The organism is Adlercreutzia equolifaciens (assembly GCF_029076695.1).
GTDB lineage: Bacteria > Actinomycetota > Coriobacteriia > Coriobacteriales > Eggerthellaceae > Adlercreutzia > Adlercreutzia equolifaciens_A.
The window spans coordinates 1,266,284-1,381,626 of sequence record NZ_JARFIK010000001.1 but is presented as its reverse complement, the minus strand read 5'-3'; the positions used below and the strand labels follow the sequence as shown (position 1 = coordinate 1,381,626).

Sequence of the window (115,343 nt, the reverse complement as noted above, 5' to 3'; positions counted from 1 at the left end):
GCGCATGAAGAACACGCCGGCGATGGCCAGCAGCACGATAACAGCCGCCGGCGGCACCAACACGCTGCGCCATCCGACAGTGGTCACCATAACACCGCTGACCACCGGGGCCAGTGCCGGTCCGAAGGTGATCATGCAGCTGCCGATGGACAGGTACGTGCCCGTTTTCTCGTGGGGCGCCACGGCCAGCACCGTGCTCATCATGAGCGGGATGAACAGACCGGTGCCCACCGCCTGAACAAGGCGGAAGATAAGGAACAGCGGCCAGGTGGGCATAAGCATATCCACAATGAGGCCGGCGCCCAGGAAGGTGGCGGCGCTGAGATACAAGGTACGCAGCCTCAGGCGCTTGAAGAGAAACGCCGTGGTGGTGACCACAATGGCGGTGACTATCATGTAGCCGGTCACGAGCCACTGCGCCGTGTTGGCGCCAATGGAAAACTCGTTCATGACGCTGATGAGCGCCACGTTGATGGTGTTCTCGTTGAACGAGGCCACAAAAGCACTGCCGTACAGAACGGCGAGCATGGGAATGATTTGACGTTTGTTCATGGATCCTCTTCGGCTCCGCACCGCTGCACGGCCCCCGAAATCCAACGAGCGAGTGCCGTGCAACTGGACTTACGCTACTGACTGCTCGTTGTAGGGCTATATGTTACAAAAATTGACACCCAGTGAACCCTCGGCTAACCAACGAATGGGGGGAACCGGCGCGGGAACGGCGGTTGCGCCTCCCCCGCCTTCTCCCGCGCCCTACACGATGGAAAGATAGGGGGCGAGGGCCTCGCGCAGCACGTCGACGGCCTCGTCGTCGTAGAAAAACGGAGAGCGCATCAGGTAGAGTCCCACCTTGCCGATGGGATAAAAGCGAAGCTTCTCCCGCGTGCCCTCGAACAGGAGGCTCTGCCAGCTGGCCACACCATCGCAGTAGGTAAGCACGAATCCGTCGAGGTTCATGGTGTCGCGCGCCTGTGGCACGAACTGCGGAGGCTGCGCGCAGCCGTAGTCTGCCAGCACCGTATCGATCCACGCACGGGTTACCTCATTGGGAACCGGCATGTTAATTGTGGCGATATCCGCAGGCGTCAGCGTGTCTTTCTGGGCAAGGGGAAGGTCGCGCTTCAGGGCAAGGAACACCTTCACGTCGGTCAGCTTGGCCGCGTGCTCTCCCACATCCGCTCCCCCGCTGGACACCACGAGCCCCAAGCTGCGCGCCCCGCTCTGCACGTCGATGCGACACTCATCGCCGTCCAGATCGTCCACGATGAGCCGAAAAGGGTGGCGCGCGGACGCCGCGCACTCCTGCACAATGGCAGGCATGGCATCAGGGCGATTGCGCAAAAGCCCCTTTTCGACGCACAACGTCACCTGGGCGCCCACCGCCCGCTTTGCCTCCTCGAAACGAGCGAGCGCCTCGTCGTACTCCCTGACGAGGCGCTCGGTATCTTCAAAGAGGAACGTGCCCAGGGGCGTGGGCTCCATGCCGGCGCTGGTGCGCTCGAACAGAGTCACGCCCAGCTCCTGCTCAAGGGCGGCCATTTGCTTCGACAAGGCCTGTTGGCTGATGAACAGCGACTTGGCCGCCCTTGACAGGCTGCGCTCCTGATACACCGCTCGAAAGCTGTTGATGTGTTTTATCTCCATGGGAGATAGTTTAACACATTGTAAGTAAGATCCTTACAGGCTGGCGATAGCATTCTGAGCAGCGTTGCGCCCCGAGTAGCAGCAGTAGCCCGAGTTGCCGCCCGGCACCGAGATGTTGTAGGTGTCGGTGTACATGTTGCAGCCGTCCATGCCCGCAGCGTAGAGGCCAGGAATGGCCTTGCGCGTCGCGTCGATGACCTCGTTGCGGCGATTCACCTTGTAGCCGCCGATGGACTTCGTAGTCTGGAAATCCTGGCGCACGGCGTAGAAGGGAGCCGTCTCCACCTTGCGCAGGTACTGGGGATCGGTGCCGAAGTCGGCATCCTCGCCCGCATCGCAGTAGCCGTTGTAGGTTTCGATGGTCTGCAGGAAGACGTCGGTGGGCACACCCATCTGAGCGGCCAGGTCCTCCAGCGTATCGGCCTTGAACACCGAACCGGCCTCAGCCTCGATGGCCCCGTCGATCTCGCTCTGGAGATTCTCCAGCTTCGTGCCCACTTCCGGACCGAACATGTAGGGAAGGTAGGTGCCCTCGGTCATGAACTTGTCGATGTTCGCCTGGTCGATGATAGTGTGCACCGCGCCCTGGCCGGCAATAGCGTTCGTGGCCATGTTCAGGTCGACAGCGTCGGCCAGGTCCTCGCGCATAAAGCGCTCGCCCTCAGGGTTGACCATGATCATGAAGTGGTGGGCCGCCACACCGGACAGCTCCGTGCCCGCACCGTAGACAAAGGCGCTTTGCAGCGAGCAGATGGAAGCCGGACCGGCACCGGCCTGCTTGGCCATGTTGTAGCCGTCGCCGGTGCACAACGCGCCCGTCGGCGTATAAGAGTAGGTAGTGTCGATGCCCAGCAGCTCGGCCACCATATCGAGATTGCCCGACAGGCCGCCGGTGGCGATAATAACCGCCTTAGCGTTGACCTGCAGATACTCGGTGCCGTCCTCGTCAAGCATGACATAGGCGCCCGTCACGCGACCGGACTCGTCGATAATCAGCTCGGTGGCACGGGCGCCCAGGCGCACCTCTACACCCAGCTTCTCCACGGTATCGGCCAGGCCCTGCATGGCCTGGGAGCCGGAGCCGTCCTTCCACCAGTGGAACACGTCGAACTTGCCGGCGCCGTTGGAGTTGTCCACGCCACCGAACTCGGTGCCGTGGGCCATCATCCAGTCGATGTTTTCGCCGGACATCTCGAAGAAGTCCTTGTATCCCCAGTAATCGGTCAGATAGTGGGCAAATTCCTGCTCCTCGAAAATGAGCTCGTTCAGGTTGTACTCCGGCACGCCCTGCTGCTTCTGCAGCGAGCTGTTCACACCGAACATGCCCTCGGTGAAGGACATGGTGCCGCCCAGCATCTGGTCGCGCTCGATGAGCACCACGTCGGCGCCCTGCTCGGCCGCCTCGACGGTAGCGGCCAGACCGGACCAGCCGCCGCCCAGCACCACGATGTCGTGGTCGATAGTCTCGACGATGTTCTTGTCGGCCGCGGCGCTGTCGCCCGTAGCCGGCAGCTCATCATCGCCAGACGTCGTTGTCTGCTCGGCCGCCGGAGAGCATCCAGCCAGCGCGCCCAGGGCCACGGCGCCTCCCAGCACCGCACCGCCCGTCAGGAAGCTGCGACGGGAAAGGCCGCCTTCCTCCTGCAAGAGATTCTCCACAGTCATTCATTCCTCCTTAGTTGAGAATAATATCCCTCACAAAAGCAGTGTAAGAGCATCAACCTTTCCCGCGGAATAAGCCTTTGCTTGTGGCTTTTACAACGGAGCGTTGTAAGCCGCGCAAAGAAAAAGGCCGCGTTTCGGGAACGCGGCCTTTTCTCTGCAGACGGCTTATGCGCTGGGTAAGAACGGGAGGGAGAGGCGCACAGCCGAGAACAGCGCGCTTACTTGCCCCAGCTCTTTTCCTCTTCCTCCGGCATCAGCTCGGTGAAGGTGCGCAGGGCGCGGCCAGCCGTGATGGCGAAGCCGTACTGGGAGGTGGACATGCCCAGAGAGCGACCCTGGCAGTACAGGTAGCACTGACCGCAGCTCTGGCAGTTTTCCGGATACAGCATGACCGACTTCATCTCGTCGTCGTTGAAATAAAACACGTCCATGGGGCATATTTCGGTGCATGTCTTGCACCCAATGCAATCATCGAGGTTCTTGCGAATAACGCTCATTTCGGATCTCCTCCATTCAAGGCCGAATACTACGTTGGGTCGGCGCCTAGCGGTCGCCCTTCTTCTCTTCCTTGGGAAGCCCCAGGGCCTCCTCCTCGCCGGGGAAACGCCACAGGTACCGGTCGGTGTAGTCCAAAGAGGTGTCGCCCTTCCACTCGTCGGGGATCTCCACCTTCTCTACCACCGGGTTGCCGTCGTCTCCCTTGCGCACACCCATGTAGCACAGGAAGTTCTCATCGTCTCGATAGGGGAAGTCGATGCGGTAGTGCATACCGCGGCTCTCCTTGCGCGCCATCTGCACGCGCAGCTTCAGTTCGCTGGCCAGCACCTTGTGCTTCATTTCCATGCACAGGCGCAGATCGTGGCCCGTGTAGCCCATCAGCTTCGGCACAACGCGGTCGCGCAGCCATTCCACCTGGTTGAGGGCGGCGGCCAGGGTTTCCTCGGTACGAGCCAGATGAACCTGCGGCGCAATCATGGTGGCATTCAGAATATCGCGGGCCCAGCTCGGATCGAAGCCCTTCTCCAGCTTGGAGGGAGCGAAGATCTCCTCGGTGGCCGCGTCGATCTTCTCCTGGGACACCGGCACCTGCTCCACGTCCTTGATGTACTCCACAGCGGCAGCAGCCGAGCGATCGCCCATAACCGAGCAGCCGGTGGACGTGGTGCAGCCCAGGGAGTACATAGCGCCCAGGAACATGGCGCCGTAGGTGCCGTCGCCGGCCACGTACAGGCCGGGCACGCTGGTCTTGCCGTCCATGTCGTCCCATCCGCAGTACACGCCGCCGCACATATGGGCGTTCATGCCGGCTGCGATACCGTAGATGTCGGCCTTCGTCTCAGCCGTGAGCTCCTGGGTGTTGGTCAGGTAGTCGGTGTAGCGCGGGTCGCCCTCGGCCGGCTCGGGGCTGTGATCGCCCTTCAGGCCCGTGCCGTCGCAGGCCGCCACGCCCTCCAGGGCCTGGTTCACGCGGCTGCGGATCATGAAGTTGCCCTTGCCGATAACGTAGTTATCGATGACTTCCTTGTCGTTTTTGCAGTTGAAGATGGCAACAGGATTGATGGGCTGCACGTAGTCCCACAGGCAGTTGTAGGATGTGTCGCCGGCGGCCCAGGAGTTGGTCTGATGGAAGTCGTCGAACTCCTTGCCCAGAATGGTCAGGCCCAGATTGTAGGCGATGTACTCGCCGTCGAAGGTGTTGCCAGAAGTAGGATAGCCGGCCGAGCGAATGGAGCTGGGGCCCGTGCACAGGATAACGGCCTTGGCGGAGATGGAGATGACCGTCGAGCTGCGGAACTGGAAGCCGATGGCGCCCGTCACGCGGCCGTCCTCGGTTACCACGTCAGTGAGCATGGTGTGGGTGAGTACTTGCACGCCGTTGTCCTCCAACGCCGGCAGCCACTTCGCATGACGGCTCGAGGTGTCGCGGTACTGCTCGAAGTAGTCGTACTCCTGATCATGCTCATAGCCATCGGCAATGCCGCTGTTGTACTGCTCGCAGATGCCCAGTTCGTCATTGAGCGCCCAGGCATCGGGCGTAGCGTTGATGTACATGCGCAGCCAATCGAGGTTGGCAATGTACTCGCCCGTCATCTGGTCGTGGTTTACCGAGCCCTCGAAATCGTCGAAGTTCTCATCGAACCAGGTGGTGCTGTTGGAGAACGGCGCCAAACCCGAATAGCCCGGCTTGCCCTTGTCCACGCAGATGACCTTCGCGCCGGCGCGGGCAGAGCGCACAGCGGCATGGAGACCGGCCCAGCCGGCACCGACTACCAAGATGTCGCACTCGTACGAGGTTTCGCTGGGAGCCGCCTCTTCACCGGGAAAACCCAGCTCGTCGGAAATGCCGCTCGTGCGCGCCGAGGTGGTCTCGCCCGTCGAGGCCAGCGCATCGGCCGCCTCGTCGCCATCGGCCGGCGCCTGCGTGGAAGGCGCGCATCCAGCCATGCCCAGCGCCGTGGCCGCCATGGCCGCGCCGGCGCCCGCAAGGAAGTTCCTTCGGGTCACCCCGTAGGCGCCCTGGGCCATCTTGGCGGATTCGTATCCGTTCATAGTTACTCCTCCAAATCTTGTCTTTCCTTTTCCTGCCGCCCCTCCAGGCGACGAGAAAGACCATAGGAGAAAGAACCTCGGCAAACGACCGCCAAAACCTACGATTTTGGTTGCACTACCACCAACAAAACCACCTAAACGCTCAAATGATCTGGGGTTTTATATTTCATTGAGCGCATCGACCACTTCGATGAGCTCTTGCTTTCGATGCACCCCCATCTTGCGGTACACATGGCCCAGATACCCGCGCACCGTCGACTCGGACAGATACAGTTCCTCGGCAATGCCTTTGGCGCTGAAGCCGCGGTAGGCCAGAACCGCCACCTCTTCTTCTCGCGCCGTCAGATCCTTGTGGACGGCGGCTCGCTCCACGCGCTCGCGAGCCAGCTGGATGGGGTCAGCCGGAGCAAGACGACCCTCGCAGCACGCAGCACACGTCTCGCAGTGCAGCTCGACGCCCGCGCACTCCCCTGCCCCTTGGGAGGCCGAAGGGGTGGCCCCGGGACGCGCTGTCAGATACCAGCGTACCAGCAGCACCACTGCCAACGTTACCGCGAGGAACAGCGCTACGGACACCACCGGAACGGCTTCCGGGCTCTGCAGCAGCCCGTGGAGGAAGCCCTGCCCATGAATAAGACCCGAGGTGAGCGGATGGGAAAAGCACACCACGGCAATGCCGTACACGCAAAAAGCCGGATAGGGAGAAAGGCCCTTGCCCGCCACCGTGTAGGCCAGCGCTACCCAGAGGAACATGCGGAAGAGCGCCTTATTGGCCGGCAGCGCATTTACGAACGAAGGGAATAGCACTGCCAGCAGTGCAATGGCGCAATAAAGGATAACGAGACCGGCAAAGCCGATGACGAGCTTACGCTGAGAGTAGGCCCCCACGCCCAAGGGCAGGAGCACCAAAGCCCCGACGCCCACGAACATCACGCGCAGCAGCAATTGCAGAAGATCGGAGGCGCTGGGGGTAAACCCTACCAGCGTCTCGCCCAAAAGCCACGACCCCACATAGATAAGGGCCACCGAGCAGACCGTCATAATCCAGGGAAGCTCGGTGAGCGAGCGCATGGTACACGCAGCCACGGGGCCTCCGGCACAGCGCCCCAGCAGACAGAGCACGATAACCGGCGGAGCGAGCAAAGACATCTCGAAGCCCAAAGCGCCGAAGCAGGAGAGCAGCACCACATAGAGCACATAGGAGACGACGGCGTTGACCGCCGCCACACCGCAGGGGGCCTGCACCGTCGCTGCCCCACAAGCAGCCGTGGCGTAGGCCACGAAAAGTGCCGTAGCCACCAGGCCGATCACGCCCAGAAGCACATCGCCTTCCTGGGCGCTTGCCACAACCCATGCCATACCAGCAAGCCCAGCCACGCCCATGCCGCCGATAACCCAGCGATTGAGCAGATGGGCGCCACGCCAAAACCCCAGTCCGAGCACGGCAAGAAAACCCAGCAGCAGAACGCCCGTGTACACGTTGTCGAACAGCGAGGCGTCGGCCGCCGAGAAGAGCTGACCGGCTTCGGAGAGAAACGTATTGGCGTAGGAGTCAAGCCGGAAGCAGGACCAGAGAAAGCACAGCGCGCCCACCGTCAGGACGTTGTTGCGCGTTACAAAACTTTTAATGCTGATCTCGGTCATGCCACCCACCCACTAGCGGCTTGCGCCGCTTCTTACGTGCCTTCTGGCTCCCTCAGCGTTTGGGGCCATAATTATTTTCAGTCTAACACAATATAGCCTGAAGACATTCCTCCAGATGAGAACGAAAAAAGGCGGTCGGATTTGTCCGACCGCCTTACACGCTGCTCCTGTTTTAGCGAAGGTGCTACTTGCCCACCACGCTGATGCGCTCGCGAATATGCGCCTCGGGCGTACCGGTGCGCTCGGCCTCGTCCACCATGGCAATGGCGTAGTCGGCATAGCTGATCTGGGACTCGCCCTTGTCGTTGACCGTGAACTCCTCGCCGGCCAGGATGTAATCGCCCGTGCGATCACCCTCGGCCTGGAAGTCGGCTGCCGGGGACACGAAGGTCCACTCGACGTCGTCCACGCCGCGCAGGAAGTCCAGCGTCACATTCTGGGCGCTGGCCAGGGGCTTGAACTCGTCGGGGAAATCGGGGGTGTCGATAAGCTGCACCGTATGCTCGGGGTTCATGTACAGCGAGCCGGCGCCGCCCACAATAAGCAGACGCACGTCGGTGCCCGCCAGGATGTCAACCAGATGCTTGATGGTGGCAGAGTGCTGGTCGAGCGTCTCGGGAGCCCAGGTGCCGAAAGCATCCACCACAACATCGAAGTCCTTGAGATCATCGGTGGTCAGATCCATGATGTCCTTCTGAATGACATGCTGAGCGCAGGTCTTGTTCTCACCACGCACGATGGCGGTAACATCCTCGCCGCGCTTCACGGCCTCCTCCACAACAAGACGACCGACACGACCATTGGCAGCAACTACGGCAATTTTCATAATGGCTCCTTTCGATTCAATTTGTAATTATCGCAATTACAACTTTCGCTTGACAGTATCGGCTTTACGATATGTAATGTCAATACTTACATAAGTGACTATTGAGTAACGAACAATTCCGCCGCGCCTCTGCGCGGCACTTCGGAGGGGGATCATGAAAATTGCCACGCGCTTTCCCATTGCCGTGCATACCCTTTTATGCATCGATTACTTCGACGGAGCCGAGCGCACCACATCGGACTTCATCGCCGGCAGCGTCAACGTCAACCCTGTCGTCATTCGCCAAGTGCTTCAGAAGCTGAAGGCTGCCGGCCTGGTGGAAGTGCGACAAGGCCAGCGCGGCGCCCATCTGGGACGCCCTCTGGAGGACATCACGCTCTTAGACGTATTCCAGGCGGTGGAGGCCGTGAACGGCTCGCTTTTCGACTTCCACGACTCCCCCAATCCCGACTGCCCCGTGGGGCGCCACATCAAACCGATCCTTGGGCAAAAGCTGGATGCAGCGCAAAAAGCCCTGGAAGACGAGCTAGCCACCACCACTCTGGCCGACTTGGCCGCCCAGGTGTAGAGCGAAACGAATCTGCAAGATAGACGGCGCTCGTCACTCTGCTGCGCAGCGTCCTCCCGTACGAGTAAAGCAAGGAGAGGATTATGAGCGAAGATATCGAGGGGGCAGAATCCCTGGACCAGAGCGGCATCGACCGCATTCTCGACCGCTGGCCCATGCTGCCGCTTCTGTCCCTGGCATTTTGGATCAGCTGGCGCTTCATCGCCTTCAGCGGCACCATGAGCATCGGGCTGGGGAAACAGGACATGCTGTTCTATCTCACGCTGCTCATTGGCTGTATTGGGGCCGTCACGCTTCCGCGGCTCACGAAGCGCACCCTCACCATTCCCGTCACCGTGCTGGGCGCCCTCGCCTCCCTCGGTACGCTCTGTCTGCTCTTCGCGGGGCCCGAAGGACCCCTGGCCTCATCGATGCTGATCCAGGCCATCTCGCTGGCCGGCGCCGCCCTGACGGGTCTTGGCATTGGCTGCATCGCCATCAAGTCGTGCATGCTTCTGGGACGGCTCCGACCGACGGAAATTTGGATCTGGCTCGCCTATACTGAGTTTGTCGTCGTGAGCATCTACTTCGTTGTGCTCGGCACTGCCGGGCCCTTGGCCTCGTTCCTCTTCGCCGCCCTCCCCCTGCTGGCGGGCGTCACCGCCAGCTTGGGCGACCGCGCGGCCCAACACTGGCCCGCGCGCATCGAGACGGCGGCCGATGAGGCAGCCGTACCGCGGAGCACGTACTTGAAATTCGCCCTGTTCGTTGCTTTGCTTTCCATCACCTGCTATCTGGCGCGCCTCGTGTCTACCCAGGGCATCATCGACCCCTTCTCGACCAATATGCTGGCATGGCCTGCCTTAGGGCGCATTCTTCTGGCCCTGGCCATTTTGGGCGGCGTGGTCTTCTTCTCCCGGCGTTTTCCCTTCTCGCGCATGTGCGTCTTCGTGATGGTAATGATCCTTGCCGTGTTGGCCTGCATGTCCCTTCCCGGCTTTGACAGCTTCTGGCTTTTCACGCTCACCGCCTTCGCCCATCCGGTGCTCGAGTGCCTGACGCTGGCCATTGCCGCCTGCCTCATGTACCGCACGCCGGAGCGCTCGCTGTTCATTGGCGCCTTGGCCCTGGGAGCGCTCTACGGCGTGGTGCCCATTGCCGAAGGCATCGGCTGGGCCATCGAGGCGGTTGCCCCCGAGGCCCTGAGCACCGTCTTCCTCATCGTCGTTGTGCTGAGCGCCGCCGACGCCCTGTTGTTCCTGCAGGACAAAACCTATGACAGCGTCATGGGCTCCATCGAGCGCCCGCGGGAACAGGTTTCCCGCGGCAAGCAGCGGCGCCTCCAACAGGCCCAGTCCATCAAAGAGCGCATGAATCTCTCCCAGCGCGAGTACGACGTACTCTTGGAGATCCAGCGCGGCCAGTCGGCCCAGAAGATCGCGGAGCACATGAACCTGTCCGTCCATACCGTCCGTGGGCATATTCAGAGCATCTATAACAAATGCGGCGTCCACTCCCGTGACGAGCTGGTCGACCTTATGAGCACCATCGAATAGCGCGGGTGTTCCAAGCGTGGGGCGCTGGACGCTCTCAGTCGAAGCGCACTTTCGTTGCGCCTGCCTCTCCCCCATCCAACTATGCCATCTGCGCCAAACGCAAGAAGGGCCCCGTCGTCACCATGACGACGGGGCCCTTCGGCGTCTTCCTGGAATCGCCCGGCGAGGGATTTCCTAGGCCGCAGGCTCCTCGCTCGCGTCGGCCGGCGCGTCCAAAGCGCTCTCGACGTCGGCCAAATCAACAGCGAGCAGCTCAAGGTAGCCTTCAGTGGCCTTGAGAAGGCCCTTGTAGAACGGAGTGTTCAGCAAATGAAGCGCCACCTTCTGCATGGCGGGGAACCAGGCTTGGATGTGCTCGGCGAGGAACGCCTCCTGCACGGCGATATTGCGAGCGGCCTCGGCCGTATCGCCTGCCTCCAGTGAGGCGGCGGCTCGTTCGCACATCTTGCTCAAGAATTGAAGCTCGAAGGACAGGTGGTCGTCAGGAACGCCGATCTCCGGATCCTTCTTGATGCACTCGGCCTTGTAAATGCGATAGACGGCGCGCGTCTCGGCCTGCATGAGCAGGCCCTCCTCCCCCACGAACACCGACTCGCAGGGATGGGCCACCTGGCCCTCGTAGGAATTGATGCCGTAGAACGCCGACGTGTAGTCGACATTGACGTCTTGACGCAGCGTAGAGCCGCCGCGATGCAGGTACGCGAGCATTTCGGCGAAGCCGTCGGCCACGCGCGCATCCTCGGGCAGATCGTCCACGGAAAGCTGGGCGATAGCGTCCAGCTCCTCCTGAGACAGGGGTTTGTAATAGAGACGGGCCAGCATATCCAAAAAGGCGCTGTGTCCCTTAAGCAGGTCCACATACCCGACCATTGTTGCCTCTTGCATGAAAGCCTCCTTCAAGGGCCGCAGCGCCTTTTCAGCCGAAGCGGAAAAGGCGCCTGGGAATTTCAGAAAAGGCCCCACCGCACCTGGTTTTTTGGAGGGAAAGGAGAACGGGTGCGGCGGAGCCAAACGGAATGGGTTACCTACAGGACCAGTCGGTCGGCCGCGGCCGCGAAGAAGTCCAGGGTGCCCGTGCCCACGAGCCACATGAAGGCGCGCAGGCACACGCCGGCGATGAGGGCGAACACGCAGGCAGCTACGTAGATGCCCGCGCAGTCGGCCTTCTTGAGGGCGAACAGCGCGCAGGCGAGGTTCGCCACGCCGCCGAGCACGACCACGCCGCCCCAGAAGAGCGCCGGCTCCATGGCCGCGCCCGACATGACGCCGTAGAGCAGGCAGAAGACGAGCGAGGCGGCGGCGCCGATGACGCAGTACAGCGCGCAGCGCTTGCCGGCGGCCTCGCCGGCGTCCTTGGCGCCCGCGGTCACCGCGCCGTAGATGGCGGCGGCCAGGGCCAGGTCGGTGCCCAGGTAGGCCAGGGGCAGCATCGGCGTGTTCCACAGGGGCTGGGCGCCCATCTGGTAGCCCGAGCCGGTGACGTAGCCCAGGAGCAGGCCCACGACGAGGCTCACCACGGCGACGACCTTCATGGCGCCGGCGGACAGGCCGCGGAAGATGCCCACGAGGTAGACGATCGCCATGATGGTCACCAGGCCCACGAAGATGAGCTCCATCGAGATGGCGCTGAACGACAGGATGTTCGCCGCCGCGGCCATGATGTGGGCCTTCTGCTCGAGGTGGGTCACCGAGAACAGGCCGCCCACGATCACGAGGACCAGCGCCAGGATCACGAGGGCCTTGCGGCTCTTCGGCGCGATGCCGGTCAGCTCGGAGACGGACACGAGGGCCAGGATGGAGCCGCCCGTGCCGGCCAGGAGGCTGAAGAGGAGGAGGGACCATTGAATTTCCATGTTATGCCAGCTCCTTCCAAGCAGCAATCTTGGGGGACAGGATGTAGCGCGTGATAGGACCGGTGCCCGCATTGTCAGGCAGAGTGTGGATGCAGTCATCCGAGTACTTCGCCAGCTCCTTGGACACGTCGGAGTTCGGGTCGTCCAGATCGCCGTAGAAGCGGGCGCCCGTAGCGCAGCACACGACGCAGTTGGGCAGGCCGGAGCCGTCGGCGGTGCGGTGGCTGCACAGGGTGCACTTCTCCACAACGCGCTCGTCCTCGTTGAAGGAGCGCACGCCGTAGGGGCAGGCCATCATGCAGTACTTGCAGCCGATGCACTTCTCCTTGTTGACGAGCACGACGTCGGTCTCAGGATCGCGGTAGGAGGCGCCGGTGGGGCACACCTCCACGCAGGAGGGATGCTCGCACTGCTGGCACTGCACCGGCAGCCAGTACATCTCGATATCGGGGTGAGTGCCGGTAGGGCCTACGGTCACCACGCGGTTCCAGTACTCACCAAGGTTGATCTTATTCTCCATTTTACAGGCGACAACGCAGCCGTCGCAGCCAGAGCAACGGTCCAGGTTGACGACAAGACAGTTTCGAGCCATTAGTACACATCTCCCGTCTGAGGTTCGGACTGGAGCGTCGGCATGAAGGGCTGGAACTCCTTGGGCTCCACCCAGATGTTCTCGGGACGCTCGCTCTTCTCGATCTTCACCGTGAAGCCGCGCAGGGTAAACGAACCGTACACGAGGTTCCACGGGTTCTTGGTCTTCTCGGGATCGCCCTCGACGAAGTCCTCTTCGGACAGGTCAAGGTTCTCGACGAAGTTGGTGGTCAGCACGTTGATGTTGCACTGACGCCAGCCGCCGTCGGGGTTCTTCTGGGAGGCATCGTAGGCCTCGGGGTTCCAGAAGCGCTCCATCCACAGCTGTCCGGGCGCCTCGGCCTCGGTGAGGTAGGCGCGAGCATGGGTGGAACCGCGACGAGACGTGATCTTGATCCAGTCCATGTGCTCGATGCCGTACTCGGCCGCCGTCTTCGGGTTGATCTTGCAGTCGGGCACGGGGCACAGCTCACGGGCGAAGGCCGCATGGCGCATGGTGCCGTGGTGGAAGTAGGGCAGACGACCGGAGGTGATGACCAGCGGATACTCCGTGTCGGTGGTGGGATCCTCCACCGGCGGGATGTTCACGCAGATGGGGTTGTAGTCCGTCTCCAGCTGCTCCCACTGGGCCGGGTAGGCAATGGGGAAGCCCGTGCGGCTCATGTGCAGGTACATGGTGCAGTAGGGCTCCAGCTTGCGGGACTCCGTGGGGAAGCCGGCCGGCAGGCCGTCGTCCACGATTTCCTCGTGCTGGTTGTAGCAGTAATACTGCTCCTCGGGGATGACCTTCGGAATGAACTCGTCCTGGTGCTCCTTCAGATACTCCCACGACTCGGCCTCGAACTTCTCGGCCACATGGTTGCGCAGCGTCTGCTCGGTCAGCTCGTCGCCGGCCTTGAAGTCGCCGCGGTTGAGCGGCGCCGGGTTGTCCAGATCCTCCGGCTTGTACTTCTCGCGGTAGCGCTGCAGCACACGGTTGGAGGAGATGAAGTTGTGCGCGGTCTCGCCCAAGTGCACCACCTCGGTGTACATGAACGTCTTGTTCTGCTGAGAGCCGGTGCCGTTCCACTCGAGCCATTCCTTCATGGGGAAGAACAGGTCGCAGGCCTCGTAGTGGAAGGAAGTGACGATGGGGTGCTGGCCGATGATGAAGTCCAGCTCGCCCAGGGCGTCGTACCAGGAAGAGGCGTTGCCGCACACGGCGAACTTGTTGCCCGAGAAGTCGTACCACACGCGCGGCTTGTAGGGCTCGCCGGTCATGATGGCGTGCAGGATGGAGGGAGCATGGGTGGTGTCCTGATTGTAGAAGCCGCGGAAGCGGTTGAAGCCCAGCTTGTCCTTCATCATCTGCATGTACCAGGCCTGGGACTCCTTGTCCTCGAAGTTCTCCACGCGCTCGCGGTTCCACTTCTCGGTGTAGCCGGTCACCCAGCTGATGCCGTACTGGTTTACCCACAGATCGCGCATCATGGGGCCCCAGTAGGCGATGGGGCGGCTCTCGTAGTGCTGGTTGGTCAGCGTGATGGTGCAGCCAGGCTTGTAAATGTAGCCCATCATGGTGTCGAGCATCAGGCAGCCCAGCGGAGCCTCGGAAGCGCAGCGCTGCTGGTCGGTGGCTACGCCGTGGGCGATGCCGGCAACCTTGGCGTCGGTGTAGAGGCGGATGGCCTCCTCGATCTTCTCGGGCTTGCACCAGCAGTACTCGCCAGCGGCCTCGAGGGTCCAGGGCTCGGCCTCTTCCCAGTAAATCTGGCCGGCGGTCTTGGCCTTCTTGCCGTTCACTTCCACCTCGGCCAGGATGACCGGGTCAACCGGAGAATCGGCCGGAGCAGTGTAGGGGAAGGGCTGGATGGAGTTGGTCTTCGCGTCGAAGCACACGTAGGCCGGATTGGAGTACACCTCGTTCGGGTCGGCCGACGGGTTCTTGTAGTCCGGCCAGATCTCCTCGGCCAGATACGGGAAGCGCGTGTCGGGGTTGATGAGGAACGGCAGGTTCGTCCAGTACTTGCAGAACTGCTCGTCGTACAGCTCGTTGTCAAAGATGTAGCGGATCCAGCTGAGCAGCAGCGCCGTGTCGGTGCCGGGACGCACAGGCAGCCACACGTCGGCCTTGGCAGCGTCGGGCGAGAAGTTCGGGTCCACAACGACGGTCTTGCAGCCGCGGTCGACGCGCAGGTCGGCCATGGCATGGCCGGAGTTAGCGGTCTGGGAGATGGTGGGCTGGGCGCCCCAGATGACCAGCATCTCGCACTGCGGATCATAGGTGTTGAACGGCTCCACAACGCGGGAGTCGGCAATGGACTGCGAGCACACCATGCCCACCAGGGGTGCGCAGGTAACGCGGGGCTCGAAGCACTGAGCGCCGCCGGGCTCGAAGGTGTTGGGCGAGCCAAAGCCCTCGGGGAAGTTGTAGCCGTGGAAGCCGCAGTACAGACCACCGCCGCCACCGGAGGCGAAGAAGCTGTAGGGGCCGTACTTCTCGATGGCCTCGCCGATCTTGTCGGCGGCCAATTCGATGGCCTCGTCCCAGGAGATGGTCTCCCAGTTGTTGGTGCCGCGCTCAACGTGCTTCATGGGATGCAGCACGCGGCGGGGGCTGTAGCAGGTGTGCAGCTGGTTCAGGCACTTCACGCACACACCGGTCTTGTTGTTGGGAGCGTCGGGGTCGCCCTGGATGCGGGTGACCACGCCGTCCTCGACGGTTACCAGCACGGCGCAGGGCTGGATGCAGCCATGGCACATGCTCTTGTAAGTTTTGACTTCGGCGGGGGCGTCGGCGAAAGCCGCCGGGGCATCAGCCAGGCCCTCCGTCATCGTCGCACCTACCGCAGCGGCCACGCCGGCAAGGGCGCTGGCCTTCGCGAAGGTGCGTCGCGTCATCGTGAGTTCAGCCACGATTGTTCTCCTTCTTCTAGCGTTCCTTCTCTTACTATCGCTTCGGCTGTTACGCCGTCAGATCGGCCAGGATCTTCCTCCCCTCTTCTGTAATGTTCCACTGGCCTTTCCAATAAAGCCCGCCCACACGCTCTAGTCGATCCAGATATATGCTCGGTTGTATCTGGGCGGCGCTTTTGTTCTCGTTTTGCAGGGCGCGCACGGCGCGCTCGATCTCGGCAAGGGGCTGCGACGCCTCAGCGCACATGCCCAGCACCATGAGATAGGTTTCAGTTCGGTCGGCATCTTGGGTAATAAGCTGCTTCAGCGGAGCCATGGGGTCGGTGGCCTCAACGTACTGGCGACCCAAGTCGGTCACAATCCAGCGAGCACCCACCAAACTGGCCAGCTCATCGACGGGTGCCTCGTCTTCGGCGACCGCTTCTTCCGCTGCGGTTTCACTGTCCTCGACAGCCTCGGCGGCCGAGTCGGCGTCTTCCTGGCTGCCATCAATGGCCTCGGCAGACTCCGCGCCCTCGGTCTCTTCGTCCTCCACGGCAACGCGCTCGATGCCGCCATTGCGCTCGAGCACATCAAGAAAACGACCCTCGGGCTGAATGGCGTAGGTGAACTCCGGAATCTCGGCGATGAATGCTTCGGCCTCTTCCGTAGAATGCTCCTCATCGAAGAACATGAGAATGCGGCGATAGATCGGACGATTGAGCGGCTGCTTGCAAATGGCATGGGTCAAACCCTCAAGCGTGAACGTAACAGCGGCCTCCTCGTCGGCGCGCACGCGTTCTTCCAGATCCTCGATGGCGGGATAACTGCCCTCGGGCAGCTCGTCGGCCTTGGACGTATCGGTGTCCGTCTCGCTCATGACCATAGTCATGGTCGTCCCCCTTTCTTCCCTCGTCTTGCGAACAACGGGAAGGTTACGGGGACGCAACGGCCTCGCCCAGATTCATAATTATCTGAATTGATTAACTAATGAGGTTATTTCTGAACCAATTAAGAATTAACCAACGCTCGAACTGGGAACTCATGGTTTTCTACCCTAAAAATACCTCATCCTCCTAGAGCAAAATAAGGGAGAAAAAGAGGTGCTTAAGGAGGTTAACTGCTCCTTAACCTTAAGATCGGTGAGGCGCTGTGCGTTCGGAAGAGACTGGGTTCTACGCAACGGCGCGCACCGGGAGCGGCACCAGAGGGCGCCAAGGCCGGGGCGCCAAGGCCGAACGGACCGCCCGGCGAAAGAGCCGGGGGCAGCCAGGGGCGTCAGGAACGGCCCAGGAGCAGCGGGGATGGCGCCAGAGGGCGCAGGACCGGCTATCCAGCGAAAGAGCCAGGATGGTCAGGCCCGCGCACGACGGGAAGCACCAAATGCAAGGGGCATCTAGCGGAGGAGAAAGGGTGCTGGAAGGCACATCACCCGCCTTGGCGGCTTTCGACTTGATTCTCATCGACCGACCTTTGATTCATCGACCTTTGACCCCATCAGCCTTGGTTCCAGCCTTAGTTCCAATACAAGAGGATTTGGTACCCTTCGGCGAGTCAAAATCGGCCACATTGGTATCGCACTCCTGCAAAAGCCCAGGTGGCTAGCTTCAGGATGGAAGTTGACGGGTACCAAAGACGCCGATTCTGGAAGTTAGGTACCGCGGCTTCCACCACCGTGAAACCCACCGTCAAAACGCAACGCGCGCCATCACTGCAAAACCCATCCTCGGCCTTTCGCAGCTCCCCACTACCTCGAAACCCACCGTCAAAACGCAGCGAGCCCCACCCCCGCGATACTCGCCGTCAAAACGCAGCGACTCCCCCCATCATTGTGGGCCTTTCGCAAAAACTGCTGCAGCGCCGTAGCTAAGAGCATAAAAACCGCCGCACCGTAAGTTGTGCAGCTCGGCGTCGTCTGGGCTCACGGTGGTAGCCAAGGGCGTAAAAAACCCGCTGCACCGTAAGGGCATGGTGCAGCGGGTAAGCTGGAGGGGGCACTATATAAGGGAATTACCTAAGAAGCAGATTGGTCGAGGACCGGATCAGTCGAGGACCGAATCAGTCGAGAGCCGGATTAATCGAGGACCAGGTCGGCATCGTCGCCCAGGTCGGGCGTTGTGGTCTTGGCAGCGCTTTCTGATCCCACAAAGGCCGGCTTCTTCACGGCAACCTCGGATCCGGCAAGGACCGGTTTCTTGGAGCGGCCCAAAAGCGAGATGGCCTTGGAGGGGCAGGCATCAACGCAGAGACCGCACTTCGTGCACTCCGGAATATGCTTGCTGTGGGGGTCGAGACCCTCAGGGCACACATTCACGCACACCTGGCAGTCGGTTCCCTTGGCCGAGCGCAGGCACACCTCCTCGTTCACCTTGGGACGAATCTTGTTGTTGCCCCAGTTAAGAAGAGAGAGCAGCGCACCCATGGGGCAGAACTTATGGCACCACTTGCGCAGCACGACCAGCTCCACAATAAGGATGGCCGGGAAAATCAAGAGCGACCACGTGGGCTCCTGATAGCCCACCGCGCGCACCACAGCAATGGCCGTGGCGAACACCAAGCCGATCGGGCAGATCAGGCAGAACACCGGAAAACCGAAGATAGCTGCCGAGACAAGCGAGCCACCGAGCACCCAGTGGCGGCTGTCGATCTTGCGCCCGTCGCGTTTTCCGCCCACGGGCGAGAGCGAGCCGCAGGCGCCGCAATGGTGGCCCTTCTCGGAAGAGCAACCCTCCTCGTGGTGATGACTGGTAGCAGCCTTAAGGGTTGCCTGCTCCTCGGCTGTCAAGGGGGCGGCCACCGCGCCGGAGGCTCCATTTTCAGCCGTTTTCTCGGCGTTTTTCTCCCCGGCCTTATCTTTCTTGCCCGGTCGGAAGAACTTCGAGAGCGGCGGCACAGGGCAAATCCAAGAGCAGAACATGCGTCCCACCAGGATAGCAATGACAACCACTGCGATGAGGGCGATCACCATGCGGGGAATGAGCGTCTTGGACGCCACGAACGTTTCCAGCGCGCCCAAAGGACAAATGGCCGCAATAGCGCCGATGCCCATGGACGACAGCGTGCCCCAGCCGATATGGAATGCCAAGCCAACAGCAATGCCTACAAAGGCCACGATAAGAACCGCCGTGCGCACCTGGGTAACAGTGGGCCTGGAGGATTTCTTCACTTCTTTTTCAGTCATTACTCCCCCTTAGGCCCGAACCACTTCGATGGCTCGGCGGCGATCGCCGTCGAAACTCAGGAACACATTGGCCGTGCACGCTTCGGTGCACGCACCGCAACCGTTGCACTTCTCCTCAACTACCGAGGGGCGCTTCATCTCATCGAACACAATGGCGTCGTATTCGCAGACATCGCATCGGTCGCAACTGCCCGACACGTAGGCAATGCAGCGATCGGGATCGACCACGGCAATGCCGATCTTGTCGGAGGCGGGATCAAACGCTTCGAGGGCGCCCGTCGGGCAGGCCTCGATGCACAAATCGCAGAACGTGCACTTCCCCTGATGGAAATCAAGCCGAGGCAGTCGCGCATTCAGCAAGCCGTCCTCAATGCTCGAAACCGAGACGCAGTCCTCGGGACAGACGGTGCGACACTTATCGCAGCGGATGCACAGCGAGCGAAAGCGGTCCTCGTCCTGGCCTCCGGGAGGACGCAGCGCGTCGCTCGCCTCGCCGTTGCCGTCGAGCACCTTCACGGTACCCCCCAGCGCCAACAGCACCGCACACCCGCCGGCGCCGTATAGAAATGTTCTTCGCTCCATGAGAAGAACTCCCTCCTCTCTGGCGACCTCGTCTTATCGCCAATTCGACTTCTTGAACGGTAAAGGAAGCTTTGTCCAGCTCGTAGATGTATATTTGACCGAAAAGCACCGCCCTCTCGGTCATTTCTTCGCTGGTCAATAATTGACCAGCACTTGACCTGGGAAGTTGCTTCTCATGGAGTACATCAACTAGGCTGCGACACGGTCCTCCACCATCTCAGAAACCGCCTCCGTCAGATCATCGAGAAGCTCCTTGTCGAGGTAAACGAAGCTGCGAGTCATCTTTGCGACGCCTTGGTAAAACCGCGTTTCAGCACAGGACTCCAGGCAATCGCAGTAGGCATCGATCCAATTCAAAAGGTGATCACGGTGAAAGGACTGCTCGGTTTGCAGGTTCTCCAATGCTTCGGCAAAATCCCCCGCCTGAAGACTCTCGTTGCAGCGCTCGGCCATGACGGCAAGGTACTCGAACATGAAGCTCAAATGATCCTCGGGCACGCGGAGGTTCGGGTTGACCTCTAGGTGCGCCTTGAGAAGCGTCTTGTACACCTCATCGCGGGCCTCCTGCATCATGAGGCCCTTTTCGCTGGTAAACACGCTCTCATAGGGCGTAGCGCGACGCTCGTCGTGCATACCCGCTCCCAAGATGGCCCCGGCGTAATCAGCCGCCAACAACTGTCGGGTGGCGGAGTTCTTCCTCCTCAGATACGCCGTAATATCAGCGCAGCCGGCAGAAAACTCCTCGTCCATACCGTCGAAAGCTGAAAAATCCAAACCCTTGATATGGTCGAGCTGCTCTTCAGAGAGCTCCTTGAAATAGAGCGATGCAAGCACTCGATAAATAGCAGCGCGTGAGACGTTGGCCTCGCAGAGCGCCGGAATGGCCTCGGTCATGGCCCTCTCCTTTCATCTTGCAAAGGGAAGCGAGGCCTTACGCCAAAGGCGCCCTGGCCTCGCTTCACTCAAACTTCTTTTGAACTAGCGGGCAAATCAGTCAGCCGATGCTCTCGTTCTAGCCCAATCCATTGAAGAAGGTGTACAGGCCCACACCCGAGGCCCACATAAGCATACGGAACACTACGCTGCCGAACAGCGCGCCCACACTGGAGCACAACGTCAGCCCCAAAGCAGCCTCCGGCTTCTTCATGAGCGCCGCACCACAGATAATAGGGACCAGGGCGCCCAGCACCACGACGCAGCCCCAGAACTGGAGTACTTCAGCGTGCACCCCAGAGAACACACCATAGATGATGCCCACAATGAGCGAGATGGCACCAGCAACCGCAAGCGGCAAGCCGTAAAATGCCGCCGCCTCCTTCTCTTTGCGGCAAGCAAGCACCAGCAAGTACAGGCTCACACCAAGAACCATCGAGGTCACTGCGTACTCCGTCGGCACAATAAAGTGGTTCCACGTGGCACGAGCCGCCATCATGTAGGACTCGCCCATAAGGAAGCTGAACAAAATGCCCAGCACACCGCCAACGGCCGCCACCGCCTTGCGCGCCTGCTCAGAGGAAGAGCGCTTCAGCAAAATGAGATACACAATAATGGCCAAGCACGTGAAGCCCAGCATGAAAGCTTCGATGGCAATGCCCGACGTCGGATGAGAAAGGGCGCCCAGCATGCGAGTTGGATGCGAGAGGTGCGTCACCGAGCACAAGCCTCCGACGATGATAAGTGCCATGGCGATAAGCGAGGTCGCAAACGACACGCTCTTGCCACGACCCGTGAACTCACTGACCGCTACTCCGACGAACATCCAGCTACCGGCGCCAGCGAATACCGTGAACAATACAAGGGACCATTGAATTTCCACTGCTACTCACCGCTCTTCCATGTTGCGTATTTTTCAGACAAGAGATAGGCCGTCGAAGGGTCGTTGCCCACGTCTTTGAGATGACGAACGGCATCCGGCTTAGCGGCCAGGGCCTGAGAGGCGGCAGAATTCGGGTCGTCCAGATCACCCAAATAGCGCGCAGAGGCACAGCAGGCACTCACGCACAGCGGCTCCACCGGCCCGTCTTCGGTCCAGCGCTGCGAGCACAAGGTGCACTTCTCCACCACGCGCTCCTCGCGATTCCAATTACGAACGTCATAGGGGCAGGCCATCATGCAGTACTTGCAACCGATGCACTTTTCCTTGTCAACCAGCACGACATCCGTGTTGGGGTCGCGGTACGAAGCGCCTGTAGGACAAACATGCACGCAAGGGGCATCTTTGCACTGCTGACACATAACGGGCAGATAATACTGCTCCAGCTTTGGATAGGTTCCCGTCGGTCCCACCTTGAACACCTTGGACCACTTCTCACCGAGCGCAACGCCATTCTCGCTTTTACAAGCAATCTCGCAACCCTGGCAGCCAATGCAGCGATCAAGGTCGACTACGAGAGCATAACGACTCATTAGTACACACCTCCCGTGTTATCGCTAGGCTGAGGCATCCAAGGCTGGAAGTCCTCAGGCTCATACCAAATACCCTCAGGACGCTCGCCCTTCTCCACCTGTACGGTGAAGCCGCGAAGCGTATAGGAACCGCATTCGGGGTTGTAGGGCGGCTCTTTCTTGGTGAGGGTGTTCAGGTTCATAGTCGTCCAGCTCTTGCGGGCGTCCTCACCATCAGTCTCCAGGAACTCGGGGTTCCAGAAACGCTCCATATACACGGTTCCGTGGGCAATGCCCTCGGTAACGTAAGCAACGGCATTGATGCCATCAGGCACGAACTTGTTCCCCTCACAGCGGCGAGACTTCACACGCACCCAGTCACCGTTCTCGATGCCGCGCTCTGCGGCGGCTTCCGGATCGATCCACAGCTCGGGAGCCGGATAGATCTCGCGGATATAGGGAATGTTGCGAAGCGTCGAATGGAAGATGAAGGGCAGACGACCCTCGGTCATAACCAGCGGGTAATCGGAATCCTCCAACGGCGACTCGCTCGGCTCCCAGTAATAGGGCACGGGACTGTAGTCCTCAGAGGCCGGAGGCATTTCGAACTTCTCCAGGCCGTGACGCCCGATGTAGATCATCTTGTCCAGGTACAGTGGCAGCTTCTTCGGCGAATCGGTAATATCCGCAGGATCCGTGCGCAAGTAGAAGCCTGTGTAGGTGCCGTCTTCTGCCGGGGCAAGATAGGCCTGCTCGTACGGAGTGGCCGCCCATACTTCCTCCGGAGTGCCGTTCGCCCAGGGGTTGAGCTCGCGCGTCTCCTCAAACGTTTTGCCGATGATGGTCAGCGCCTCTTTATACTCCTCCCAATCGCACTGCGCATAGTGGGACTTATCCACGTAATAGGCGTTGTAGCCATTCGGATCGCCCAAATCGCCCAGCTTCTTGAGAATAGTGCCCCAGGTAAAGCGGTCATCGGCATGCTCGAACAGAATGGTAGCCGGCATGTACATGCCCATCATGTTGCCGCCGAACTGCGAGTACAGAGACTCAAGCCACTCGGTAATGGGGAACATCACATCGGCTGCCTCGAAGGTAAACGAAGTGTGGTACATGTAGGAGTGGGAAATAAAGTCCATTTTATGGATGGCGTCGATCCACGAAGAAGAGTCGGCCAAGGTCACCAGCTTGTTGCCCGAACGCTCCAGCCACACATGGGGCTTGTAAGGCTCGCCAGTCATAATGGCATTGTGCACCGTGGGGATATGGGAATGCTGCCAATAGCCAAAGCCCTTGTGCTCGATGTAGCCCAAACGCTCGGTAATGGCCTGCTCCGTTTGGTAGACGTAACCGCTCTCATTGTCGTTCGGATCGAAATCCATGAAGTGCTGGGGCGTGAAGTCCCAGAACTTGGCGCGCTTGGTACCGTTCCACATATAGGCCAGCGGAGCCTGCGGACGCGACGTAGCCGGGCAACCCGGCTTCTCGATGTTGCCCATAAGCACGGTAAGGGCGCCGACACCCATGCCGGCCTGGGTAGACTGGGGATGCTGGTCGGTGGCAACGCCCAGGGAAATGCCGCCGGCATTGGCGCTGGCGTACATCTCGATGGCGGTCTTGATGTCATTCTGGTCCACCCAGCAGGTTTCCGCCGTCTTCTCGAGCGTCCATTCCGCCACGCTCTCACGATAAGCCTGACCAGCGGTCTTGCACTTCACTTTCGAGCCATCGGCCAAGGTAACCTCGTACTCCCCGAACAAAGCAGGCTTATAGCCACTCTCGTTCTCGGGAGAGAGTGCATAGGTCTTGGTCACCTTGTTGGTGCCCTCGTCGAAATAAACGTACCCCTCGCCCTTCGCGGTGTCCATGCCCGCAACCTCAGAGGCGCGCAACAGCGCTCCTGCCGGATCATTCGGGTTCACCAGGAACGGGAAGTTGGTCCACTTGGTAACGAACTCTTCATCGTAGAGATCGTTCTCAAGAATATAGTTCAGCCAGCCCAACATCATAGCCAGGTCGGTACCGGGACGAATAGGCAGCCACACATCGGCACGAGCAGCGTCAGCAGTAAAGCGGGGATCGACGACGATGGTTTTGCAGCCATGCTCTCGAAGCTCCACTGTCACGCGTCCCGCCTGGGCCGGGCCCGACTGAGCAGGTCCCGTGCCCCAAATAACAAAGCACTCGGCGCTGATAGTAGGATTGTAGTACTCCGTACACTGACCGTCAGCAATCGAGGTGAATTCGGGACCGCCGCCATACATCATATTCTGTACAAAGTCGCGGGGCATAGCGCACTGAGCGCAGCCCGGCTCGAAAATATTGCCGGCGCCCCAGTAGCCACGAAAACCGGCGGGATCGATGAAGCTGGGGTTGCCGCCGCCGCCACTGGTAACCAAAAGACCGTTGCGGCCCGTCTTATCGCGCATCTCAATGAGCGCTTCGGCCACCATGGTGATGCCCTCGTCCCAGGTGATGCGCTCCCACTTGTTGTCGACGCCGCGCTCTCCCACGCGCTTCATGGGGTATTTGGTGCGGTTGGGATGATACAGGGCCTGAATGCCCGAAAGGCCCTTGGGGCACACACGGCCGAGAGACAAACCGCTTCGGCTATCCCCCTCGATGCGCGTTGCACGCCCGTTGCGAATCGTAACCTTCACCGGGCAGGCAAGAACGCAAGCACGGCAGAACGTGCCCATCACCTCAACAGTGTCTTCCTCTGCATAGGCCTTCGAGCTTTGCACAAGGTTGGTCACCGCCGTGGTGCCCAGCGCCGTAGCAGCACCGGCAGCCGCCGAGAGCTTCAGAAAAGATCGACGTGTTACCACATTGCTCATCTGCCTTTCCTCCTTCTCTAAAAAGCGAACTTCTCTCCGTCAAAAGCATCTGCGTACGATCTACTTGACATAAGCTTTACCTGCGTCGGTAGTCACCCATCCAAGTTCCCAGCGAAGACCCGCCGCCTTCTCCAGACGATCGATATAGGTGCTGGGATAAATGGCCATTTGGCCGTTATCAAGAAAACGCACAGCCGGCAGCTTCTGCACTGCGGCATCAAGCTCCTCAAAGGTGCGTTTCTGCTCAGCACACGCCTTGAGTAGGTACTCGTAGGCTTCAACCTGATCGTCCTCGGCCTCGTCGAAGAGCTCCTTCAGGCGCGCCTCTGGCGTGAAAGACGCCTCGAATTGCTGGCCCGCCTCGGTCAGCGTCAGGGCACCGTCGTCGCTTCCATCGGACTCCAAAGCACCAGCTCGCTCCAAGATGGCAATGAGAATGCGCTCGGACTGCAGCGAAGAAGCAAACTGCGAGAGTCCCGCAATGTACTTTTCAACCTCTTCATAGGAGACGCCAGCGTGCTCTCCCACATAGGCCATAATCAGATACTCCAGTTCGCGGTGACGCGGATGGCGTTCCACGCTTTCGCGGATACGCTCAATGCGCTCATCGGAGTTCATGGCGCTCAGGGCTTCGACGTTCGGCTCGATCTTCACATCAGGAGCCTCTCCGCTGTTGCCGCGCTTCGCGTCAGCATCAGCCATAATGCCCACATCCGCTGAAGTCTGCTGAGCGACGCCCATGCCAAAGGAAAATCCTCCTTCGGCAAAATCACCTCCCTCCCGAACCGTTTCCACCAGCGCATCGAGAAGCGTTTCCTTCCCAGTCGGCATTTCCTCTCCTTTCCTTGCAGCCGAGACAGACCTCGAACCCGCTCGGCCAATGCTTGTCAGCACTTAAATAGTGGCGGTTCGCGGCTCGGCGGCAAACGTACGGGATGGGGTATTTCCTTTTCATTCGCTAAGTATTACCGCACGCTGCCATCAATCTGAGAACTAAGAAGAAGATCTGTTTGATCAGGCAATTTCCAGTAACACTATCGGCATCTAGCACGGGAAATACCTCATGGTGTAGTACGTGCCGTTTTACGATTCTGCTAGAATCAAAGTTGTAGCTATTACGGCTACAACCATCAAAAAGGGAAGAGGGGTCTCTTGTTGTTCGGCAGCACCACCGATTGCAGCTTGCTGAAGCTAAGATGCATGGGATTTGGCTTCTGGCAGGCTTGGTCCCTCATTACCTACTCCAATGGCTTTCTCAACGCGGGCCCTGGAGCGGTTCTCGAGGGAGCTCAGCAGGTTGACACCAGCGCCCTCATGATGCTGTCCCTTATAGGTGTCATTACCTCCGTTATCCTGCTCCCCCTTCTCAAGAAAACCGATCAGTGGCTGATTACGCGCTGGTTTCCTCTAACGGGGGGTCTCTTAGCAGCGTGCTCAACCTTGGTCGTCTGCTGCACCTTCGCTGGAGTCATCAGCGATCCCCTGCTGTTCTACGCCGCTTGTTTCCTTGACGGCATAGGCAACGGCATCCTCTGTCTTGCCTATGGCCCCATCATTGGCTCCCTACCGCCTGCCCAGTCGTTCCTCATGGTGTGCGACTGCATGGTGCTGTGCTGTGTCGTCTATTTCGTTGGCGTCTCCGCGCCGTTTTACCTTCGCTGCGTATTCAGCGTCGCCATTCCTCTTGTTTCGGGCATCCTCGCAGCCATCGGAGATGCTTCGCGGAAACAAACAGCCGAGGATCTCGCTCAGCGCGTTCCTCTTACCATGGCAAGCGTCCGGTTCTTCATTGCCATGCTTATCGTCGCCGGCGCCGCGTCCTTTATTCGCAGCCCCTTTCTCTCTCCCGGCTCATCGTGGGACTCTCCCCCTCTTTGGGAGGGGCTCGGCGCCTTTATTGTGCTGATTAGCTGCGTTTGCCTCGTCCTGTACTATCAACTGTCGGGCCACACCTGCAAAGCCGAGCTTCTGTACTACTCCATCAGTCTCTTCGTTGTAGGCTTTTTGGTAGTCAACCTGATTGTTTCCGAGAACGGAAACAGCATTCTATCGGCCATCCTGGCAGAATGCGCCTCCGTGCCACTTTTCCTCATGAACGTGGCCTTTGACACCATCATTTTCTATTTGATTTACCAATCTAAAATGTCGCCCTCGAAGACCATGGGCATCAGTCACGGCTTTAAATCCGTCGGCATTTTAGCCGGTAGCCAATTGGGGTTTTTGCTTGTCTCCACCGAGGGCTCGAACATCGCCCTTACATGCCTCGTTATTTTCTGCGTTGTCGTAGCCCTCGTGGGCATAGCGCCCGAGCGCGTGCTGTCCGTTGCTCTCATTCCCATCGACGATCACGACGCCGATCCCACTCCTGAATCAACGGACGAAGTTGAAGCTGTTTTTCCCGAAAGCATGGAAGGCTCTAACGCTTCGCCGGCTATCCCTTCGGGCAACACATCCCCTGCGGCAAGCTCAAGTCATTCCCTTCCCCAAGCGCCCAAAGGCAAGGCGCTGTGGCGCCGCCGCTGCGACGCCGTATGCGACACCTTCCAGCTCACTGCTCGCGAACAAGAGGTGCTACGCCTTCTGTCCTTGGGCCACGGCAGCGAATACATTTCCGAGCAACTGGTCATCTCGCTCTATACAGCGCGTACGCACGTGCGCAACATATACAGCAAAACCGGCGTGCATTCCCGCGAGGAGCTTATCCAACTTATCAAGACCACCGAAGTAGATCCGACTCAGTACCAGCCGGATCGGCAGGGTTAGACAGAGCCACGAAAAGCTAGACGCCCAACTCTCGGTACAGTTCCTCCCGACGAGCAGCATCCATAACGGCAGCATGCGCCTCATCAGCACGTCCCGTTTCATAGAGCACCTGCATGAGCGTCTGAAAACGCTTCTCTCCCTCTTGCCGCCCTTGCTCGAGCCCTTGCTCGAGCCCCTGTTCGAGCCCTTGCTCGATGCCCTGCTCGAATCCCTCACGAAGCCCTTCCTCGCGGCCTCGCTTCTCGCGGATCTCAGCTTGAATTCGCGCATCTTCGATATACGTCAGCATATTGACCCCCTCGGCCCTCCAGGCGGCATCGGCGTTAGCTCGCGCAACAGACTCGGAAATAGTACGCACAAGCGCGTCTTCCCCAATATATCCCACGGCAATGTACTCTAGCAAGCTTCTCAGCCTTCCTTGAGGCAGATCCCTATAGGCTGAAGCATTAAGAATAATCCACTGAAAGCGCGTCGAGAAACGCACCTCGACCCCTTCCTTGCACTTCATCCCGAAATGATACATCGGCACGCCTCCGTGCAGCAGGTCCTGAGTACCTATGAAAATAACGATACTTTCAGGGAGCTGTTCATAATCCCGGCCTTTACCGAGCGACAGGGTGTCCATGGCGGACTGGTAGTAGCGCATGCGCAGCCCCAAATCAGCCACTGGCGAAGCTTGCATTTCTACGTCGTACACCTTTCCCGAGCCTTTGATAAAAACATCGAGTCGCACGCCTTTCGCTCCCAAACGCGGCTCGATGGCTTTCTCTACCGTCACTTCGCCAATCCTGCCAATCGGCTCATCGAGAATGGCCTCCAGCAGCATTCGGCACACCTCGGGATTGTCCTCCATAACTCGATTGAACATAGGCCATTCGCTAAACCGCAGATCGCGCACTTCCATCGTCGACCTCCCCTTTGCACGTTGACATAGGCAAGGACAGTGCATGATGACCGCATCGCAAAAGCTTCGTCGCTGATTCGCACCTGCGTCGCGGAAGCGTCGCCCTTTGGGCCGACCTTGCGTAGCGCATCGCTCTTTCACTCGTGAAGAAACGCCCCTAGACACAGAGCCGCCCCGAAGGAAGGGGGCTTCGGGGCGGAGAGAGGAGAGGCTCTATTCAGATAGCTGCGGCGATTGCGAAAAGCTATGCCTCGACAAGCTCCTCGTCGAGGAAGGCTTCCTCGGTGGCCGCAGCGGCACCGGATACCGCACCAGGCGACGGCGTGCGCTCCAGCGCCGGCGCACCGGCCTTGCGGCGCGGCATGAAGGGGAACGTGATAGCTCCCGCAGGACACACTTCCTTGCACTTACCGCACTTGGAGCAATCGGGAATGTCGCTCATATGCGGGTCGAGCAGCTCGGGGCAGGCGTCCACGCAGGCATGACAATCAATGCCCCGCGTGCGCAGGCACTTCTCGGCGTCCACCTGCGGCTTGAAGAACTTGTTGCCCGTAGAAATAAGCGACAGAATGGCGGAGATGGGGCAGAACTTATGGCACCACTTGCGCAGCACCACCAGCTCGAGGATGAGCAGCGCGGGGAACACGATAAGACCCCAGGTGGTCTCGTTGAACTGGAACAGATGCCATACGCCGATGAAGGTGGCGAAGGTCAAGCCCACGGGGCAGATCAGGCAGAACACCGGGAACCCGAAGATGGCCGCCGAGGCCAGAGCGCCGCCCAGCACCGCGAAACGCGTGTCAAGCTTGAAGCCGTCGCGCTTGCCGCCGCACGGCGCCAGCGCCTCGCAGCTTCCGCAGGAATGGGAGCAGCCCGTCAGCGATGCCTTCTCGTCCTCGCTCAAAGCCATCGAAGCCGTCGCCGTCGCATTGCCGCCCTCTGCCTTCGCAGTCGAAGCAGCCGCCGTAGCGCCGTGCTTTGCGTCATGATCCTCAGATTCCTCAGCTTTCTTCGCCTTCTTCTTGCTGGGACGGAACAGCGCCTGCAGCATGGGTGTGGGGCAGAGCCACGCGCAGAACGCCTTGCCCACCAACAGAACGGCGGCCACTACCAGCAACAACAGCAAGAAGGGATGCAGCAGGAACTGATGGAGCCCCAGCATAACCTCCAAGGCACCGACGGGGCACAGAAGCGCGATGGACTCGAAGCCGATGGCCGAGAGCGTGCCTGTGGCCGCATTGGTGGCCAGGGAGACGGCGACGGCGATGAACACCGCCGCAACGGTAATCTTACGTAAGGTCGAGGGCTTCATAGCTACGCCTCCCTCTCAACGTTCACACCGCGACGGCGCGAACCCGAATAGCTGGTATAGGTGGCCGAAGGACAGGCGAACTCGCAGGCGCCGCATCCGTTGCACAGCGTCTCGTCAATAACGGGGCGATCGTTCTGGTTCAGCGTAATGGCCTCGTAGGGGCACGCCTCGACGCACATGACGCAACCGCCCTGCTTCCAGGCAATGCACTCTTCCTCGTCGATGACGGCAATGCCCAACTTCTCGGTTTCCGGATCGAACGGCAGCAGCGCCTGGGTGGGGCACACCTCGATGCAGCGATTGCAGAAATCGCAGAACCCCTTATGGAAATCCATATAGGGCGTGCGCATATTCACCAGGCCGTCCTCAAGGGCGGCAATGGAAACGCACTGCTGCGGGCAGACACTGCGGCACTTGTCGCACTTAAGACAGGTGGCAAGAAAGCGTTGATCGTCCTGGCCACCGGGCAGACGGATTAAGGTATTCTCTCCGGCAAAGGACTGACCGACCCCGCCCAGGGCCACCATGGCAGCCACACAGCCGGCACCGGCCAACAAGCCGCGGCGGCTTACCGCAGGCTTCTCCGGAGACGGCGATTCTTCGCGATTCAAGATCGCACCCCCTCTTCTCAACGAGACGAATATAGCGGCGTTCCAAGTTCCTCAGCTTCAAGAACGCCTTCTCGATGACTAGCATTGTGCCGCCAAACTAGGGGTGCGCGGAAGGTTCAAGTCGCACTATTTACGGGAAATAAGACCGATAGTGCAAACTGCACTGCCTAGTATTTTCCCAGTTAAACCATGCATCAGGGGCTTTCCCCGCCCAAGGGGAGACGCAGAGCTGCAACGCCGCACCCCGGCTGGAGGAAGAACGACTCAACGGGTGCCAGCAAAGGCGAAGCCGGGTGTTACCGCCTACACGAAACTGCGAATGTAGTCCTGCATCTCGTCTTTGCTGTGGATGCCGCACTTCACGTAAATATGCTGGATGTGGTTGCGCGTCGTGTTGTAAGAGATACACAACTCATCGGAGATAGCGCGCGCCGAAAGGCCGCGGACCATGCCGTCGAACACCTCCGCCTCGCGCAGCGAGAGTTGCGCGTTCTGCACGGCGAGAGCGCAGGCACGCCGCCAAGCCGTGTACTCCTCGGCTTCGGCGCTGCGCAGCACCACGGCGCTCGGGCACGCCGCGCACACGGCCGCAAGGTCGCCCCCGGCACCCTCGGCGTGGGAGCACCCTTCGCAGGCCACGCCCAACGGCTCGGTTTCCTGGTCGTCCAAGGTTCCCTGCAAGGGCTCCATCATCGTGTGAAGGTCCTGCTGGCGGAACAGGAACAGCGCCACCAGCAGCATGACCACTGCCGAGACCACCATAATGGCCAGAACAGTCTCAAGGCTCAGGCCGAAAGCCGCCACCACGAAGGCCACGGCCCAGCCCATAATGGCACCGAAGGTGTACGAGGCGTAGCCGAAGCCGAACACCCGAAGCACCGAAGCGCCCGATTTAAACGAAATGCGGGCAATAAGCACCCACACGCATAGGCTCACCAGGGCATTCACCCCGCCGCTGATAGCCATGACCAAGCCGCTTTGGGGGCCGATAACCGACAGCCCGATATAGACGAAGGACACCACCAAAATGATGGCGTAGACCACGCGGCCAAAACGGGCGTCTTTCGGCAATCGCAGAGCCAACAGGCCCATAGCTACCATAAACAGGATGATGAGAAAGCCCGAGATGCGGCGATAGTCCACCAAAAGCGATACGTTATCGGAAAACAGCGGGAAGCACGCACGGCAAATACTGACCGGAATAGCGAAGAACAGCACGCCTATGACAACGCGCCACAGCCACGCAGGCGGCTGCCAGCTGTCGTCGGGCATCTCGTGGCGCTCGTCGGCAGGCTCGATAAGCAGCACAGCGGCCGCCAGCGCCGGCATGACGAAGAACAGCCAAGGCTGCACCATCCACGACACCGACAGCACGGTGTAGTCGAGCATCATGCCGCCCACCTGCACTACGGCGGCCATGAAGATAACCTCGCGCGGACCGAGCTCGGTGAACTGCAGCATGGCCTTGGCCGCCACAAACGACGTGCCCACGCCGATAAGTGCCGCGCCCAGAGCATACCAAAGGCCACCCACAGGCTGAAGCGCAAAGACGAGCACCGTGCCCACGGTGGCCAAAAGCCCCATACCGAACACGAACCAAGGCACTTGCAGCCACTGGTGAAAACGGCGGTGCTGCGCGCCTACCACCAGCAACGCCAGAGCAAAGCAGGCATTGCTGACCACATACACCACCGAGACGGCCGCGTCGTCGAGCGTGATGCCGAAGAAATTGACCTCGCACCCATAGAGTACCAGCAGGTAGCCCACCCAGAAGGCAGCGCCCAGATACTTGACGTTCGGAAGCAGCTTATTAAGCGTTGACAGCATCTCGCTGCGCGATGACCACGGCATAGAGGATTCCTTCCCTGCGCTGCAGCACGCCCGCAGGCAAGCGCGGGCGGAAAACACGACGGGGCCGATGCTGCGCGACGACTTGATGCGTCGTCAACAGCATCGGCCCCATTGTAAAGTATGTTACGGCTTACTGAGCGAGAGAATCTTTGAGCCAGCTCTCATCATCTTCGACAAAGCCAATGGCGTAATCCATAAAAGCCGGGTAGAAGGGCTCTTTGGCGAAGGAGGCAACACGCTCGGCCAGGTCCGGCATCCAATTGAGCAGATGATCCTGCGCGAAGGACGCCTGCACCTCCATAAGGCGGCGCGCCTCGGCCTCGTCTTCGCGCTCCCACGCCTCGGCAATGCGGTCGGAGAGGATGGCCATGAACTCAAGTTCGAAGGAGAGGTGATCTTCGGGGCTTTGGAGCTCGGGGTCCACGGTGACCTCCTCGGCGCGGAAGATGGCCACTACTTGCTCGCGCGCCTCGTCCATGAGGATTCCCTCCTCGCCGGTGAACACCGACTCGAAGGGGACGGCGGTATCGCCCTCGTAGACGCCGGCCGCCAAGAAGATGCGGGCATAATCAACGCGCAGGCGGGTGAGCACGTCGGGAGCCGCCAGGCGAAACGCGCGGTAGACAGCATCGGAGCCTCGCTTCATGCGCCCCTCTTCGGGAGCGGCCAGCGGCGCGGCCTTCAGCGTGGCAATCTGGCTCTCGTCCAACTCGCGGAAGAACACCGACGCCAGCAAGCGATACATCTCGGCACGAGCGCGATTCTCGGCAATCTGCTCTGACAGCTCCTCGGTCATGACCCTCTCCTTTTCCAGCGGCCCATAGGCTTTACCCTCAGGCTCGCTTATCCTCTCCTCAAGGGGATGGCAGGCTTGTCCCTGCCATCCCGCTTATCTTAGCTCTTTGCCGCTACAGCGCAATCCCGAAGAAGTTCTCCAGGGGCACATAGGCCATCCACATGGCGCAGCGCAGGCAAATGGCACCGATCAGGGCGCAGGCCGTAGCCACGACGGACAGCACCAGGGCGGAATTGGCTGCCTTCAGGCCGGCAATGCCGCAGGCCAGAGGAACGATACCGCCAACGGCCACGGCGCCCACGGCCACCAGCATCAGGTCGGCCGCATCCATAACGCCGGTCAGGTACAGCAGCGAGGTCAGAGCCGCTGCCACACCGCCGACCGCCAGCAGGATGAAGGCGATCTTCAGATCGGCCGGCGTCGTCTCGTTGTGACGGATAGCCGCCACCAGGGCATAGGCGCTCAGGCCGCTGGCCGCCGCCGTGCCCAGATAGGCCAGGGGCAGCAGCATGGTGTTCCAGGTGTACACCGCGTCCATGAGGTAGGAGTGACCGGCCATGAAGGACAGGGCCACGCCCACCACCGCGCCGGCCACGGCGCACACGCGGCGCACCGTCTCGTTGCGGTTGTAAGCCACCAGGTACACGATGATGAAGGCCGAGGCAATGCCCACCAGCACGGCCTCAATGAAGATGCCGGAGGTAGGATGGTTCAGGGCCGCCAGCATGTTCTCGGGGTGGGCCAGGTGGGTAACTGAAGCCACGCCGCCCACAATCATGAGCACCAGGGCCACGATACCGGCCGTGAAGTTGGCCTTCGAGGTCTTCTTCGCGAACTCATCGATGGCCACGCCGGCGAACAGCCAGCCACCGCATCCAGTGAGTGCCGTGAACAGCACAAGGGACCAGGCGATTTCCATGTTAGTCTCCGTTCCTCCAGGTTCCGAACCGGCTCGACAGGATGTAGGCCGTCGAGGGGTTGTTGCCTACGTTCTTCAGGTGGTGCACATCCTCGGGCGCCGACTCGGCGATCAAGCGCGACGGATCGGAATTGGGATCGTCCAAGTCGCCGTAGAAACGGGCCTCGCCGGGGCAGTTGTGCACGCACGCAGGCTCCTTGCCCTGGCTCGTCAGATGCTGGCACAGCGTGCACTTCTCCACAACGTTCTGCTCCTTGTTCCAGTTACGCACACCGTAGGGGCAGGCCATCATGCAGTACTTGCAGCCGATGCACACCGACTTGTCGATGAGCACGACGCCGTCCTCGTTGCGATAGCTGGCGCCCGTGGGGCACACATGGGTGCACGGAGAGTTCTCGCACTGCTGGCACATGGTGGGCAGCCAGTACTCCTCTACGTCCGGGAACGTGCCATGGGGTCCCTCGATAATCACCTTGTTCCAGTACTCGCCCAAGGCAACGTTGTTCTCCATCTTGCATGAGATCTCGCAGCCGAAGCATCCGATGCAACGGTCGAGATCGACGACGATCGCGTTACGCATAGTTGGCCTCCCCTGCGTCGTAAGCGGCATAACCACCGCCGGTGTACTCGGAGTACTCCGGCAGCCACGGCGTGAACTCCTCGGGCTCCTCCCACACGCCGGCGGGCTTCTCGGACTTGCTGATCTTCACCGTGAATCCGCGCAGCGTGTAAGAGCCGTACACGTTGTTGTAGGGCGGATCGTTCTTGGTGAGCACGTTGACGTTCATGGCTTTCCACGCCTGGCTCGGATCCTCGGAGTTCAAAAGCTCCGGGTTCCAGAAGCGCTCCTGAGCCACCACGCCGGGCGCGATGCCCTCGGTGACGAGCACCTTGCCGTGGGTCTCGCCACGACGGGACTCGATCTTCACCCAGTCGCCCTCTTGCACGCCCACTTCGGCGGCCGTCTGCGGGTTCATCCAGCACTGGGGCACGGGATAGATCTCGCGCAGCCAGGGAACGTTGCGCAGGGTACCGTGATGGAACATGGGCACACGGCCGGACGTGAGCACAAAGGGATACTCGGTGTCCGTCAGCGGAGACTCGGCCGGCTCCTCGAAATGCGGCAGCGGCTCGTAGTCGGCACTGGCCGCAGGCTGCACGTTGCCGCAATGGTCGGTCCCGAAGCGACCGCCCGTACGGCCCATGACCGTGAAGCCCTCGGCGTACGGCTCGCACTTCTTCGAGGAGGTGTTGAAGCCCACCGGCTTGCCGGTCTCCTCGTTGATGACGGCGAACTGCTCGTAGTTGTTCTGCCACTCGTCCATGGGCATGAACTCGATGGGAGCCTGCTCGCAGAGTTCCTTCCAGGAAAGGCCCTTGTGCAGAACCTTGCGGTCGGCCTGGTCGGCCAGCCATGCCTGGAACTCGTCGAGCGTCTTCCAGTAGCCGCCGTAATTGGGATCCGGGAAGGGGTCCTGGAAGGTGAGCTGGCAGTTCTTGTGACCGCGATCGGCAAGCGCCTTGGCCAGCCAACCGTAGATCATGTGGTTGTCCACCGACTCGAACAGATGGGTGCAGGGCTGGCGCACGACGATCGTGTTCATGCGATAGGCAATGTAGGAGTTCTCAAGCCACTCGGAGGTGGGCAGCAGGATGTCGGCCAGCTCCACCGAGGAAGCCGTGGGGTACATGAAGCAGTGCACGGCCAGCTCGATGTTGTCGCGCATGTCCTGGATGAAGCCGGCGGCGTTGCCCATCATGATGGGCTTGTTGCCGGAGAAGTCCACCCAGATCTTCGGGCGATAGGGCTTGCCGGTGCGCACAGCCTCCAGAATGGTGGGGATGTGCGAGGCATGCCAGTGCTCGAGGCCCTTGTGCTCGATGTAGCCGAGCTTGGCGGCCTGCTGCTCGGCCGGCACGCAGAGCGTGGGCACGAGCTCGTTGAATCCGCCGCTGTCCCAAGGCTGGGCCACGCCGGCCGGGCCCGAGGGACGCTTCTGCACCCAAGAGCCGGGACGGTTGATGCAGCCCATGAGGATGTCGATAATGGCGATGGCCATGGGGCCATCGGAAGCGGCCACGTACTGGTCGGTGGGCACGCCCAAGCTGATGCCGGCGGCCGGAGCGCCCTCGGCGTAGGTGTTGATGGCGGCCTCGATGCGATCGGCGTCGAGCCAGCAGATCTCGGCGGCCTTCTCGAGGGTGTACTCCTCGCAAGCCTCCCACAGGGCGCGATAGGCGGTACGGCTCTTCTTACCCTTCACCTCGAACTCACCGTCGAGCACCGGCTCCAGCTTGTCGTCCCAAGGATAGGGCATGGCGGCCGGCTTGTTGGTCTTGGCATCCCACACTACATAGTCGTCGTGAGAGCCCAGGCCCAGCTCGTCGGCGCGATAGGTGAGCTTCGTCTCCTCGTTGACGAGGTAGGGCAGGTTCGTCCACTTCATGACGAATTCCTCGTCATAGATCTTCTTGTCCATGATATAGCGAATCCAGGACAGGGCCAGGGCCACGTCGGTGCCGGGGCGGATGGGCAGCCACACATCGGCCTTGGCGGCGTCGGGCGTCAGGCGCGGGTCGATAACCACGGTCTTGCAGCCGCTCTTGCGCAGCTGGGTAAGGGCGCGGCCACCGGAGGCGACGTTGGACTGGGAGGGGTCGGTGCCCCACAGCACGCAGGACTTCGAGTTGTTGAAGAAGATCTCGAGCACCGAAGCGTCAGCGATAGAGGTGTCGTTCATGCCGTTTACCACGGGGAAGGCATTGGCACGGGGCAGATAGCACTGGGCGCAGCCGGGCTCGAAGAAGTTACCGCCGCCAAAGGCGTTCAGGAAGCGCGGCGGAGCCATAATACGCGTGGGGTTGCCGCCGCCTCCGCAGCTCAGCAGCAGCTGCATGGGGTCGTCCTTCTCGTACAGCTCCATCATGGCGTCAGCGATCTGGTCGATAGCCTCTTTCCAGGAGATGCGCTCCCACTGGTTCTGACCGCGCTCGCCCACGCGGCGCATGGGGTACTTCAGACGGTTGGGGTTGTACAGGGCCTGAATGCCGGAGAGGCCCTTGGCGCACATGCGCCCATGGTTCATGGGATCATCCGGATCGCCCTCGATACGCACTACGCGCCCGTTGCGCACGGTGACCATGGCGCCGCAGTCGATAATGCAGGCGCGGCAGGAGGTGTGGATGACAATTTCCTCATCCTGATCGGCGGCCAGAGCCGGATCAAGCTTGGTGAAGTTGGAGGCGAAGGCTCCCGTGGCGGCGGCGACCGCACCGGTGGCGGCAGCCGTCTTCAGAAACCCACGACGGCTCATTGTTGCTTTAGCCATGCTAGTTCTCCTTCCTTTCCTTCTCTCTATTCCTTGGTTCTCTCTTCGAAACGGTGACGCTATCGGGTGTTGGCCAGAACTTCCCTCCCCTCGTCGGTTGCAAGCCAAGTGTTCTTCCACACCAGACCCCCTGCTTTCTCAAGGTTGTCGATGTAGTAGGCGGGATAAATGCTGATGAGCCCCGTGCGCTCGTCGTGGGGAATGAGCCCCTCGGCGTTCAGAGTGCGGTCGAGCTCCTGCTTGGAGCAGCCGCCCTCCGCGCTGCACAGCTCCAGCACGCGCAGATGCACCGGCGCCGCTTCCTCGTCGCTCTCGATGAGCTTCGCCAGCTGCGTGGTGGGCGCATAGGGAGCCACGGTCTCGCGACCCAGATCGGTGGCGCGCACGCCGTAGGTAACCTCGGCCTCAACAGGAATGGACTCGTCCTCGACCAAGTCGTCGAAGGTGCCCTCATAGGGCTCGCCGTCAACGTAGATGTTCATGGCCAGGAAGTCGTTGTCCACCATGAGGGACACGAAACCGTCGGCGGCGGCAACAAAGGTTTTGGGATAGGTGTTGTTCTTCAGAAGCTGCACGGCCTCGTCGAAGTCGCGCTCTTCTTCGCAGAACGAAACAAGATCATAGGCGGGCGTCGCATAGGACGGGTTCGCCACCAGAATGGGCGACTTCTCCACATTGACCGTGTGACGGGGCTTGTGGCGCTTCATAAGAGCGTAATCGGACGGGCGCAGCGGCTGGGGCTCGAATGCCTCCGCCACGTTCCGCTGAATAGCATCGCTTTGGCCGGCGCCGCACTGGCAAGCGCTTTGGTCGGTGCAACCCGACGAGCACAGAGCAGACTGGTTCATGGCTACGTGCCTCCCCTCTCTTTAATTCCCCCGGCCGCCTCTTCCACGGCCACTTGACGCTTCGCATTTTCCCGAGCGAGAGAGGGTGCAACAAGTTTCAAATCGCATCATTTCGCGAGGAAGCAATGTTGATGCACTTTGCATCATTCAGGAGTTTTCCCAGATAGAGAGCGCACTAGTATTATTCACAAGTGAGGATAAAGCAGAGAAAAACAAAGGCGGCCGCCCAGGAATGACGACCGCCTCAACTGTCTTGGAAATCGCGTAATTTCAGTCTTGCGAAGAACGCTCCTCCACCAACTTCATAAGCTCTTGGCGCGAATGGACGCCCATCTTCCCATAGACGTTTCGCCGATAGGTGCGCACCGTGTTCCAAGCAAGACAGAGCTTGTCGGCCATGGTGCTGCTGTCGTAGCCCATGGCCACGCAACGCATCACGTCGGCCTCTCGGGCGGTCAACTGATACTCTTGGGCCAGCTTCAAGAGAGCCTCGTCGAACCGACGGCGTTTGCCCGAGGGGGCGTCGTCCGCACCCTCGACCGCCTCAGTCTCAGCAGCATAATCCCAAGCGAGCATATCCTCCAGAGAAGGGGCGCCGTCCTCTTTGGGGCCGAAAAGGGCATCGAACTCGCGCTCTGAGAAAATAAGGAACGCACAGGCCAGCACAATAATGGCCATGAACATGTAGGCGAACGTGTCTCCGACGGCGCTAATAAGCCCCTCCAAGGCCCGCGCTCCCGCAAACCAGCCCAAGCCCGTACCCACCAGATAAGCGCCATAGCCGAAGCCAAACACCACCAGTACCGAAATGCGACGTTGGTAGACGATAAAGGCCAAGATGCACCACAGGAAGAGCTCGAACACGGCGCTCATCAAAGCCGCTGTCTGCGTCAGGATGGCGCTCAGCCCTGTGGCAAGAGGCAGACACGCAACGAGAGCCACCGACGTGACCATAATGGCCGAATAGGCTTTTCCGAAGTTCAGTCGCTTCCCCTCGCTGGTTATCGCAATAGCGATAAGGATGAAGGCAAGAAGCGTTCGCAGAAGCATGACGAAACGGGTTCCGTCGAGCGTAGCCCCGGTGGGCGAGGTGGTAACCATACGGGAATACACCGAAGACACCATGCACGAGAAAACGAGCACGACTATCAGAAGCTTCCAGAAGGAACACGGCAAGGCCCGAAGCACTTCCTTCTTCTCTACCGAAGCACCTTGTATCTCAGCGTACGGCGAAAGCGATAGAAGATAGCCCGCCAGCAACGGCATGGCAATATAGAAAAGTATGCCGATAAGGGACGGACCCCCTTGAGCCGGAGCCCAAGCCGGGGAACCCACCGTAAAATAAAAAGTAGTCGCTACAATGATCTGGCAAAAGGCCGTATATATGATCACCTGGCGAGGAGGCAAAGTGCCGTAGAGCCGCGCGCAGAAAATAGCCAAGAAGCCCATGCATACGCCAAAGACGACACCACTGATTCTGAATAGAACACCGGTAACGGCATAGGGAACCCAAAGAGACAGGTAGTAAGGCCCCGCAAGAATAATAAGAAAATTGGCAAGGGCGGCCACAACCGCCAAAATAATGCAGGTACGACGGTACGCCCACCAACGAGAAAACTTCATGGAGCCTACCGCCACAACCAGCATGGTTATGCCGCCGGAGAGATTCACGATGATAGAAAGCTTTCCGATGTCGTCTCCATCAAGCATGGTCTCCGACAGCCATGCCGTGCCCGAGCTAATAAGATACACCGAGGCCAGCAAGAAGCCGAACCCCATGTACGGAAGCGCTGGCCATGCGCGCGTTAATCGGGCCCCGAAACTCTCTCCCACAAATTCCACCCCCGCAACGCGTGCAGGACGCCTCAAGCGTCCTGCACGAAATCCCTCGCCATTGCTTAGCTATACTACTATTTTGTAACATCTTTAATTACGAGACAATACCAAGTTGTAACACTGGAATTTACTCAAAGACAGCATCAAGCTCATCCTGCACCGTTGGAGCAGCAGCGACCCTCTCGTGCGCACGCGCGTCCTGAGCATCAAGGAGCGCCCGACCCACACGACAAAGGCCATAGCCGATAAACACCACCGAGTACACCGCCACCGACGCCTGCGCCGCCGCACCACCATGAAGCGCCGAGGGCAGCAGCATCAGAAGCACGTGCACATACACCAGCGCAAAGAAGGGATAGGCAAGTTTCTGGACCTTCTTCCAGGTAGCCGTAGACATATGCTTCTTCACAAAGGCGAATGAGGTGACACCAAGCACCACCAGCAGCAAAAGCAGCACGATGGCCAAGGCAAACGATCCGAGAACATTGCTGCTCACTTCAGAACCGCCGAAAATACGAGGGACGTAACTCTCGAGATAGACCGCCATATGGCCCAACGCCAGAAACCAAGCCACGATGGAAAGCTCGCTGCGCACCGGCTTCAGCCACCGATAGGGACGCGTGCCGGCCTTGAGGCAGCCGATGAACATCACCACCACGAAAAGCGCTAAGGCAAGCTCGCACTTCTGGATAAGAACGAACAACGGGCTCCACAGGGCGCGAGGCAGCCCGAAGAAGACCCCGTAGACATAAACCGCATCCACGAGAATAGCTGCCGCATAAAAGGCCGTTGGGCACGCCTTAAGGGGATTGCGCAAAGCGAAACAGGCGGCAACGGTCACGACAAGAATTATTGCGAAGTCCATGGATTTACTCCTTGCTTGAGGAGGAGAGGCGCTGCTCCAGCTCCACGGCAATACTGTCGAGCAGCTCGGCGTCTTCCAGGAAGAACCCCTTGCTGATCTTGAGAATACCGCGATAGAAACGCGTCTGGATCAAGTACAGGGCCACGCCCTGGAACGTGTCGAACCACGACAAGATATGATCGGCCAGAAAAGCGCGCGAGACTTCCACTTGGCGCAGCGCCTCCGCATCGTCACCGGCGGCCAGCGCCTCGGCTATGCGATCGGAGAGAACAGCCAGGAACTCGCACATGAAGGACAGGTGGTCATGGGGGAAGTCATAGCCTTCGGCCTTGGCGACATAGTTGTCCTTGAAGATATGGAACACCTCATGGTAGGCCTCTTGAAACATGATGCCTTCTTCGCTGGTGTGCACCGACTCGTAGGGAACCGCATAGCGTCCCTTGTAGGACTGCGTGCCGGCGAAGGCGCTCGTGAAGTCCACGGCCAGTTCCTGGCGGGTGCCCGAATGACGACGGCGCAAATAGCGGCGAACATCGTTGGCTCCTTCGGCGAACAGCGGGTTCATATCCTCATATTCGGACATGTCCAGATTCGCGATGTTATCGATTTGCTCGGCTGTCAGCGGTCGATAATAGATCGATGCCAGCATATCGTAGAAAGCCCCGCGGCCCTGGCACGCGTCGATCATGTCGCGCGTTACCGCATCGAGCTCCGGACTTTCCGTAGCCACCGTCTTCTCCGTATCTGTTGCAATGGTTTCTTCAGTCATGACATTCTCCTGCATACCCATGTAACCCGTCCCCCTCTCCCCTCGTTTGAATTTCTCAAATACGAGGACGCCTCCTGGCCGCAGTTAAAGGGAGGGGAAGGCGGCCAGAAGGCTTCTCTCAGATAAGGGGTCGCCCCAAATCAGGAGCGACCCAGCGAATAAGGCGGTTCGCTACTTCTTCTCGTAGCGCTTGACCTCTTCGGGATCGTCCTGCCATGTGGCAATCTTCTCCGAGAGGATGTAGACCGTGGTCGGCGAGAGACTTGCCGGATCCTGCAGCGCGTGAACGTTTTCCCCCGCAGCCGCTACGGCCTTCGAGACCGCCGAGTCCGGATCGTCCAGATCGCCAAAGATGCGAGCACCGGCGCAGCAGTTGTGCACACAGGCGGGCTCCCAGGTTTCGTCGTTCTTGCGGTGGAAGCACAGCGTGCATTTCTCAATAGTGTTGGTGGCAGGATTCATGTAGCGCACGCCATAGGGGCAACCGGTCAGGCAGCTCTCGCAACCGATGCAATCGTCCTGGTTCACCAAAACCACGCCCGTGCCCTCATCGCGGTAGGAGGCGCCCGTCGGGCACACCTCGATGCAGCCGGGATTCTCGCACTGCTGGCACTGCATCGGCAGCCAGTACATCTCGATGTCCGGGAACGTTCCCATGGGACCCACGGCGGACACATGATTGCGGTACACGCCAAGGTTGAGCGTATTCTCGTGCTTGCAAGCCGCCACACAGCTATCGCAGCCCGAGCAGCGGTCCAAATCTACTACCAGGCAGTATTTCATTTAGAACACATCCTTCGTCTTTGCTTCGGCGTACATTTCCTGCGTGGGCATGAAGGGCTCGAACTCCTCCGGCTCAACCCAGATATTGTCGGGCTTAGTCGATTTTTCGATCTTGACCGTGAAGCCGCGATTCGTGTAGGAGCCGAAGATCTCATTGAAGGGAGCGTCGTTCTTGGTGAGCACGTTGACGTTGCACTCGCGCCAGCCGCCCGTGGGGTTGGCCTGAGACGCGTCGTAGCACTCGGGGTTCCAGAAGCGCTCCATCCAAACGGTCTTGGGGTGAACGCCTTCGGTGAGATAGGCGCGAGCGTGCACTTCGCCTCGACGGCTCGTGACCTTGACCCAGTCCATGTGCTCGATGCCAAGCTCGGCGGCCGATGCCGGATTGATGCGAATCTCGGCCGTGGGGAACAGCTCGCGGCTGAAAGGAGCATGGCGCATGGTGCCGTGGTGGAAGTACGGCACACGTCCGCTGGTAAGCACGAACGGGTACTCGGCATCGTAGCCGTCCATGCCCTCGACCGGGCTCTCCGCCGGCTCGATAGCATGCACGATGGGATGATAGTCCTCGCAAGCCTCTTGCGGCTCCGGATAGCAATAGGGGTAGCCCGTACGCGCCATCTTGACTGCAATCTGAAGATAGGTCTCGATCTTGCGCGACTCAGTGGCGAATCCCGCCGGCAGGCCGTCGTCGACAATGGTCTCGTGCTGGTAGTACTGCCAATAGTTCGGTGCGATCTTCGGGTTGTACTTGTCCACATCGGCCTGCAGCGTCTCCCAGTCCGGAGCACCCATGGATTCTGCGACGCTCTGCTTGACCTCGGCCTCCGTGGCATCCGAAATCAGGCCCGGCTCCAGACCGTTGGGGATATGACCGCCCCACAGCTCGCGGCACTTGTTGACAATCTGCGCCGCGGGGATGGAATGGGACACCGTCTCGCCGATATGCACCAACTCGTTCTGCAGCCACGTCGTGTCCTGCTGATTGAACGCGGCCATGGGCTCCTCGAGCCACTCGCGCAGCGGGAAGACCAGATCGCACGCCTCGATGTGGAAGGAGGTGAGCATCGGATACTGACCGATAATGTAATCGATCTCGGGAAATACCTCGTACCAGGACTTCGCATTGCCAAGCATGGCCAGCTTGTTGCCGGAGTAGTCGAACCACACGCGGGGCTTGTAGGGCTCGCCCGTAGCAATGGCGTTGCGCACCGTGGGAATATGGGAGTGGCACCATCCGTAGAGGCCCTTGTGCTCCTTCATGCCCAAGCGATCGTTGAGGATCTTGTTCGCAAGCTTCTGCTGAGAGACATCCGCCTGGCCGGCCGCCGTCTCCTCGCCGCGAGCCCAGGCCTCGTTTTCCTCGTCGGACAGTCCCACCACAGCGCCAATGCCGTACATAGGCGAGAACATGCCACTGAAGCCGTTGTTGTAGGTAACGGGACGGGACGTCGGAACCGTGCTCTCCCCCTTCTGGGTAAGCGTTACGCCCGGCTTGTTGATGCGACCCATGATGGAGTCGAGACCCATAAGGCCGATCGGCGCCTCCGAGGCCTGCTGCCCCTGGTCGGTGGCCACGCCATGGCCAATGCCGCCCCAATTGTTGGCGTAGGTCAAAATAGCTTCTTCAATCTTGTCCGCCTGCAGCCAGCACTCCTCGGCAGCTCGCTCCAGCGTCCACGGATCGGCTTCCTCGCGATAGAGCTGACCGGCGGTTTTGTAGGTTTTACCGTTGTATTCGCCCTCCCAGAAGATCTCAGGATCCACGGTCGCATCCTCGGGAGCCGAGAACTCAAAGGGGGTAACGGCGTTCGTCTTGAGGTCGTAGCACACGTAGGCCGGCGTGTTGGCCGGGGTGGACTGCTTGAAATCAGGGAAGATATCCTTGGCGAGAACGGGCAGCTTATAGCGCTCGGAAGAGGAATCCATGTCGATCAGGAACGGCAGATTAGTCCAGTACTTCGTAAATTCCGCGTCGTACAGCTCGTTCTCGAAGATGTAGCGATACCAGGACAAGATCAGCTTGGTATCGGTACCGGGACGAAGGGGCAGCCACACATCGGCCTTCGCGGCGTCGGGCGAGAAGTTCGGATCGACCACGACCGTCTTCACGCCCTTGGCGCGAAGCTCGGCCATGCCGCGGCCCGACTCTGCCGTCTGGCTCACGGAAGGCTGGGCGCCCCAAACAACCACTACCTGGGTTTCCTCATTGTCGGGCCGGAAGATCTCCTGGACGCAGTTGTCGCAAATCGACTGATCGTGACCGCCATAGAAAAGCTTTGCGATAACCCAGCGGGGCAGGTAGCACTGGGCGCAGCCAGGCTCGAAAATGGTCGGAGAGCCGAAGGCCATGGGCAGCGTCATCGATTCCATGAACGAATAGGCTCCGCCGCCGCCAACGCTGGCAAAGAAGGAGTAGTTGCCATACTTTTCGATGGCTTCCTTGATATGGGTTGCTGCCTCGGTAACAGCCTCGTCCCAAGAAATGACCTCCCACTTGTTCTCGCCTCGCTCGCCGGCACGGCGCAGCGGATGCAGAATGCGGCGCGGGCTGTACATGGTATGCAGCTGGTTCAGGCCCTTGATGCACATCGAGCCTCGACTCGTGGGAGCCTCGGGGTTGCCCTCCAGCTTCACGACGACGTCGTCTTTCAGGTAGGCAATGGCGGGGCACGTGTTCATGCAGCCATGACACGTGGTCTTCATGGCCACAAGGCCCTCTTTGGAGTTCGTCGGCTCAGCAGTATTCCCGCCGGTCTCAGCCATCTCGTTGCCGCTCACGCTCGGTGCGCATGCCGCAAGGCTTCCCGCCATCGAGGCGCCCACAGCCGTCGCTGCACCAGCGAGTGCAGACATCTTGACGAACTTGCGGCGCGTCAAATTGCTTTTCGGCATTTTGTTTCCTCTTCTCTCTTCGTGTCAGTTACTGGACGGTTTTCTTCATATCAACCAGAAAATCCCTTCCCTCCTCTGTTAGCGTCCAACCTGAGTCCTTCCAAATCAGAGCGCCTGCACGCTCCAACTTATCCACAAATACCGACGGCTGCATCGTCTCGAGATGTCCGTCGATCATCACCTGGAGCGCCGGCGCACCCTCGAGCATCTCCTGAATTTCGCCATAAGGCCTTGGCTGCGCTTCTACGAACTCGAGCAGATCGATGTAGCTTTCCGTACGCTCGGGCACCAAGTTAAGAAGGTCCACCAACCGAGCAGTGGGCTTGTTGTACTCGACAAAGTAATCCCCTACGTCGGTGGTCTTGAACGACCAGGTGGCCACCAAATCGTCGGCCTCGTCTTCGGTGAGGCCCTCCTTCATGGCGGGAGTGACAAGGTTTCCGTCGTCATCGCGCTCGATAAATTCCAGGCCATGGGCCTTAACAAGACTCATCAACAGGTAGTACTGGTTCTGGGTGGCCAGCTCGAACTGCGGCAAAGAGGCAATAAAGTCTTCGGCCTCGCTGAGCAAGTGCTCTTCGGTGCAGAATGCTAACGCCTTGTAGAGAATCTCTCGGTTGAGCGGATGGCGCATCACGCACGTGTTCAACGCCGCCAGCTTTTCCTCGAAAGTCAAATCGGCGGGAACCTCTTCCTCGACAAGCGTGATGTCGTCATTGAAGTCGTTGCCGTCTTTATCGAGCTCCTCCTCGGGAACATCGATGGTTGCGGCCATGGCGAAGTCGGTCATAGACAGTCTGCGCCCTTGGGCGCAATCCCCCTTCCTCTCCTCGGGAAGCGCCTCCTCATTTGCGCTCCGTTGCTATGAAGTTTGCGAAAAGGGAGCCATTCGGCCAATCTTCGTTTTGGGGAATTTTTGGGAGAAAAAGCGAAGTATCCCCCTCCCCATTTTGGGGATATCCAGAAGTTTTACCAGGTCACGAACATCTCCCTCGAGAAACGAAACGTCCTTCGCCTCTCAAGGGGATCTGTCCAGGCAGCAATGGAAGACCACGACAGCCAGCTGCTCTTGCACAAGCAAGCGCCTGCCCTCAATCCTCGAAAATCACGGTTGGGATTCCTCGAAAAACACGATTGAAACTCCTCGAAAAACACGATTGGCCGCTTTGCACGACGTGCAAAGCGGCCACAAAACGCATAGATTCGAGGCTCTGGCCAGCTCTTAAACCCACTGACCGCTTCCGCGCTACCCCGCCACCGGCTCCTCGGCCGTGGGCGCAACTGCGGGACGATCCTCCCCCTGCGCCTTGAGCGCGAAGGTGATGGATCCCGTGGGGCAGGCTTTGGCGCACTCCCCGCAGCGGGTGCAGTCTCCCAGCTGAATGGCTCCGTCAGCATCATGCATGTCGATGCGCTCGGAACATACCGCTGTGCAGGCAGTGCAAGGAGTGCCGTCGGCGCGCAGGCAGGTGGCCTCGTTGATGCGCGGACGCCCGAACTGGGCGAACTGGCCGAACAAGTTGAGCAGCCCGGCGATAGGGCACAGGTTCATGCACCACTTGCGGTAGAGCACCAGCTCCACCAACAGGGCGGCGGGAAACACCAGCACCGAGAACGTCATCTGCTTGTCCACGATAAGATGCCAGAGCGACCCCACGGTGCCGAAGGTGAGCCCGATGGGGCATACCAGGCAAAACAGCGGAAAGCCAGCGATGAGCGCCGCCACCAGAACGGCCACCAGCGTCCACGTGCGCGGATCGCGGCCGGCGTGGGCCAGGCGGTCTCGCCACAGTGAGCGCACAGCCGTCTTCGCCGCGCAGCCCTGGGGCTTGCCGCCATTGCCGGCGCCCTCATCCTCGGTCGCCAGGGCATCCGTGGGGTGCCCTGCCGCACAGGCGTTGGGACCCTCCCCGGACCCGAGTCCCTCGAATTTCGGCTCGCGCTTGAAGAAGCGGCGAATGACCGGCGCCGGACAGCCCCACGCACACCAGGAGCGACCCAGCAGCAGCGCGCCCACCGCCACGACCGCAAGCGAAATAAGCGTCACGGGGATAAGCGCCTTGCTGGCCAGCAAGGCCTCGAGGCCTCCCAAGGGGCATAGCAGGAAAAACTCGCCGATGCCAAAGGAGGAGGGGGTGCCAAGACCCGAATCGAAGGCAAGCGAGACGATGACCGCAACGAACACCGCCAGAAGCGTCACCGTGCGGGCCCGTCGGATGGCGCGTCCCTGCTGGGGACCTTTCTCGGGGTTCATGAGGCACTCCTTTCGGCGTACTGTTTCGTAGTCAGTACGTTAATGCCGCGCTGGCTACCCCCGGAAAACGAGGTCAGCACGTTGGCGGGACAAATTTTCACGCACTCGCCGCAACCGTTGCACTTCTCGGCCTCTACGACGGGACGGCGTCCCTCGTCGAAAGAGAGCGCCTCGTAGGGGCAGGCATCGACGCACACGCCGCAGGTACCCGCCTGATCGAAGGCCACGCAGCGATCGGGCTCAACCACGGCCACGCCAATGCGCCCCAGCGCCGGCTGATAGGGGTCGACCGTCCCAATGGCGGCCGTCGGGCATACCTTGCGGCACTCGTCGCAGAAAGTGCAGCTATCGGCGGCAAACGTCACGAAGGGCGTGCGCACGGCCAATACGCCCTGCTCCACGGTAAGGGGCGCCAGCACATCGGTGGGGCACACGGAAATACAGCGCTCGCAGCGGATACAGCGGGCCATGAACTCGTCCTCAGGCAGCGACCCCGGCGGTCGCAGCACGTCGGCCTGGGCCGCCAGGGGCAGCGCCGCCGCGCCGCACAGAACGCCCGCCGCCACAGCCGCCCCACCGATCAATAGGGTGCGGCGCTCTATGCCTCGGCTCTTCGCCATCATGCCTCCCCTACGCCGCCTGCTCGCCCGTAAGCTCGTCTGCCAATGCCGTCAGCGTGTCGCGGCACGTTTCGGCCGTGCCCTGAGCCACCAGCAGCATGCCCGGATAAAAGGCCAGCTTCGCAAAGCCGCGGGCAGCCGCGGTCAGCGCCGGCAACCAGTTCAGAATATGGGTCTCGATAAAGTCGACCTGACGGGCGAAGTTCGCGCGCAGACCCACCGTATCCCCCGCCTCGGCCAAAACAGCCGCGCGGTCGTTCAGATGAGCCAGGTACTCCAGCTCGAAAGCAAGATGGTCCTCGGGCTCGTGAAGCGCCGGGTTCACCTTGAAGCCGTCGCGGGCAAAGCGACGCACCACGTCATCGCGCGAAGCCTGCATCATGATGCGCTCGGGGCTCGTGAATACCGACTCATAGGGAATGGCCGTCTTGTCGCTTTTCACATACACGCCGGCAGCCAAGAAGATGCGGGCGTATTCGCAGGCCAACTGCGTACGTCGATCGGACGCCGAGAAATTGAAGTAGCGGCGAACAAGGCGATAGCCCTCGTCCAGGTGCTCGTTGCCCGTTTCCGTGGGAAACTCAATGGCTGCCACCGCCTCAATAGTAGCGGCATCCAGCTCCTTGAACACCATATGGGACAGGAAGCGATAGGTTTCGGCGCTGTCCTTCACGTAATCGATGATTTCCTGATCCAGGGCCATAACGCCCACCTCCTCATAAGAATTGGCAATACTTCAAGTACGGTAGAGCAGCTTCGAAACACGGGGTGGCGCTCACCAACCGCGTCAGAGTAGCTTTGAGGGCTCGGGTGGTGCTCATAAAGCGAGTTCCGCAGCGAACGAAACAGTCCAGTGGACTGTTTCGCCGAGCGAGGACTGTTTGAGCGACTGAGCGCTACCCGAGACCTCAAAGCGGAGGGAAGCGAAATGCCCTGTCGACATCCTCCAAAGCGAGGACTGTCTGAGCGACTGAGCACTACCCCGTGGTTCGAAGCGGAGGGATGGGGCAGCCAAGCACCCGCCCCATCCCAAAAGAGCTAGTCAAGCGGCATAAGGAAGAAGTCCAGCAACGGAGTTCCCACGAGCCACATGGCCACACGCATGGCGATGGCGGCAATGCAAGCGCCGGCCGTTGCCACCACGCCCAAAGCCAAGCCGAGCTCCGGCTTTTTCCAAGCCACAGCGCCGCAGGCAAGCGCTACCACGGCCGCAATCACCAGGGCCACCGTCCACGGCATGGCCAGAGCAACCACCACCTCGCGGGCACCCAGCAGAAACACCGCCGACACCACCAGACCGCAGATGCTACCGATAAGGGCCAGCAGGCCGGCCAGGCTCACCGAGGCAGCCTCGCGCTTTTGAGCCGCCTTCATGAGCAGATTCACCGCCGTGCCCAAACCAGCGGCCGTCAGCCCGTAGGCGGCCGGCAGTGCCGGGGTGCACCAAACGGCGCGGGCGTCCATCATGTAGGAGGCACCACAGGCGAAGGTGAAGATGACGCCCACCACCGCCGCGGCCAGGCCAACGCCGGTAAGGATGCCATTGGAAGAGCCGCGCACCAGCAAAATGAAGTAGATGGCAATGAGCGCGCAGGTCACGCCAATCATGGCAGCCTCGACGAAAATACCGGAGGTGGGATGGTTCAGCGCCTCAAGAATGCGATCGACATGCTTCAGGTGCGTCACCGAAAGGCAGCCGCCCACGGCCAGCAGCACGAAGGCCACAATGGACTCGACCTTCGTCGGCAGCTCGTCCTTCTTCGCCAGCGCCTCGATCATCGAGGAGGCGAACAGCCATGCTCCCGCGCCGCTTACCACGGTGAAGAGCACGAGGGACCATTGGATTTCCATTAGTCGACACTCCCCTCGGTCGTCACGTACTTGCTGGTCTGCTGCGTCAGGTCATCCACGCGCCACTCGCCGAAGCGGGAGGAGAGAATGTAGGACGTCAGCGGGTGATTGCCCACATCGGGCAGCTTGTGCACGGCGTCGGCATCGGCCGCGGCCAGAGCCTTGGAGGCATCGGAGTTCGGGTCGTCCAAGTCGCCGTAGTAGCGGGCCGTGCCACAGCAGTTCTTCACACAGGCCGGCTTCTCGCCAGCGGCGGTCAGGTGGTTGCACAGAGTGCACTTCTCCACCACCTGCTGCTCCTCGTTCCAGCTGCGCACACCATAGGGGCAGGCCATCATGCAGTACTTGCAGCCGATGCACTTCTCCTTGTTCACCAGCACCATGCCGGTCTGCTCGTCGCGATAGGACGCGCCGGTGGGGCACACATGGGTGCAGGGAGACTCCTCGCACTGCTGGCACATGGTGGGCAGCCAGTACGTGGACACGTGGGGGAACTCGCCGAAGGGCTCCACCTGGACCACCTTGTTCCAGCGCTCGCCGAGCGCCACGTCGTTCTCAAGCTTGCAGGCCACCTCGCAGCTCCAGCAGCCGATGCAGCGGTCGAGGTTGACTACGATACAATTACGCGCCATAGACGGCATTACCTCCTCCAGTGTTCTCGGACGGCTCAGGCAGCCAAGGAGTGAAGTCCTTGGGCTCGGTCCACACGCCCTCGGGCGCGCCGTCGGCCTTGGTGACGTTGATGCACACACCGCGCAGGGTGTAGGTGCCGTACACGTCGTTGAACGGGCACTCGTCGTTGTTCTGCGTCAGCAGGTTGATGTTCATCGCCTGCCAGGCGCGGTTCGGATCGTCGGAATCCAGCAGCTCGGGATTCCAGAAGCGCTCCTGGTAGATGACCTTCGGAGCCACGGACTTCGTCACGCGGGCACGGCCCTGGGTCTTGCCGCGCTTGCTCTCCAGCCACAGCCAGTCGCCGTCCTCGATGCCAATCTCGCGAGCCGTCTCGGGATTGATCCACGCCTCGGGGTAGGGCCACAGCTCGCGCGTCCACGGAGTGTTGCGCAGGGTGCCGTGGTGGAAGACAGGCAGACGTCCCTGGGTCAGCACATAGGGATAGTTCGCGTCGTAGCCCGGATCGCCCTCCACGGGGCTCTCGAAAGGCTCCAGGTAGTACGGCAGCGGGTTGTAGTTGTCGGAGGCCGGGAACACGTCGGTGGCCGGGTCCATGGAGCCGCTGCCGTCCACCGCGCCCGTCAGGCCCAGCAGAATGTTGCCGTCGAAATAGGGCTCGGTGCGCTTGGACGTGGTGTGGAAGCCCACAGGCAGGCCATTCTCGTCCGGCTCGAGGTGCGAGTCGTAGGACTTGTTGGCGTACTGCTCGATGGTCTCGTACTCCGAGGGCGCCTGGGCGTCGAAGGTGGCCCAATCCCAATCCTCGGTGCCGTAGTAGAAGCTGCCCACGAAGTATCCTACGTAGTCCATGTACTCCTCGTAGGTCTTCCAATAGGTGCCGTAGAACTTGCCGGCAATGTCGGGGTTGAACGAGTCGATGGCGCGCTGGTGCCCGCGCTCGGCCAGAGCTGCCGCCAGCCACGACCAGTGCATGCACTCGTCCACGGCTTCATAGAGCTGGGTGCAGGCGCGGCGGATGGCATAGGTGTTCAAACGGTCCTGAGCGTAGTTGGTCTCAAGCCACTCGGCCGTGGGCAGCACGTAGTCGGCCAGGCAGACGCTCGTCGTGGTCCAGTGCATGTACATATGCACGTTCAGGTCGGTGGTCATCATGGCGTCGTAGAAACGGCTCGCATTGCCGATCATGGCCAGCTTGTTGCCGGAACGCTCGATCCAGATACGAGGACGATAGGGCTCGCCGGTCTCGATGGCCTTGAGCACCGTGGGGATGTGCGAGGCCAGCCAGTGGCCCAGACCCTTGTGCTCGGTGTAGCCCAAGCGCGCGTTGGCCTCGGCCTCGGGCATCTTGAGCGGATGATCGGGATGATGCAGACCGAAGGGCTGCACCACGTAGTTGCAGGGCTCCACGTAGCAGGGGCGGTCCTGCACGATGGCGCCGGGCACGCGGATGCATCCCATGAGGATGTCGAGCACCGCATCGCCCTGAGCGGCCTGGGCGGAGTTACGCGCCTGGTCGGTGGCCACGCCCAGCGAGATGCCGGCATTCGGGCAGCCCTCGACGTAGATCTTGATGGCCTCCTCGATCTCGCCGGCATCGAGCCAGCACACCTCGGCGGCCTTCTCGAGCGTCCACTCGTCCACATGCTCCTTCATGATCTGGAAGGCCGTGCGAGCCGTCTTGCCGTTGGGCAGCTCGTAGGAACCGAACATGGCCGGATCGAGAGACTCGTCGAAGGGGTACGGCATGGCCTTGACCGACTTCGTCTTGTTGTCGTAAATGACGTACTCATCGTGAGAGCCCAGACCCAGCTCGTCGGCGCGATAGGTCAGACGCGTCTCCTCGTTCACCAGGAACGGAAGGTTCGACCACTTCGTGACGAACTCCTTGTTCCACAGGTCGTTGTCGATGATGTAGCGCATCCAGGCCAGCATCAGGGCCACATCGGTGCCCGGGCGAATGGCCAGCCACACATCGGCACGAGCGGCGTCCGGCGTCAGACGCGGGTCGATGACGACGGTCTTCATGCCGTTGTTGCGCAGCTCGGTGACTACGCGGCCCGTGGAGCCAATACCATGGGTGGAAGGTCCCACACCCCACATGACATAGGTCTTGGTCTGGCAGTCGGGCAGGTAGACCTCGGTCACCGGGCCGTCGGCCAAGGACGTGTCAGCGGTGCCGTTCAGGCAGAACTCCATATGGTTGCGCGGCAGGTAGCACTGGGCGCAGCCCGGCTCGAAGAAGTTGCCGCCGCCCCACACCGACAGGAAGCGCGCAGGGCTGAAGAACTGCGGATTGCCACCGCCGCCGGTAGACGTGACCAGGCACTTCGGGCCTTCCTTCTGGTAGTACTCCCACATCACGTCGGCAATCTCGTTGATGGCCTGTTCCCAAGAGATGCGCTCCCACTGGTTGGAGCCGCGCTCGCCCACGCGCTTCATGGGGTACTTGATGCGATTGGGGTTGTAAAGCGCCTGAATGCCGGCCAAGCCCTTGGCGCAGGCGGCGCCCTTGTTCATAGGGTCGTCGGGATCGCCCTCAAGCTTCACCACACGGCCGTCGCGCACATGAGCGATGATGCCGCAATTGTTGAGGCAGGCACGGCAGATGGTGCGAATTTTCTGGGTCTCGCCACTCTCGTCGGCCAGTGCGGGCTCCACTTCGATGAGGTTCGAAGTGGCGGTGCCCGCCATGGCGGCGACAGCCGAGGCGAACATTCCCAGCTTCACAAAGCCGCGTCTGCTGATACTCGTCTGAGCCACTGTTTCCATCCCTTCTTCTGATATCGATTGAAATAACGGTTACAGCTAGGTAGTGCTATGGGACATGCTTCGGTGAGCTCGGCCGAAACACAGCCTCTGAAAGGAAGGCGCCAGGCGCCGGGCCTGGAGGGAAACGCTGAGGGGGGCAGCGTTTCCCCGCGGGCGAAGGAAGAGAAGGCCGCGAGCGAAAGGAAGGAGAGGAGGAGGGAAATGCCCGCGGTGCGAATAATGCTAGGAAGCAAGGAGGGAGCGCCCGGCGGCCGTTGTGCGCCACGCGCCGTCCCAAGTGATGGCGCCAGCGGTTTCCAGCGCGTCGATGAAGTACTGAGGGTACACCTTGGTCTTCTCGGTGCCACCCGTTACGGGAAACGTTGCAATAAGAGCCTCAAGGGCCGGAAGGGTCGCACCGGCCTCCGTGTCGCAGGACGACACCACTGAGCGGAATACCTCGTCATACTGAGGACGGCTCTCCAGCAGTTCGGCCACAGTGCGCTCGGGCTCGTAGGCGGTACGCAGGGCGCGCCCCTCGTCGGTCAGCGAAAGACGCACCTCCGCCACGGCGTCGTCGGGCACGCTCTCGTCAAGCTGCATGTCCTCAAGGGTGCCTTCATAGGGCTCGCCGTTCACGAAGGAGCACGCCGCCATATAACCGCCGCGCACCAGCACATCGATAATGGCGCCGGGCGTCTGCGAAAACGAAGGATCCCATGCGGCGGCGGCCGCCGTCTCCAGCGCGGCACGATCCGTGACATCTTCGGCCAGCGCCAGCACGGTCATAACCGGCTTTTTCAGAAGAGGATTGTGTTTAATCAGATCCGTTGTCATGATGCCCCTCGTCTCTCTCGGCAGCGGGAGCCGCTCTCTTCGGCTCGGGCTCGCTGCGTGATCTCTGAGACGATTCTAGGCCGCGGAATTCATGAGAATCATGGTCATAAAATGACGGTTCGGGTCTCAAAAAGCAGGATTTGCGAACCATCAAAAAAGGACTATTGACAACGAAATTCCTTGTCAAATTTATTCTAGATTGAAAATAATATTCTCAACTTAGAATATTATTTTTCGATAAGAGAATTAAGGCGGTCGAGGAGCTCCTGGCGTGTGTGCACATCCAACTTGCCGTAAATGGCACGCAAGTGGGAGCGCACCGTATTCTTCGAAATGAAGAGCGCATCGGCAATCCAGTTGGCCGATCGCCCTTGGGCAAACAGATCCATGATCTCTATCTCACGCAACGACAGGCCGTAGCGCTCCTCGAGCAACCGCTGCCGCGGAGCTGAGGCCTCGGTGCCCTGATCCGGCTCCGGTATGGAGGCAACGGGGCCCTCCGACGAGTCCACCGTTGGGGCCAAGGGCTCCTCGGCTCCAAACGGGTCGGCGCCCACAGGAGCCGCTGCCGCTTCTTTCATGGGGCAGCCCGTACGGCACGAAGCGGGCATCCCGGCCGTCTTCGACACCACCGACACAGCCTCGGTCACAGGAGCAAGCACGATGGATCGAATATCGCGCTCGGTGAAGAGCAGGGTCAGAATGAGCATCACCGCAAATGCCATGACAACCCCCACGGCCATGCGCACCGTCACATCGTCGTACATCGGCGCTACCAAAGCTCCGATGCCCCACCCGGCCGTCGACGCCAGATAATAGGCCGCCTGGCCCAAGGCGAAAGCGCGCACGCTGGAAAAGCCGAAACGGAAAGCCATGAACGCCATAAGGCACGACAGGACGAGCCACAGCGTTTCCTTCCCAATGCTCAGATAAGATATGGGCACGCCGAAGCAGGTGGCCAGCATAAGGGCAATGCCGGCAATCATCAGCACCGTGTAGGCAATGCGCGCGCCTTTGCGGTGCACCGCCATGCGATTCACCAGCCACACCAGGGCCACGCCTGTCAGCCCGATGACGGCTACGATAAGCGATCCCTCCAGCACGTAGCCCTCGGATCCCTGCACGCTCGAGGCAATGCCGCGGGCTACACCGGCCGTCATGGCCACCGCTGCGGCAGCCGCCACCAAACGCCCGTAGAGCACCATCACCGAGCGGTCCACCGAGTGGCCCCGGTCCTCGACGGAAGCGTCATCGTCATAGGGGTCGTGCTTGGGCATGCACAGCAAAAGCGCCGAGAGCAGAGGCAGCAGGGCTACGAAGACCACCCGCCACGATGCGGGAATGCCCTGGCCCACAAAGAACAACAGCGCCGCCACCACCAGCGACATGGCGCCGGCAGTCAAGGAGTCGCTCAGGTTCACCGTACCGTACAAACGGCCCACCTTCAGACAGAGGGCTCCCGTGCACGCGCCCGTCAGCACCGCCGCTACCGTGAAGGGCGCCACGCCGCCCATGGACCCCGAATAGGCCAGGGCCGCCGTGGCCAGGGCCGCTACGACACCGGCAAAGACAACCGGGCCCCGCGAGTCCACCAACACCGTGGCACGGCGCCGAAACACCGCGGCCACCACCATGGTCAGACCGATGGCCAGAGTTGAAATGAGATACATGGACAGCACCAAAGAGGGGCGCGATTCATCGGGAAACGCTCCCACTAAGGTAGTAGAGAAATAGCAGAGCCAGATCCACGCCCACCAGGCGCCCAAACCCAAAAACCGCAGATACGGCCATTGCTCGGCCAAGGGCGACGGCTCCTCGTCGGGCAGTCCCCTTCCTCCCTTGAACATCGGCTGCTCGATCTGATCGACAGCCGTCTCCCCCTCGCGATATGCCATGACATCACACTCCTGATCGTCTCCTCAGCAGTATGGCCACCCCGCCCGTTATCCTCCTCGGTGCGGGCGCGCACTCGGCGCAGTCGATTGCCCCCGCTACAGCATCGACCTGGGCTTAGTGTACGTCTTGCGCCCTCGAACAGCAAGTCCGTCCCCCTCTTCGCCTTCCGTAAACAGCAAAACGCCGCCCGCGACGCATCTCGCAGGCGGCGTTCAAAGTTGCTGAATGCCTAAGGTCCGAAGTGAAGAGGGGTTCCTAGATGGCAGGCTCCTCGCCTTCAAGCACGGCTTCGATCTCGCGATCATGAGCCTCTTCTTGAGCACGGCTCTCACCCTCGCCTACCGGCAGCAATGGCGCGTCGGGCAGATAGGCGCGGGCATTCACGGCCGACAGGCCGATGGTGCCGCCGTTGTGGAAGAAGGCGGACTGCTGGGGCGTGATGATGCCGGCAATGCCCAGGGCCAGCAAGATGCTGTTGTAGCCGATGGTGAAGCGGTAGCCCCGCTTCATGCGGTGGGACAGCACGCGGGACAGACGACGCAGGCGCACAATGCCCTCAAGATCGTTCGAGGTCAGCGCAATGTCGGCCGCCTCACGGGCCACCGCCGAGCCGGCGCTCATGGCAATGGACACGTTCGCGGCGGCCAGGGCCGGCGAGTCGTTCACGCCATCGCCCACCATGCACACGTTGCAGCCCTCGTCCTGGAGCTTGCGAATGAGCTCGTACTTGTCTTCCGGCAAAAGGTCGGCGCGATAATCGTCGATGCCAGCCTCGGCGGCCACGCGACGAGCCGTGCGATCGGCGTCGCCGGTCAGCATAATGATGCGCTTGAAGCCCTCGTCGCGCAGGGCCTGAATAACCTGAGCAGCGTCGGCCTTCAAGGGATCGTCGATGTACAGCACACCGCGCAGCTCGTTATCTACGGCCAGGAACAAGGGCGACGTACCCAGGGCCAAGCTGTGGATGTGCTCCAGCTGCTCGGGCGAGACGGGCACGCCCTCGTCCTCGAGGACGAAGTGCTGGCTGCCGATGACCACGCGCTTGCCGTTGAGCGAGCTGGCAATACCGTGGGCCACCACGTATTCCACCGCCGAATGCAATTCGCGATGCTCAAGACCTTCTTCCAGGGCCTTGTTCACCACCGCGCGGGCCACGGGATGGGGGAAGTGTTCCTCCAGGCAGGCGGCCAGGCGCAGCGCCTCATCGCGCGTGTAGCCGTTATAGGGCTCCACGTGGTACACCTCGGGGGCAGCATCGGTTAAGGTGCCGGTCTTATCGAACACAATGGTGTCGGCCTCTTCGATGGCCTGGAAGTAGCGCGAGCCCTTCACCATGAAGCCGTGCTTGGCGCCCTCGCGCTGAGCGGCCATAACGGCAATGGCGCCGGACATCTTCAAAGCGCAGGAGTAGTCCACCATGAGGCAGGCCGCCGTCTTCATGAGCGAACGGGTGGTAAGCGCCACCACGGCAGCCAGGGCGAAGTTCCAAGGCACCAGCTTGTCGGCGATGTTCTCGACACGCTTCTGCTCGGCGGACTTGGCCGCCTCGGTGTCCTCCATCATGGTCAAGATGGACTGGATCTTGCTTTGGCCCGGATCGCCCGTCACGGTCACGCAGATCTCGCCCTCTTCCACGGCGGTGCCCGCATATACGGTGTCGCCCGCCTGGCGCACCACCGGCAACGGCTCGCCGGTCAGCGACGACTGGTTGACCATGGCCTCGCCGGCCGTCACGGTGCCGTCCACGGGAATGGCGCCGCCGATGCGCACGATGACCTTGTCGCCCTCGTGCAGCTCGGACAGGTCCACTTCCACCTCTTCGCCGTCGCGGCACACCCAGGCCGTGGTGGGAATCTCCAGCAGCGACTGGGCCAGACTCGACTCGGTGCGCTTTTGGGTGAAGTCCTCCATAATCTCGCCGACGTGCAGCAAATACATAGTTTCGCCGGCGTTGTTAGCACCTTGGGTGAATCCGAGGGCAATGGCCGAGGCGTCCAGCACCGGCACATCGAGGCGCCCTTGCCGAAGCGACGCCAAGCCGGCCTTCCAGAAGGGAATGGCGCGCCAGAGCCACCAGATGGTCTTGAAGGGGTTCGGCATGAGAATGCGGATGAGGAACCAAGCCGTGGCGTTGGCAATAGCCGCGTACAGGTTGCGGGCGCGCGGCGCCAACGTGAAGGGGTCGGAGGGCTGCCACGCGGCAAGCTCCTCGTCGGTCAGGGCAGCCATGCGCTCGATTACGGTGTCTCGCGCCTCAACCGTAGGATCGAACTCCACGGCAAAGCTGGCCGCCTTGGGATACGCCGTCGCCTTCGTCACCATGGGCATCTCGAGGAAGACCTCTTCCAGGGCAATGGCGTCGTGCTCGTTCAGGATTTCGTCAAGCTGAAAGCGTAGACGGCCCGGCAGGGAATGTTTGATTACGCAGCGCATGGAAATCGCTTCGTTTCAGCAAGAAGGAAAGGCGCGGGCCTTATTCCTTCTCCTCCACGACGGTTTCCTCGGCCACGGTCACGTCGCCGTCTTCGTCCTCGACTACCGTCTGGCCGATGATAACCTCGTCGGCGTCGCGCTCGGCGTCCTCGACGGTCTTGACGTACTGCGCCTCGGCCATAATGTCGTCGCACTGAGCCTTGGCCTCGTCAACAACGCGCTCCACATAGTCCTTGGCCTGCAGGCCCCAGACCGTGGTACGCACATAGGCGCGATGGGCCGGACGGCTGCATGCCGCCTTGACACCGGCAGTACCCAGCAGGAAACCGCCCAAAACAAGAAGACCAGGATGCATAATGAACCTCCTAAAAACGATGAATGGATTACGCTCTAACGTTTGCATCATAGGCAATAATCGAGAATAATGCCTGACCTTATTTTTGCCTTGTTGGCATTACGTTAAATTGAGCGCATCGAGCAGGGCTTATGTTAACTTATGTTTACTTTCCCTGGCAACAACAAAGTGCTATAGGGTAAACTATAAGAGGATAACAACTTGTTCACGATAGCAAATTCCCCTCGCGGCCAGCGAAAATCACCGTGCTAGCATAACGGGGAATTTCACCGACATCGAAGGAGGATCCCCATGAAGTGGCATCGTTTTTTCGCGTGGACCGGCGCAATCTGCATGGCCCTGGCCGTGTACACCGGCTACAAGCACGCCTAAGCTCCATCCTGCACGGAAAAAAACTCCCGGGCCTGGCAGACACTATCTTGTTTCGCTGCCGAGCCCGGGAGTTTTTTCTACTCCTGCACTTTCAGCGCTAGCGCCAGCGGCACGCGGCGGATGCGCGCCATATGCACGAGGGCCACCGCGCCATAGCAGACAATGCCCACAACGGCCGTCAGCGCAAGCTGCACCGGAGGAATAACTACTTCAAAGTTGCCTGCGTATTCCATGAACACCACTTTCACCAGCAATGCAATGAATGCCACCACCACCGGCAGACAGGCAATCACCGACACTACCACCGTCGTGGTAATTGAGCGCAGGTAGAGGCGATTAACCTCGCCGGGTCGATAACCGAACACCTTGAGATAGGAGATAGAGCGCGCATTGCGATCGATGACCGTCTTAGTAAGCAGATAGATAAGCACCACATAGACAATAGCCGCCAAAATGGTAAGCAGAGAGGTCATCGACCCCATCGAGTTGCGCATCTGATCGACAATCTTCTCCATGGAGCCGGGCGTGAGGTCGCTGACCACGTACAGATCATCAAGAGCAAGAGCCTCGTCGGACACGTAGCCGTTAAAGTACGCGGCGTCATGGCCGAACAGGCGATTAAACGTGGCCAGGCTCATGTACAAGCTCATATTAGAAGCACTGCCGTAAACGCCGTCCACTACCAACTCGTAATCGACATCGTCAAGGATATCTTCAAAGATCCTAGGCTCCCCCAGCGCAATGCCGCATTTTTCCACCAAACCTCGGCCAGCCACCATCCGATCACCCGACACGTCGAGTTTTTTCCAATAGCGCGAACCTTCCGCGATACCGTAGACGGTAACCTCCTCGTTTGCGTCACCCAGGGCGCGAGGGGTCTCGAGCGTCGTTGCCGCAAACTTCTCGGCCTGATCGATAACGGCAGCACTGTTCAGCTCGGAATTGGCAACAACCTCGGCGTCGCCATCGACCCGGGCGGCGTCAGCCATCAGCTCGGCCAAGACCGTCGGATCCATAGCTTCAAGCTCGGCGGGGTCGGTGGTGGCCAAAGTCTCGGCCGCCGCCTGAGCTGCTCGGGCCTCGCCGTCCACATCGATCTCGACCGGCGCTTTCAGCACGTATTGGTGCTCGGCCACCAGGTCGCTTTGCAGATTCTCGGCATAATGCTCGATCACGGGCATCAGGCACAAACCGAACACCAGCAACAGGCTGGCAAAGGCCAAACCCAAGAACAGCGTAACGTAGTTAGAAAAGCTGCAGAGAAACACCCGCAGACGGAAGCGCACGGCAAAGGGCCACCGTTCTGGCAGCGCCACCCCACGGCGACGACTCCTGCGCGTAGTTTCGTGGCGCAGGAACTCAAGGGGCGTGCAGCGCAGCTTCCGCAAAAGCCCCACAAGCGTAATGCCGACGAGCAGCACCACCGGAGCCACGGTGGTAAGGAGAAAGACCTCGGGATTGAAGACCGGCTCATAGGGAGGCAGGCTGTAGGAGTTATAGTACAGATCGCGCATCGGCGCCGACAGCCAGCCATAGCCCGCTGCATTCCCCGCAACCGCCGCGGCCACACCCACAAGGGCAGGGAGCGCCAGGTAATGGAGCACGAGTTCGCGCTTGCGATAGCCCGAGGCAAGCAGCGTGCCGATAATGGCGCTTTCCGCTTCGATGTTGGCGCCGGTAAGCACTACGAACACGAAGGCCATAATGGCCATGAGCAGAAACAGCATGACCTTCCACATAAGCTGGTCGCCCTGCACGTCATCGCCAGCATAGGAGATAGCGTTGTTGGCCTCGGCCGTCGTAAGCGAGAGCACCGCCGTATCATGATCGGCCAGGGTCTGCGCGATGTCCTCTAAAAGGTCGGCCGCCTCGGCATCGGTCATCTCCCGATCGTCAAAATAGGCATAGGTGTAGGTGGGCGCTCCGGAAAGCGCCTCAAAAGCCTCCGGCGTTACCTGGGCAATGGAGAAAGTGAGCGCGTTGAAGACGAAATCCCCGTTGCTTTCAAAGAGCGCCGAATAGTCGGCCAACGTGCAGATGCCGCTCAGAGTAAAGGCAGTCCCGGCCACTTCTACCGTATCCCCCACGGAAAGTCCGGCATGGGCGCAGAAGACGCGATCAAGGGCAATCTCATCAACACGGGCCGGAGCCGCTCCCTCCGCGTAAACAGCCTGGTTGAACGTGCTGCGGTTCTTGAAAACGCGCACCGTGCCCGCGTCGACGGCATGGGGCCCGGCGCCCTCGGGCGGCGTCCAGCGCAACTCCTCGTCGTGGCTGAAGTTCTCCTCGACGTCGACCCCCAGCCCCTCCACCGCGGCCAGAGCTTCACTGCTGGCCTCGAATGCCGTGGTGAACTGACCGTCTTCCACATGATAGGTAGCGGGCATGGCGCCGATCATGCGCTCAATAGAGGAAGCAGCCACCAGAAAACCCGAGACAAAACCGATTGAAACGGCGATGAGCAGGAAGATGCCGGCATAGCGACCCAGATTATGGACAAGCTCGCGCGGCAGTCGGTGAATGAGAGGGCTTGCCATGGCTACCACTCCAAGGTAACAGCAGCTTGGGGCGCCTCGTTGACCGCATCTTCCACCAGCAAGCCATCGTGGAGGCGCAGTACGCGCGTTGCCATACGAGCAATGGCATCATTGTGCGTGACGACAATGATTGTCGTTCCGAAATCGCGGTTGACACGCTCCATAAGATCGAGGATTTCCAACGACGTCTGATAGTCGAGCGCTCCCGTAGGCTCGTCGCACAACAGCAAACGCGGGTTTTTTACCAAGGCGCGACCAATGGCGCAGCGCTGCTGCTGCCCCCCGGAAATCTGACGGGGAAACTTGCGCCGCTGGTCCCACAAGCCCAAAGACCGCAGCAAGTCGTCCAAAGGAAGCGGGCTTTTGCTCAGATGAGCGCATACCTCGATGTTCTCGCGCACGGTAAGATCAGGCACCAGGTTGTAGAACTGAAACACGAAGCCAAGCTGGCGCCGTCGGTACTCCCCCACCTCCCGCGAAGAGAGCGCAGTAATGTCATCCCCATCTACGACAACGGATCCCCCGTCGGCGCGCTCTAGGCCGCCTATCAGGTTCAGGAAGGTCGATTTGCCCGACCCGGACGGACCAAGCAGCACGGCGAAGGCGCCGGCATCCAAATGAGTGGTCAATCCCTTGAGCACCTCGGTGCGCGCATCACCTTCGCCATAGCTCTTGCGAACGCCCCGCACTTCCAAAAACGCCATGAGCGGCCCCTTTGCCCGATGGGCGCCGAAACGTGGGCGCCCATCGTTTCTCGCAATTGTTAAGTATTTCTAACTTTTGCGATTGTAGCAAATTGTTAGCTTCCTGCAACTATTTTCCCTGCTCTTCCTTCCACACGGCGGCGTAGTCAGCCAGCATGGCAGTAATATGGGTGCCAATCTGCTCATAGGCGTCGATGTCCAAATTGGCCAGCGACACGCGCACCGACCAATCGGGAGCGTCGAAGCCGCCGCCGTCCATCACCACAATGCCCGTGTCGTGAGCCAGACGCACCACGATATCGAGCGAGTTGTAGTTCTTCTTGAGCCATGCAGCAAAGTCTTCGCCGTACAGGCGCGTTGCCCACAAGCCCAAATCGATCACCGAGTAGTAGCCGGCGCGCAGAGGGTCGGGCTCCAAGTTGAAGCCGAGGCTCTTCCACAGGCACAGCAGGCGATCGCTGACCAGCTGCTGCATTTGCGTGCGGTACAAGCCGTCTTTATCCATGAGCTCCTGCAGGGCGAACAGCGACATCTGCACCTGCTGCGGTGTGCCCAGCCCCGCCGTGCCGTTAAGGGCCACCAGACGCGAGTCGGCCACCATGCGGTCGATGAAGCGAACCTTCGCAATGTCGTCGGTAAGCGACTGGTAGCGTCCTACCAGGATCTGCTTCTTATCCTCGGGCAGCTGGTCAATAAGCTCATCGAACAGGTTATCGTGGGCCATGGCAATGGTGGCCAGGCGCCAGCCGGTGGCCCCGAAGTACTTCGAGAAGGAATAGACGCATGCCGTATTGCGCGGCAGGTCGGCGAACACCGACCGATAGTGGGGCACGAAGGTGCCGTACACGTCGTCGGTGATGATGAGCAGATTCGGATTGCGCTTCGTAACTATGTCGACCAGCTTCTGGCGCGAATGCTCATCCATGGCGTAGGACGGCGGGTTCGAGGGGTTCACCAGACACAGCAGCTTGATGGAGGGGTCGGCCAGCTTCTCCAGCTCCTCATCAGGGTACTGCCAAGCGTGCAAGCCATCGTCAGTGCGAGTGGAGGCGTTGATGTTCACCACGTCCAAATCGTAGTCGTTGAGATGGGGAATCTCCAAATACGGCGTGAAGATAGGCGTCATAAGCGCCATGCGGTCGCCGGGATTGACCAGGAAATTGCACTTCAGGCTGTAGAACAGGTAGCACATGGCCGCCGTGCCGCCTTCGGTGGCGAACAAGTCCACCGGCTGGGAGGGTGCCCGGCCATCGCATACCGCGCCCACCAGATAACGGTTCACGATGGCCTCAGTGTGAGCCAGAATGCGGTCGGGCATAGGATACTCGCAGCCCGCGATGCCCTGGGACCACTCCTGCACCAGGGAATCGGCATCGAACCCCTCCCCCACCAAGTAGTCATAGCCTTGTTGGAGGAACTCCGCGCCCGGCTCGCCGTCGTGCGCCTTCAGAAACGCCACAAAGCGCTGGGCGCAACCCTGCTGTTGGGGCAGGCCGGCCACGCCCAAAGGCAAGTTCATGGATCGACGCGCCTCCTCAAGGGCAAAGGACCCCAACAGGAAGAACGCCTCACGCGGACGGGTGGCAATCCAATTGGGATTGCCACGGCCGGCGTTGAGCAAGGTGCGGGTCGATTGCTTATCGCCCTCCTTGGCATAGGCCACGAGAAGGTTCTTCACCTCGAAGGGCGACATGCCGGCAACGGACTGCTCGAAGGCACGCTCATCATTGGAAGCAATGGCCGCCTCGATAGCGGCTGCGTTATCAGAAGTTGACTGAGCCATAGGGACTCCCCTTTCTATGGGTTTTCCCTGATAGTAGGCTACCGACCGCCCTGTTGAGCAGCGGAGCAATCCCCTTGTCACGCACTCGTTGGCCGCGTGATGGAAAGCAACCGCTCGAAAAAGCCTCATTGACCCCGAACCCGCCGAGCGGTAGACTATACGCTTGCGTGAAGCAACGTGGGCCTTTAGCTCAGTCGGTAGAGCAGGGGACTTTTAATCCCAAGGTCGCGGGTTCGATCCCCGCAGGGCCCACCACTTTTCGCAGCGCACCCTATGGGCGCGCACCTTGCCCCTCGGGGCACCGATACGGCACTGGGGTATCGTCCAACGGCAGGACTCTGGTTTTTGGTACCAGCTACCTAGGTTCGAATCCTAGTACCCCAGCCATTTTTGTTTGTCTTTCTGCTCCACCCAGCTTTCTTGAGCGTATGAGGTGGGGATTCGAACCGTGAGGTAAAAATGCGTTAAGAAAACAGCCCAGTGGGCTGTTTTTAGCATTTTGCCCGCCGCGCTTGCGCAAGGGCTATGAGCGTTTGCGCAGCAAACGCGGGAATCCTAGTACCCCAGCCATTACTTTCCCACCCGCCTCTCGGCGGGTTTTCTTTTTCCCAGCATTCACCTCGCCGCCGCCCGGACGCTTCCGACCACGCTATAATGCCCGCAATCGCGCTTTTGTCAGCGGAAGGAATCCAGATGCGCACTTCCCAGCTTGAGTACTTTTTGACCGTTGCCGACGCACGCAGTTTCACCAAGGCAGCAGAAACCTGCCATGTAGCCCAACCGGCCATCAGCCAGCAGATCCAAGCTCTCGAGAAGGAGCTCGGCTTCACGCTTTTCCACCGCACCACCAAAGGCGTCAGCCTGACCGCCGCCGGGCAGCAGTATTACCGCGACGTGGCAGGTGTGCTCGACACCCTGCGCCGCGCCGATCAACATGCATCCGCCATCGCCCATGGGCAGATGGGCACCCTCGATATCGGCGTGGCCAGCTCAGGTCAAACCGGTCTGCTGCAGATAATCAACCGCTTCTCGTCCCTCTATCCCGAAGTGCGCATTGGCCTGCATCGCGCACTCTCGCGTATCCAGGGAGACCAACTGCGCCAGGGAGTGTTCGATCTCCTCCCCTCTCCCCTTTGCGCCTTCGACGCAACAGATGACTTGGCCACTGCCTGCGCTGCCCGCGAACCGCTGCGTATCATCATGAGCGAATCGCACCCTTTGGCAGCACGCCGTGGGCTTACCGTGGAAGACCTGCTCCCCTATCCTCATATCGTTGCCGACGTCGCCACCGACGACCTCGCACTTCAAACCTATCCCCATCTTGCCTCGTTTCCCGACACCGTGCTTTTGCGCGCCGAGGATCAAGGCATCGCCTGGATGATGATGGCATTGGGGCTCGGCATCGAAGCAGTGCCCGAATCGGTCATCGCATCCCTGGAAGCTGGCTACACCGTGCGTGAGGTGCGCGGCTACCACGCCTCCCTGGAAATCGGATGGGTACATCTTGAGAGCAACGACAATCCAGCTCTACAAAAGTTCTTGAACTTCATTAACGATCAGGGTTTATAACCATCTCTTATAGCATTCCAGCAAAGGGATATTTCACAAGGAGCCTCTTCGGCTCCTAAACTGGGGCCGTCCGAGGAACGGGAGAAGGAGGACCCCATGGATATCGTGAATGCATCCCCGAAGCTGACTCGCCGCAACTTTCTGGCAGGAGCTGCCGTCGGCCTGTTCGGCATGGCAGGAGCAGCGAGCCTGGCCGGCTGCGCCCCGGCACCCCAAGCGGCCGACACCACCGATCTGGCCGACACCGGTGCGGCCAGCCTAAAAGAGCCCACCGAGACACGCGAGGCCGACATCGTCATCGTAGGCTCTGGCGCCGCAGGCTGTTTTGCCGCCTATGAAGCCGCTCAGGCGGGCGTCGGCAAGGTTATGATCGTCACCAAAAGCGGCACCGCCACCGATTCCAATTTCAACGAGATCACAGGAACTAGTTCCGTAGAGACCACACTCCTTAAGGAAGCCGGCGAAACGTTCACAGTGGATCAGATGTACGAGCACATGATGAACTACGCCCATTGGACCGTCAACGCTCGCCTGCTGCGCCAGTGCGTCAGCCTTTTGCCCAGCAACATCGACATCTTTGACGAGATGGGCGTTGAGACCATGGTTCTGGGCGACCGCTACAATTTCGGCTTCCTCAATGTGCACGGATTTACAGGCAAAAACAAGGGCGAGAACTTCGAGGCTGGCTTGACTGCCCTGGGTGTGGAATTCCTGTACGACGCCCCTGTCACGCACATCCTCATGGAGGACGGCAAGGCCGTTGGCGTGCAGTGCGAATGCGGCCGTGACGTCATTAACGTGAACGCCAAAGCTATCCTGGTATGCACGGGCGGTTACTTGGCAAACGAAGAGAAGGTGCGCGAAGAATACGGCGGAACGTTCGTGGTGAATATGGGATCGCTTAAGAACACAGGCGACGGCGAGCGCATGGTTCTCGAAGCTGGCGGCGTGGCCGATCGCATTCGCGGCATGGGCATGAACGACATCTACGGCATGAATGTTAAAAGCACCATTTCCGTTTTCGAGGCCAACCCCTTCATGCAGTTGGCGTTCTATGGCGGTCTGCTTACCGACCCGAAGGGCAACCGCTTCATGAACGAGTACATGCTGGCCCAGGAGCCCATGAACGGCGGCGGCGAGGCCACGCTTCACGAGAAATGCTACTACGCTATTTTCAGCGAGAACACGGTAAATGCCATGAAGGAGAGCCCCTATTATCAGAATATCGGTAGCCCCGCCGTGTGGACGTCGGCGGCCACCATGTTCAACGCTCCCCTTGCCGACTTTGATGCCAACCTAGCCGCCGCTCAGGAAGAAGGCTGGTGCTTCAAGGCTGCCAGCATCACCGAGCTGGCCGAGCTGACAGGGCTCGTGAATCTAGAGGAAACTGTCAAAGAGTACGATGAGGCGGTAGCCGCTGGGGCCGACCCGCTATTCCTTAAGAACCCCGCGTTCCTTCAGCCCATCGAGGACGACTCTGCCGCCTACTATGCCTTCGAGTACAACCCCAGCGCCTTCAACACCTTCGGCGGTCCGCGTACCGATGAGACCTGCTGCGCTCTCGACGCCGACTCCAATCCCATCCCTGGTCTTTACGTGGCCGGTGTTGAGAACGGCAGCCTGTTCTGCTCGCCTTACTATGCCGTCGGCGGATCGTGCTCGGGACTATCCCTTGCCTCTGGTCGCGTGGCCGCTCGCGCTATGGCGAACTACATCCAGACGGCCTAACAGGCGAGGGGCTCAATCGCAAGCCTCATCCTTACTGCCTCCCCTCACGAACAACGGCCCGCACTGCGGGCCGTTGTTCGTTTCTTCCTCTATGGAGCTTGCACTTACCGCACGCCCTTCTCGGTTTTCGCCACCACCAAGAACAGGAGGAGCGCCACCATGCCCACGCCGGCCATGCACAGGTACAGAGCCTGGTAACCGATAAGCGGCACAATAAGGCCCAGCAAAATGGGGCCGATGCCCACGCCCACGTCAAGAAGCATGTAGAAGGTGGCGTTGGCCACCGACAGGCGCGCGTCGGAGGAAACCCGCACCGCCATGGCCAGCCCACAGGACTGAACCGTGCCCACGCCAAAGCCGAGCAGCAGGGCCGACCCCAACAGCATCCAATCGTTGGCGGCGCAGGAAAGCAGCACCATGCCGGCAGCAAACGAGATAAACGCCGGCACCATTACCGGATGCGGACCCTTGCGATCAAAGGCGCGACCCGTGAAGGGACGCGTCACGAACATGGCCAGAGCGTACACCACGAAGAAGACGCTAGCCGCCGTGCTCAGCCCAATTTGAGAGGCGTAGGGAGTCAAAAACGTCAGCAAGCTGGAATAGCCAAAGAACAGCAGGCCGCCCACTACAGAAATGGGCAACACACCGCCCTCGATAAAGCGAGAGAGCGGCGAGTGAGCCACCTTGTCGGTGATGACTTCTTCCAGATGCGTCGACGGCACGCGAGAACAGGCCGGACAATGCTCGTCATTGCCGGCGCAAACGGGACAGGGCTCATTGGCAACTTGAGCCTCTTCGCTCGCTGCTTCCCCCTCCTCACGCTGCGTCTCCTCGGGCGCATCGGCCACAGCTCCAGCCGTGGCGTCGACGGCGGCACGCAGCTCATCCTCGGTGCGCGCAGCAGATCCTTTTACGCGCGTCTCCCGTGGCGGCCTCAGCAGAATGGCGCAAGGAACGGCCAGCGCAACCAAAACGCACGCCACGGCAAACAACGTGTCATAGCCAAAGGTGTTCGACAGGAAGATACCGGCAAAAGGACCAATGGCGCTTCCCAAGGTGATGGACAGCATGAAGTAGCCAATGCCTTCTCCTTTGCGGGAGGAGGGAACGATGCTGGTCACCACGGTGGCAATGGCCGTCGAACACACACCGTAGGCGAAGCCGTGCACCAGACGCACGCCAATGAGCGCTCCCAAGGGCTCATTGAGCAGGTACAACGCCGTCAGGGCCACGTCGGCCACGGCAGCCACCACCAACAGCGCCATGCGGCCGAACCGATCCATCAAAGGAGCCGCCGCGAAACGGGAGACCAACGTGCCCACGATGAAGGCGCTGGCACAAAAGGCAGCCGCCGCCGGGGGCGCTTGATACACATTGAGCGCATAGGCGGTCATGACCACCATGAGCATGAAGTAGTTCCCCGCAAGGAAGAAGTTGAGCAACGTTCCGAGAATGAAGTTCTTCGTCCACAGCGGCTCGGGCGCGGGCGAAGCCGCCCGCGACGCCGGAGTCGCGGGCACCGATGGGGCAGAAGCCATTAGCGCTGATCGCCTTCTTTCGCGATAAGCACGGTCATGGGTGACTCTTTGGTAACCGCATAGCTGACCGACCCGAGGAAGCCCTTCACGCCGCCCTGGCCGCGGCTGCCCATAATGATGAGGTCGCAGTCCTCGTCCTTGGCGCAGTTCACAATAAGGTCGGCCGGCGAGGTGCCCTTGAGCACCTTTACCTCGGTGGGGTTGACCAGGCTGTCGGCAATCTCTTCCAGCTCGCGGCGAATAGCCATGGCGTCGTCCACCATAACGGTATCGGCACCAGCCGCGGCCGCGCCCGAGGAGAACAGGCGCATGACATGCACCAGCACCACCTCCAACGCCGGATTCTGGTCGGCGATTTCCTTCATGACCTCAAGAGCCTTGTGCGACGGAGCAGAACCGTCGTAGGCCACCAGCGCTTTACGACACCACACGGGGACAACCTTTCTGTCGAATAATCTATCAGGAGAACTATCAAGTTCGCTCCCATTGTAGCCCTCCCTTCCCTAGAATGAGTCGCTGACTCCATGCTGTAAACAATAAGAGGCTCCCTCGGGGAGCCTCTTGGACGACGAAGGTGGCTAGGGAGAGCCTTACGCTTCCGGCTGGAACGTGTCCCGGTCGGGGGCGAAGGACTGCATGGCTTCGATGGTGCGGGCGAACAGCTCGTCCATCTCCCAGCCGAGCATCTCGGCGCCGCTGGCAATAACCTCGCGGCTCACGCCGGCGGCAAAGCGCTTGTCCTTGTACTTCTTCTTAAGCGACTTCACGTTGAAGTCCATGACCGACTTGCTGGGTCGCATGACAATAGCCGCACCGATGAGGCCCGTCAACTCCTCGGTGGCGAAGAGGATCTTCTCCATCTGCAGCTCCGGCTTGGGCAGCTCGGGGTTGAAGTCGGACGTGTGCGACTGGATGGCGCGAATGAGCTCGGGCGTACCGCCGGCCTCCTCGATGAGCGGTGCCGCGTAGATGGTGTGCAGCTCGGGCTCGTCGTCGTGCTCCTCCCAGTCCAGGTCGTGCAGCAAGCCCACAATGCCCCAGAACTCCTCGTTTTCCGGGTCGTACTCGCGGGCGAAGTAGCGCATGGTCTGCTCCACTGTTTCGCCGTGCTCGATATGGAACGGATCCTTGTTGTGGGCCGCCAGCAGCTCGAAAGCCGCCTCGCGGGACATGCCGGCATTCAACTCAGCCATAGTTCTCCTCTCTTAGCTGCGCCCCCTCGGCGCGCTTTCCCTCGTTTTCGTTTGAAAACACTATAGCGAGATTCCGCCCCACACGCGATGGAGTTTTCTCTAGAAAACGAAAGAGGCCGTTGGGGCATTTCCCAACGGCCTCGTATGCAGCATCGAAAAGCGCTTTACGCCTGCGCTTGTTCTTTCTTGCCGAAGATGGTCTTGCAGCCCTTCACGGCCAGAATCACCGCGAACACCATAAGCAGCAGCGCGATGATCAGCTGCAGCACCGTGGCGGCGTCCACCGTGCCGGCGGCCAAAAGGCCGAACTTCGTGTACACCGTAATGGCCAGCGAGCACAGCGTCACTACCATCATGAACACCATGGGGAAGTAGAACATCTTGTTGTTCTTACCAGCGTTGCCCAGCCAGGCGCACACGGCCAGCAGGCCCAAGGCCGCCAGCAGCTGGTTGGCAGCGCCGAACAGCGGCCACACCAGCTGGTAGCCCGTCAGGCCCAGGCCCACGCCAAGGATCACCGTAATGATGGTGGCCACCCACGGATTCGTGAGCACGGCGCGCCAACCGGTCAGCGAGTTCATTTCCACCCCGTGGGGCGTGAACAACTCCTGGAACATGTAGCGAGCCAGACGAGTGGCTGTGTCAAGCGAGGTCAGGCAGAACACCGACACCGCCAGCACCAGCAGCGCGTAGGCCACCGACTCGGCGCCGGCCAGACCTGGCACGCAGGCGAGCATCTGGGACAGACCGGCAGCGAACACCTGAGTAGGCGACGCGTAGGTGCCGTCCATATAGCCCGTGAACACGAAGGCCACGGCGCACAGCGAGATAACGGCCACCAGGCACTCCAACAGCATGCCGCCATAGGCGATGGGCTGAGCCTCGGCCTCGCGGTCAAGCTGCTTAGAAGTGGTGCCCGAAGCCACCAGGCTATGGAAGCCAGAAATGGCGCCGCAGGCAATGGTGATGAACAGCGCCGGGAACAGGAAGCCCGAAGCGGCCACCTTCGATTCGCCGGCCACGGCGGTGAATCCCGTGAAGGCGGGGATTTCCAGCGATACGGCATCGCCCGTGAACCCAGCACCGATAATGCCGATAAGCGCCAGGGCGATCATGCCGTAGAGCAGGTAGCTGGACAGGTAGTCGCGCGGCTGGAGCAGAATCCACACCGGCGCCACCGAAGCCACCAGGATGTACAGACCCACCAGCACCATCCACGCCGTGTTGTCCAGCGCAATAAGCGGAAGATTGTAGCCGACGGCCACTACGGCCACAATGATAATGATGGCGGAGATGATGTTCGCCGCCGTGGGAATCTTGCGGCCGCGCGTCGCGAAGCCGTAGATAACGGCCACCAGAATGAAGAGCACCGAGATCATGGCCGTGCGCATGTTGGCCAGATTACCCACCTCGGCCGTAGCAGCATTTTCTGCCGTCACGGGCACTACCGCAAACGTGCTGGCCACAATGGAGGCAAATGCCGCCACCACCAAGATCAGCGTCAGATAGGCGAAAATGCAGAACAGCTTCTTGGCCGTGTCGTCGATATTGTGCTCGATAACCGTGGCGAGGGTCTGCCCCTTGTGGCGAATAGAGGCGAACAGGGCGCCGAAGTCATGCATGGCGCCGAAGAAAATACCGCCGATGAGCACCCACAGCAAGACGGGCACCCACCCGAAAATAGCCGCCTGAATGGGGCCGTTGATAGGGCCGGCGCCGGCAATGGACGAGAAATGGTGACCGAGCACCACATAGGGCGCTGCGGGCACGTAGTCCACGCCATCCTCCAGTTCATGGGCCGGGGTGGGGCGGTTGGGCTCAATACCCCATTGCTTGGCCAACCAGCCGCCGTAGAACACGTAGCCGCACACCAGCACGACAATGGCGATCAGCAAAACGATCAACGCGTTCATTGCTTACCTTCCTTTCTTCTCCGTTTTTCACCGCGAAGAAGCCCTGGCGGCCGACGCCTCCGCCACGGCCTCGTCCTGCTCGGAAGAAGCGGTACTAAGCACCGTCGCCACCGCGGTGCTCTCCCCTTTCTCCCGGACGGACGCACCGCCGGCAAACGCGTTCGCCGCTAAGGTTTCCCTCAGCGGTTTTCCCTGAGTGTTGGTGTCGATTTCCCCTCGTCCCAAATCGACGACGGCCACGCGCAGATCAACCCATCCACGCAGGCCGAATAAGAAGTTCTTGCGAAAATGCGCCTTACGTACCGAGCGCACCACCCCATCATCGACCTTATCGGCCACCACGACGAGGGAAAGATACGAGCTCATATGAGCAGGCTCGAGGGTCACCTTGGCCAGCGCCTCGGTAGTCATAAAGGACAGCAGGTCCTGCCATGTCGCCTCATCCAGGTGGGGCGTTTCGCAAAAGAACAGATACTCATGAGAGGATGCCTCCCACAGCTTCGCACGCTTTACCAACACGTACTGGGAGGCCGTTGAATGGAATTCGGCATAGCCGGGAAAAGCACGTCCAGCGAACTGATGATTGCGCTGAACATCAAACCACGCCTCGTGCGCAGCCAGCAGACGCTCGATGACCCGTCTTCGGTCCTCCACGTCCCCTTCGCCTTCTTCCCTAATACTACCCATCAACTCGACTTTGACAGCATAGTACCACCTGGGGAAATGCACAAGATAAAATTTTGACGACCCGTCGGTGGGGCTACCGCAAGGAGCGCCCAGATCTAGAAAACAACACCTAAACCGTTGCAGATAAGACCCCAGAACACACCCGTGCCATAGAGGACCACAATGATGGCCACGTTCTGCTTCCAGTGACGGTTCGCGCGCGCCAGCACCAGCAAACCCACGCCGGCCGATACCAGCAAACCCGCGAGCATGGCCCCGGCCCCCAGCACGCCGTCGACGTACAACTGGGCGATAACCACGCTGGCGGCGCAATTCGGGATGAGGCCCACCAAGGCCGTGGCGAACACCGAGAAGTTGGGGTTGTCGCCGAGGAACTGGGCGATAGCATCCTCGCCCACCGTTTCGAGCACAATGTTCAGAGCGATGGTGATGATGAAGATGAAGAGCGTTACCTGCACCGTGTGCACCAGGGCGCTTTTCACGATGCCCTTCCATCCGGCATCGTGGGAGTGGTCGTGGTGGCAGCAGGCGACGGCGTCGTGAGAGCCGTCATGGTCGTGGGCGTGGTCGTGGTCGCTGCAGTCGTGCGCGTGCGTTTCGTGGTCATGGGCGCATTCGCAGGCCTCATGGCCTTCATGACGGTGAACCTTGGATCCACTGGCCAAATCGCCCAACAGGCCTTCGGGCTCGGTGGCGGCGGCCAGCTGCGCGTCATCGTAGTGCTGATAAGCCAGCTCAGGGTTCTCCTCGCAGGCCTCGCAATCGTGGTTGCAGCCGCACTTGTCCTGCTCGCACAGTTCGTGAATACGCAGCTTGTCCTTGTCGCGACGCGCCAGACGCAGCACCGCGTCCACAATGAAACCCATGACCATGCCGATAACCACCTTCGCGCCCATAATGGACAAGATGGTGTTGCCCGGCACTTGCTCGGCCAGGAAAATGGGCAGCATCTCATCGGAAGTGGAAAGGAACACGGCGAACAGCGTGCCCAAGGTGATGACGCGACCGGCCCACAGCGTGGCCGCCACGGCCGAGAACCCGCACTGAGGCACCACGCCCAAAAGAGCGCCCACGATAGGACCCGCAGCCCCGGCATGACGGATGGCATTCTGGGTTTTGGCGCCCGTCTTGTGCTCAAGCCACTCCATGGCCAGGTAGGTGACAAACAGAAACGGGATAAGATAGAGCGTGTCCTCCAGGGAATGCTCCATGACATGTTCGGCAATATGTGCGATTTCTTCCATAGGAAGAATAATAGCGGTTTCCCCTTATCCCTTCGGCAACCTTTTCCCGACGGTCGTCCAACAGCGAAGGGCGGTCCGAAGACCGCCCTTGAGGGAGGGAACAGGAAAGGGGCGGCTAGAGCGATGCCACCTGGCGCGCCGCCTCGCGGCCGGAGTAGCAGCAGTAGGCATTCATACCGCCCGACACCTGGTAGCAGTAGGTCTCCTTGTAGAGCATGCACGAAGCACTACCGGAGCTGTAAAGTCCTTCGATAGGCGCACCCGCTTCGTCGAGCACCCTCATCTGACGATCGATGTCGATGCCGCCCATCGTAGCGAAGATGCACAGCGTGGGACGTACGGCGTAGTAAGGGCCTTCGGCGAACGACTGCAGGTATTCCGGGCTCTTACCGTAGTCCACGTCTTTGCCCTCCTGGCAGCATTCGTTGTAGCGCTCAATAGTTGCCGACAGTACGGCCGGGTCCGCGCCCATGGCCGCGGCAAGCTCCTCGATGGTCTCGCCTTTGTACACGCCGCTCTCGCCGGAGGCAGCGGCCTGCTCGAGCTGGTCGCGCATACCCTCCAGCTTATCGCCGGCCTTCACGGCCGCCACACCGCAATAGCATCCCTCTTGTTCCATGCGGTCGATGAGGGCACCATTGACGAGACAGAACGTCTCTCCCTGGCTTTCCCAGGCATTCGTGGCCAAGGCAAAGAACTTCTTGATATACAAATCCTCGGGCATGAAACGCTCGCCCCGAGCATTGACGAACACCGCTGTAGGCTGCAGCGTCGATCCGACCACCAGGGCATCGGTGGGGGCAAAACCCGTCGCGCTGAAAACGTTCATCAGGCTCACCGGCGTCTCACGCGCTCCCGCCTCAGTGGCCATCACCAGACCGTCTCCCACATTGTTGATGGGGAACAGCGACATAGCACCCTCGAGATCCCATCCGGTCTTCTCGGCGAGCAGCTCAAGATTGTTCGCCAAGCCGCCGCACGAAAGAAGGACCGCCTTCGCATCTACCTCCAAAATACCGTTCTCGCCCTGCGCATACAAACCGGTAACGGCATTGCCGTTTTTGATAAGGGCCACGGCCGGCGTGCTCATGCGAACATCGACCCCGGCATCAGCCACGGCTTGACCCAGCGCCTGACCGGAAATGGCCCCGGTTTCCCCTTCCCACCAGTGGAAGGTGTCGTGAGAGCTCTGGCCCAGATAGTTGTCGATGTTCTGGAACGTGGCACCGTGATCCACCAGCCAATCGATGTCCTCGCCGGCCGCATCGATGACGTCGCGCCACAAGAGCGAGTTGGTGCGCCAATTGGTGTACTCCAGCTCGGTCTCGATAAGCTCCCATTGGGTTGGCATGGAGAGGTTCGCCTCGCGCTGCAGCTTCGAATCGACGCCGAAAATACCCTCGGTGCCGGCCATGGTGCCCGACAGCACGGCCTCCTTCTCCAGAAGCACCACGCTCAGGCCCTGCTCGGCCGCCTCAAGGCTGGCAGACAGACCCGAAATACCTGCCCCCACTACCACCAAATCGCAGCTGATCGTCTCATCCGGCGTGTAGGTGGTGGGGGCAGACGCCTCTGTCGCTCCCTCGGCAGCCGCGCCCTCGCCGCTTTGCGCCGGTGCTGGCGAAGAGCAGCCTCCCAGCACCAGAGCGGCTCCCGCAGCCAGCGATCCACCCAACAGCGCTCGTCGTGTAATGTTCCCCATGATGTCCTCCTTGGTCGGTACTATCCGTGTCTTTATTATGGACAGCCCCGCCAAAATGCGCCCTCCCGCCTTCGTTCTTCGCGCCATGACGTCTTGCTGCGCTGGCACCCTCAAAGCGGTATACTGGCTATGCAAATCTGCATAGCCCTCTGTGAAACAGGATCGGGCAGCCAGGGGAGGCCTCAATGTTGTACGACTATTTAGCTGAGTTCGTGGAAGTATGCCGCGCTGGCAGCATGAGCCGCGCTGCCCTGAGCTTGTCGCTCTCGCAGCCCGCCCTCAGCCGCCACATGCACGCCCTTGAGCAAGACCTGGGCATTCCTCTTCTGCAGCGAACGGAGCATGGCTGTTTCCCAACCGCCCTGGGAGAAGCAGTACTCGACCGCGCCACCGACATCATCGAGACGGCCGACGCCATCCGACATCTTGCCCAAGACGCCCAGAGCGCAAAACCCCTCGACGGAGCCGCTCAGCGACCGCTTGTTTTCTGCGGCGACATTGCCACCGCCTCCATTCCCGGCGCCATTCGCGCGGCCCTGGCCGCCCTCGGTCAAGGACGGACCAAAGTTGCATTTCGGGGCGCTCAGGCAATCCAAGACGCCACCCTTGAGGAGCTGCTGTTCGGCGGCGAGGCGCGCAACGGCTCCCCTGCCGATGCCGTCCTGCTCTTCCAGGCTGACAAGCGCCTCGAAACCGACGATGCGCGCATCGTGGTGGAAAGCGTCTGGAAGGAGCCCTTTTACCTTGCCGTTAAGCCCGACCATCCTCTTGCCAGCGTCCCCAGCGTGTCCATGGACTCGCTCGAGGGGCAGGTGTTCGTCTTCCCGCGCGGCGATTTTCTCAACTCCTACACCGGCTGGGAGGAATTCAAGCGTCTCTGCAACCTCCACGGCTTTACGCCCCGTTCGGTAAGCAAGCCGTTTCAAGACGAGGGCGATGTGTACTCCTGGGACATCACCCATGAAGTGTGCCCCATTAATCGCAACACGCCTATTGCGCCGGCGTTTTTCGAGGGGGATTTTACCTGCGTGCCCGTGCGAGACGAGTACTACCCACACCTTGCCATCGCCTACCGTGCCGACGACGACCTTATAGCGCAGCTGGCCAAGGAGCTGCGGCGGCGCAACCGCCAGATAAGACCCGCCGCGCCGTGTGCCTAGCCAGTCAGCTCGGGATTTCGCATAGGGCAAACTGACGCGCCGAGTCCGACCGTCCTCAGCGATTGTCCGAAGGCGGGATGCTTCCTGCTGCGTCTTCCACCACCAGCGGCCCGTGCACCTTCTCGTCCTTTGGCAGAAGCAGGCTGGCCAAAATGGCCACCACGAACACCATAGCCACGCAGTTGTCGGCGAACACGCTTTGCAGCAGGTCGGGGAAGATGACGAAGATGTCGCTCATTTGGGTGAAGCCGATGCCCACGGCCAGCGAAAGCGCCGCAATGGTGATGTTGCGCTGGGAGAAGCCGGCGCTGGCAATCATCTGGAAACCTGACACAATGATGTTGCCGAACATCATGATGGTACAGCCGCCCAGCACCGCCTCGGGCAGCGAGGCGAAGATCAGGCTGATCACGGGCACGAAGCCGGCCAGCACCAGCACGAAGGCGCCCGTGGCAATGGCGCGGCGATTCACTACCCCGGTCATGGCCACCAGGCCCACATTCTGAGAGAACGAGGTAACCGGCGAGCAGCCGAAGATGCCCGAGAAGGTACTGACCACGCCATCGGCCGTAACGGCGCCGGAGAGCTCTTTGTCGCTGGGCGAGCGCTTGAGAGCCACGGCCGTCAGCGCCGAGCAATCACCCACCGTCTCGGTAGCCGACACCAGGAACAGCAGCGTAATGGACACAATGGCGCTAGGGTTGAACTCGGGCATCACCGGCATAAGGGCCGGCAGGCTGAACAGCTCGAAATTGGCGAAACCCGAAAAGTCCACCTTGCCCATCGCAATGGCAACCACATAGCCCACCACCAGGCCGAAAAGCACCGAGAGCTGCTTGGTGGCCCCCTTGGCCAAACCCTGGAAGGCCAAGCACGCTACCAGCGAGATAGTACCGAGGATAAGGTTGGGCGCGCTGCCGAAGTCAGCCGCATCGGTGCCGCCGCCGAACGAGGCCGCACCGACTCCCAAGAGCGAGAACCCGATGGCCGTTACTACCACGGCCGCCACAATGGGGGTAATGATGCGGCGCCAGTAGCGAGCAAACAAGCCTAGGACGCCCTCGATCAAGCCTCCCACAATAACCGCGCCCACCAAGGCGCCGTAGCCCTGGGTAGCCGCCACGGTGCAGGCCACGGTCACAAAGGTGAAGCTGATACCCATGACAATGGGCAGCCCCGAACCGACGCGCCAAAGTGGGAACAGCTGGATGAAGGTGCCGATGCCGGCAATGAACATAGCATTCTGAATGAGCACGGCACGCATGTCCTCGGAAAGCCCCGCCGCGCCCACGATGATGGCAATGGGCGCCAGGTTAGCTACGAACATGGCCAGCACGTGCTGCAGGCCGTACGGGAAGGCCTCAAGCCAGCCAATGGAACCATCCAGAGAGCGAAGGGCCTCTTCCTTCCCATCGCGAAAAGCCACCCCGGCCTCGCTTTCGATAACTACCTCTTCCTCTTCGGGGGACGCCGGAGCATCGGTGCGGGTAGTGTCGCTCACAGGAACTCTCTTTCTTCTTGATCGATAACGGAAACGGGGGCGAAGCCTGCTGCCCTCGCCCCCGCCAACGTGCGGTGATGGTTAGTGACGGAACTCGATGGCGCCGGTGGCCGGATCCATGGACTCAACGATGGCCAGCGACTGCAGGTCGTAACCCTGCTCGCGCAGCTCGTCGCCGCCGCCCTGGAAGCCTTTCTCGATGGCTATGCCGATACCCTCCACGGTGGCGCCGGCGCTCTCGCAAATTTCCAGCAACCCGCGCAGAGCACAGCCGTTGGCCAGGAAGTCGTCGATGATAAGCACGTGATCATCGGGCCCCAGAAAACGCGTAGACACAATAACGTCGTAGATGCGGTTGTGCGTGAAGGACTGAATGCGCGTGGAGTACATAGTGCCGTCCAAGTTGATGGACTGGGTCTTCTTCGCGAACACCACGGGCACTCCGAAATGATGGGCCACCACGGCGGCAATGCCAATGCCGGAGGCTTCGATGGTCAGCACCTTGTTGATGGGCTTATCGGCGAACAGGCGCTTCCATTCCTCGGCCATGGCGGAGAACAGCTCGATATCCATCTGGTGGTTGAGGAACGCGTCCACCTTTAGAACGCCGCCCGCCTTCACCACGCCATCGCGCAGAATGCGCTGCTCCATCAGCTCCACGAAAACCTCCTTGGGATGCGAAAAACGTCTTCCTCTATCTTAGAAGAACTCGCTTATCTTGGCGATATCAAACCCATAACAATAAAAAGCCGCCGGCTCCGAAGAACCGACGGCTTCTCGAGTTAGCGCTTTGACGACTGCGCCAAAATCGGTGAGTCAACCTTTGTTGCGGCTTAGTACATTCCGCCGCCGCCACCCATGGCACCGGCCAGAGCGGACAGGTCCGGACCCTCCTTGGGGATCTCGTTGATGGTGGCCTCGGTGATGAGGATGAGGGCCGCCACGGAAGCTGCGGACTGCAGCGCGGTGCGGGTCACCTTCACCGGGTCGTTCACGCCCATCTCGATCATGTTGCCGTACTCGCCGTTGGCGCAGTTCAGACCCTCGCCCTTCGGCAGGCTCTTCACCTTCTCGACCACGACGGAGCCCTCGAAGCCAGCGTTCTGGGCAATGGCGCGCATGGGAGCCTCGATGGCCTTGCGGATGATGTCGATGCCCACTTCCTCGTCCTTGTCGGAAGCCTGCACGGCATCCAGGCAGCCAATGGCGTCGACCAGAGCCACGCCGCCGCCGGCGACGATGCCCTCCTCAACGGCCGCGCGGGTAGCCTGCAGGGCGTCCTCGATGCGGGACTTCTTCTCCTTCAGCTCGGACTCGGTAGCAGCGCCCACCTTCAGCACGGCCACGCCGCCGGACAGCTTCGCCAGACGCTCCTGAGCCTTCTCGCGATCGAAGTCGGAGTCGACGCGCTCGAGCTCGGCGCGGATGATCTGGATGCGGTTCTCGATGTCTTCTTTCTTGCCGGCACCGTCAACGATAAGGGCGGTGTCCTTGGTGACCTTCACGGTCTTGGCGGAGCCGAGCATCTCCATGGTGGCGTCGGCCATGGTCATGCCGAAGTCCTTGTCGATGACCTGAGCGCCGGTAACCACAGCGATGTCCTCGAGGATGCGCTTGCGGCGATCGCCGAAGCCGGGGGCCTTGATGGCCACCACGTTCAGGGTGCCGCGCAGACGGTTCAGCAGGATGGTGGACAGGGCCTCGCCCTCCACGTCCTCAGCCACGATGAACAGCGGGCGCTGGGCGCGCATGATCTCCTCCAGCAGCGGAACCATGTCCTGGATGGAGTTGATCTTCATGTCGGTGAGCAGGACGTAGGGGTCCTTCAGCACCGCTTCCATCTTCTCCATGTCGGTAGCCATGTAGGGAGAAATGTAGCCGCGGTCGTACTGCATGCCCTCGACGAGGTCCATCTCGATGCCGAAGGTCTGGGACTCTTCCACGGAGATGGCGCCGTCCTTGCCCACGGCGTCCATGGCCTCGGCGATCTTGTCGCCGATGGCAAGGTCGCCAGCGGAGATGCGGCCGACGTTGGCAATCTGCTCCTTGGTGGACACCGGCGTAGCGGAGGCCTTGATGGCCTCGACCACCGCGTCGGTGGCCTTCTCGATGCCGCGACGAATGCCCAGGGCATCGGCGCCGGCGGTGACGTTCTTCAGGCCCTCGGAGACGATGACGTCGGCGAGCAGGGTGGCGGTGGTGGTGCCGTCGCCGGCCACGTCATTGGTCTTCACGGCCACTTCGCGCACCAGCTGGGCGCCCATGTTCTCCACGGGGTTCTCCAGCTCGACTTCCTTGGCGACGGTCACGCCGTCGTTGGTGATGAGCGGAGCGCCGTAGGACTTCTCAAGCGCCACGTAGCGACCCTTGGGGCCGAGGGTGACCTTGACGGCGTCGGCCAGCTTGGAAACGCCCGCGGCCAGGCCGGAGCGAGCATCGGTATCGAACTTAATTTCCTTAGCCATTAGTTCGCGTTCCTTTCAAATCAAGTAAGTTAACAGCAGGCTTTTCGTGGTGAGTCGCATCGTGCCGAAAGGCCGAGCGGGCGTGAGCTAAGCGACCTTGTGGTCGCGTGCGAACCCCGCGAGAGACTTGAGGTGCGAGGCGGCCGCCACGGAAAGCCGTCGATGGTTGGATTTATTCAACCACCGCGTAGATGTCGTCAATACGCATGATCAGCACGTTCTCGCCATCGAGGGCCACCTCGGTGCCGCCGAACTTGCCGTAGATAACCTTGTCGCCGACTTTCACGGGCATAGGCAGCAGCTTGCCGTCCTTGCCCATCTTGCCGTCGCCCACCGCAATGATGGTGCCCGTCTGGGGCTTTTCCTTGGCATCGGAGGCCAGGAACAGGCCGGAGGCAGTAGTTACCTCAGCCTCGTCCTGCTTGAGGATGACGCGATCGCCCAGAGGCTTCAATTTCATAACTTGCCGTCCTTTCAATGGTGTCGTAGTGCTTTTGCACAACTTCCAATTTAACCACTCGATGAGGGTAAGTGCTAGCACTCTTCAACTACGAGTGCTAAACAGGAAGACATCATAACAGCAACGGGGCGGAAAACAAGTAGTACGGCGAAAAAATTTGAGTTTTTTACGCTCAGATTTCTTGCGATTATGGCTTTGATCAGGGATTACCTTGCTGGTGATACCAAACCGGTCTCATAGGCGAACACCACCAGCTGAGCGCGGTCGTGAGCGTCGGTCTTCGCCATAATGCGTGCCAGATGCGTCTTTACCGTAGCCGGAGAGATAAACAGATCCTCGGCAATCTCATCGTTGGACAGCCCCCGCGCCACCAGCATGAGAATCTCGCGCTCGCGATCGGTCAGGGTGGCCAGGGCCGCTCGGCGCCCATCGGCGGCATCGGCACTGCCCCACCCCGCTCGAGGACGGGCGGCCACGAAGGTTTCCACCAAGCGGCGCATCACCTTGGGCTGAATGAGCGCATCGCCATCGGCCACCACGCGAATGGCCGCCACGATCTCGTCGGGATCAGCGTCCTTCAGCAGAAAGCCGCTGGCGCCGGCGCCCAAAGCGTCGTAGACGTATTCGTCGATGTCGAAGGTGGTGAGCACCAGCACCCGCGTCTTTGCCAGCAGAGGATTGCCCGTGATGGCGCGCGTGGCCTCGATACCGCTCATTTCCGGCATGCGGATGTCCATGAGCACCACGTCGGGCTTGAGCCGCTGCGCCTCCTGCACGGCCTCGACGCCGTTGCGGGCCGTACCGACAATCTCGATGCCGTCGTAGGTGCTCAAAATGGCCTTGAAACCGCTGCGCACCAGATCCTGGTCATCCACTACCAGCACGGTAATGGGCGATTCGCTACTCACGAGGCTCCTCCTTCTGGGCAAGCGGAATGGTCACGGCAATGCGCACCCCGCCCGAAGAGCTTGGCGAGGCGGCGAAGGTGCCTCCCAGGAGGCGGGCGCGCTCGCGCATACCGCGCAAGCCGTGGTGATTGGGACGCAGCTCCTCGACGGCCAGGCCGTGGCCGTTGTCGTCGACCGCCAACTGCACGGCCCCGGCCTCTTCGTTGGTGGCAAGCACAATGACCGCTTGGGTTGCGCCCGCATGGCGCACGATATTGGTAGCCGCCTCGCGGGCAATGCCGTAAAGAGCCACGTCGATGAAGGCCGGCACCTCCCCACGGCGATACCTTTCCATGTCCAGCGACACCGTAAGCCCCGCACCCTCCAAGTAGGCCACCAGATCGGCCATGCGATCGGTGCCTTCCGTGGGGACCGTTTCCGCCTGCTGGGGACCCGAGCGCAGGACGCCGATCATGGCGCGAATTTCCTCAAGGGCCGATTTCGAGGTGCGGCGCACCTCGGCAATGGCCTCTTTGGCGGCGGCCGGATCGCGATCGATCAGGCGCTCGGCCGCGGCCGCCTGGATACTGACCGCCGAGAGCGAATGCGCTGTGATGTCATGCACCTCGCGGGCAATGGAGACGCGCTCCTCTTCCACGCGGCGAGCGGCCTCGGTCTCGCGGGTGCGCTCGGCCTCGGCGGCGCGTTCCTCCATGACCCGTACGCGATCCTGGTGCTCGTGCAGGCCGTAGCCGGCAAAGACGGCAGCCAGGGCCAGGGCCAGATTCTGAAAAACCGTCAGCTGCGTGAGCATCTGCGATTCGGGATTGGCCGAGGGAGCAAGCAGCAGCACGAAGCACGCCACCACCCCGGCAATGGCCGCCTCGGTACGCCCCCGCAGCGAGGCCACGGTGAACAGGGCGATGATGGGCCCCGCTACCGACAGCGACAGCCCCGCCATCTCACCCTGGAGCCATACCCAGGAAAGCAGGCACCAGCCGAAGACGATCCAGGGCACTTTGCGCCGCGCCACCAAGGGCAGCGTGGTCAGAGCAATAGCGAAGATGGTCCAACCCGTGGGCACCACGGCCTCGATGCCCATAAAGCGGCGCAGGGCCTCATCGGGAAACATGAGGTTGGCCGAAAGCGTCAACTGCAGGCAGGCGAAGCCGAAAGCGCCGGCCGCAATGACCGCATCGATGAGCCAGTCCATGGCGGACAGCTTCTTGCGTTGTACGAAAATGGTATCCATGAGGGTCATGGTACCCCACCGTCCGCGCCCTCGCCATACCGCAGGCGGTGTAGTTGCGCGGTTGTTTACTCGTAGAACGAAACGCTGGGGTACGGCGGCTCCAAAGCGCGCTTGAAGGCGTTGGCCGCGGTACGGGCCACCACGGACTCCACCAAGGAGCGATCGAAGCCCTCAGCGGCAATGGCGTCCACCGAGCGGCCGTGCTCCACCGAGGCCTCGAGGATGCGGTCCAGCGTGTCGTAGTCAATGCCCAGGGACTTCTCGTCCTCTTGGTCGGGCGCCAACTCGGCCGAGGGCGGCTTCACGAACACGTTGGCGGGAATGGGAGGCACCTCTCCGCGCTCCTGCGCCCGCTGGTTGCGCCATCGAGCCACGGCAAACACGTCGGTCTTGTACAGGCCGCCCAACGGGGCGAAGGCACCGGCCGTGTCGCCGTAGAGGGTAGAGTAGCCCATGCAGGCCTCGGACTTGTTGCCCGTGTTCAGCATAAGCCAGCCGTGGGCGTTGGACAGGGCCATGAGACACACCATGCGACAGCGAGCCTGGGTGTTCTCGGCGGCCAGGCCCTCCAGGGCCCCGCCGCACGGTTGCGCCAGCACTTCCGCAAACGCCTCAAAGGGCTTGCAGATAGACACGGTGGACACCTCGATGCCTAAGTTGGCTGCAAGCTCTTCAGCGTCGGTCAGGGACGAATCGCTGGAATAAGGCCCTGGCAGCATGACCCCGTGCACGGAGGAGGCGCCCAGGGCGTCGACCGCCATAACCGCCACCAGCGACGAGTCCATGCCCCCGGACAGCCCGATGACCACCTCGGTAAAGCCCGCCCTGCGGACATAGGTTTCCAAGGCCTCGACACAAGCGTTGTACATGACCATAGGTTCCATGAACCAGTTCCTTTCAACGAAAAAGCGCTGCCATGAATATGGCAGCGCTCTGTTCTTTGGGTGCTACTCCCCGCTGGATTCGGGCAGGTCCACCTCGATAGAATCGATTTGCAGCTCGCGCCCAGCTATGAGCTCCGTGGCGAAGCTGTCGCAGGAGGGGCAGAAGATTTGGAAGCGGTCGTGCTCGAATTCGGCGCCGCACTCCAAACAGATGCTCTTGGGGCGCACCATGATGATATCGAGCGCGGCGCCCTTGGTGAAATCATCCGCCTCAGTCAGCGCCTCGAAGGCGAAGTTCAGCGCGTCTTCCACCGCCTCGGTCATCTCACCGATGCGCAGCGTCACGCCAATCAACCGCGTGGCCCCGGCCTCGTGGGCAGCCTTCGTAGCCGCGTCCACGACACCGGTCATAATGCCCAGCTCGTGCATGGACGCTACTCGTCCTCTTCGGCGGCCAGCTCGGCGTTCTGGCGCTTGATACGGCGCGCCAGCACAATGCGGGCCAGGAACAGCGAGCCCTCGTAGAGCACGATCATGGCCGCGAACATGAGCAGCATGGTAACGGGCGACGCGTCGGGGGTAACCACGGCGCAGAGCACCATGAGCACCACATAAACGGTACGCCAGCTGCCGCGCAACTTCTTATAGGGAATAACGTCGAAGATAACCAAGTAGAAGATAACCAGGGGCAACTCGAAGGCGAAGCCGAAGGCAATCTCGAACTTGATGATCATGTCGATGTAGGAGGACATGCGCGGAAGCACGCTGCCCAATCCCATGGCCTGATCGGTCAACCACTGGAACGCCGGCGTCAGGATGACGCAGTAGCAGAACACCGTACCGATGATGAACAGGGCCACGGCGGCGCTGAACGTGGGAATGAACCACTTGCGCTCCTCGGGCTTCAAAGCCGGCAGGAAAAACGCCAGCAGCTGCCAGAGGATAACCGGCGAAGTGGCCACCACACCGGCCCACAGAGAGATCTCGAAACGCACCGAGAACGCCTCGAAGGGATCGAGGGCGTACAGCCACGCCTCGCCCGCGCCCGAGTCGGGCAAAAAGCCGGCGATGGGCATAAGCAGGAACTGGCCCATGGTAGGCGTTGCCATGTAGAACACCACCACGGCCACGGCCAGGCAGGCCACGATGCGCACCAAGCGCATACGCAGCTCGCCCAAGTGGTCGAAGAGGGGCATACGTGCCGGTCCGATAGGCATGACTTAGGCCTCCTTCTTCGTATCAGACGAGGCATCGGTAGCCTCGGAAATGGTCTTGGGCTCGTCGGCCGCGGCGGCCTTGGCTTTGGCCTCCGCTTCCTCCTTGGCCTTCTTCTCGGCCTCGCGCTTGGCCTTTTCTTCAGCGCGCTTCTTCTCGGCCGCGGCCTTGCGCTCGGCCGCCTCCTGGGCGCGCTTCTCGGCCTCGGCCTTCTTGGCCGCCTCGGCCTCGGCCTCCTTCTTGGCCGCGCGCTCGCGGTCGTAGCGGGCCTTGCGCTCGGCGAAGCTCTCCTGCTTGGCGGGAGCCTCGGCCTCAGTGGCCTCGGCGTCGCCTTCGGCCGGCTTCTCCGCGGCCTTCTTGGCAGCGGCTGCCGTGGCGCCGGCCACCCCGGCCGCCGGAGCACCCGAGGCGCTCTTGGAGGCATCGCCGACCTTCTTGGACACCGTGGAGGCCGTCTTCTTGGCCGCATCTGCGCCCTTCTTCGCCTTGGCGGCGGCGTCGTCCAGCACGTCCAGCGGGTTCTTGAAGGGCTCGTCGGAGTCCTTGTCGAATACCATCTCGCCCTTCAGGACGCCGCTCATCTCCTCTTGGGCGTTCCTGAACTTCGCGATGCCCTTTCCGACGGTCTTCGCGATGGCAGGCAGCTTATCGGGCCCGAAAATGAGGAACCCGAACAGCAGAATGAGGAAAAGCTCAAATCCGCCGACTCCAAACACGGTGCTTCCTTTCTACAGCTCTACAGCGAGAGCACGGTCAGTGCCATGGTGGGAATACCAAGGGCCAAAACGAGGATGATGCATACCACGACGGTGAAGATCTTCTTCGTGCGCGCCTTCGCCTCGGCCGCTTCCTTTGCGCGGCGCTCGCGCTCTTGGGCGGCGCGGACGCGGTCGGCCTGCTGCTTGCGCGTGGGATTCTTGGCTCCCGTCTTGTTCTTCTTGCTCGCCATGGCTCGCGCTCCTCGGTTCCCTTGCTAAAGTGTTCGCAAATTCGGAATTATCGCAGAACAAGAGCCGCAGCGCCAGCGAGAAAGTCCCGCAAGCGCGCGGCTCCACGAATTTCCAATTGCGCTGAGTGCCGGTATCAGCAACTGGAGTTAGGCATCGGGGCGCAGTTTGCTGCGAATCTCGATGACCCGGGCGATGTTCTTCGCCACCTCTACCTTCACATGCCAGCGGTTCTTCTCGTACAGCACGTTGCCGTCCACCATGGTCATGAGCACGTCGGCTGCCGTACAGGTGTTGACCACGGCGGCCACCGGGTCGGTGGTGAAGGACTGGTGCGAGCTGGAAAGGTCCACGGCAATCATGTCGGCGCGCTTGCCCAGCTCCAGCGAGCCCACCTTGTCGTCGATGCCCAGGGCGCGGGCGCCGCCGATGGTAGCCACCTCCAGCATGGTGTTGGCGTCCAGGAAGCGACCGGGATTCACCGCGCGCTGAAGCAGCATGCCCAAGCGCATTTCCGAGAGCATGTCGGTGGACTCGGTGGCGGCCGGCGAATCGGTGCCCAGGCCCACGCGCAGGTCGGCGCGGAGGAACTCGTCGAGCGGGGCTACGCCCTTGCCCAGCTGGGCCGTGGCCCGGGGGCAGCAGCATACGGCCACGTCGTACTCGCGCAGTTTCTTCAGATCCTCGTCGTCAACGCACACGGCGCCGACGATCATGACGTTGGGGGCGTCGAAGGCGTTCCAGTTGAGGGCGTAGCGCACGGGGCTCACGCCCGTGGGCAGCCAGGGCGGAATTTCCACGTAGCCGCGCTTCACGTCGCCGCCGTGCACCTGGAAGGGCGACGAACCGTAGCGCACGAAATCCGACTCCTCGCGGCTGCCCGCCAGCCACAGGGCCACCGGCAGCTCTTCCTTCGTGGCGAATTCGGAGATGGCGCGCAGCGTGGCCGGATGGTTGTTGAACAGCGGCGATGCGGCAATGCCGATGGTGACGCGCTCGGCGTCCACCTCTTCGCGCCAGTGGAGAATGTCCTTCTGGGCCGACTGCATGGCCGCGTCGATGCGGCCCTTGTCCATGGCGCCTACCTGACGGTAGATGACCGAACGCAGGCCCAGCTTGTTCACCGCGGTGCAGGAGGCGCCCGTGGTGGTGGTGTCGGCCACGGTGGTAATGCCGCTGGACAGCGCGTCCAGGCCGCCCAGGATGGCCGAGTCGAACCAGTCGGCCGCCTCGATGCGCGTGGCCTTGCGGGCCATCTCGGTCAGCCATTCCACGTAGGGGGCGTCGTTCACCACGCCGCGCATGACCGACTGCTCCAGGCGCGTGTGCAGGTCCACCAAACCCGGCATGATGGCCGCCAGGCCCTGGTCGATGACTTCCTCGTCCGGGTAGCGCAGACGCAGCATGTCAACCTTGCCAATATCGCGGATGACGCCGTCGCGCACGAGCACCGCACCGTCGACGATGGGCTCGGACGTTACCGGCAGAATGTACTGAGCGCATAGAAGCATGGGGCCTCCCAACCAGTCGGGGGGATGAATGATCAGCGATCCATAATAGCACGACCACCCTCCGCGCACGGATAAGCCCCGCGGATTTGCGGTCGGGTGCTTTATACTGCGGCTCAACGACGAGAGTTTGAGAAGAAGCGAAGGGGTTGCCCATCCATGAGCATCGACACTGCCACCGGCCTCGAGGCGCCGGCCGAGCTGTCCAGCGAGCGCGTGAAGGACATCTTCTCCCACATTGCCAAGAAGTACGAGCGCTTCAACGCCGTGTCCAGTTTCGGCGCCTATAAGCTGTGGCTGGCCGGCATGATGCGCCAGGCCCCCATCGAGGAGCATCACGACGTGCTGGACATTGCCGGCGGCACGGGCGACGTCACCTTTACCGTGGCCCGCACCAAGCACCCGCGCCACATCCAGTGCACCGATCTGGTGCCCGAGATGCTGGAAGTGGCCCAGACGCACGTGGACGAGGGCGACGGTGCCGGCGTGCCCATCGATTTCGAAGTGGTAGACGCTCAGGACATCCCCTACCCCGACGACTCCTTCGACGCCATCACCATGGCCTACGGCATCCGCAACATGCCCGACCGGCCCCGCGCGCTCTCCGAGATGCTGCGTGTGCTGAAGCCGGGCGGATCTCTCGTGTGCCTGGAGTTTTCCACGCCGCCGAATCGCGCCTGGCGGGCGCTGTACCGGTTCTATCTGCATCGCTTCATCCCGTTCTGGGGCGACCTCATCACCGGCGACAAGGAGGGCTTCGTGTACCTGACGAAGTCCATCGAGGCCTTCCCCGACCAGGAGGGCCTGGCAGCCCTGATGCGCGAGGCCGGCTTCACCGACGTAACCTGGAAAAACTACACCGGCGGCATAGCCGCGGTGCATGTCGCGAAGAAGCCGGAGTAAACGGGCAGCCCATGTTCGGGTTCGTGGTGGCGGATGCGGGAGCACTTTCCGAGGAGGAGAAAGAGCGCTACCGGGCGGTGTACTGCGGGCTGTGCCTCGCGCTGCGAGACCGGTACGGGCAGCTGTCGCGGGCGTGCCTGACCTACGACCTCACCTTCTTCGTGCTGCTGTGCAGCTCGCTGCACGAGCCGGAGGAAACCCAGGGCGCGAGCCACTGCGTGATGCACCCTGCTCCGGCGGCTCCGCGGGCGTGGGCGCGCTCGCCGTGGACCGACTACGCGGCCGACCTTTCCGTGGCGCTCGCCTACCACAAGGTGCTCGACGACGTGGTCGACGACGGCGCCGCGCGGGCCCGTGCGGCGGCGCACCTGCTCGCCGGGGCCTACGAGCGAGCGCGGGCCCGCATTCCCGAGCAGTGCGCCGCCATAGAGGAAGCCATGGGTCTCATCCGGACCATCGAGCGGGAAGGTGCCGAGGCCGACCCCGATGCGGCAGCACGAGAGTTCGGTATGCTGCTCGGGCAGCTTTTCGCCCACAACCAGGGATTCTGGGCCGAGGGCATGGAAGCGCTCGGCTATGCACTCGGTCGCTTCATCTACCTGATGGACGCCGCCGTGGACTTCGCCGACGACGCGGCCTCGGGCAGCTACAACCCCTTCGTGATACTCGGCGCCACGCCCGAGACCATGCGCACCACACTGGCCCTGGCCGCCGCCGATACCGCCGAGGCCTACGAGCGCCTGCCCCTCGTGCAGGACGCCCATCTCGTGGACGCTATCTTGTACTCGGGCGTGTGGGCGCAGTTCAATCGGACGTACACGCCCTAAAGCCGCCCGGCTGGCGCTTCCAAACCCCTTCCTCATCTGTCACAATGGGCACGGCGCGACTGAGGAAGCGCTGCATTCCGCCCACACCGATCGTTTCGAAGGCAACCCATGCGCATTCTCCTGATCGAAGACGAACCCGAGCTTCTGCACGATCTCGCCCGAGGGCTGGCCTTGAAAGGCTACGCTGTGGACGAGGCCGCCGACGGCGCCGAGGGGCTCCAGCGGGCCCTCGACGAGGACTACGATCTCGTCGTGCTCGACCTCAACCTGCCCGGCATGGACGGACTGCGCGTCCTATCCGAGCTCAGAGCCGTCAAACCGCAGGCAAAGGCCCTCATCCTGTCGGCGAACCACCACCTCGAGACCAAGCTCTCGGGCTTCGCGCTCGGCGCGAGCGACTACCTGACCAAGCCCTTCCACTTCGAGGAACTCGAGGCACGCATCCGCGTGCTCATCAACCGGCAGTTCGTGCAGCAAACGACCACCCTGACCTACCGTGATCTCTCGCTGGACACTTTGAAACGCCAGGCCAACGTCTGCGGCGAGCCTTTGCCCCTTACCGCGAAGGAGATGGGCATCCTCGAGTACTTCCTGCTCAACCAAGGGCGCCTCGTCACCCAGCAGGACATCGTCGATCATGTGTGGGACGGGGACGCGAATCCGTTCAGCAACTCGGTGCGCGTGCACCTGTCGGCGTTGCGCAAGAAGCTCAAGGCAGCGCTCGGCGCCGACCCCATTCGCACGAAAATCGGAGAGGGGTACCTTCTGTCATGAGAAGCCTGTCGCTGCGGGCGCGGTTCACCATTGCCGCCAGCCTGTTCCTGATCGTCTCCTGCACCGCCCTGACCGTGGTGGCGCACTACTCCGCCAATCGGATGATCGACGCGGTTATGCTCGAGCCCAGCATCGTCGCCGAAGACACCGTCGCAGGCGGCGAGCCGGCGGCGCTCACCGAGCCGGCAAGCGAGGCGGCTCCCGCGGGAGGGCAGCTGCTCTACGACGCCTTCCGCCGGGAGACGACGCTGGCCACCGTGCTCATCGTGCTTGCGGGAAGCGTGGGCGCGTACTTCGCGGCGAGCTATGTGCAAAAGCCGCTGCGCCGCCTGTCCGAGGAAGTGAAGAGCCGCGATGCCGGCAACTTCGCGCAGCCCCTTCCCGTGCCGCGCAGCGCCGACGAGATTCGCGACCTCACGCTGTCGTTCAACCAGCTGCTCGCGCAGCTCCAGCGCTCCTTCGCGCTGCAGCGGCAGTTCTCCGCTGACGCCGCTCACGAGTTGCGCACGCCCCTCGCCGTCCTGCAGACGAAGGTGGACGTTTTCGCGCTGTCGCCGCACCTCGACGACGAGACGCGCACCTTCATCGTCAACCTTCAGGCCCAGATACGGCGCCTGACCGATTTGGTGGAAGACCTGCTCCTGTTCAGCCGCGATGTGCCGCTGGAATCTGCCGAGCCCGTGCCGCTGGCCCCGCTGCTGAGCGATGTGGCCGACGAGCTCGCCGCCCTGGCAGACGAGAAGTGCATCGCGGTGCGGGTACAGGAAACGCAAGCCGTCGTCCGAGGCCAAGACGGCCTTCTCGAGCGGGTGTTCTACAACCTGCTGGAGAACGCGATCAAGTACAGCCCCGCGGGCACCGCCATCGACGTGGCCGTCGGCACCGACGGGGAATGCACGACCGTCTCCTTCGCCGACGAAGGGTGCGGCGTTCCCGAAGAGCTTCGCGAGGCCATTTTCGAGCCGTTCTTCCGCGTCGATGCGTCGCGCAGCCACCTTACGGGCGGAAACGGGCTCGGCCTGGCCCTTTGCAAGAAGATCCTGGAACGCCACGGGGCCAGCATCCGCGTGCTTCCCCACACGCCGCGCGGCAGCATCTTCCAGGTGAGCTTTCCTGCTTAACACCAGCTTTATACGGCTCACGGTATGCTCCCGAGCGCACGTTCGAGAAGCAAAGGAGTACTTACCCGTGAAACGATTCGCCATTATTATCGCGGCCGCGGCATGCGCCCTCGTCCTTGCCGCCTGCGCGCCGCAGACGCCGACCCTCGACGAGGTGGAGAAAGCCGTCGCCGAGGGCAACGTGACCCTCGAGGACGCGCTCGACAAGGGCTGGGTGACCCAGGAATGGGCGGATGCCTATCTGGAGGAGCACAGCGTGGCCGCCGACGACAAGGTGACCGACGATGCCCTGGCCGACTTCAGCACGGAAACCGTCGAGGGAGGCGCCTTCGCGAAGGGCGACATCCAGGGCGTGACCTTCCTCACCTTTATCGATCCCGAGGCCGAAGAGGGACGCGCGTTCTTCCGCGAGCTGGCAGCTGCCAGCGACGCGGTGCGGCAAAACGGCGCCAGCATCGTGGTGTGCGCGCGGGGCGACCAGGGAAGCGAGCTGTTCGACGGCGCGCCCTTCCCCGTCATCGTCTACAACGACGAGCTGCGCGCGGCCCTCGGAGAGAGCGCCGAAATGGCCGAGGCCGGCCCGGCTACCGGCGTGTGGTACGTTGACGGAGCGGTGATCTCCGCATGGTGCACGGGCCTTCCAGCATCCGACATCGAGGAGTCGGCGGCCTCGTTCGCGGAAATCTCCCGCGACCTCCAAGGCGCGGGCGACGGCGCGGCAGCCGACGAAGCAGATGCCCAAAACGGCGAGGCGGCCGTCGTCACCCTGGGGGCCTGATTGCCATGAGGAAAGCGACGGTCTGCCTTTTGGCGCTCGCCCTGGTCATGGTGGCCGCAGGAGCCGCGCGCGGCGAGGTTGCCACTGTGCTCTCCAAGGGAACCAACCTGTGCTTGGAGTGCGTTGGCATTGGGTAGCACGAGCAGGGGACGCATCAGCCGGTGGAAGATCCAACTGCTCGCGGCGCTGGCTGCCAACCCCTTCATCGCGAACTTCTTCGCGGGCACCATATACAAAGGCGAACTGAAGGCACTGTGCGTGCCGGGGCTGAACTGCTACTCGTGCCCCGCTGCGGCCGGTTCGTGCCCCATCGGTGCGCTGCAGGCTACCCTGGGATCGCCGAAGTTCCATGTCGCGTACTACGTGCTGGGCGTCATGATATTCATCGGTGCGCTGCTGGGACGGGTGGTGTGCGGGTTTCTCTGCCCCTTCGGCTGGTTCCAGGAGCTGCTGCACAAGGTGCCGTCGCGAAAGTTCAGCACCCGGCGCCTTCGCGTTCTGACCTACCTCAAGTACGTCATCCTCGCGGCGTTCGTCATCGTGGCCCCCTTGACCATCGTCAACGAGGTCGGCCTGGGCGATCCCTTCTTCTGCAAGTACCTCTGCCCGGCCGGCATTCTGGAAGGCGGTATCCCCCTCGCCATCGCCGACGAGGGTATCCGCGCCAGCCTGGGACCCCTTTTCACGGGGAAGACCTGCCTGCTTCTGGGCATTGTGACGCTGGCAGTGTTCTTCTACCGGCCGTTCTGCAAATGGCTGTGCCCCCTGGGGGCGTTCTACGCTCCCTTCAACAAGGTATCGGCCTGCCGGCTCCACGTAGACGCCCGCGCGTGCACCTCCTGCGGCACCTGCAGCCGCACCTGCAAGATGGACGTCGAAGCGTTTCGCACACCGAATCACACCGAGTGCATCCGGTGCGGCGATTGCGTGCGCACCTGCCCCACCCGGGCAATTTCCCTCTCATTTCCCCTGATGAACCGAACCGAGACAAAGGAGAACGATCATGTTGAGAAGAATAGCGACCCTCGCAGCGGCGGCCCTGCTGGGAGCGGCTCTGCTAGCCGGGTGCAGCTCCCCTGACGGCGAGCTCGTGTCGAAGACCCCTTTCCCGGAGTTTTCCGCCGTGGACACCGACGGCGAGAGCATCGGCAGCGACGTGTTCGGCGACTGGGACGCGACCATCGTCAACTTCTGGAACAACGGCTGCGGCACCTGCATCGCCGAAATGCCCGAGCTCGAGGAGATGTACCAGCAGTTCAAGACGGAGAACGTGAACCTCATCGGCGTGGCGGCCGACTCGGGCGAAAGCGACGAGCAGCTTGCCTGCGCCCGCGACATCCTCCACGAGAAGGGCGTGACCTACGCCAATATCTCGCCGAGCCCCGAGAGCAGCTTTTACCAGGACTTCGTCAAAGGGCTCACGGGATACCCCACCACCTACATCGTCGATCGCGAGGGCAACATCATCGGCGCGCCCATCATCGGCAACGTGAAGGCGCAGGAGCAGACCGTGAGAGAGCGCATCGAGCGAGCCCGCTCCTAGAATGCGCGCCCACAGCCGGGGACGGCGTACGCGTCCGCAGCCCGCGGAGGGCAGCATGCGCGCACGGGTGCGCAGCCCCGGCCCCGCCGAAGAGGCGGCGAGGCGCAGAAGGGCCCGCGTCTTGGAAGACGCGGGCCCTTGGCATGATCAGGTTTTCGCGCGTTTCTACCCGATGAACGCCGCGAGCAGGCTGGCAGCCGTGGCGTAGAAGGGAACGCGCGACTCCTCCTGCACGGCCGCGGCGAACTGGGGCATCCACTGACGGGCGTGCTCGGCCGCAAACTCGTCCCAAGCCGCCTCGGGGCTGCCTCCGGGCAGGTCGGTCGAGGCCACCACGTCGCCGGGCTCGCCGGGATCCTCGAACTCCTCCAGCGTGTCCTCGTCCTCCACCACGTCCTCGACGGCCGCGGCGTCGCCCGCGATGCCCTCGGCCTCGGCAGCGTCGGCCGCGGCGCGCAGGGCCAGGTACTCCAACAGCTCCAGCTCGGTCCACACAGCGTCGAGCGGCTCGTTGGTGCCCTCGGGGCGGCCCAGACCGCACGCCTTGCAGAAGCGCTCCACGGCCATGGAGTGCGGATTCACGAACAAGAGCGGCTGCACGCCCTCGGCTTTGGCGCGCCACACACCCTCGTACGGGCTGCACGCCGCCTCGGGAGCGCCCACGAACAGGCGCGTAGCCTCGGGGCGCAGCTCTTTCTGGATGTCGTCCGGATCGGGCAGCGCAGCAGCCTCGGCAGCACCGGGTGCCGCGGCGGCCGTCCAGTCGATTCCGAGCGCCCCGGCGATCTCATCGGCGGCCTCTCCCCACTCCCCCGAGGCGATGGCTTCGGCGAGCACCTTATCCTCCGGGTAGCGGAACGACAGCGCCAACAATTCGCACATCGCCGCGCGAGCCTGCCACAGGTCAGCAGATACGGTCATGAACGGTTCCTCCTTTGCGGATGTCCTTTTGCTTGAAAGGCAGTATAGCGCGAAACCGGGCATTCCCGCGCAAGCACCTGCAAATGCCGTATTTATCAAAATTCGAGAGCGTCCAACGTCTCGGAACTGGTCACATTCTTTTTGCGCCGCAGCACCGCCAGGGCGGCGGGGGCGCGCACGACCACGTGCACGATGAGGGCCGCGAGCAGCACCTTGGCCGCCACGGCGTGCAGCGGATCCCAGAAGGAGTAGCCCGTGGCGTACAGGCCGAGCGAGGGAAGCGCCGCCCCGGACACCATGACGCCCGACACCACACAGGCGGCGAGCGCCACGAGCAGCACGATGTTCAGAGCGAGCCGCCCCGCGCGGCCACGGCCGGCAAGCCCATCGCCGCTGGCAACAATGTGAACGCCCATGACGACAAAGGCCCCCAGCCCGATGAACTCGTGCACCGGAACACCCGTGAGAGCCGGATTGGCCGCCACCAGGTACACCACCAGCACGACCGCGTCGAAAAGCGCGCGATTGCGTTTCATGTCAGGCACCTTCCCTTTCGAAATCGAAATCGGCGTCGGCCAGATCGGCAGAGCGGGCGATCGACACCTCCGCCGTCGAATGGGCGGCCGGCACCTTCGCCGCCGGCGCGGCTTCCGCAGAGCTGCTGGTTAGCACGTCGCCGCGTCCCTCGCGCCCGCGCGCGCCGCGGCCCGACCGGCGCACGAGCAGCCACAGAGCCAGCACCAGCACCGTGGGCATGATGATCCACATGTTCAGGCTGGCGTCCGACGCCTGGTGGTAGCGCCCGATGAGGGAGTCCCACCCGTGACACTCCGCCGACGTGCAGCCGGCTTCGGGGCACGTCATCTCGTGAACCCCGTCGGGCTCGGGCACCGCCTCGAACCCGTGGCACGCGCCCGAGGCGCACCCCGCGGCCGGGCAGGGGGAATCCGCGGCAATGGGACGGATGGCAGAGCCGGGAGCCAATGCAGAGCCGGCCGCTATCGTCACGGCTAGAGCCGCCAGCAATACGAGGGCGGCGAGAAGTTTCTTCGGCATTGCGAACCTTTCCTTTCGGAAGCGCCTAAGCAAGTGCGAGAGCCTCCCAGGGCGAGAATCTCGAGTTGTTAGACATTCAACGGAGCGCATCGAGCGCGTTCGAGAGCCGCAAGGGGCAAAATCCCAGTTCGCAGAGATCGCTAAGCGGATGCAGTCCAGAGTTCTTCCCTGCCGACGTCTAACAACTCGAAATTCTTGCCCAAATTCAGCTGCGAAATCGTCTCGCATGCTGACGAAGAGGCCCGCGCCGGGAAGGGGCGGCGCGGGCCTGCACATAAGGAGGCGGCTACTTGGAAGGCGAGGCCTCCTCGACCGGGCGCAAGGGCAGGAACTTCAGGCCCAGGAAGAAGATGAGGAACCCAAGGGCCACGACGCCGAGCGTCACACCGAACTCAAGCGGTGTCGGCCAGTAGACCATGCCCCCGTAGATGCCGGAGAGGCCGGAGTCCCAGGCGGTGTGCTGCATCGAGGTCAGGGGGCCGGCGTAGTCCAGGTTGGGCAGCTGGAAGCCGCCGACCAGCAGCTGCACGCGCTTGCAGAAGATGCCGACGATGGCCAGCAGCGAGCCGACCACCAGAAGCCCGTTGGTGCGCAGCGCCGGGGTGAAGCAGATGACGGCACACACCGCGCACCCGATGACCTCCACCCAGAAGTAGGGCGCGAGCGGGCCGGTCGTCAGCATGGCCACCACTTCCAGGCCCGACCCGGCGGGGAAGCCCTCGGTGAGCAGGTCGCATCCGAAGAAGTACAGATCCACCATCACGAAGGCGCCGAGCAGCTTGGCAAGCTTCACCAAGTTGGCCCGCTCCCACTTCAGGTAGCCCGCGGCGCGCAGGGCCACGGCCACGCAGATGACAAGTGCCGTGCCGCACACCAGCGCCGAGGATACGAACCAGGGGGCGAGAAGCGCGGTATGCCACATCTCGCGACCCTGCTGTAGACCGAAGATCCAGGCGGTCACCGAGTGCACGAGCACCGCGCACACCAAGGCCACCACCGAGATGACGCGCAGGGCCGTATGGCTCATCTTGCCCGCCTCGGCGCGCACCTGCGCCCACAGGTACACGCAGGACAAGATGAGATAGGTGCCAAGCACCAGGATGTCCCACATGAGCGGACTGCCCAGGTTGGAGTACGCGAACAGCTCCCACAGGCGCATAGGCTGGCCCAGATCGACCACCACCATGCCGATGGCGGCCACAGTGCAGGCGATGGAACTCATCACCGCCACCTTGGAGATGCCGCCGAACCCGGCGATGCCGAAGGCCTTGGGCACCGACGAGATGATGAGGCCGCCGGCAGACAGACCCACGAAGAACATAAAGGACGTGATATAGAGGCCCCACGAGTTCAGGTTGCGCATACCGGTCTGAACCATGCCGCCGGAAAGCTGCATCGCCCAGAGCACGAGGCCGGCCACCACCACGACGGCCGACACGCCGATGGCAATGTTCAGCCCGCGGCCGCCCCACGCGGCGGTCTTGGCGCCGGCCGCCTCGCGGGTTTTCGAGCGGCCCTGGGCCGCACTGAAGTCGAGGTCGTCATCTACGATGACCCCAGAAGAGAAATCAGCCATGAGAATCTCCTAGAAGTAAGGGTAGGCGCACAGCCCTACCCGAGTTATGTGTCGAGCAAGATCGGCTAGAAAGCCCTAGACAAGAAAGTGGACGTTCGGGTTCGTGCCTTCCTCGGCGAGCAACTGTCGGCTCGACCGCTTTTTCAGAAGCTGGGACACCTCAGATTCCGGGTCGTCCAAGTCGCCCCAGAACCGCGCACGCGCCGGACACACCCGCACACAAGCGGGCTCTTCGCCCTTCGCTACTCGCTGACGGCACATAATGCACTTCTCTACCACATGCTTCTGATGGGGCGCCGCGTCGGCATCGCCCGTGGGGAAACCCACTGTATACTTGGGCTCTTCCCAGTTGAACGAGCGCACCCCCGTGTAGGGGCAGGCAGCCACGCACATGCGGCACCCGATGCACTTATCGTAGTCTTGGCAGACAATGCCCGTCTCAGGGTCTTTATAGGTGGCGCCCACGGGGCAGACTTTCGTACAAGCGGGATTCTCGCAATGCTGACAGGCAACGGTTACATAGGACAGCGAGACCTCGTTGATGTCCCCCTCGCAGGTGTCGCAAAAGACGCCGTCTTCGGTAAGCACGCGATTCCACCACGTTCCTTCGGGGACGCTGTTGGCAAAGCGACACTCCACGGCGCAGGTATGGCAGCCAATGCAGCGCTGCTGGTCGATGACGAATCCGTATCTCATAGGTACCACCTACCATTTCCTGAAGTTGACGCGCGTGTCGTAAAAAGCGAAAGCACACGCGTAGGGGTCCATCTTGGGGTTGGAAAGCTCTTGCATGGATCCCTCTACGTATTGGCGGCGCTGCCATCCCTTGGGGATGTTCACGATACCCGGAGGAATGGAGCCGTCGATGCGAGCCTTCACGACGCAGTGGCCGCGCTCGTTGAACACCTCGATCAGGTCATCAGTGGCCACGTTGCGCTCCTCGGCGTCGGCTTGGTTGATGCGCGCCACGGGCTCGGGATCAATCTCGCGCAACGTTGCGGCCCCGAACCACTGCGTATGGGTGCGGTAACGGTTGTGCTCGGTCAGAAGCACCATGGGATAGTCTGCCGCTAATGCGTTATCGGCTCCCGCCTCGTCGGGAGCGCGATAGTAGACAATGCGCTCACGGTCGACGTCCTCGGGGATTTCCTGGCCGTACAGGAGGCGGGGCGCCGGGTTCTCGTAGTACAGCTGGGCGCGCATGGACTCGGACATAAACGGCACCGTCTCACCGAAGATATAGGTGCTTCCGTCTTCTCCCTGAGTGCGAATGAACTTCTCCTTGCGCAGGCGCTCCAATGTGAAACCGATCGCCTTCGGGCCATCGGCATCGAGCCAGAGATTAGCCCAATCGTCGAAGGTATACTCCTCCGGAAACGCCCATCCGTAGCCGAGGGCATGACCTAGCAACGTGGCAATCTCGGAGTCGGGCTTGCTTTCGTAAAGCGGCTCGATAGCCTTCTCCTGAAGCGCCGTGTAGGGATGGTTGTAGCTGACGCGAATGTCCTCGTTCTCGTACCAGGAGCACGCCGGCAACACCATGTCGGCATAGCAAGCAGAATCCGTCATTTCCACATCGACGACAACCCAGAAGTCAATATGGGGAAGAATCTTGTCGAAGAAGTTGTTCTGACAGGCGAAGTTGCTCACAGCGTTGGAGTTCCAGCTGATCATCGCCTTCATGGGATACGGCTGACCGTCGATTTCCTGCTTCTCGACTGCCTCGTAGAGCGCGCCGGCCGGCAGATTCGACGGGGAACCGACGGCTCCCTCGGGAAACCACATGCCCATCATGTTGCCACCGAACAGCTGGAGCCAATACCCCAAGAATCCAGCGCCCGCCTTGGCGTAATTGCCGCTCAACGCCATAAGAATAGCAATAGCCCATGTGGTCAAATGCCCGTTGACGTAATGGTCGATGCCGTAGGTGATACACACTGAGATAGCTCGCTGCGACGCAAAATCTTCAGCAAGGGAGAGGATTTGCTCCTCCGATACGCCGCAGATGCGCACAGCCTCTTCGATCGTATACTGCTCCAACTCCGCCTTGAGCAGCGTATAAGCGGTATCCACCGCAATACCATCGGGCGTGGTAAACGATCCCTCCAGCACCGGCTCAACGGCCTCCGATGCCAAGACGGGACCGTCGACGGCCTGGTCCCACACGTAAAAGTCGTCCATAGGAGCACCGGTCTGTGGATTGACGGGCACTTCTTCATAGGCGCTCTTGCGAAGATGCGTCTTCGTGTCTCGACGAACCAGGAAAGCGGCCGTCGAGCGGTTCTTGAGAAAATCCCAGTCGACCTTGTCGTTCTGAATAAGCCAGTTGGACAGCGTCAGGGCCAAGTAGCCATCTTGACCCGGCTGAATGCCAATCCACTCATCCGCCTTGTGAGCTGTATTCGACTTGACCGGATCGATAACGGTCAATTTCGCCCCGCGCTCGATGCCATAGCGCATCCAGCGCCAGTTCTGAGGCATAGTGCTCACAGGATTGGTGCCCCAGCAGATAATCATCGATGCATCCTGTGCGCTCTTCGGCTCATTGGCGAAGAACCATTCACCCGAGCCCAGCACGCGGTTGATGCCCACGCCCGTTGCGTAATCGTAGCAAGAAGCAGGCTGCGTCATGCCGACGACATGAGCGAGACGCGACAACACGCCCTGAAACCCGTTGATGACGCCATTGTTGCCCGAACTGATTTCGGCAAGCACCGCCGACGGACCATATTGATCGATCACGGCACCGAACTTGTCGGCAATCTCGGCAATAGCCTCATCCCAGGTAATGCGCTCCCAGGCACCGGCTCCGCGATCCGTGCCTTCGACGCGGCGCATGGGGTACTGAATGCGCGTATCGCCATAAATGCGATCCATGTAGGACAGACCCTTCAGGCAGCTTCCGCGATAATCGTCGTCGGAGTAGTCGGCAACCTCGAGTTTGACGAGCTTGCCCTCACGCACATGGGCGTTGTAACGGCACGAATACCCGCAATTCGAGCGACATACGCCGCAGAAAACGCCCTCGGCTTCTTCGGCGGCCGGCTCGCTCTCTGCCAGGGCGGTCAGCGAGACCGCCGTCGCGCCCAAGACGCTTGCGCCGGCCACAGCTCCAGACGCTTTGAGAAAATTACGACGCGTCAGTCCGCGCGGCGAACTGTTCTGATTCGACATTTCTCCTCCTCTTGGAGAAACGCGCGGCGTACGACGGGGCAGCTTCCCCCTTGCCCGCTTGCGCATTTCCTCTCTCTTCCCATCCCCCATGGGCGAATCCGGGTGCCGTATCGCGGCATGCTTGATGGGATTCCAACAATGTCTTGAGAATCGGCCGGATTCTGTTGAGGATAGTCTGTCATAGCTTGTCATACTCTGTCAAGACAAAAGTAGGACAAAGTATGACAAAGTTGAGAAATACCCGTATGCAGTCATGTCAAGTCTTGAAAAACGAATACTTGTTCGTATTATAGAGCACAAGCGGGGAGCCGGAGCTCTCTGCATACACCTTCCTTATCGCACATTCTAGATAACGGGAGGGAGGTGATGCAGATGAGTCTATTCCTGGCCTTGGTTCAAACTTTTTTGGCCGCAGCGTCTCTCGGGGTTGCACTTTTGGCCCTAGAGCGCGAAGGCCCGCCGCATAGCGACGGACCTTCTAACCAAAAAAGCGAGGACTAGGCACCCTCGCTAGCCGGGATGCTTTCGGGCATCCCGGCCCTTCGGGGCCGAGTCTTCTAGGCACCGTCATTGTAGCATCCTCCGCATTGCCAGCGCTAGGCTTTCTTCGCCGCCTTTGCCAGGGTTTCGACGGAATCGGAATCGGCGAAGCCCTCGCTGAAAGCACTCGGGATGACGAGGGTGCCCCCAGACTGCTTCACCGACTCGTAGGCCAGGTGCATGGTGCGCAGGCGCATGGCCTCGGGGTCGTCGGCGTAGTTGGCACTGGCATCCTTCAGCATGGCGGAAATATCCGCCTCGGCCTCGGCCATAATCATGCGGGCGTTCTTCTCCCTTGTTGCCACGGCTTCGGCGGCCATAGATTGCTGCAGCTCGCGGGGAACCACAATATCGCGCACTTCAACATCAATGATGTCGATGCCCCACTCGGCTAAGCGCTCCTCCAGAGCCTCCTTCAACTCGGCGTCTAGCTGATCGCGGCGGGCTGCCACCTCGGCCAGGCTCGCGCGGCCGATGGCTTTACGCAAGGCGGCCTGGGCCATCCACGACACGGCGCTCGAATAGTCCTCCACTTCCATGGCGGCCTTCTTCGCCGAGAACACCATCCAGAACACCACCGCGTCCACATTGACGGGCACCAAGTCAACCGTCAGGGTCTCTTCCGCGCCGAAGTAGGTGGCCATAACGCGCTGGTCGATGCGAATGGTGTAGAACTCGATAAGAGGCCAGGTGAACACCAATCCCGGGCCCGCTACGCGATTGAACTTGCCGAAGCGCATCACAACGGCCTTCTCCCACTCCATGACCATATGCACCGAGCTGGCCGCAAGCACGCCGACGACCACCGCAGCCACTAGGCTGCCAAGCCCCAGGGCGCCGAATACCATCTGGCACACGCCCCCTGCCACGGCCGCCGCAAGGGCGAACACCGCCAACGTGAAAACAATGGCACCGTTGCGCGAGGTACGGCTACGCCCCGTTTCCAGTCGCCCGTTCGCCGTCATCGCCGGTCGGTTGAGGGAAGACGACGACACGACCCTGCCTTGTTCCGTTTTCTTGCGGTTCATTGGCTATGCCCCTTTCGCGCTCGCGACCCGCCTTGGCCGCTACCAGAGCCGCCGTAAACTGCGCATCGATATCCTCCAAAGAAAGACCCAGCTCTTGGCAGCGCTGGATGTACTCCGCCGTCACAGCCTCGGCCACCACCGACGCCGAAACCCCCGGCTTGTCGGAGACGTCGGCCACAAAGGCACCTTGGCGTCGCTTCGACACGATGTAGCCATCTTCCTCCAGGCTCTGGTACACCTTGCTTACCGTGTTGTAGTTCACCTCCACCTCGGCGGCCAAGCCGCGCACCGTGGGCAGCTGATCGCCGGGCAAATAGAAGCCCGAGGTGATGAGATAAATGAATCGATTCTTCAGCTGCAGCCACAAGGGAATGCTGCTCGCCTCGTCCAGGGAGAACAGGTCCCCGGCCGGAATTGTTTGCCCTAGCTTAACCACAAACCTCGATCCTCTCTTGTCTCAATACTTCCTTCAGCAGCCACCTCTTGAAGCTCAAGGGGACGCTTCTCTCCCGCTTCCACCACGGCCGCTCGAAGCCCCACGCCACCCACCAAGACCAGCAACGCCACGGCAGCGTACGCCGCAGGCGGCGTCCTGAAGACCCATCGCGCGTTGCGAGCGCACCGCCGGCGAAGGAGCAAGGCACCCTCGAGAACGAAAGGAGCCCCCAGGCCGCAAAGCACAAATCCCACCCACCAGGGGAGCGCCGCCGTACCGTGTAGCAAGGACTGGAGGGAAGCCTCAACGCCCGGATGGTCGCTCGCAAGAGCCCCAACAAGGAACGCAGCGGCAGCCAGCACCTCAAGCACGACAATCACCAAGTCGATCGCCGCCACGCGCGCAACGACCGTTTCCTGTTCTTCCGAAACTTCCACAAAGAGCGCAGCGCCCATAAACACCGCGCATCCGCAGGAAGCCGCCGAGAGAACAAAGAGCACGGGCACCCAGCCCGAGGACCACAATCGCACGCCGGCCAGCGTTTGCAGCAGAAGACCGGCATACACCGCCACGACGAAGGCAACGCCCAACGCCGCCACTTCGGCTCCCCGCACCCAGGACGACCTCACGCAAGGAAGGTACAGAAGGCGAACGAGCGACAGGGCCATCCCAAGCGCTATGAGCACCGCCAGCGACCACGCCCCCACCGTCATGACATTGAACGACCCGCCGAAAAAGAGCGAGAGCGCGCGATCGGGGCGACCGAGATCCACCGCTAAGCAGGCTGCTCCCAGCACAAGCGCGCCCGTTGAAGCCGTCAAAGCAAGCGTTATCTGTCGTTCGAGCGCCGAGCGCTCGCACCAGCCAACCATTTCCAAGGTACCAAAGGGCGTACGCGCCCAGAGCAGGTCGACAAGGCAGGCCACGACAATGCCGCCAGCACCGGTTCCTGCAAGAAACAGGTAGGCTATGACCAGCTCACCGAACACCTGCGTCCCCTTCTCGTGCTTGCGCTCCCCTGTTTGCAAGTAGGACAAAGTATGACACATCACCTCGGCAATGTACAGCAAGCAAGCGCCTAGCTAGCCTCCTCCACCCGCAGCATGCGATAGCCAATGCCTACGTGGGTTTGCAGGTAGCGGGGGTTGGCGGGATCGAGCTCGATTTTCTTGCGCAGGGTGGCCATGAACACGCGCAGGCTGGGCAGATCGGAGGCCACGGCCTCACCCCACACTTCCTTGAGAATGTAGTTGTGCGTGAGCACCTTCCCGGTGTTGCGCGCCAGCAGGGCCAACAGCTTGTACTCGATGGGCGTCAGGTGCAGCTCTTCCCCACCCCGCGTGGCCACGCCGGCGTCGAAGTCGATGAGCAGCTCGCCATTGCGGTAGATCGCCGCCTCCGCGGGGGTTGCCGGACTGTCGTAGGCCAAGCGCCGCAGCGCCACGCGCACGCGGGCCAGCAGCTCCTCCACCGAGAAGGGCTTGGTCAGATAGTCGTCGGCGCCGGCGTCGAGAGCCGCCACCTTGTCGGCGTCCTCCTGACGGGCCGACAGCACAATCACCGGCATGTGCGACCAGCCGCGCAGCGCCTCTATGACCTCCACACCGTCGCGATCGGGCAGCCCCAAATCGAGAATTACCAGGTTGATATCGGTGGCGCTGGTCAGATCGAGCAGGGCCGCCGTGGCCGTGGCCGCCTCGCGATGACGGTAACCGTGCACATCCAAAGCTGTGGCCACCAGGTTGCGCACCGCGCCGTCGTCCTCCACTATCAGGATCACGCCCTCATCGGCCGTCGCCATCGTCCACCTCACCTTCTAAGGACGGCACCGCGGCCGCCGCCACATCAAACGAGAACACGCAGCCCTGGGGGGTGGCATCCGTTAGCATGATATCGCTCCCATGAGCCCTCACGATAGAGCGGCAGAGCGCCAGCCCCAAGCCCATGCCGCGGCGGGCGTCTCCCCCTTCGCTCGCCGGCCGCGCCAGCCCGTCGGGCAACGCCCCCTCGCGTACCACGTCCTGGTCGCGTCGCGGAACCGCCGATGCTGCTCCGTGATAGAACAGATCGAATACCCGACCCTTGTCGCTGTTGGCAATGCCCGGGCCATTGTCGGAGACGCTCAAGCGCACCCGATCCCCCTCCTGCCAGGCTGCCACCTCAATGGAGGAACCGACCGGCGTATAGGCAATAGCGTTGTTGATCAGATTCACCAGCACCTGCACCATAAGCCGCGCGTCCATGGAGGCCAGCAGCATATCATCTTCAATCCTGACCGTTATCTGATGGTCGGCGGCGCGGCGGCTCACGTGACGCAAGGCCTCGTCCACCACCTCGGCCACCAACTCGGGCTCCTGACGCACCGCCACGCCGCCCTCGTCCAAGCGCGTCACCGACAGCAGATTCTCCACCAGGCCAATGAGCCAGCGGGCGTCTTCCGCTATGTCGGCCGCAAGCCGCTGGCGCTGCTCCAGGCTAAGAGCACCCTCGTCAGCCACCAGCATGTCCGCATCGCCCGAAATGCTCGTCAGCGGCGTACGCAAGTCATGGGAAATGGACCGCAGCAAGTTGGAGCGCAGCTCCTCCTTCTCGGCCTTCACTGCCAGATCCCGATGGCGGCGCGCCAAAACCAAGCGCTCGGCCGCCCGGCCGCACTCGTCCAGAAGCGCCGTGAGCAAATTGCGCTCGAAGGCGTCGGGGGCCTCTTTGTCCTGGGGGTCCACCACCACGCCTATCACGCCCCACACCGTGTCTTGCGTGTCCACAGGCAGATAGAGGCAGCGGGCCTCGCGCAGCGTGTCAGTGCCCGCCCCGGCCGCCTCGCCGTTGGAGGCCACCCAGGCCGCCACAGCGGCCTCGTCAGGCGCCGTCAAGAGCTCACCCTCGCTAGGGGTCAGGCGCCCCTGGCCGTTGTCGAAGAGCCGCGGCGGCCGCAAGCCACCCGGCGCCAGAAGGTCCGCCTCGTACACCACCACGGGACGATCGAGAATCTTCACCACCTGGGAGGCCGCCGTCTCCAGACAGGCGGCCAAGCTCTGCGCCGCCTGCAGCATGCGCGCGCTTTCCAAAAGCACCTCGGTGCGGTAGGAGCGGCGCGCCGCCTGAGCCGCCTGCCGCTTCAAGCGCAGCGCCAATGACGAGGCCACCAGCGTGCCCACCAGCAGAAAAGCAAAAATAACCGGAGCGGAAAGCCCATAGGCATGGAAGGTGAAGCGCGGGGCGGTGAAGAAGAAGTTATAAGCCACCACGCTGCCCAGGGCCGCCAGCACTGGATAGAGAAACCCGTCGGCCCGCGTCGCCAAGAGCAGCGACACCAAGAGATACACCATGAGAATAACCGACGTGGCTGGGCTGACCAGCCACGCCACCTCACTGATAGCCGAGGCCAGGGCCACCGCCGCCACGGCACGCGCGGCATCGGCCGCCGTGGGACGAAAGCCCGCGGTGGGGCCTGTTCTCTCCAGCACACTGGGCGCATCGAGAGCCGGCACCGCCGTGACCACTGCCTCGGGAGCTGCGCGGCGCAGGCGCGACGCTAAATCCCGGCGGCCGAGCAAGCCGCTGCGCAGCAGAGCCGCCGGGGCCACAATCTGGCGCACGCCCGCCGAGGCAGCATAGAGCGCCGCCGGCTGCACGGGATCGTCACCTGTAAGCGTCACCACGCGGGCGCCCATTTGCTCTGCCAGGTCGAGGGCCTCCTTCACGGCGGCGGGCAGCGAAGCGGGAGCCCCTCCCTCGCTTTCGGCCTCCACTACCAAGGCCGTGAGCGTGCCCCCGCCGGCTTCGGCCAGCGAGGCAGCCGTGCGCACGGCGCGGGTCTGAACGCCGTTGCCCGCCAGCACCACCAGCACGTCCTCGCCACCGGCGGCCTGGGGCTCGCGGCTCTGGCGGCGGTCGCGTTCCAGACGGTCGGCGGCACGGCGCAGGGCAATTTCGCGCAACGCGCCCAAATTCGAACGAGAAAAGAAGTGATCGAGGGCCCAGCCCACGCGCTCGGGCGCGTAGACCTTGCCGGCCCGCAGACGCGCGATGAGCTCGGCCGGCTCCAAGTCCACCAGCTCGACGGAATCGGCCGCGTCGAACAACCGGTCCGGCACGCGCTCGGCCACGGCCACCGAGGTGACGGCCGCCACGCGGTCGTTCACGCCTTCCAGATGCTGCACGTTGACCGTGGTGTACACGTCGATGCCGGCCCGCAGAAGCTCTTCCACATCCTGATAGCGCTTGCGGTGACGGCACCCCGGCGCGTTGGTGTGGGCCAACTCGTCCACAATCACCACTTGGGGCTTGCGGGCCAGAGCGCCGTCGAGGTCGAATTCACGCAGCGAAACGCCGCGATGCTCGACCGTCTGCACGGGCCGGGATTCCAACCCCTCCAGCAGGGCCAGGGTATCGGCGCGGGTATGGGGCTCCACGTAGCCCACCACCACATCGACGCCCTCGTCCTGGACGCGGTGGGCCTCCTCCAACATGGCGTAGGTCTTGCCCACACCGGCGGCATAGCCGAAGAACACCTTCAGACGACCGCGCCCCGTCGAACCCTCCCGAGCCTCTTCGTCTTCGCGAATGCGCTTGAGGATGGCCTCGGGATCGCGCCGCTTCTCAGGGTCGTTTAGGCTGGGCACCGAAGCCTCCTCTCCCGTTATTAATTCTTAGGATATCGGTCATCCTATCACGGGGTTTCGTTTGCTCGGTGTCGCCCGATCAACGATTGATCGCCGTCTTTAGCACGCCGTCGAGCATGAGATTGACCTCGAGTACGTTAACCCGCGCCTCGCCGATAACGCCCAACAGCGGCCGGTCGGTGCACTGGCGGATTATGGCGCGCACCTCTTCCTCGTCCATGCCCTTGGCCTTGGCAATGCGACCCACCTGATACTCGGCCGCCGCCGGCGAGATATGCGGATCGAAACCCGATCCCGATGCCGTGACCAGCTCGCTGGGAACGGGGTTCTCACCCTGGTCGGGATGGGCGGCGCGTACGGCGGCAACCCGCTCCTGCACCACGTCACCGAACTCCTCGCTGGCCGGGCTCAAGTTCTCCGGGCCGTACCATAAAAGCGACTCGCCGCTCTTCGTGGCGAACGTGCGCGCGTCGGTCTTGGTGGGGCGCCCCCACAGATGATCCATGCCCGTGTAGGACTGCCCCACCAGGGCGCTGCCGTACTTCACGCCGTCCACTTCGATGATCGATCCGTTTGCCCGCCACGGGAAAGCCGCCTGGGCCACGCCGCATACCACCAGTGGATAGAGCACCCCCAAGGCCAAGGTCGCCGCCAAAAACAGCGCCACGGCACTCCTGAGACTCCGTCCCATTGCACCCGTCTTCATCATGAGTCCTTTCCTATCGTTGTCCGACACGCGCCTAAGCCACGCCCAAGGCCGTCAGGGCCACATCGAGCACCTTGATGGCCACAAAGGGCACCGCCACGCCGCCCAGCCCGTACACCGCCATGTTGTGCGCCAGCAGCGTGGCAGGCGCGCCCTCGCGATATTTCACGCCGCGCAGGGCCAGGGGGATGAGCGCCACAATAATGAGCGCGTTGTAAATGACCGCCGCCAGCATGGCCGAGGCCGGCGAGGCCAGATGCATGACGTTGAGCACCTCGAGTCCGGGGTACAACGGCACCAGCAACGCCGGAATCACGGCGAAGTACTTGGCCAGGTCGTTGGCAATGGAGAAGGTGGTCAGGCTGCCGCGGGTCATGAGCATCTGCTTGCCAATGCGCACAATCTCAATGAGCTTCGTGGGCGACGAGTCCAGATCCACCATGTTCCCGGCCTCTTTGGCCGCCTGGGTGCCGCTGTTCATGGCCACGGCCACATCAGCCTGGGCCAAGGCCGGGGCATCGTTGGTGCCGTCGCCGGTCATGGCCACCAAGTGTCCCTCGGCCTGATAGCGGCGGATGGCCTCGAGCTTTGCCTCGGGCGTGGCCTCGGCGATGAAGTCGTCCAGGCCCGCCTCGGCGGCGATGGCCGCCGCGGTCAGCGGATTATCACCGGTGACCATAACCGTCTTGATGCCCATGGCGTGCAAGTCGGCGAAGTTCTCGCGAATGCCGGACTTGATGATGTCCTTCAGATGAATGACCCCCAGCACGCGCCCGTCGCGGGCCACCACCAAAGGAGTGCCCCCTTCGCGAGCCACCTGGTCGGCCACGGAAGCGCACTGGGCGCTGTAGGTGCCCCCGCGCGCCTCCACATAGGCCCGCACGGCATCGGCGGCGCCCTTGCGAATCTCATGGCCGTCGAAGTCCACGCCACTCATGCGCGTGGCGGCCGTGAAGGGCACCACGGTGAACCCGGCGCCCGTCAAGGTGCGCTCGCGAATATCGAAGCGCTCCTTGGCAAGCACCACCACGCTGCGACCCTCGGGGGTCTCGTCGGCCAAGCTGGCCAGCTGGGCCGCATCGGCCAAGGTGCGCTCGTCGACGCCGTCGACGGGAACAAAGGCGGCGGCCTGGCGATTACCCAGCGTGATAGTGCCGGTCTTGTCAAGCAGCAGCACATCCACATCGCCGGCCGCTTCCACAGCGCGGCCGCTGGTGGCCAGCACGTTCGCCTCGTTTAGGCGGCTCATGCCGGCAATGCCGATGGCCGAGAGCAGCGCTCCAATAGTGGTAGGCGCCAGGCACACGAACAGCGCCACCAGCGAGGTAAGCCCCAGCGGGTTGGCCGCGCCCTGGGTGGACGCCGAGAAGGCACCGAAGCCGTAGAGCGTCCAGGATACAGCCAGGAACACGAGCGTCAGGGCAATGAGCAACAGCTCCAGAGCACGCTCGTTGGGGGTCTTCGCTCGGGCCGAGGATTCCACCATGGCAATCATCTGATCGAGGAAACTGTGACCGGCCTCGGCGGTCACGCGGGCCACCAGCCAGTCGGAGAGCACCGTGGTGCCCCCGGTCAGCGACGAACGGTCGCCGCCGGACTCGCGCACCACCGGAGCCGATTCGCCCGTGATGGCACTCTCGTCCACCGAAGCGGCGCCCAGGACAATCTCGCCGTCCGCCGGCACCTGTTCCCCGGCCATCACCAAGTACAGCTGGCCCTTCGCCAACGTCGAGGAGCTGACTGACTGCGCTGCGGCTCGCAGGAGCGCACCCTGAGCCTCCCCCTCGGCGGCCGCCAGATCCTGCTCGGCCAGCACCAGCGCCTCCACGTCGCGCTTGGCGGCGCGCAAGGAGTCGGCCTGGGCCTTTCCCCGCCCCTCGGCAAGGGCCTCGGCGAAGTTGCCGAACAGCACCGTGGCCCACAGCACCGCGCAAATAGCGGCAATGTAGCCAGAGGGAGCATCGGCGATACCGAACCAGGACAGCACCAGCAGCACGCTGGTCAGCAGGGCCGACAGGTACACCATGAACATGACAGGGTTGGCCGCCTGGGCCTTCGGCGCCAGCTTGCGCACGGCGTCGACAAGGGCCCGCTTCATCAAGGGGTTCATTGCATCCTCCTCTACAGCACGGCCTCGGCCACCGGCCCCAGGGCCAGCGCCGGCACCAAAGTCAGGGCACCTACCAGCACCACAATCACCAAAAGCAGCACGACGAACAGCGGACTTGCCGTGGACAACGCGCCCACCTGGGCCGCCGACGTCTCACGGGCCGCAAAGCGTCCCGCCAGTAGCACGGTGCAAGCCAGCACGATGACGCGACTAGCCAGCATCTCAACGCCGAGAACACCATTGGCCCAGGGAGTGTTCGCCTCGAAGCCCCCCAAGGCCGAGCCATTGTTGGCCCCCGCGGACACGGCGGCGTACAGCGTATTCGCAAAGCCGAAGGGTGCGGACGCGCCCGCGCCGGCGGCAGCATCGGGAACCAGCAGAAGCACCGCGGCCCCGGCCAGCATCACCAACGACGGCGCAATGGCTATGATCACCGCCAGACGCATCTCGGCCGGGCCGATCTTCTTACCCAGGTACTCCGGGGCGCGCCCCACCATCAGGCTGGCCACGAACACGGTCAGCACGACGAAGCCGAGCAGGCTGGCAAGGCCCGTGCCGATGCCGCCGCCCACCACTTCGCCCAAACCCATAAACACCAGAGGCACTACGAGGCCCAGCGGCGTAAGGCCCGCCAGCGAGCCATTGGTCGATCCGCTGGCCGCCGCTGTGGTCAGCGCCGTCCATAGGGCGGTGGCCGCCGTGCCGATGCGGCTCTCCTTGCCCTCCATGTTGCCGGCCGGCTGACCCAAAGAGCCGGTGTACACGGCGCCGTCGGCTGCCAGTTGAGCGGTGCCGGCAAACTCGGCCGCCGTCAGGGCAGCAATGCCAGCCGCCAGGAGCACCAGCACGGCCACCATCAAGGCCCGTCCCTGGCGTCGATCGGCCACCATGCGCCCGAAGCAAAAGACCAAGGTCAAGGGCAGCAGCATGATGGCCGCCATCTGCAGCAGATTTGTGAGCGGGGTGGGGTTTTCCAGAGCCGAGGCAGAGTTCGCCCCATTGAAGCCCCCGCCGTTGGTGCCCAGCTGTTTGATGGAAACCTGAGAGGCCTGGGGGCCGAGGGGCACCACGGCCTCGGTCACTTCCTGCACCGCTGCTGGATCATCGGCGGCCACCACGTTGCCCTCGGCATCCACCGCCACGGGCTCGACCAGCTGCACCGTTTCGTAGGGAGCCAGCGTCTGAGGCGTGCCCTGGGCCACGCCGACAAGAGCCCCGATGAGCGCCAGCGGCAGCAGCACGTAGAGCACCGCACGGATGACGTCCACGAAGACGTTTCCCAGGCCTTCCGCACTGCGGGCCGCTATGCCGCGCATAAGGGCAAAGGCCACGGCCAGACCAATGGCCGGCGACAGGAAGTTCTGCACTGTCAGCCCAACGGCCTGGGAGAAATAGCTGAGATGGGATTCGCCGGCCACGGGCTGCCAGTCGGTATTCGTGGCGAAGCTGGCCGCCAGGTTGAAAGCGGTGTCCAGCGGCAGCCCCGGCAGCTCCTCGGGGTTACAGGGCAGGAACCCCTGGCAAAGCAGGAGCACGAACAACCCGACAAAGCCCACGGCGGTCAGCGCCAAGGCGCCGGCCAGATAGCGACCCGGGCCCATGGAATCCTGTTCCGACGCCCCCACCAGTCGCGCGCAGCCCCGCTCCACGGGACCCAGCACCCGACGGGCCAGCGAAGGACAGCCGTCCATGGCCTTCACCACATAGTTCGACAGGGGCAACGCGCAGGCCGTCAGCAGCGCCACGAAGGCCGCCGCCTCGAACAGAGCCGTTCCCAACGAGGCGCTCATCGCTGCTCACCGCCTCCCAGAAGGAGCACCGCCAGGTACCCCATGGCGGCCACGCCGAGCGCGCCCACAATGACCGTCACCACCGTCATGACTGCTTCCTTTCTCCGTGCCCACAGGGGCAAACGAACTTGCTGAAAGGAAGCCTACGCCGTTGCGCCTAAAGGCGCCGTTAAGGTCGGCGGCGGTCTGTTAAGACGGTATTAAGATGAAGAAAATTCCTAGTAGGGCTGCTCCAGATCGCCCTGGGCCTGGGCATCAGTGTCCAGCGGCGAGAACTTGCCGGCGCGGAAGCGGTCGAGGGCCACCTCGGCGATCATGCCGGCGTTATCGCCGCAGGAGGCCAAAGGAGGCATGACCAGACGCACGCCCTCTTCGGCGCACATCTTCTCGTAGGCGGCCCGCAACATGGGGTTGGCCGCCACGCCGCCGCCCAGGCAGAAGGTGGGCGCGCCCGTCTCCTGCAGCGCCGTGCGGGCCTTCGCCACCTGCACCTCCACCACGGCCGCTTCGAAGCTGGCGCAGATGTCGGGCACGTTGAGGGGGCGCCCCGCCTCGCGCTCGCCGTTGATGTAGGTGACCACGGCGGTCTTCAGCCCCGAAAGAGAGAAGCGCAGGTCGCCCGAATGCAGCATGGCCCGGGGGAAGGGAATGGCATCGGGATTGCCCTCGGCGGCGAATTTCGAGATGACGGGGCCGCCGGGGTAGCCCAGGCCCAGCGCCTTCGCCACTTTGTCGAAGGCCTCGCCCACGGCATCATCGATGGTGGCACCCAGCACCTGGTAGCGGCCCCAGTCGGCCATATACACCAGCAGGGTGTTGCCGCCGGACACCAGCGACACTACGGCTGGGGGTGCAAAGTCGGGAAGCCCGATCTTGTTGGCGTAGAGGTGTCCCTCCAGGTGGTTCACCACCATGAAGGGCTTGTCGGCGCCCCAGGCAGCGCCCTTGGCGAAGGCCACGCCCACTACAAGCGCCCCCACCAAGCCGGGAGCATAGGTGACTGCCACGGCGTCCAGATCGCGCCACCGCAAAGAGGGCAGCCCCGCTGCGGCTGCGGCGCGCTCCAGGCAGTCGTCGCAAACGCCGCAGATGGCCTCGATGTGCTTGCGGCTGGCAATTTCAGGCACCACGCCGCCGAAACGCGCATGGAAATCAACCTGGGAGGCCACCACGTCCGAGAGCAACGTGCCCTCGCCATCGATGATGGCCGCCGCCGTCTCGTCGCAGGACGACTCGATGGCCAGGATAAGAGGGCGTGCCGTGGCGGCAGGAGCCTCTTTAGCCGCAGGACCATTGGGCACCGAGGCCAGCGTGATAGTGGGCAGCGGTCCCTCCATAATGACCGCGTCCTCCCCGTCGGAGTAGTAGCGCGGCCGCTTCCCCAGGCTACGGTAGCCCAGGGCCTCGTAGAGCGCCTGAGCACCTGTGTTGCCGGCGCGCACTTCCAAAGAGCTGGTACGCGCTCCCAGGTTGCGGGCATCGTCGGCCACCCGGGCCAGCAGCGCCCGGGCAATGCCGTGACGGCGCCAAGCCGGATCGACGCCCACCTTGAGAATTTGCACGTCGCCATCAACCACCCAGCCGCCGGCATAGCCCACCAGCGGTGCCTCGGCCGTCAGGGGCATCTTCGGATCGGCAGCATAGGCGGCCCACCACACGCGGTCGGCCCGACCCAGCTCATCGGCCACCAGCGCCTCGCTCCAAGCGTCCGATCCCATGACCTGCGACTCCAAAGCCGCCACAGCGCCCACGTGGCGCGCGTCCAGGGGCTTGTAGGCAATGCCCTCCCCATTGGCCCGCGCGTTGGCAATGGCCGTGTCGTTCATGGTGACGTGCTTGCTGCCGCGTTTGCCCGCCAGGGCCGCATCGGCCTTGGCCAGGCGTACGCGCTCGTTCTCCTCGGCATCAGACAGGCGCGTGTACACGGGCAGCGCGAAAGCCGGATTATGGCGCGCCGCGTCGAAGGGGTCGCACTCCCCCGCCTGCCAGGCCGCCTGTACCGCCAGGAGCAGACCCTCTCCCGTGGGCGTCCAATGCTCCTCAGGCAGCAGGGTGCCAGCTGGCGCGAAGAGATCGGCGTATTTGCACAGGGCGTCGCCCGTCACGAGCAGCCCGCCTTCACCCGTATCGGAAGGCACACAGTCGGTCGCAACAGGAGCTCCGCCGACCGAGGCACCCTCCTCTGAAGCATTCCCCTCCGCGGAGCTCTCACCCGCTCGCTTGTCTGCTTGGGTCGAACCAGGCACGAGCTCTTCGGCAAAATCCTGGGCCTTCACCACCCGATCGGAGCTCAAGCGCAGGGCGCCCGCTTCGCCAAGGGCGAACCGCACGGGATACACCTCGCGGCGCATGGCATCGGCCACTACCAGCAGCTCGCCGCGCGCGCCACCGCTCCAGGCGCCCCAGGCCACGGCATCAAGCGAGGAAACGCCCACCAGGCCCACTTCCAGCGCGCTGGCAATGCCCTTCGCCGTGGCCATGGCAATGCGCACCCCCGTGAACGACCCCGGGCCGCGCCCCACGGCCACACAGGCCAGGTCCTCGCGCGCCACGCCCGCCTGGGCACACAGCCCGTCGATGGACGGCAGCAACTGCGTGTTCGAGGCACGGCGCGCCTCCACCTCCACGGAGGCAACCGGCTCAACCGTGCGTGACACAACATCGAGCCTCCCCAGCCCGATGGCGATGACTTCATTGGCCGTATCAAAGGCAAGAATGTAAGATCCCACCACAAGTACCCTCTCTCAAACCGCTACAACCAGCGGAGATCATTTGCATCAGACGATCATAGCGCAAGGGCGGCTGGTCTTAGATGACGGGAGAACCAGTCTTCCAAAACCAGCAAATCGACGCAGCCTCGCAGAGGGCGCTCGCCCCATCGAAAAAAGTCACCGACAAAAAAAGTGGCTACAGTTGGCACTTGCCTAAGCGCGACTTGGAGTCGTTGGCCCAGACGCACAGCAGCTCGCGGCTGCGCTTGCCGTAAGAATGGGCCACCACACGGCGCGTGCCCTGGGTATCGGCGGTGATGGTAATCTCCAGATAGTCGTAGGGCATGTCCTCGGGGAACTTCTCGGCCCATTCGATAAAGGCCACGCCGTTCCCGTAGCCGTCGATGGCGCTGAAGTAGTCGATGTCCTCCAGCTGCCAACGCTCGTCGAGGCGGTACAGGTCGTAGTGGTACACCGGCAGGCGCCCGTCGCCGTACTCGAGCAAGATGTTGAAGGTGGGGCTGGTAACCGGTGAGCGCACGCCCAGCGCCGCGGCAACCCCTTGGACGAACTGTGTTTTCCCGGCGCCCAAATCGCCGTTGAGCACAATGGCGTCGCCCGGATGC

At 61.9% G+C, this 115,343-nt stretch carries 95 protein-coding genes, 2 tRNA genes and 1 pseudogene (2 of these 98 running past the window's edge); 16 read left to right on the top strand and 82 right to left on the bottom strand.

Annotated features, from left to right (window positions below):
• The 7 genes and pseudogenes from PZH32_RS05585 to PZH32_RS05555 form a co-directional block, all read right to left on the bottom strand.
• Positions 1–552: the 5' end (the start) of an MFS transporter gene (locus tag PZH32_RS05585; RefSeq protein ID WP_275206751.1), read on the bottom strand. The gene continues 891 nt to the left of window position 1, outside the view; only the first 552 of its 1,443 coding nucleotides appear in the window; its start codon is at positions 550–552; the stop codon falls past the left edge of the window.
• Positions 553–753: 201 nt separating this feature from the next.
• Positions 754–1,644 (bottom strand): LysR family transcriptional regulator, encoded by an 891-nt coding sequence (locus PZH32_RS05580; protein ID WP_275206749.1) that lies wholly within the window; start codon positions 1,642–1,644, stop codon positions 754–756.
• A 33-nt stretch (positions 1,645–1,677) separates the two neighbouring features.
• The gene (locus tag PZH32_RS05575; RefSeq protein ID WP_275206747.1) at positions 1,678–3,309 is read right to left on the bottom strand and encodes an FAD-dependent oxidoreductase; all 1,632 of its coding nucleotides are present in this window, start codon (positions 3,307–3,309) and stop codon (positions 1,678–1,680) included.
• 218 nt (positions 3,310–3,527) lie between these two features.
• Positions 3,528–3,812: pseudogene (locus PZH32_RS05570) on the bottom strand (4Fe-4S dicluster domain-containing protein); the annotation flags it as partial.
• A 40-nt stretch (positions 3,813–3,852) separates the two neighbouring features.
• On the bottom strand, positions 3,853–5,859 hold the full coding sequence (locus tag PZH32_RS05565) for an FAD-dependent oxidoreductase (RefSeq protein WP_275206746.1): 2,007 nt from the start codon (positions 5,857–5,859) through the stop codon (positions 3,853–3,855).
• A 159-nt stretch (positions 5,860–6,018) separates the two neighbouring features.
• Positions 6,019–7,503, bottom strand: coding sequence for a helix-turn-helix transcriptional regulator (locus tag PZH32_RS05560; RefSeq protein ID WP_275206745.1), 1,485 nt, complete (start codon positions 7,501–7,503; stop codon positions 6,019–6,021).
• 184 nt (positions 7,504–7,687) lie between these two features.
• Positions 7,688–8,329, bottom strand: coding sequence for an NAD(P)-dependent oxidoreductase (locus PZH32_RS05555; RefSeq protein ID WP_275206744.1), 642 nt, complete (start codon positions 8,327–8,329; stop codon positions 7,688–7,690).
• Between the two features lie 154 nt (positions 8,330–8,483).
• Here PZH32_RS05555 and PZH32_RS05550 point away from each other — a divergent pair, with 154 nt between their 5' ends.
• Entirely contained in the window at positions 8,484–8,897 is a 414-nt protein-coding gene (locus PZH32_RS05550; RefSeq protein WP_275206742.1) for an Rrf2 family transcriptional regulator, read from the top strand.
• A gap of 83 nt (positions 8,898–8,980) precedes the next feature.
• Positions 8,981–10,432, top strand: coding sequence for a response regulator transcription factor (locus PZH32_RS05545; protein WP_275206741.1), 1,452 nt, complete (start codon positions 8,981–8,983; stop codon positions 10,430–10,432).
• Between the two features lie 174 nt (positions 10,433–10,606).
• On the opposite strand, the gene PZH32_RS05540 is transcribed toward PZH32_RS05545, so the two are convergent.
• The 12 genes from PZH32_RS05540 to PZH32_RS05485 form a co-directional block, all read right to left on the bottom strand.
• Positions 10,607–11,317, bottom strand: coding sequence for a TorD/DmsD family molecular chaperone (locus tag PZH32_RS05540; protein ID WP_275206739.1), 711 nt, complete (start codon positions 11,315–11,317; stop codon positions 10,607–10,609).
• 140 nt (positions 11,318–11,457) lie between these two features.
• Positions 11,458–12,285, bottom strand: coding sequence for a DmsC/YnfH family molybdoenzyme membrane anchor subunit (locus PZH32_RS05535; RefSeq protein ID WP_275206738.1), 828 nt, complete (start codon positions 12,283–12,285; stop codon positions 11,458–11,460).
• Position 12,286: 1 nt separating this feature from the next.
• Positions 12,287–12,877: a 4Fe-4S dicluster domain-containing protein gene (locus PZH32_RS05530; protein ID WP_275206737.1), complete on the bottom strand. Its 591-nt coding sequence runs from the start codon at positions 12,875–12,877 to the stop codon at positions 12,287–12,289.
• Entirely contained in the window at positions 12,877–15,771 is a 2,895-nt protein-coding gene (locus PZH32_RS05525) for a molybdopterin-containing oxidoreductase family protein (protein WP_275206736.1), read from the bottom strand. Before PZH32_RS05525 ends, PZH32_RS05530 begins: the two co-directional genes overlap by 1 nt.
• A 49-nt stretch (positions 15,772–15,820) precedes the next feature.
• Positions 15,821–16,642: a hypothetical protein gene (locus tag PZH32_RS05520; RefSeq protein ID WP_275206735.1), complete on the bottom strand. Its 822-nt coding sequence runs from the start codon at positions 16,640–16,642 to the stop codon at positions 15,821–15,823.
• Positions 16,643–17,824: 1,182 nt separating this feature from the next.
• Entirely contained in the window at positions 17,825–18,931 is a 1,107-nt protein-coding gene (locus PZH32_RS05515; protein WP_275206734.1) for a 4Fe-4S binding protein, read from the bottom strand.
• Between the two features lie 9 nt (positions 18,932–18,940).
• Positions 18,941–19,513, bottom strand: coding sequence for a 4Fe-4S dicluster domain-containing protein (locus PZH32_RS05510; RefSeq protein WP_275206733.1), 573 nt, complete (start codon positions 19,511–19,513; stop codon positions 18,941–18,943).
• Between the two features lie 189 nt (positions 19,514–19,702).
• Positions 19,703–20,407: a TorD/DmsD family molecular chaperone gene (locus PZH32_RS05505; RefSeq protein WP_275206732.1), complete on the bottom strand. Its 705-nt coding sequence runs from the start codon at positions 20,405–20,407 to the stop codon at positions 19,703–19,705.
• A gap of 118 nt (positions 20,408–20,525) precedes the next feature.
• On the bottom strand, positions 20,526–21,329 hold the full coding sequence (locus tag PZH32_RS05500; protein ID WP_275206731.1) for a dimethyl sulfoxide reductase anchor subunit family protein: 804 nt from the start codon (positions 21,327–21,329) through the stop codon (positions 20,526–20,528).
• Positions 21,330–21,331: 2 nt separating this feature from the next.
• Positions 21,332–21,919 carry a 4Fe-4S dicluster domain-containing protein gene (locus tag PZH32_RS05495; protein ID WP_275206729.1) on the bottom strand — a complete coding sequence of 196 codons (588 nt, stop codon included), beginning with the start codon at positions 21,917–21,919 and terminating at the stop codon, positions 21,332–21,334.
• Positions 21,919–24,735 (bottom strand): molybdopterin-containing oxidoreductase family protein, encoded by a 2,817-nt coding sequence (locus tag PZH32_RS05490; protein ID WP_275206727.1) that lies wholly within the window; start codon positions 24,733–24,735, stop codon positions 21,919–21,921. The genes PZH32_RS05495 and PZH32_RS05490 overlap by 1 nt, the downstream gene beginning before the upstream one ends.
• A 60-nt stretch (positions 24,736–24,795) precedes the next feature.
• Positions 24,796–25,566, bottom strand: a complete 771-nt coding sequence (locus PZH32_RS05485) for a hypothetical protein (protein ID WP_275206725.1) — start codon at positions 25,564–25,566, stop codon at positions 24,796–24,798.
• Between the two features lie 369 nt (positions 25,567–25,935).
• Between PZH32_RS05485 and PZH32_RS05480 the strand changes: the two genes are divergently transcribed.
• Positions 25,936–27,498, top strand: coding sequence for a helix-turn-helix transcriptional regulator (locus tag PZH32_RS05480; protein WP_275206724.1), 1,563 nt, complete (start codon positions 25,936–25,938; stop codon positions 27,496–27,498).
• 16 nt (positions 27,499–27,514) lie between these two features.
• On the opposite strand, the gene PZH32_RS05475 is transcribed toward PZH32_RS05480, so the two are convergent.
• The 28 genes from PZH32_RS05475 to PZH32_RS05340 all read right to left on the bottom strand — a co-directional run bounded on the left by PZH32_RS05475 (position 27,515) and on the right by PZH32_RS05340 (position 64,242).
• Complete coding sequence (locus PZH32_RS05475) at positions 27,515–28,402, bottom strand: Rpn family recombination-promoting nuclease/putative transposase (protein ID WP_275206723.1); 888 nt, start codon at positions 28,400–28,402, stop codon at positions 27,515–27,517.
• Positions 28,403–28,646: 244 nt separating this feature from the next.
• Positions 28,647–29,714 carry a 4Fe-4S binding protein gene (locus tag PZH32_RS05470; protein WP_275206722.1) on the bottom strand — a complete coding sequence of 356 codons (1,068 nt, stop codon included), beginning with the start codon at positions 29,712–29,714 and terminating at the stop codon, positions 28,647–28,649.
• A 2-nt stretch (positions 29,715–29,716) separates the two neighbouring features.
• Entirely contained in the window at positions 29,717–30,325 is a 609-nt protein-coding gene (locus tag PZH32_RS05465; RefSeq protein ID WP_275206721.1) for a 4Fe-4S dicluster domain-containing protein, read from the bottom strand.
• Between the two features lie 303 nt (positions 30,326–30,628).
• Entirely contained in the window at positions 30,629–32,176 is a 1,548-nt protein-coding gene (locus PZH32_RS05460) for a LuxR family transcriptional regulator (RefSeq protein ID WP_275206720.1), read from the bottom strand.
• Positions 32,177–32,306: 130 nt separating this feature from the next.
• A complete protein-coding gene (locus PZH32_RS05455) occupies positions 32,307–32,972 on the bottom strand; it encodes a TorD/DmsD family molecular chaperone (protein ID WP_275206718.1) in 666 nt (221 codons plus the stop codon).
• A gap of 112 nt (positions 32,973–33,084) precedes the next feature.
• On the bottom strand, positions 33,085–33,891 hold the full coding sequence (locus PZH32_RS05450) for a dimethyl sulfoxide reductase anchor subunit family protein (protein WP_275206716.1): 807 nt from the start codon (positions 33,889–33,891) through the stop codon (positions 33,085–33,087).
• A 1-nt stretch (position 33,892) separates the two neighbouring features.
• The gene (locus tag PZH32_RS05445) at positions 33,893–34,471 is read right to left on the bottom strand and encodes a 4Fe-4S dicluster domain-containing protein (RefSeq protein ID WP_275206715.1); all 579 of its coding nucleotides are present in this window, start codon (positions 34,469–34,471) and stop codon (positions 33,893–33,895) included.
• A complete protein-coding gene (locus PZH32_RS05440; RefSeq protein WP_275206714.1) occupies positions 34,464–37,220 on the bottom strand; it encodes a molybdopterin-containing oxidoreductase family protein in 2,757 nt (918 codons plus the stop codon). The genes PZH32_RS05445 and PZH32_RS05440 overlap by 8 nt, the downstream gene beginning before the upstream one ends.
• Before the next feature lie 59 nt (positions 37,221–37,279).
• Positions 37,280–38,068, bottom strand: coding sequence for a hypothetical protein (locus tag PZH32_RS05435; protein WP_275206712.1), 789 nt, complete (start codon positions 38,066–38,068; stop codon positions 37,280–37,282).
• 270 nt (positions 38,069–38,338) lie between these two features.
• Entirely contained in the window at positions 38,339–39,847 is a 1,509-nt protein-coding gene (locus PZH32_RS05430; RefSeq protein WP_275206711.1) for a helix-turn-helix transcriptional regulator, read from the bottom strand.
• 184 nt (positions 39,848–40,031) lie between these two features.
• The gene (locus PZH32_RS05425; RefSeq protein ID WP_275206710.1) at positions 40,032–40,769 is read right to left on the bottom strand and encodes a ferric reductase-like transmembrane domain-containing protein; all 738 of its coding nucleotides are present in this window, start codon (positions 40,767–40,769) and stop codon (positions 40,032–40,034) included.
• A gap of 4 nt (positions 40,770–40,773) precedes the next feature.
• Positions 40,774–41,538, bottom strand: a complete 765-nt coding sequence (locus PZH32_RS05420) for a TorD/DmsD family molecular chaperone (RefSeq protein ID WP_275206708.1) — start codon at positions 41,536–41,538, stop codon at positions 40,774–40,776.
• Between the two features lie 171 nt (positions 41,539–41,709).
• Positions 41,710–42,321, bottom strand: coding sequence for a 4Fe-4S dicluster domain-containing protein (locus PZH32_RS05415; RefSeq protein ID WP_275206707.1), 612 nt, complete (start codon positions 42,319–42,321; stop codon positions 41,710–41,712).
• Complete coding sequence (locus PZH32_RS05410; protein WP_275206706.1) at positions 42,322–45,216, bottom strand: molybdopterin-containing oxidoreductase family protein; 2,895 nt, start codon at positions 45,214–45,216, stop codon at positions 42,322–42,324.
• 28 nt (positions 45,217–45,244) lie between these two features.
• On the bottom strand, positions 45,245–46,006 hold the full coding sequence (locus tag PZH32_RS05405; protein ID WP_275206705.1) for a hypothetical protein: 762 nt from the start codon (positions 46,004–46,006) through the stop codon (positions 45,245–45,247).
• A gap of 456 nt (positions 46,007–46,462) precedes the next feature.
• Entirely contained in the window at positions 46,463–47,470 is a 1,008-nt protein-coding gene (locus tag PZH32_RS05400; protein ID WP_275206703.1) for a 4Fe-4S binding protein, read from the bottom strand.
• Entirely contained in the window at positions 47,467–48,090 is a 624-nt protein-coding gene (locus PZH32_RS05395; RefSeq protein WP_275206702.1) for a 4Fe-4S dicluster domain-containing protein, read from the bottom strand. Before PZH32_RS05395 ends, PZH32_RS05400 begins: the two co-directional genes overlap by 4 nt.
• A 10-nt stretch (positions 48,091–48,100) precedes the next feature.
• Positions 48,101–48,793, bottom strand: coding sequence for a TorD/DmsD family molecular chaperone (locus PZH32_RS05390; protein WP_275206700.1), 693 nt, complete (start codon positions 48,791–48,793; stop codon positions 48,101–48,103).
• Positions 48,794–49,128: 335 nt separating this feature from the next.
• Positions 49,129–49,941, bottom strand: a complete 813-nt coding sequence (locus PZH32_RS05385; RefSeq protein ID WP_275206699.1) for a dimethyl sulfoxide reductase anchor subunit family protein — start codon at positions 49,939–49,941, stop codon at positions 49,129–49,131.
• The gene (locus PZH32_RS05380; protein WP_275206698.1) at positions 49,941–50,573 is read right to left on the bottom strand and encodes a 4Fe-4S dicluster domain-containing protein; all 633 of its coding nucleotides are present in this window, start codon (positions 50,571–50,573) and stop codon (positions 49,941–49,943) included. The genes PZH32_RS05385 and PZH32_RS05380 overlap by 1 nt, the downstream gene beginning before the upstream one ends.
• Positions 50,563–53,337: a molybdopterin-containing oxidoreductase family protein gene (locus tag PZH32_RS05375; RefSeq protein ID WP_275206697.1), complete on the bottom strand. Its 2,775-nt coding sequence runs from the start codon at positions 53,335–53,337 to the stop codon at positions 50,563–50,565. Before PZH32_RS05375 ends, PZH32_RS05380 begins: the two co-directional genes overlap by 11 nt.
• Positions 53,338–53,568: 231 nt before the next feature.
• The gene (locus PZH32_RS05370) at positions 53,569–54,162 is read right to left on the bottom strand and encodes a hypothetical protein (protein WP_275206695.1); all 594 of its coding nucleotides are present in this window, start codon (positions 54,160–54,162) and stop codon (positions 53,569–53,571) included.
• Positions 54,163–54,389: 227 nt separating this feature from the next.
• A complete protein-coding gene (locus PZH32_RS05365; protein WP_275206694.1) occupies positions 54,390–56,057 on the bottom strand; it encodes a LuxR C-terminal-related transcriptional regulator in 1,668 nt (555 codons plus the stop codon).
• Positions 56,058–56,313: 256 nt separating this feature from the next.
• Positions 56,314–58,491, bottom strand: coding sequence for a heavy metal translocating P-type ATPase (locus tag PZH32_RS05360; protein WP_275206693.1), 2,178 nt, complete (start codon positions 58,489–58,491; stop codon positions 56,314–56,316).
• A gap of 40 nt (positions 58,492–58,531) precedes the next feature.
• Positions 58,532–58,846, bottom strand: a complete 315-nt coding sequence (locus PZH32_RS05355; RefSeq protein ID WP_275206692.1) for a DUF6110 family protein — start codon at positions 58,844–58,846, stop codon at positions 58,532–58,534.
• Between the two features lie 449 nt (positions 58,847–59,295).
• The gene (locus PZH32_RS05350) at positions 59,296–61,755 is read right to left on the bottom strand and encodes an FtsX-like permease family protein (protein WP_275206690.1); all 2,460 of its coding nucleotides are present in this window, start codon (positions 61,753–61,755) and stop codon (positions 59,296–59,298) included.
• Positions 61,756–61,757: 2 nt separating this feature from the next.
• Positions 61,758–62,459: an ABC transporter ATP-binding protein gene (locus PZH32_RS05345; RefSeq protein ID WP_275206688.1), complete on the bottom strand. Its 702-nt coding sequence runs from the start codon at positions 62,457–62,459 to the stop codon at positions 61,758–61,760.
• Positions 62,460–62,568: 109 nt separating this feature from the next.
• Positions 62,569–64,242 carry a bifunctional aspartate transaminase/aspartate 4-decarboxylase gene (locus tag PZH32_RS05340; RefSeq protein WP_275206687.1) on the bottom strand — a complete coding sequence of 558 codons (1,674 nt, stop codon included), beginning with the start codon at positions 64,240–64,242 and terminating at the stop codon, positions 62,569–62,571.
• A gap of 179 nt (positions 64,243–64,421) precedes the next feature.
• On the opposite strand from PZH32_RS05340, the gene PZH32_RS05335 reads away from it, so the two are divergent.
• The 4 genes from PZH32_RS05335 to PZH32_RS05320 all read left to right on the top strand — a co-directional run bounded on the left by PZH32_RS05335 (position 64,422) and on the right by PZH32_RS05320 (position 67,539).
• Positions 64,422–64,497, top strand: a tRNA-Lys gene (locus tag PZH32_RS05335).
• A gap of 58 nt (positions 64,498–64,555) precedes the next feature.
• A tRNA-Gln gene (locus tag PZH32_RS05330) sits at positions 64,556–64,629 on the top strand.
• Between the two features lie 306 nt (positions 64,630–64,935).
• Complete coding sequence (locus tag PZH32_RS05325; protein ID WP_275206686.1) at positions 64,936–65,811, top strand: LysR family transcriptional regulator; 876 nt, start codon at positions 64,936–64,938, stop codon at positions 65,809–65,811.
• Positions 65,812–65,907: 96 nt separating this feature from the next.
• On the top strand, positions 65,908–67,539 hold the full coding sequence (locus tag PZH32_RS05320; protein ID WP_275206685.1) for an FAD-dependent oxidoreductase: 1,632 nt from the start codon (positions 65,908–65,910) through the stop codon (positions 67,537–67,539).
• A gap of 104 nt (positions 67,540–67,643) precedes the next feature.
• Here PZH32_RS05320 and PZH32_RS05315 read toward each other — a convergent pair whose 3' ends face one another.
• From PZH32_RS05315 to PZH32_RS05285, 7 genes are all read right to left on the bottom strand, one after another.
• On the bottom strand, positions 67,644–69,080 hold the full coding sequence (locus PZH32_RS05315) for an MFS transporter (RefSeq protein ID WP_275206683.1): 1,437 nt from the start codon (positions 69,078–69,080) through the stop codon (positions 67,644–67,646).
• A complete protein-coding gene (locus PZH32_RS05310; protein ID WP_275206682.1) occupies positions 69,080–69,511 on the bottom strand; it encodes a universal stress protein in 432 nt (143 codons plus the stop codon). Before PZH32_RS05310 ends, PZH32_RS05315 begins: the two co-directional genes overlap by 1 nt.
• A gap of 159 nt (positions 69,512–69,670) precedes the next feature.
• The gene (locus PZH32_RS05305; RefSeq protein ID WP_275206681.1) at positions 69,671–70,273 is read right to left on the bottom strand and encodes an HD domain-containing protein; all 603 of its coding nucleotides are present in this window, start codon (positions 70,271–70,273) and stop codon (positions 69,671–69,673) included.
• Positions 70,274–70,437: 164 nt separating this feature from the next.
• Complete coding sequence (locus PZH32_RS05300; RefSeq protein ID WP_275206679.1) at positions 70,438–72,186, bottom strand: carbon starvation CstA family protein; 1,749 nt, start codon at positions 72,184–72,186, stop codon at positions 70,438–70,440.
• A gap of 27 nt (positions 72,187–72,213) precedes the next feature.
• Positions 72,214–72,873, bottom strand: coding sequence for a hypothetical protein (locus PZH32_RS05295; RefSeq protein WP_275206677.1), 660 nt, complete (start codon positions 72,871–72,873; stop codon positions 72,214–72,216).
• Positions 72,874–72,968: 95 nt separating this feature from the next.
• The gene (locus tag PZH32_RS05290) at positions 72,969–74,117 is read right to left on the bottom strand and encodes a putative manganese transporter (RefSeq protein ID WP_275206675.1); all 1,149 of its coding nucleotides are present in this window, start codon (positions 74,115–74,117) and stop codon (positions 72,969–72,971) included.
• A 115-nt stretch (positions 74,118–74,232) separates the two neighbouring features.
• Positions 74,233–75,819 (bottom strand): FAD-dependent oxidoreductase, encoded by a 1,587-nt coding sequence (locus PZH32_RS05285; RefSeq protein WP_275206674.1) that lies wholly within the window; start codon positions 75,817–75,819, stop codon positions 74,233–74,235.
• A 185-nt stretch (positions 75,820–76,004) separates the two neighbouring features.
• On the opposite strand from PZH32_RS05285, the gene PZH32_RS05280 reads away from it, so the two are divergent.
• Positions 76,005–76,979, top strand: a complete 975-nt coding sequence (locus PZH32_RS05280; RefSeq protein WP_275206672.1) for a LysR family transcriptional regulator — start codon at positions 76,005–76,007, stop codon at positions 76,977–76,979.
• Positions 76,980–77,034: 55 nt separating this feature from the next.
• Here the strand turns inward: PZH32_RS05280 and PZH32_RS05275 are convergent, their stop codons facing one another.
• From PZH32_RS05275 to PZH32_RS05220, 12 genes are all read right to left on the bottom strand, one after another.
• Entirely contained in the window at positions 77,035–78,480 is a 1,446-nt protein-coding gene (locus tag PZH32_RS05275) for a uracil-xanthine permease family protein (RefSeq protein ID WP_275206670.1), read from the bottom strand.
• An 81-nt stretch (positions 78,481–78,561) separates the two neighbouring features.
• Entirely contained in the window at positions 78,562–79,131 is a 570-nt protein-coding gene (locus PZH32_RS05270; protein WP_275206910.1) for a xanthine phosphoribosyltransferase, read from the bottom strand.
• A 182-nt stretch (positions 79,132–79,313) separates the two neighbouring features.
• Positions 79,314–80,945 (bottom strand): chaperonin GroEL, encoded by a 1,632-nt coding sequence (groL, locus tag PZH32_RS05265; RefSeq protein WP_275206669.1) that lies wholly within the window; start codon positions 80,943–80,945, stop codon positions 79,314–79,316.
• 172 nt (positions 80,946–81,117) lie between these two features.
• Positions 81,118–81,405, bottom strand: a complete 288-nt coding sequence (locus PZH32_RS05260) for a co-chaperone GroES (protein ID WP_275206668.1) — start codon at positions 81,403–81,405, stop codon at positions 81,118–81,120.
• A 206-nt stretch (positions 81,406–81,611) separates the two neighbouring features.
• Complete coding sequence (locus PZH32_RS05255) at positions 81,612–82,313, bottom strand: response regulator transcription factor (RefSeq protein WP_275206666.1); 702 nt, start codon at positions 82,311–82,313, stop codon at positions 81,612–81,614.
• The gene (locus tag PZH32_RS05250; RefSeq protein ID WP_275206664.1) at positions 82,306–83,553 is read right to left on the bottom strand and encodes a sensor histidine kinase; all 1,248 of its coding nucleotides are present in this window, start codon (positions 83,551–83,553) and stop codon (positions 82,306–82,308) included. The genes PZH32_RS05255 and PZH32_RS05250 overlap by 8 nt, the downstream gene beginning before the upstream one ends.
• Positions 83,554–83,609: 56 nt before the next feature.
• Entirely contained in the window at positions 83,610–84,428 is an 819-nt protein-coding gene (gene nadE / locus PZH32_RS05245; protein ID WP_343074491.1) for an NAD(+) synthase, read from the bottom strand.
• A gap of 63 nt (positions 84,429–84,491) precedes the next feature.
• On the bottom strand, positions 84,492–84,857 hold the full coding sequence (locus tag PZH32_RS05240) for a hydrogenase maturation nickel metallochaperone HypA (protein ID WP_275206663.1): 366 nt from the start codon (positions 84,855–84,857) through the stop codon (positions 84,492–84,494).
• A gap of 5 nt (positions 84,858–84,862) precedes the next feature.
• On the bottom strand, positions 84,863–85,645 hold the full coding sequence (tatC, locus tag PZH32_RS05235; protein WP_275206661.1) for a twin-arginine translocase subunit TatC: 783 nt from the start codon (positions 85,643–85,645) through the stop codon (positions 84,863–84,865).
• Between the two features lie 3 nt (positions 85,646–85,648).
• Positions 85,649–86,359 (bottom strand): Sec-independent protein translocase subunit TatA/TatB, encoded by a 711-nt coding sequence (locus tag PZH32_RS05230; protein WP_275206659.1) that lies wholly within the window; start codon positions 86,357–86,359, stop codon positions 85,649–85,651.
• Positions 86,360–86,379: 20 nt separating this feature from the next.
• Complete coding sequence (locus PZH32_RS05225; protein ID WP_275206657.1) at positions 86,380–86,592, bottom strand: CASC3 protein CASC3; 213 nt, start codon at positions 86,590–86,592, stop codon at positions 86,380–86,382.
• Positions 86,593–86,739: 147 nt separating this feature from the next.
• Positions 86,740–88,101, bottom strand: coding sequence for an amidohydrolase family protein (locus tag PZH32_RS05220; RefSeq protein WP_275206656.1), 1,362 nt, complete (start codon positions 88,099–88,101; stop codon positions 86,740–86,742).
• A gap of 156 nt (positions 88,102–88,257) precedes the next feature.
• Between PZH32_RS05220 and ubiE the strand changes: the two genes are divergently transcribed.
• The 8 genes from ubiE to PZH32_RS05180 all read left to right on the top strand — a co-directional run bounded on the left by ubiE (position 88,258) and on the right by PZH32_RS05180 (position 94,044).
• Complete coding sequence (gene ubiE, locus PZH32_RS05215) at positions 88,258–89,001, top strand: bifunctional demethylmenaquinone methyltransferase/2-methoxy-6-polyprenyl-1,4-benzoquinol methylase UbiE (protein WP_275206654.1); 744 nt, start codon at positions 88,258–88,260, stop codon at positions 88,999–89,001.
• Positions 89,002–89,012: 11 nt separating this feature from the next.
• The gene (locus PZH32_RS05210; RefSeq protein ID WP_275206652.1) at positions 89,013–89,828 is read left to right on the top strand and encodes a DUF5685 family protein; all 816 of its coding nucleotides are present in this window, start codon (positions 89,013–89,015) and stop codon (positions 89,826–89,828) included.
• Between the two features lie 108 nt (positions 89,829–89,936).
• Positions 89,937–90,602 carry a response regulator transcription factor gene (locus tag PZH32_RS05205; RefSeq protein ID WP_114548785.1) on the top strand — a complete coding sequence of 222 codons (666 nt, stop codon included), beginning with the start codon at positions 89,937–89,939 and terminating at the stop codon, positions 90,600–90,602.
• On the top strand, positions 90,599–91,723 hold the full coding sequence (locus PZH32_RS05200) for a sensor histidine kinase (RefSeq protein WP_275206651.1): 1,125 nt from the start codon (positions 90,599–90,601) through the stop codon (positions 91,721–91,723). Before PZH32_RS05205 ends, PZH32_RS05200 begins: the two co-directional genes overlap by 4 nt.
• A 67-nt stretch (positions 91,724–91,790) precedes the next feature.
• A complete protein-coding gene (locus PZH32_RS05195) occupies positions 91,791–92,501 on the top strand; it encodes a hypothetical protein (protein WP_275206649.1) in 711 nt (236 codons plus the stop codon).
• Between the two features lie 5 nt (positions 92,502–92,506).
• The gene (locus PZH32_RS05190; RefSeq protein ID WP_206604142.1) at positions 92,507–92,638 is read left to right on the top strand and encodes a CD1871A family CXXC motif-containing protein; all 132 of its coding nucleotides are present in this window, start codon (positions 92,507–92,509) and stop codon (positions 92,636–92,638) included.
• A gap of 121 nt (positions 92,639–92,759) precedes the next feature.
• On the top strand, positions 92,760–93,581 hold the full coding sequence (locus PZH32_RS05185) for a 4Fe-4S binding protein (protein ID WP_275206648.1): 822 nt from the start codon (positions 92,760–92,762) through the stop codon (positions 93,579–93,581).
• 10 nt (positions 93,582–93,591) lie between these two features.
• Positions 93,592–94,044: a TlpA family protein disulfide reductase gene (locus PZH32_RS05180; RefSeq protein WP_275206647.1), complete on the top strand. Its 453-nt coding sequence runs from the start codon at positions 93,592–93,594 to the stop codon at positions 94,042–94,044.
• Positions 94,045–94,209: 165 nt separating this feature from the next.
• Here PZH32_RS05180 and PZH32_RS05175 read toward each other — a convergent pair whose 3' ends face one another.
• From PZH32_RS05175 to tsaE, 16 genes are all read right to left on the bottom strand, one after another.
• Positions 94,210–94,965, bottom strand: a complete 756-nt coding sequence (locus PZH32_RS05175; RefSeq protein WP_275206645.1) for a TorD/DmsD family molecular chaperone — start codon at positions 94,963–94,965, stop codon at positions 94,210–94,212.
• Positions 94,966–95,060: 95 nt separating this feature from the next.
• Positions 95,061–95,501 (bottom strand): DUF4405 domain-containing protein, encoded by a 441-nt coding sequence (locus PZH32_RS05170; RefSeq protein ID WP_114548790.1) that lies wholly within the window; start codon positions 95,499–95,501, stop codon positions 95,061–95,063.
• 1 nt (position 95,502) lies between these two features.
• Positions 95,503–96,021: a hypothetical protein gene (locus PZH32_RS05165; RefSeq protein WP_237974326.1), complete on the bottom strand. Its 519-nt coding sequence runs from the start codon at positions 96,019–96,021 to the stop codon at positions 95,503–95,505.
• A 286-nt stretch (positions 96,022–96,307) separates the two neighbouring features.
• Entirely contained in the window at positions 96,308–97,597 is a 1,290-nt protein-coding gene (gene nrfD / locus PZH32_RS05160; RefSeq protein WP_275206643.1) for an NrfD/PsrC family molybdoenzyme membrane anchor subunit, read from the bottom strand.
• A 75-nt stretch (positions 97,598–97,672) separates the two neighbouring features.
• A complete protein-coding gene (locus PZH32_RS05155; protein ID WP_275206642.1) occupies positions 97,673–98,293 on the bottom strand; it encodes a 4Fe-4S dicluster domain-containing protein in 621 nt (206 codons plus the stop codon).
• Positions 98,294–98,302: 9 nt separating this feature from the next.
• Positions 98,303–100,771 (bottom strand): molybdopterin-containing oxidoreductase family protein, encoded by a 2,469-nt coding sequence (locus PZH32_RS05150; RefSeq protein ID WP_275206641.1) that lies wholly within the window; start codon positions 100,769–100,771, stop codon positions 98,303–98,305.
• Between the two features lie 596 nt (positions 100,772–101,367).
• The gene (locus tag PZH32_RS05145) at positions 101,368–102,276 is read right to left on the bottom strand and encodes a slipin family protein (protein ID WP_428994019.1); all 909 of its coding nucleotides are present in this window, start codon (positions 102,274–102,276) and stop codon (positions 101,368–101,370) included.
• Positions 102,242–102,775: a GntR family transcriptional regulator gene (locus PZH32_RS05140; RefSeq protein ID WP_275206637.1), complete on the bottom strand. Its 534-nt coding sequence runs from the start codon at positions 102,773–102,775 to the stop codon at positions 102,242–102,244. Before PZH32_RS05140 ends, PZH32_RS05145 begins: the two co-directional genes overlap by 35 nt.
• Positions 102,763–103,845: an NrfD/PsrC family molybdoenzyme membrane anchor subunit gene (nrfD, locus tag PZH32_RS05135; RefSeq protein ID WP_275206635.1), complete on the bottom strand. Its 1,083-nt coding sequence runs from the start codon at positions 103,843–103,845 to the stop codon at positions 102,763–102,765. The genes PZH32_RS05140 and nrfD (PZH32_RS05135) overlap by 13 nt, the downstream gene beginning before the upstream one ends.
• A gap of 8 nt (positions 103,846–103,853) precedes the next feature.
• Positions 103,854–104,576 carry a response regulator gene (locus PZH32_RS05130; RefSeq protein WP_275206633.1) on the bottom strand — a complete coding sequence of 241 codons (723 nt, stop codon included), beginning with the start codon at positions 104,574–104,576 and terminating at the stop codon, positions 103,854–103,856.
• Positions 104,560–107,400 (bottom strand): sensor histidine kinase, encoded by a 2,841-nt coding sequence (locus tag PZH32_RS05125; RefSeq protein ID WP_275206631.1) that lies wholly within the window; start codon positions 107,398–107,400, stop codon positions 104,560–104,562. The genes PZH32_RS05130 and PZH32_RS05125 overlap by 17 nt, the downstream gene beginning before the upstream one ends.
• Before the next feature lie 79 nt (positions 107,401–107,479).
• The gene (gene kdpC, locus PZH32_RS05120) at positions 107,480–108,106 is read right to left on the bottom strand and encodes a potassium-transporting ATPase subunit KdpC (protein ID WP_275206630.1); all 627 of its coding nucleotides are present in this window, start codon (positions 108,104–108,106) and stop codon (positions 107,480–107,482) included.
• A 34-nt stretch (positions 108,107–108,140) separates the two neighbouring features.
• Positions 108,141–110,216 (bottom strand): potassium-transporting ATPase subunit KdpB, encoded by a 2,076-nt coding sequence (gene kdpB / locus PZH32_RS05115; protein WP_275206628.1) that lies wholly within the window; start codon positions 110,214–110,216, stop codon positions 108,141–108,143.
• A gap of 11 nt (positions 110,217–110,227) precedes the next feature.
• Positions 110,228–112,006 (bottom strand): potassium-transporting ATPase subunit KdpA, encoded by a 1,779-nt coding sequence (kdpA, locus tag PZH32_RS05110; RefSeq protein WP_275206627.1) that lies wholly within the window; start codon positions 112,004–112,006, stop codon positions 110,228–110,230.
• Positions 112,007–112,224: 218 nt separating this feature from the next.
• On the bottom strand, positions 112,225–114,735 hold the full coding sequence (tsaD, locus tag PZH32_RS05105) for a tRNA (adenosine(37)-N6)-threonylcarbamoyltransferase complex transferase subunit TsaD (protein ID WP_275206907.1): 2,511 nt from the start codon (positions 114,733–114,735) through the stop codon (positions 112,225–112,227).
• Between the two features lie 178 nt (positions 114,736–114,913).
• Positions 114,914–115,343, bottom strand: partial view of a tRNA (adenosine(37)-N6)-threonylcarbamoyltransferase complex ATPase subunit type 1 TsaE gene (gene tsaE / locus PZH32_RS05100; RefSeq protein WP_275206626.1) — the 3' portion only. It continues 83 nt past the right edge of the window; 430 of the gene's 513 nt are visible here — the last part of the coding sequence; the start codon falls outside the window, past its right edge; its stop codon occupies positions 114,914–114,916.

Excerpts from the sequence above, each read along its gene's own strand:
- PZH32_RS05580 (WP_275206749.1), bottom strand. The coding sequence starts at position 1,644 with ATGGAGATAAAACACATCAACAGCTTTCGAGCGGTGTATCAGGAGCGC.
- PZH32_RS05575 (WP_275206747.1), bottom strand. The coding sequence starts at position 3,309 with ATGACTGTGGAGAATCTCTTGCAGGAGGAAGGCGGCCTTTCCCGTCGC.
- PZH32_RS05565 (WP_275206746.1), bottom strand. The coding sequence starts at position 5,859 with ATGAACGGATACGAATCCGCCAAGATGGCCCAGGGCGCCTACGGGGTG.
- PZH32_RS05560 (WP_275206745.1), bottom strand. The coding sequence starts at position 7,503 with ATGACCGAGATCAGCATTAAAAGTTTTGTAACGCGCAACAACGTCCTG.
- PZH32_RS05555 (WP_275206744.1), bottom strand. The coding sequence starts at position 8,329 with ATGAAAATTGCCGTAGTTGCTGCCAATGGTCGTGTCGGTCGTCTTGTT.
- PZH32_RS05550 (WP_275206742.1), top strand. The coding sequence starts at position 8,484 with ATGAAAATTGCCACGCGCTTTCCCATTGCCGTGCATACCCTTTTATGC.
- PZH32_RS05545 (WP_275206741.1), top strand. The coding sequence starts at position 8,981 with ATGAGCGAAGATATCGAGGGGGCAGAATCCCTGGACCAGAGCGGCATC.
- PZH32_RS05540 (WP_275206739.1), bottom strand. The coding sequence starts at position 11,317 with ATGCAAGAGGCAACAATGGTCGGGTATGTGGACCTGCTTAAGGGACAC.
- PZH32_RS05535 (WP_275206738.1), bottom strand. The coding sequence starts at position 12,285 with ATGGAAATTCAATGGTCCCTCCTCCTCTTCAGCCTCCTGGCCGGCACG.
- PZH32_RS05530 (WP_275206737.1), bottom strand. The coding sequence starts at position 12,877 with ATGGCTCGAAACTGTCTTGTCGTCAACCTGGACCGTTGCTCTGGCTGC.
- PZH32_RS05520 (WP_275206735.1), bottom strand. The coding sequence starts at position 16,642 with ATGACTATGGTCATGAGCGAGACGGACACCGATACGTCCAAGGCCGAC.
- PZH32_RS05515 (WP_275206734.1), bottom strand. The coding sequence starts at position 18,931 with ATGACTGAAAAAGAAGTGAAGAAATCCTCCAGGCCCACTGTTACCCAG.
- PZH32_RS05510 (WP_275206733.1), bottom strand. The coding sequence starts at position 19,513 with ATGGAGCGAAGAACATTTCTATACGGCGCCGGCGGGTGTGCGGTGCTG.
- PZH32_RS05505 (WP_275206732.1), bottom strand. The coding sequence starts at position 20,407 with ATGACCGAGGCCATTCCGGCGCTCTGCGAGGCCAACGTCTCACGCGCT.
- PZH32_RS05495 (WP_275206729.1), bottom strand. The coding sequence starts at position 21,919 with ATGAGTCGTTATGCTCTCGTAGTCGACCTTGATCGCTGCATTGGCTGC.
- PZH32_RS05490 (WP_275206727.1), bottom strand. The coding sequence starts at position 24,735 with ATGAGCAATGTGGTAACACGTCGATCTTTTCTGAAGCTCTCGGCGGCT.
- PZH32_RS05485 (WP_275206725.1), bottom strand. The coding sequence starts at position 25,566 with ATGCCGACTGGGAAGGAAACGCTTCTCGATGCGCTGGTGGAAACGGTT.
- PZH32_RS05480 (WP_275206724.1), top strand. The coding sequence starts at position 25,936 with ATGGGATTTGGCTTCTGGCAGGCTTGGTCCCTCATTACCTACTCCAAT.
- PZH32_RS05475 (WP_275206723.1), bottom strand. The coding sequence starts at position 28,402 with ATGGAAGTGCGCGATCTGCGGTTTAGCGAATGGCCTATGTTCAATCGA.
- PZH32_RS05470 (WP_275206722.1), bottom strand. The coding sequence starts at position 29,714 with ATGAAGCCCTCGACCTTACGTAAGATTACCGTTGCGGCGGTGTTCATC.
- PZH32_RS05460 (WP_275206720.1), bottom strand. The coding sequence starts at position 32,176 with ATGCCGTGGTCATCGCGCAGCGAGATGCTGTCAACGCTTAATAAGCTG.
- PZH32_RS05455 (WP_275206718.1), bottom strand. The coding sequence starts at position 32,972 with ATGACCGAGGAGCTGTCAGAGCAGATTGCCGAGAATCGCGCTCGTGCC.
- PZH32_RS05450 (WP_275206716.1), bottom strand. The coding sequence starts at position 33,891 with ATGGAAATCGCCTGGTCCCTTGTGCTGTTCACGGCACTCACTGGATGC.
- PZH32_RS05445 (WP_275206715.1), bottom strand. The coding sequence starts at position 34,471 with ATGCGTAACGCGATCGTCGTCGATCTCGACCGTTGCATCGGATGCTTC.
- PZH32_RS05440 (WP_275206714.1), bottom strand. The coding sequence starts at position 37,220 with ATGGCTAAAGCAACAATGAGCCGTCGTGGGTTTCTGAAGACGGCTGCC.
- PZH32_RS05435 (WP_275206712.1), bottom strand. The coding sequence starts at position 38,068 with ATGAACCAGTCTGCTCTGTGCTCGTCGGGTTGCACCGACCAAAGCGCT.
- PZH32_RS05430 (WP_275206711.1), bottom strand. The coding sequence starts at position 39,847 with ATGGGGTTCGGCTTCTTGCTGGCCTCGGTGTATCTTATTAGCTCGGGC.
- PZH32_RS05425 (WP_275206710.1), bottom strand. The coding sequence starts at position 40,769 with ATGGACTTCGCAATAATTCTTGTCGTGACCGTTGCCGCCTGTTTCGCT.
- PZH32_RS05420 (WP_275206708.1), bottom strand. The coding sequence starts at position 41,538 with ATGACTGAAGAAACCATTGCAACAGATACGGAGAAGACGGTGGCTACG.
- PZH32_RS05415 (WP_275206707.1), bottom strand. The coding sequence starts at position 42,321 with ATGAAATACTGCCTGGTAGTAGATTTGGACCGCTGCTCGGGCTGCGAT.
- PZH32_RS05410 (WP_275206706.1), bottom strand. The coding sequence starts at position 45,216 with ATGCCGAAAAGCAATTTGACGCGCCGCAAGTTCGTCAAGATGTCTGCA.
- PZH32_RS05405 (WP_275206705.1), bottom strand. The coding sequence starts at position 46,006 with ATGACCGACTTCGCCATGGCCGCAACCATCGATGTTCCCGAGGAGGAG.
- PZH32_RS05400 (WP_275206703.1), bottom strand. The coding sequence starts at position 47,470 with ATGAACCCCGAGAAAGGTCCCCAGCAGGGACGCGCCATCCGACGGGCC.
- PZH32_RS05395 (WP_275206702.1), bottom strand. The coding sequence starts at position 48,090 with ATGGCGAAGAGCCGAGGCATAGAGCGCCGCACCCTATTGATCGGTGGG.
- PZH32_RS05390 (WP_275206700.1), bottom strand. The coding sequence starts at position 48,793 with ATGGCCCTGGATCAGGAAATCATCGATTACGTGAAGGACAGCGCCGAA.
- PZH32_RS05385 (WP_275206699.1), bottom strand. The coding sequence starts at position 49,941 with ATGGAAATCCAATGGTCCCTCGTGCTCTTCACCGTGGTAAGCGGCGCG.
- PZH32_RS05380 (WP_275206698.1), bottom strand. The coding sequence starts at position 50,573 with ATGGCGCGTAATTGTATCGTAGTCAACCTCGACCGCTGCATCGGCTGC.
- PZH32_RS05370 (WP_275206695.1), bottom strand. The coding sequence starts at position 54,162 with ATGACAACGGATCTGATTAAACACAATCCTCTTCTGAAAAAGCCGGTT.
- PZH32_RS05365 (WP_275206694.1), bottom strand. The coding sequence starts at position 56,057 with ATGGCATATCGCGAGGGGGAGACGGCTGTCGATCAGATCGAGCAGCCG.
- PZH32_RS05360 (WP_275206693.1), bottom strand. The coding sequence starts at position 58,491 with ATGCGCTGCGTAATCAAACATTCCCTGCCGGGCCGTCTACGCTTTCAG.
- PZH32_RS05355 (WP_275206692.1), bottom strand. The coding sequence starts at position 58,846 with ATGCATCCTGGTCTTCTTGTTTTGGGCGGTTTCCTGCTGGGTACTGCC.
- PZH32_RS05350 (WP_275206690.1), bottom strand. The coding sequence starts at position 61,755 with ATGGCAAGCCCTCTCATTCACCGACTGCCGCGCGAGCTTGTCCATAAT.
- PZH32_RS05345 (WP_275206688.1), bottom strand. The coding sequence starts at position 62,459 with ATGGCGTTTTTGGAAGTGCGGGGCGTTCGCAAGAGCTATGGCGAAGGT.
- PZH32_RS05340 (WP_275206687.1), bottom strand. The coding sequence starts at position 64,242 with ATGGCTCAGTCAACTTCTGATAACGCAGCCGCTATCGAGGCGGCCATT.
- PZH32_RS05325 (WP_275206686.1), top strand. The coding sequence starts at position 64,936 with ATGCGCACTTCCCAGCTTGAGTACTTTTTGACCGTTGCCGACGCACGC.
- PZH32_RS05320 (WP_275206685.1), top strand. The coding sequence starts at position 65,908 with ATGGATATCGTGAATGCATCCCCGAAGCTGACTCGCCGCAACTTTCTG.
- PZH32_RS05315 (WP_275206683.1), bottom strand. The coding sequence starts at position 69,080 with ATGGCTTCTGCCCCATCGGTGCCCGCGACTCCGGCGTCGCGGGCGGCT.
- PZH32_RS05305 (WP_275206681.1), bottom strand. The coding sequence starts at position 70,273 with ATGGCTGAGTTGAATGCCGGCATGTCCCGCGAGGCGGCTTTCGAGCTG.
- PZH32_RS05300 (WP_275206679.1), bottom strand. The coding sequence starts at position 72,186 with ATGAACGCGTTGATCGTTTTGCTGATCGCCATTGTCGTGCTGGTGTGC.
- PZH32_RS05295 (WP_275206677.1), bottom strand. The coding sequence starts at position 72,873 with ATGGGTAGTATTAGGGAAGAAGGCGAAGGGGACGTGGAGGACCGAAGA.
- PZH32_RS05290 (WP_275206675.1), bottom strand. The coding sequence starts at position 74,117 with ATGGAAGAAATCGCACATATTGCCGAACATGTCATGGAGCATTCCCTG.
- PZH32_RS05285 (WP_275206674.1), bottom strand. The coding sequence starts at position 75,819 with ATGGGGAACATTACACGACGAGCGCTGTTGGGTGGATCGCTGGCTGCG.
- PZH32_RS05280 (WP_275206672.1), top strand. The coding sequence starts at position 76,005 with ATGTTGTACGACTATTTAGCTGAGTTCGTGGAAGTATGCCGCGCTGGC.
- PZH32_RS05270 (WP_275206910.1), bottom strand. The coding sequence starts at position 79,131 with ATGGAGCAGCGCATTCTGCGCGATGGCGTGGTGAAGGCGGGCGGCGTT.
- groL (WP_275206669.1), bottom strand. The coding sequence starts at position 80,945 with ATGGCTAAGGAAATTAAGTTCGATACCGATGCTCGCTCCGGCCTGGCC.
- PZH32_RS05260 (WP_275206668.1), bottom strand. The coding sequence starts at position 81,405 with ATGAAATTGAAGCCTCTGGGCGATCGCGTCATCCTCAAGCAGGACGAG.
- PZH32_RS05250 (WP_275206664.1), bottom strand. The coding sequence starts at position 83,553 with ATGACCCTCATGGATACCATTTTCGTACAACGCAAGAAGCTGTCCGCC.
- nadE (WP_343074491.1), bottom strand. The coding sequence starts at position 84,428 with ATGGAACCTATGGTCATGTACAACGCTTGTGTCGAGGCCTTGGAAACC.
- PZH32_RS05240 (WP_275206663.1), bottom strand. The coding sequence starts at position 84,857 with ATGCACGAGCTGGGCATTATGACCGGTGTCGTGGACGCGGCTACGAAG.
- tatC (WP_275206661.1), bottom strand. The coding sequence starts at position 85,645 with ATGCCTATCGGACCGGCACGTATGCCCCTCTTCGACCACTTGGGCGAG.
- PZH32_RS05225 (WP_275206657.1), bottom strand. The coding sequence starts at position 86,592 with ATGGCGAGCAAGAAGAACAAGACGGGAGCCAAGAATCCCACGCGCAAG.
- PZH32_RS05220 (WP_275206656.1), bottom strand. The coding sequence starts at position 88,101 with ATGCTTCTATGCGCTCAGTACATTCTGCCGGTAACGTCCGAGCCCATC.
- ubiE (WP_275206654.1), top strand. The coding sequence starts at position 88,258 with ATGAGCATCGACACTGCCACCGGCCTCGAGGCGCCGGCCGAGCTGTCC.
- PZH32_RS05210 (WP_275206652.1), top strand. The coding sequence starts at position 89,013 with ATGTTCGGGTTCGTGGTGGCGGATGCGGGAGCACTTTCCGAGGAGGAG.
- PZH32_RS05205 (WP_114548785.1), top strand. The coding sequence starts at position 89,937 with ATGCGCATTCTCCTGATCGAAGACGAACCCGAGCTTCTGCACGATCTC.
- PZH32_RS05200 (WP_275206651.1), top strand. The coding sequence starts at position 90,599 with ATGAGAAGCCTGTCGCTGCGGGCGCGGTTCACCATTGCCGCCAGCCTG.
- PZH32_RS05190 (WP_206604142.1), top strand. The coding sequence starts at position 92,507 with ATGAGGAAAGCGACGGTCTGCCTTTTGGCGCTCGCCCTGGTCATGGTG.
- PZH32_RS05175 (WP_275206645.1), bottom strand. The coding sequence starts at position 94,965 with ATGACCGTATCTGCTGACCTGTGGCAGGCTCGCGCGGCGATGTGCGAA.
- PZH32_RS05170 (WP_114548790.1), bottom strand. The coding sequence starts at position 95,501 with ATGAAACGCAATCGCGCGCTTTTCGACGCGGTCGTGCTGGTGGTGTAC.
- PZH32_RS05165 (WP_237974326.1), bottom strand. The coding sequence starts at position 96,021 with ATGCCGAAGAAACTTCTCGCCGCCCTCGTATTGCTGGCGGCTCTAGCC.
- nrfD (WP_275206643.1), bottom strand. The coding sequence starts at position 97,597 with ATGGCTGATTTCTCTTCTGGGGTCATCGTAGATGACGACCTCGACTTC.
- PZH32_RS05155 (WP_275206642.1), bottom strand. The coding sequence starts at position 98,293 with ATGAGATACGGATTCGTCATCGACCAGCAGCGCTGCATTGGCTGCCAT.
- PZH32_RS05150 (WP_275206641.1), bottom strand. The coding sequence starts at position 100,771 with ATGTCGAATCAGAACAGTTCGCCGCGCGGACTGACGCGTCGTAATTTT.
- PZH32_RS05145 (WP_428994019.1), bottom strand. The coding sequence starts at position 102,276 with ATGACGGCGAACGGGCGACTGGAAACGGGGCGTAGCCGTACCTCGCGC.
- PZH32_RS05130 (WP_275206633.1), bottom strand. The coding sequence starts at position 104,576 with ATGGCGACGGCCGATGAGGGCGTGATCCTGATAGTGGAGGACGACGGC.
- kdpC (WP_275206630.1), bottom strand. The coding sequence starts at position 108,106 with ATGAAGACGGGTGCAATGGGACGGAGTCTCAGGAGTGCCGTGGCGCTG.
- kdpB (WP_275206628.1), bottom strand. The coding sequence starts at position 110,216 with ATGAACCCCTTGATGAAGCGGGCCCTTGTCGACGCCGTGCGCAAGCTG.
- kdpA (WP_275206627.1), bottom strand. The coding sequence starts at position 112,006 with ATGAGCGCCTCGTTGGGAACGGCTCTGTTCGAGGCGGCGGCCTTCGTG.